104 protein-coding genes, 1 other RNA gene, 1 pseudogene and 1 other annotated feature (2 of these 107 only partly in view) are annotated in these 115343 nt (G+C 37.2%); of the genes and pseudogenes, 89 read left to right on the top strand and 17 right to left on the bottom strand.

The genetic code is table 11. The features are described from left to right. The 4 genes from KQI83_RS03770 to KQI83_RS03785 form a co-directional block, all read left to right on the top strand. Positions 1-49: the end of a putative ABC exporter domain-containing protein gene (locus KQI83_RS03770; protein WP_216554849.1), read on the top strand. It extends 1535 nt beyond the left edge of the window; only the last 49 of its 1584 coding nucleotides appear in the window; its start codon lies beyond the left edge, outside the window; the stop codon is at positions 47-49. An 89-nt stretch (positions 50-138) separates the two neighbouring features. After that, a complete protein-coding gene (locus tag KQI83_RS03775; RefSeq protein ID WP_177305383.1) occupies positions 139-831 on the top strand; it encodes an iron-sulfur cluster assembly scaffold protein in 693 nt (230 codons plus the stop codon). A 20-nt stretch (positions 832-851) separates the two neighbouring features. After that, a complete protein-coding gene (locus KQI83_RS03780; protein ID WP_216554850.1) occupies positions 852-1862 on the top strand; it encodes a GGGtGRT protein in 1011 nt (336 codons plus the stop codon). Between the two features lie 235 nt (positions 1863-2097). After that, positions 2098-2958 (top strand): hypothetical protein, encoded by an 861-nt coding sequence (locus KQI83_RS03785; RefSeq protein ID WP_216554851.1) that lies wholly within the window; start codon positions 2098-2100, stop codon positions 2956-2958. A gap of 6 nt (positions 2959-2964) precedes the next feature. Here the strand turns inward: KQI83_RS03785 and KQI83_RS03790 are convergent, their stop codons facing one another. Continuing rightward, a complete protein-coding gene (locus KQI83_RS03790; RefSeq protein ID WP_216554852.1) occupies positions 2965-3117 on the bottom strand; it encodes a hypothetical protein in 153 nt (50 codons plus the stop codon). A 51-nt stretch (positions 3118-3168) separates the two neighbouring features. After that, complete coding sequence (locus KQI83_RS03795; protein WP_216554853.1) at positions 3169-3675, bottom strand: DUF6512 family protein; 507 nt, start codon at positions 3673-3675, stop codon at positions 3169-3171. Positions 3676-3772: 97 nt separating this feature from the next. Between KQI83_RS03795 and KQI83_RS03800 the strand changes: the two genes are divergently transcribed. From KQI83_RS03800 to ilvC, 3 genes are all read left to right on the top strand, one after another. After that, positions 3773-4429: a YkgJ family cysteine cluster protein gene (locus tag KQI83_RS03800; protein ID WP_216554854.1), complete on the top strand. Its 657-nt coding sequence runs from the start codon at positions 3773-3775 to the stop codon at positions 4427-4429. A 164-nt stretch (positions 4430-4593) separates the two neighbouring features. Next, the gene (gene ilvN, locus KQI83_RS03805) at positions 4594-5094 is read left to right on the top strand and encodes an acetolactate synthase small subunit (protein WP_216554855.1); all 501 of its coding nucleotides are present in this window, start codon (positions 4594-4596) and stop codon (positions 5092-5094) included. Between the two features lie 72 nt (positions 5095-5166). Further along, positions 5167-6189 (top strand): ketol-acid reductoisomerase, encoded by a 1023-nt coding sequence (ilvC, locus tag KQI83_RS03810; protein ID WP_216554856.1) that lies wholly within the window; start codon positions 5167-5169, stop codon positions 6187-6189. Between the two features lie 102 nt (positions 6190-6291). On the opposite strand, the gene KQI83_RS03815 is transcribed toward ilvC, so the two are convergent. Beyond that, positions 6292-7188 carry a LysR family transcriptional regulator gene (locus tag KQI83_RS03815; protein WP_216554857.1) on the bottom strand — a complete coding sequence of 299 codons (897 nt, stop codon included), beginning with the start codon at positions 7186-7188 and terminating at the stop codon, positions 6292-6294. 135 nt (positions 7189-7323) lie between these two features. Between KQI83_RS03815 and leuC the strand changes: the two genes are divergently transcribed. Continuing rightward, positions 7324-8580, top strand: coding sequence for a 3-isopropylmalate dehydratase large subunit (gene leuC / locus KQI83_RS03820; RefSeq protein ID WP_216554858.1), 1257 nt, complete (start codon positions 7324-7326; stop codon positions 8578-8580). Between the two features lie 11 nt (positions 8581-8591). Next, positions 8592-9077 (top strand): 3-isopropylmalate dehydratase small subunit, encoded by a 486-nt coding sequence (gene leuD / locus KQI83_RS03825; RefSeq protein ID WP_216554859.1) that lies wholly within the window; start codon positions 8592-8594, stop codon positions 9075-9077. Between the two features lie 111 nt (positions 9078-9188). Here the strand turns inward: leuD and KQI83_RS03830 are convergent, their stop codons facing one another. Beyond that, positions 9189-9992, bottom strand: coding sequence for a hypothetical protein (locus KQI83_RS03830; RefSeq protein ID WP_216554860.1), 804 nt, complete (start codon positions 9990-9992; stop codon positions 9189-9191). Positions 9993-10163: 171 nt separating this feature from the next. On the opposite strand from KQI83_RS03830, the gene KQI83_RS03835 reads away from it, so the two are divergent. Then, positions 10164-10979: a cell wall hydrolase gene (locus KQI83_RS03835; RefSeq protein WP_216554862.1), complete on the top strand. Its 816-nt coding sequence runs from the start codon at positions 10164-10166 to the stop codon at positions 10977-10979. A gap of 107 nt (positions 10980-11086) precedes the next feature. Further along, positions 11087-12568, top strand: a complete 1482-nt coding sequence (gene thrC / locus KQI83_RS03840; protein WP_216554863.1) for a threonine synthase — start codon at positions 11087-11089, stop codon at positions 12566-12568. Between the two features lie 105 nt (positions 12569-12673). Here thrC and KQI83_RS03845 read toward each other — a convergent pair whose 3' ends face one another. Continuing rightward, positions 12674-13552 (bottom strand): chemotaxis protein CheX, encoded by an 879-nt coding sequence (locus tag KQI83_RS03845; protein WP_216554864.1) that lies wholly within the window; start codon positions 13550-13552, stop codon positions 12674-12676. A gap of 3 nt (positions 13553-13555) precedes the next feature. Then, positions 13556-13927: a response regulator gene (locus tag KQI83_RS03850; protein ID WP_216554865.1), complete on the bottom strand. Its 372-nt coding sequence runs from the start codon at positions 13925-13927 to the stop codon at positions 13556-13558. 265 nt (positions 13928-14192) lie between these two features. On the opposite strand from KQI83_RS03850, the gene KQI83_RS03855 reads away from it, so the two are divergent. Together KQI83_RS03855 and KQI83_RS03860 are read left to right on the top strand one after the other, a co-directional pair. Further along, complete coding sequence (locus KQI83_RS03855) at positions 14193-14867, top strand: response regulator transcription factor (protein WP_216554866.1); 675 nt, start codon at positions 14193-14195, stop codon at positions 14865-14867. Further along, positions 14857-16383, top strand: a complete 1527-nt coding sequence (locus KQI83_RS03860) for a sensor histidine kinase (protein ID WP_216554867.1) — start codon at positions 14857-14859, stop codon at positions 16381-16383. Before KQI83_RS03855 ends, KQI83_RS03860 begins: the two co-directional genes overlap by 11 nt. Here the strand turns inward: KQI83_RS03860 and KQI83_RS03865 are convergent, their stop codons facing one another. Continuing rightward, positions 16384-17748, bottom strand: a complete 1365-nt coding sequence (locus tag KQI83_RS03865) for a citrate/2-methylcitrate synthase (protein WP_216554868.1) — start codon at positions 17746-17748, stop codon at positions 16384-16386. Between the two features lie 218 nt (positions 17749-17966). Between KQI83_RS03865 and KQI83_RS03870 the strand changes: the two genes are divergently transcribed. From KQI83_RS03870 to KQI83_RS03920, 11 genes are all read left to right on the top strand, one after another. Beyond that, on the top strand, positions 17967-18368 hold the full coding sequence (locus KQI83_RS03870; protein WP_216554870.1) for a cytidine deaminase: 402 nt from the start codon (positions 17967-17969) through the stop codon (positions 18366-18368). Between the two features lie 99 nt (positions 18369-18467). Beyond that, a non-coding RNA gene (gene ssrS / locus KQI83_RS03875) (6S RNA) lies at positions 18468-18648 on the top strand. 167 nt (positions 18649-18815) lie between these two features. Continuing rightward, a complete protein-coding gene (locus KQI83_RS03880; RefSeq protein ID WP_216554872.1) occupies positions 18816-21047 on the top strand; it encodes a SpoIID/LytB domain-containing protein in 2232 nt (743 codons plus the stop codon). A 37-nt stretch (positions 21048-21084) separates the two neighbouring features. Beyond that, on the top strand, positions 21085-21906 hold the full coding sequence (locus tag KQI83_RS03885; protein ID WP_216554874.1) for a YihY/virulence factor BrkB family protein: 822 nt from the start codon (positions 21085-21087) through the stop codon (positions 21904-21906). Between the two features lie 50 nt (positions 21907-21956). Continuing rightward, positions 21957-22189, top strand: a binding site (T-box leader). A 208-nt stretch (positions 22190-22397) separates the two neighbouring features. Next, positions 22398-23417 carry a phenylalanine--tRNA ligase subunit alpha gene (gene pheS / locus KQI83_RS03890; RefSeq protein ID WP_216554875.1) on the top strand — a complete coding sequence of 340 codons (1020 nt, stop codon included), beginning with the start codon at positions 22398-22400 and terminating at the stop codon, positions 23415-23417. Positions 23418-23430: 13 nt separating this feature from the next. Then, the gene (gene pheT, locus KQI83_RS03895; protein ID WP_216554876.1) at positions 23431-25851 is read left to right on the top strand and encodes a phenylalanine--tRNA ligase subunit beta; all 2421 of its coding nucleotides are present in this window, start codon (positions 23431-23433) and stop codon (positions 25849-25851) included. Continuing rightward, the gene (queA, locus tag KQI83_RS03900; protein WP_216554877.1) at positions 25851-26876 is read left to right on the top strand and encodes a tRNA preQ1(34) S-adenosylmethionine ribosyltransferase-isomerase QueA; all 1026 of its coding nucleotides are present in this window, start codon (positions 25851-25853) and stop codon (positions 26874-26876) included. The genes pheT and queA overlap by 1 nt, the downstream gene beginning before the upstream one ends. Positions 26877-27099: 223 nt before the next feature. Further along, positions 27100-28203 carry a 3-isopropylmalate dehydrogenase gene (gene leuB, locus KQI83_RS03905; protein ID WP_216554878.1) on the top strand — a complete coding sequence of 368 codons (1104 nt, stop codon included), beginning with the start codon at positions 27100-27102 and terminating at the stop codon, positions 28201-28203. Positions 28204-28232: 29 nt separating this feature from the next. Beyond that, positions 28233-29915, top strand: a complete 1683-nt coding sequence (gene ilvB, locus KQI83_RS03910) for a biosynthetic-type acetolactate synthase large subunit (protein ID WP_216554879.1) — start codon at positions 28233-28235, stop codon at positions 29913-29915. Between the two features lie 39 nt (positions 29916-29954). Then, positions 29955-31034: a 3-phosphoserine/phosphohydroxythreonine transaminase gene (gene serC, locus KQI83_RS03915; protein ID WP_216554880.1), complete on the top strand. Its 1080-nt coding sequence runs from the start codon at positions 29955-29957 to the stop codon at positions 31032-31034. A gap of 1 nt (position 31035) precedes the next feature. Next, the gene (locus KQI83_RS03920) at positions 31036-32199 is read left to right on the top strand and encodes a phosphoglycerate dehydrogenase (protein WP_216554882.1); all 1164 of its coding nucleotides are present in this window, start codon (positions 31036-31038) and stop codon (positions 32197-32199) included. 63 nt (positions 32200-32262) lie between these two features. On the opposite strand, the gene KQI83_RS03925 is transcribed toward KQI83_RS03920, so the two are convergent. Continuing rightward, the gene (locus tag KQI83_RS03925; RefSeq protein ID WP_216554884.1) at positions 32263-33531 is read right to left on the bottom strand and encodes an HD domain-containing protein; all 1269 of its coding nucleotides are present in this window, start codon (positions 33529-33531) and stop codon (positions 32263-32265) included. A gap of 127 nt (positions 33532-33658) precedes the next feature. Between KQI83_RS03925 and KQI83_RS03930 the strand changes: the two genes are divergently transcribed. From KQI83_RS03930 to KQI83_RS04005, 16 genes are all read left to right on the top strand, one after another. After that, positions 33659-34585 carry a mechanosensitive ion channel family protein gene (locus tag KQI83_RS03930; RefSeq protein WP_216554886.1) on the top strand — a complete coding sequence of 309 codons (927 nt, stop codon included), beginning with the start codon at positions 33659-33661 and terminating at the stop codon, positions 34583-34585. Positions 34586-34718: 133 nt separating this feature from the next. Then, the gene (locus KQI83_RS03935; protein WP_216554889.1) at positions 34719-34922 is read left to right on the top strand and encodes a cold-shock protein; all 204 of its coding nucleotides are present in this window, start codon (positions 34719-34721) and stop codon (positions 34920-34922) included. Positions 34923-35143: 221 nt separating this feature from the next. Next, positions 35144-38059: an insulinase family protein gene (locus tag KQI83_RS03940; protein WP_216554891.1), complete on the top strand. Its 2916-nt coding sequence runs from the start codon at positions 35144-35146 to the stop codon at positions 38057-38059. Between the two features lie 18 nt (positions 38060-38077). Next, complete coding sequence (era, locus tag KQI83_RS03945; RefSeq protein WP_216554893.1) at positions 38078-38989, top strand: GTPase Era; 912 nt, start codon at positions 38078-38080, stop codon at positions 38987-38989. Positions 38990-39080: 91 nt separating this feature from the next. Further along, complete coding sequence (locus tag KQI83_RS03950) at positions 39081-39278, top strand: hypothetical protein (protein ID WP_216554894.1); 198 nt, start codon at positions 39081-39083, stop codon at positions 39276-39278. Further along, positions 39217-39990 carry a DNA repair protein RecO gene (gene recO / locus KQI83_RS03955; protein WP_216554895.1) on the top strand — a complete coding sequence of 258 codons (774 nt, stop codon included), beginning with the start codon at positions 39217-39219 and terminating at the stop codon, positions 39988-39990. Before KQI83_RS03950 ends, recO begins: the two co-directional genes overlap by 62 nt. A gap of 96 nt (positions 39991-40086) precedes the next feature. Beyond that, positions 40087-40707: a hypothetical protein gene (locus tag KQI83_RS03960; protein ID WP_216554896.1), complete on the top strand. Its 621-nt coding sequence runs from the start codon at positions 40087-40089 to the stop codon at positions 40705-40707. A gap of 32 nt (positions 40708-40739) precedes the next feature. Next, positions 40740-42137, top strand: a complete 1398-nt coding sequence (locus KQI83_RS03965) for a glycine--tRNA ligase (protein ID WP_216554897.1) — start codon at positions 40740-40742, stop codon at positions 42135-42137. An 84-nt stretch (positions 42138-42221) separates the two neighbouring features. After that, positions 42222-43604 carry a methyl-accepting chemotaxis protein gene (locus KQI83_RS03970; protein WP_216554898.1) on the top strand — a complete coding sequence of 461 codons (1383 nt, stop codon included), beginning with the start codon at positions 42222-42224 and terminating at the stop codon, positions 43602-43604. A 294-nt stretch (positions 43605-43898) separates the two neighbouring features. After that, positions 43899-46532, top strand: a complete 2634-nt coding sequence (gene ppdK / locus KQI83_RS03975; RefSeq protein WP_216554899.1) for a pyruvate, phosphate dikinase — start codon at positions 43899-43901, stop codon at positions 46530-46532. Between the two features lie 236 nt (positions 46533-46768). Beyond that, a complete protein-coding gene (locus tag KQI83_RS03980) occupies positions 46769-47437 on the top strand; it encodes a phosphatase PAP2 family protein (protein ID WP_216554901.1) in 669 nt (222 codons plus the stop codon). Then, on the top strand, positions 47427-48455 hold the full coding sequence (locus KQI83_RS03985) for a lysylphosphatidylglycerol synthase transmembrane domain-containing protein (protein ID WP_216554903.1): 1029 nt from the start codon (positions 47427-47429) through the stop codon (positions 48453-48455). The genes KQI83_RS03980 and KQI83_RS03985 overlap by 11 nt, the downstream gene beginning before the upstream one ends. Before the next feature lie 26 nt (positions 48456-48481). Then, a complete protein-coding gene (locus tag KQI83_RS03990; RefSeq protein ID WP_216554905.1) occupies positions 48482-49156 on the top strand; it encodes a CDP-alcohol phosphatidyltransferase family protein in 675 nt (224 codons plus the stop codon). 12 nt (positions 49157-49168) lie between these two features. After that, entirely contained in the window at positions 49169-50032 is an 864-nt protein-coding gene (locus KQI83_RS03995) for a phosphatidylserine decarboxylase (RefSeq protein WP_216554907.1), read from the top strand. 142 nt (positions 50033-50174) lie between these two features. Continuing rightward, the gene (locus KQI83_RS04000; protein ID WP_216554909.1) at positions 50175-51488 is read left to right on the top strand and encodes an ABC transporter substrate-binding protein; all 1314 of its coding nucleotides are present in this window, start codon (positions 50175-50177) and stop codon (positions 51486-51488) included. A 30-nt stretch (positions 51489-51518) separates the two neighbouring features. Further along, positions 51519-53204 carry a methyl-accepting chemotaxis protein gene (locus tag KQI83_RS04005; RefSeq protein ID WP_216554911.1) on the top strand — a complete coding sequence of 562 codons (1686 nt, stop codon included), beginning with the start codon at positions 51519-51521 and terminating at the stop codon, positions 53202-53204. Positions 53205-53276: 72 nt separating this feature from the next. Here KQI83_RS04005 and aroA read toward each other — a convergent pair whose 3' ends face one another. From aroA to aroF, 3 genes are read right to left on the bottom strand one after another with little or no spacing between them, the layout of a single operon-like run. Next, on the bottom strand, positions 53277-54554 hold the full coding sequence (aroA, locus tag KQI83_RS04010; RefSeq protein WP_216554913.1) for a 3-phosphoshikimate 1-carboxyvinyltransferase: 1278 nt from the start codon (positions 54552-54554) through the stop codon (positions 53277-53279). 14 nt (positions 54555-54568) lie between these two features. Further along, entirely contained in the window at positions 54569-55666 is a 1098-nt protein-coding gene (locus KQI83_RS04015; protein WP_216554914.1) for a prephenate dehydrogenase, read from the bottom strand. Positions 55667-55668: 2 nt separating this feature from the next. Then, on the bottom strand, positions 55669-56679 hold the full coding sequence (aroF, locus tag KQI83_RS04020) for a 3-deoxy-7-phosphoheptulonate synthase (RefSeq protein ID WP_216554915.1): 1011 nt from the start codon (positions 56677-56679) through the stop codon (positions 55669-55671). A 272-nt stretch (positions 56680-56951) separates the two neighbouring features. Between aroF and KQI83_RS04025 the strand changes: the two genes are divergently transcribed. Continuing rightward, entirely contained in the window at positions 56952-59042 is a 2091-nt protein-coding gene (locus KQI83_RS04025) for an elongation factor G (RefSeq protein ID WP_216554916.1), read from the top strand. Positions 59043-59153: 111 nt separating this feature from the next. Here KQI83_RS04025 and KQI83_RS04030 read toward each other — a convergent pair whose 3' ends face one another. Then, complete coding sequence (locus KQI83_RS04030; protein ID WP_330622302.1) at positions 59154-59675, bottom strand: superoxide dismutase family protein; 522 nt, start codon at positions 59673-59675, stop codon at positions 59154-59156. A 167-nt stretch (positions 59676-59842) separates the two neighbouring features. On the opposite strand from KQI83_RS04030, the gene leuS reads away from it, so the two are divergent. Beyond that, positions 59843-62254, top strand: a complete 2412-nt coding sequence (leuS, locus tag KQI83_RS04035) for a leucine--tRNA ligase (RefSeq protein WP_216554917.1) — start codon at positions 59843-59845, stop codon at positions 62252-62254. Positions 62255-62328: 74 nt separating this feature from the next. Here the strand turns inward: leuS and KQI83_RS04040 are convergent, their stop codons facing one another. Beyond that, entirely contained in the window at positions 62329-62610 is a 282-nt protein-coding gene (locus KQI83_RS04040; protein WP_216554918.1) for a hypothetical protein, read from the bottom strand. Between the two features lie 18 nt (positions 62611-62628). Beyond that, positions 62629-62946: a hypothetical protein gene (locus KQI83_RS04045; protein ID WP_216554920.1), complete on the bottom strand. Its 318-nt coding sequence runs from the start codon at positions 62944-62946 to the stop codon at positions 62629-62631. A 98-nt stretch (positions 62947-63044) separates the two neighbouring features. Here KQI83_RS04045 and KQI83_RS16935 point away from each other — a divergent pair, with 98 nt between their 5' ends. Then, positions 63045-63170: a hypothetical protein gene (locus KQI83_RS16935; protein WP_256447802.1), complete on the top strand. Its 126-nt coding sequence runs from the start codon at positions 63045-63047 to the stop codon at positions 63168-63170. A gap of 43 nt (positions 63171-63213) precedes the next feature. On the opposite strand, the gene KQI83_RS04050 is transcribed toward KQI83_RS16935, so the two are convergent. Further along, positions 63214-63441: a chorion class high-cysteine HCB protein 13 gene (locus tag KQI83_RS04050; RefSeq protein WP_216554922.1), complete on the bottom strand. Its 228-nt coding sequence runs from the start codon at positions 63439-63441 to the stop codon at positions 63214-63216. A 177-nt stretch (positions 63442-63618) separates the two neighbouring features. Here KQI83_RS04050 and KQI83_RS04055 point away from each other — a divergent pair, with 177 nt between their 5' ends. The 31 genes from KQI83_RS04055 (at position 63619) to KQI83_RS04205 (ending at position 101036) form a co-directional block, all read left to right on the top strand. Continuing rightward, entirely contained in the window at positions 63619-64638 is a 1020-nt protein-coding gene (locus KQI83_RS04055; protein ID WP_216554924.1) for a response regulator, read from the top strand. A 21-nt stretch (positions 64639-64659) separates the two neighbouring features. After that, positions 64660-64971 carry a hypothetical protein gene (locus KQI83_RS04060; RefSeq protein WP_216554926.1) on the top strand — a complete coding sequence of 104 codons (312 nt, stop codon included), beginning with the start codon at positions 64660-64662 and terminating at the stop codon, positions 64969-64971. A 1-nt stretch (position 64972) separates the two neighbouring features. After that, a complete protein-coding gene (locus tag KQI83_RS04065) occupies positions 64973-65800 on the top strand; it encodes a V-type ATPase subunit (RefSeq protein ID WP_216554928.1) in 828 nt (275 codons plus the stop codon). Positions 65801-65820: 20 nt separating this feature from the next. Then, positions 65821-67725 carry a V-type ATP synthase subunit I gene (locus tag KQI83_RS04070; RefSeq protein ID WP_330622303.1) on the top strand — a complete coding sequence of 635 codons (1905 nt, stop codon included), beginning with the start codon at positions 65821-65823 and terminating at the stop codon, positions 67723-67725. Then, positions 67722-68147, top strand: a complete 426-nt coding sequence (locus tag KQI83_RS04075; RefSeq protein ID WP_442969773.1) for an ATP synthase subunit C — start codon at positions 67722-67724, stop codon at positions 68145-68147. Before KQI83_RS04070 ends, KQI83_RS04075 begins: the two co-directional genes overlap by 4 nt. Before the next feature lie 11 nt (positions 68148-68158). Further along, a complete protein-coding gene (locus KQI83_RS04080; protein WP_216554932.1) occupies positions 68159-68467 on the top strand; it encodes a V-type ATP synthase subunit F in 309 nt (102 codons plus the stop codon). Positions 68468-68476: 9 nt separating this feature from the next. After that, complete coding sequence (locus tag KQI83_RS04085; protein ID WP_216554934.1) at positions 68477-69043, top strand: V-type ATP synthase subunit E; 567 nt, start codon at positions 68477-68479, stop codon at positions 69041-69043. Positions 69044-69058: 15 nt separating this feature from the next. Further along, entirely contained in the window at positions 69059-70822 is a 1764-nt protein-coding gene (locus KQI83_RS04090; protein WP_216554936.1) for a V-type ATP synthase subunit A, read from the top strand. Between the two features lie 11 nt (positions 70823-70833). After that, entirely contained in the window at positions 70834-72207 is a 1374-nt protein-coding gene (locus KQI83_RS04095) for a V-type ATP synthase subunit B (RefSeq protein WP_216554937.1), read from the top strand. Positions 72208-72210: 3 nt separating this feature from the next. Beyond that, positions 72211-72825 carry a V-type ATP synthase subunit D gene (locus KQI83_RS04100; protein ID WP_216554938.1) on the top strand — a complete coding sequence of 205 codons (615 nt, stop codon included), beginning with the start codon at positions 72211-72213 and terminating at the stop codon, positions 72823-72825. Positions 72826-72972: 147 nt separating this feature from the next. Further along, positions 72973-74355: a 2-isopropylmalate synthase gene (locus tag KQI83_RS04105; RefSeq protein WP_216554939.1), complete on the top strand. Its 1383-nt coding sequence runs from the start codon at positions 72973-72975 to the stop codon at positions 74353-74355. An 18-nt stretch (positions 74356-74373) separates the two neighbouring features. Beyond that, on the top strand, positions 74374-75048 hold the full coding sequence (locus KQI83_RS04110; protein WP_216554940.1) for a GntR family transcriptional regulator: 675 nt from the start codon (positions 74374-74376) through the stop codon (positions 75046-75048). A gap of 36 nt (positions 75049-75084) precedes the next feature. Further along, positions 75085-76293, top strand: a complete 1209-nt coding sequence (locus tag KQI83_RS04115) for an NADP-dependent isocitrate dehydrogenase (RefSeq protein ID WP_216554941.1) — start codon at positions 75085-75087, stop codon at positions 76291-76293. A gap of 39 nt (positions 76294-76332) precedes the next feature. After that, on the top strand, positions 76333-78240 hold the full coding sequence (locus tag KQI83_RS04120) for an ABC-F family ATP-binding cassette domain-containing protein (RefSeq protein WP_216554942.1): 1908 nt from the start codon (positions 76333-76335) through the stop codon (positions 78238-78240). Positions 78241-78340: 100 nt separating this feature from the next. Further along, a complete protein-coding gene (locus KQI83_RS04125; protein ID WP_216554943.1) occupies positions 78341-78985 on the top strand; it encodes a redox-sensing transcriptional repressor Rex in 645 nt (214 codons plus the stop codon). A gap of 12 nt (positions 78986-78997) precedes the next feature. Next, positions 78998-79636 (top strand): hypothetical protein, encoded by a 639-nt coding sequence (locus KQI83_RS04130; RefSeq protein WP_216554944.1) that lies wholly within the window; start codon positions 78998-79000, stop codon positions 79634-79636. A gap of 53 nt (positions 79637-79689) precedes the next feature. Then, on the top strand, positions 79690-81195 hold the full coding sequence (locus KQI83_RS04135) for an NAD(P)H-hydrate dehydratase (RefSeq protein ID WP_216554945.1): 1506 nt from the start codon (positions 79690-79692) through the stop codon (positions 81193-81195). Between the two features lies 1 nt (position 81196). Beyond that, positions 81197-82366: an alanine racemase gene (alr, locus tag KQI83_RS04140; protein WP_216554947.1), complete on the top strand. Its 1170-nt coding sequence runs from the start codon at positions 81197-81199 to the stop codon at positions 82364-82366. Between the two features lie 70 nt (positions 82367-82436). Next, positions 82437-82781 carry a type II toxin-antitoxin system PemK/MazF family toxin gene (locus KQI83_RS04145; protein ID WP_253295510.1) on the top strand — a complete coding sequence of 115 codons (345 nt, stop codon included), beginning with the start codon at positions 82437-82439 and terminating at the stop codon, positions 82779-82781. Between the two features lie 94 nt (positions 82782-82875). Next, positions 82876-84261 carry a hemolysin family protein gene (locus tag KQI83_RS04150; RefSeq protein ID WP_216554951.1) on the top strand — a complete coding sequence of 462 codons (1386 nt, stop codon included), beginning with the start codon at positions 82876-82878 and terminating at the stop codon, positions 84259-84261. A 107-nt stretch (positions 84262-84368) separates the two neighbouring features. Then, positions 84369-85097, top strand: a complete 729-nt coding sequence (locus KQI83_RS04155; RefSeq protein WP_216554953.1) for a YebC/PmpR family DNA-binding transcriptional regulator — start codon at positions 84369-84371, stop codon at positions 85095-85097. Between the two features lie 137 nt (positions 85098-85234). Beyond that, positions 85235-86791, top strand: a complete 1557-nt coding sequence (gene hcp / locus KQI83_RS04160; RefSeq protein ID WP_330622314.1) for a hydroxylamine reductase — start codon at positions 85235-85237, stop codon at positions 86789-86791. Positions 86792-86978: 187 nt separating this feature from the next. Continuing rightward, positions 86979-88871: a DUF885 domain-containing protein gene (locus KQI83_RS04165; protein ID WP_216554956.1), complete on the top strand. Its 1893-nt coding sequence runs from the start codon at positions 86979-86981 to the stop codon at positions 88869-88871. An 87-nt stretch (positions 88872-88958) separates the two neighbouring features. Continuing rightward, entirely contained in the window at positions 88959-90239 is a 1281-nt protein-coding gene (locus tag KQI83_RS04170; RefSeq protein WP_216554957.1) for an O-acetylhomoserine aminocarboxypropyltransferase/cysteine synthase family protein, read from the top strand. 23 nt (positions 90240-90262) lie between these two features. Further along, entirely contained in the window at positions 90263-91717 is a 1455-nt protein-coding gene (gene glgA / locus KQI83_RS04175; protein WP_216554958.1) for a glycogen synthase GlgA, read from the top strand. 95 nt (positions 91718-91812) lie between these two features. After that, positions 91813-92520 carry a ClpP family protease gene (locus KQI83_RS04180; RefSeq protein ID WP_216554959.1) on the top strand — a complete coding sequence of 236 codons (708 nt, stop codon included), beginning with the start codon at positions 91813-91815 and terminating at the stop codon, positions 92518-92520. A 77-nt stretch (positions 92521-92597) separates the two neighbouring features. Continuing rightward, the gene (locus KQI83_RS04185) at positions 92598-95102 is read left to right on the top strand and encodes an FtsK/SpoIIIE family DNA translocase (RefSeq protein ID WP_216554960.1); all 2505 of its coding nucleotides are present in this window, start codon (positions 92598-92600) and stop codon (positions 95100-95102) included. A 36-nt stretch (positions 95103-95138) separates the two neighbouring features. Continuing rightward, positions 95139-96809 carry a formate--tetrahydrofolate ligase gene (locus KQI83_RS04190; protein ID WP_216554962.1) on the top strand — a complete coding sequence of 557 codons (1671 nt, stop codon included), beginning with the start codon at positions 95139-95141 and terminating at the stop codon, positions 96807-96809. Between the two features lie 26 nt (positions 96810-96835). Beyond that, positions 96836-97684: a bifunctional methylenetetrahydrofolate dehydrogenase/methenyltetrahydrofolate cyclohydrolase FolD gene (gene folD, locus KQI83_RS04195; RefSeq protein WP_216554964.1), complete on the top strand. Its 849-nt coding sequence runs from the start codon at positions 96836-96838 to the stop codon at positions 97682-97684. Further along, the gene (locus tag KQI83_RS04200) at positions 97681-98799 is read left to right on the top strand and encodes a chitobiase/beta-hexosaminidase C-terminal domain-containing protein (RefSeq protein WP_216554965.1); all 1119 of its coding nucleotides are present in this window, start codon (positions 97681-97683) and stop codon (positions 98797-98799) included. Before folD ends, KQI83_RS04200 begins: the two co-directional genes overlap by 4 nt. Positions 98800-99017: 218 nt before the next feature. After that, complete coding sequence (locus KQI83_RS04205) at positions 99018-101036, top strand: amylo-alpha-1,6-glucosidase (RefSeq protein WP_216554967.1); 2019 nt, start codon at positions 99018-99020, stop codon at positions 101034-101036. Positions 101037-101251: 215 nt separating this feature from the next. On the opposite strand, the gene KQI83_RS04210 is transcribed toward KQI83_RS04205, so the two are convergent. Both KQI83_RS04210 and KQI83_RS04215 read right to left on the bottom strand, forming a co-directional pair. Further along, on the bottom strand, positions 101252-101830 hold the full coding sequence (locus KQI83_RS04210; protein WP_216554969.1) for a xanthine phosphoribosyltransferase: 579 nt from the start codon (positions 101828-101830) through the stop codon (positions 101252-101254). A 51-nt stretch (positions 101831-101881) separates the two neighbouring features. Next, positions 101882-102418, bottom strand: a complete 537-nt coding sequence (locus KQI83_RS04215) for a hypothetical protein (protein ID WP_216554970.1) — start codon at positions 102416-102418, stop codon at positions 101882-101884. Between the two features lie 169 nt (positions 102419-102587). Here KQI83_RS04215 and rlmH point away from each other — a divergent pair, with 169 nt between their 5' ends. The 15 genes and pseudogenes from rlmH to KQI83_RS04290 all read left to right on the top strand — a co-directional run. Continuing rightward, positions 102588-103067, top strand: coding sequence for a 23S rRNA (pseudouridine(1915)-N(3))-methyltransferase RlmH (rlmH, locus tag KQI83_RS04220; RefSeq protein WP_216554971.1), 480 nt, complete (start codon positions 102588-102590; stop codon positions 103065-103067). A gap of 148 nt (positions 103068-103215) precedes the next feature. Beyond that, entirely contained in the window at positions 103216-103878 is a 663-nt protein-coding gene (locus tag KQI83_RS04225) for a CAP domain-containing protein (RefSeq protein ID WP_216554972.1), read from the top strand. 262 nt (positions 103879-104140) lie between these two features. After that, positions 104141-104962 (top strand): hypothetical protein, encoded by an 822-nt coding sequence (locus KQI83_RS04230; protein WP_216554973.1) that lies wholly within the window; start codon positions 104141-104143, stop codon positions 104960-104962. Between the two features lie 210 nt (positions 104963-105172). Then, positions 105173-105322, top strand: a complete 150-nt coding sequence (locus tag KQI83_RS04235; RefSeq protein WP_216554975.1) for a GNAT family N-acetyltransferase — start codon at positions 105173-105175, stop codon at positions 105320-105322. Positions 105323-105589: 267 nt separating this feature from the next. Next, positions 105590-106330: pseudogene (locus KQI83_RS17290) on the top strand (ornithine carbamoyltransferase); the annotation flags it as partial. A gap of 16 nt (positions 106331-106346) precedes the next feature. Beyond that, positions 106347-107651, top strand: coding sequence for a pyrimidine-nucleoside phosphorylase (locus KQI83_RS04245; protein WP_216554976.1), 1305 nt, complete (start codon positions 106347-106349; stop codon positions 107649-107651). A gap of 52 nt (positions 107652-107703) precedes the next feature. Further along, the gene (locus tag KQI83_RS04250) at positions 107704-107985 is read left to right on the top strand and encodes a YabP/YqfC family sporulation protein (RefSeq protein WP_216554978.1); all 282 of its coding nucleotides are present in this window, start codon (positions 107704-107706) and stop codon (positions 107983-107985) included. Between the two features lie 11 nt (positions 107986-107996). Next, positions 107997-109259, top strand: coding sequence for a sporulation protein YqfD (yqfD, locus tag KQI83_RS04255; protein WP_216554979.1), 1263 nt, complete (start codon positions 107997-107999; stop codon positions 109257-109259). Beyond that, on the top strand, positions 109234-110250 hold the full coding sequence (locus tag KQI83_RS04260) for a PhoH family protein (RefSeq protein WP_216554981.1): 1017 nt from the start codon (positions 109234-109236) through the stop codon (positions 110248-110250). The genes yqfD and KQI83_RS04260 overlap by 26 nt, the downstream gene beginning before the upstream one ends. Beyond that, positions 110177-111418: a hypothetical protein gene (locus KQI83_RS04265; RefSeq protein ID WP_216554983.1), complete on the top strand. Its 1242-nt coding sequence runs from the start codon at positions 110177-110179 to the stop codon at positions 111416-111418. Before KQI83_RS04260 ends, KQI83_RS04265 begins: the two co-directional genes overlap by 74 nt. Next, positions 111415-111909, top strand: a complete 495-nt coding sequence (ybeY, locus tag KQI83_RS04270; protein ID WP_216554985.1) for an rRNA maturation RNase YbeY — start codon at positions 111415-111417, stop codon at positions 111907-111909. Before KQI83_RS04265 ends, ybeY begins: the two co-directional genes overlap by 4 nt. A 27-nt stretch (positions 111910-111936) precedes the next feature. Next, on the top strand, positions 111937-113055 hold the full coding sequence (locus tag KQI83_RS04275) for a DUF3048 domain-containing protein (RefSeq protein WP_216554986.1): 1119 nt from the start codon (positions 111937-111939) through the stop codon (positions 113053-113055). A 21-nt stretch (positions 113056-113076) separates the two neighbouring features. Then, positions 113077-114738 (top strand): putative polysaccharide biosynthesis protein, encoded by a 1662-nt coding sequence (locus tag KQI83_RS04280; RefSeq protein ID WP_216554987.1) that lies wholly within the window; start codon positions 113077-113079, stop codon positions 114736-114738. Positions 114739-114793: 55 nt separating this feature from the next. Beyond that, the gene (locus tag KQI83_RS04285) at positions 114794-115192 is read left to right on the top strand and encodes a hypothetical protein (protein ID WP_216554988.1); all 399 of its coding nucleotides are present in this window, start codon (positions 114794-114796) and stop codon (positions 115190-115192) included. A gap of 17 nt (positions 115193-115209) precedes the next feature. Continuing rightward, on the top strand, positions 115210-115343 hold the 5' end (the start) of the coding sequence (locus tag KQI83_RS04290) for an NAD(P)/FAD-dependent oxidoreductase (protein ID WP_253295488.1). It continues 1192 nt past the right edge of the window; only the first 134 of its 1326 coding nucleotides appear in the window; it begins with the start codon at positions 115210-115212; its stop codon lies beyond the right edge, outside the window.

A 115343-nucleotide genomic window follows, 5' to 3' on the forward strand; every position in this document is an offset into this window, starting at 1 on the left:
AGCAGCTGTTGCAGCACTTTCTTTTGTGAAAATGGAAGCATTGGATTGACGAATTCGCCAAAATGTGATTAAATATGATTAAGTATGTTAAATACATAACAATCAAAATTTAATGTATGGATTGAAAGGAGTCTTAAAATGATTTACACTCAGGAAGTTGAAAACATGTGCCCAGTAGCAAAAGGCGCAAAACATGAACCAGCTCCAATCCCAGAAGAGGGAAAATGGGTTCATTCCAAAAAAATTGAAGATATTTCAGGTTTTACACATGGTGTAGGCTGGTGTGCTCCTCAGCAGGGTGCTTGTAAGCTTTCATTAAACGTAAAGAATGGTGTTATCGAAGAAGCATTGGTTGAAACTATTGGATGTTCTGGTATGACCCACTCTGCAGCTATGGCAGCAGAAGTTTTACAGGGAAAGACCATTTTGGAAGCATTAAATACAGACCTTGTCTGTGATGCTATCAATACAGCAATGAGAGAGTTATTCTTACAGATTGTATACGGACGTACTCAGAGTGCATTCTCTGATGACGGACTTGCAGTAGGTGCTGGTCTTGAAGACTTAGGAAAGGGACTTCGTTCCCAGGTTGGTACTATGTACGCAACAAAAGAAAAAGGTGTTCGTTACCTTGAAATGGCAGAAGGCTATGTAACAGGTATCGCTCTTGACGCTGATAACGAAGTAATCGGATATCAGTTCGTTTCTCTTGGAAAAATGACTGACTTCATTAAAAAAGGTGATGATCCTAACACTGCTTGGGAAAAAGCAAAGGGACAGTATGGTCGCGTAGATGACGCTGTTAAGATTATCGACCCAAGACAAGAGTAAGAGAAAGGAGAGAGACGATAATGGCTTTATTTGAATCATATGAAAGAAGAATTGATCAGATTAATTCTGTATTAAATAGTTATGGAATCAGCTCTATCGAAGAAGCTGAAAAGATTACAAAGGACGCTGGACTTGACGTATATGAGCAGGTTAAGAAAATTCAGCCAATTTGTTTTGAAAATGCATGCTGGGCTTATACCGTAGGTGCAGCTATCGCAATCAAAAAAGGATGTAGAAGAGCAGCTGATGCAGCAGCCGCAATCGGTGAAGGTCTTCAGTCATTCTGTATTCCAGGTTCCGTTGCAGACCACAGAAAAGTAGGTCTTGGACATGGTAACTTAGGAAAAATGTTATTAGAGGAAGAAACAGAATGTTTCTGCTTCTTAGCAGGACATGAGTCTTTCGCAGCAGCTGAAGGTGCTATTGGTATCGCTGAAAAAGCAAACAAAGTACGTCAAAAACCATTACGCGTTATCTTAAATGGTTTAGGAAAAGATGCTGCACAGATTATCTCTCGTATCAACGGATTTACATTTGTTGAAACAAAGTATGACTACAAAGAAGCAAAATTAAACGTAGTATACGAAAAAGCATATTCTAACGGACTTCGTGCAACTGTAAAATGTTACGGTGCTGATGATGTTCAGGAAGGTGTTGCAATCATGCATCATGAAAACGTTGGTGTTTCCATTACTGGTAACTCTACTAACCCGACACGTTTCCAGCATCCAGTAGCAGGTACATACAAGAAAGAATGTATCGAGCAGGGTAAAAAATACTTCTCCGTTGCATCTGGCGGTGGTACAGGACGTACACTTCACCCAGACAACATGGCAGCAGGACCAGCTTCTTATGGTATGACAGATACTATGGGACGTATGCATTCTGATGCACAGTTCGCTGGATCTTCTTCTGTACCTGCACACGTTGAAATGATGGGACTTATCGGAATGGGTAACAACCCAATGGTAGGTGCTACAGTTGCAGTTGCAGTTAGTGTAGAGGAAGCAGCAAAGGCTGGTAAGTTCTAAGTAATCATTAAAATTGCATTTTGAGGCGGGATATTTTATCCCGTCTCTATTTATATCATAGAAATATCGCATTGCATTAAAGTGCAAAAGCATATGATATTCCTATGATATAAAAAATGCTCCGCTAAGGAAGTGTACTTCGCGGAGATGAAAAATTAGTCATAAGTGACACAGCTCGGGCACAAAGAATCTGACGAGCAAATTCGTTGTTATAAATAGGCAAGTAGGTAATGAAATGAAGAAATACATATCTGCATTGGTTGTTTTTTTGATAGGACTTCTTTTGTTTTTATCTACTTTTACAGAAAAGATTGATGGGAAAAAAGTAGAACAGAAACCAAGTGAAAGTGAAAAAGCAAAAATAGAGCAACCACAAGAAGTAAAACTAAATATCGGAATATCAGAATGTTTGGGACAAGTTCTATCAGAAGAAGACAAGCGACTTTTAATTGAAGCATTTTACATAGATGAAACAGAAGTGTATACCTTTTTACAAGGACCAAGATCATGGTCAGAGGGAATTCCATGGTCGGGAGAATGGTGCCTTTTTGGGGTAAAAGGGAATTCATTTGGAAATTTTGGTTGTGGACTTTGTTGTATGGCAAATATTTATGATACGCTGTCTCCCTACGAAGTTTCTCCATGGGATATGTGTGAATATGCCATGAAAGTTTCAGGCTATGCTCCCAGAAGAAAGTCAGGAGCTATTGACTGGGGAAATATGAAAGAGGTATTGAAAACTTGCGGGATTTCCTGTGATGTATATTATAAGCCGGAAAGCTATGAGATATTCCAACAGCAGATTGCAAAAGCAAAGTCTGCTGTAGTACTTATCAGTAGTGATAACGATGCTACCTTTTGGAAAGATACACCGGGACATTATGTAAATATCTGGCTATATCAGGCAGAAGATGATACGGTATTTCTGGCAGAACCGGGAAGTCCAACCAATAATCGAACTAGAATACCGTTACGATATGTATATGATGCATTAAAAACTACCAGTAAGTTTCAATATTTATTAGTGGAACAATATCAGGAAGAAGAAAATCAATGGAAAGAGAGTGGCATTGATGAAAACTGGAACCGCCCATAGGCGGTATCAGCTTTCGGCCTCATTTACAATTTCTTCTAAAACACCGATTAAATCTTGAAGCGTATAGAGTTTTACATTTCGTTCTAAAATACAGTTTTTTAATTCAGTGGATAAGGATTCAAATTTATCCTGTAATCCTGGATCAATATAACTTGCCATGTTTATCACCTCAAGAATAGTATGTCTAAAAGTAAATAAGATATACGTTCCTTAAACGGGATTTTTAAAAAGCCCAATCTTTGGGGGAAAATAGGGAAATAGAAAAAAACATATAGTTAAAATAATAACAAGCCCAATCAATAGATAAGTGCAATTTTTAAGTTTACCACTTTGAATTAAACGATAGGCGGATGTAAAAGCAAAAAAGGAACTAAGGATAAAGACAGCAATATCCAGCCAGAAAACATCAAAGCCGAGTATGCCTGTATAAGTGTAGAAAAAAATCGGAATTAGGAAGGTTCCCAGTAGAAGACCTGCAAAAAGTCCGGAGACAGTATTCGGATATGAGCTTTTCTGTTTTGAAATACAAAAAATACTAAAAAGGAGCATAGGAAAGAAAAGCAGTTTCATATGTTCCCAGGTAGATTCATTTACGGGGGCAACCAAGCTGACAAGAAACGCATGATTTGACCAATCATAGGCAAAGTGTAACAGTGTGCCTACGATAACTGTAAAGAAAAAGCCGAAAATAATACAACAACGTAAGTTTTTATACATAGCGACATCCTTTCTGTAAAAATAGTACAATTAATATATGCACTGGCAGAGCGGATTATCACATGAAATTGTAAAATATGAAATCAGGAGATAAAGAATGCAGAATGAAAATAAGCTGACAGATGGAAAAATATATGAAAAAAATGACATGGTAAAGTTAGAATGTGGGGAGTGTGAAGGGTGCTTTTCCTGTTGCCAGGGTATGGGCGATTCTGTTACATTAAATCCATATGATATTTGGCAGTTAGAGATAAATCTACATAAGAGTTTTGCAGAATTATTACAGGATAAGCTGGAACTTGGAATTTCAGAGGGCGTAATTGTTCCGAATCTAAAAATGTCAGGAACACAGGAGACATGTGGCTTTTTGAATGAAAATGGAAGATGCAGTATTCATGCATTTCGTCCGGGAATTTGTCGTTTGTTTCCATTGGGAAGACAGTATGACACAGAAAAAATAGGTTATATTTTTTTGGAACATGCCTGTCCAAAACCCAATAAAACGAAGGTTAAAGTTAAAAAATGGTTGGGAATTCCACAATTAGAAGCAAATGAGATGTTTTTATTGCGCTGGCATGCGATTCAGAAAAACGTGCAACAATTGGCAAAAGTAGAAGATAAGGATACTGTGCAGGAATTAAATATGTATTTGTTGAATTTATTTTTTGCAGAGTCTTATCGAGGAGACTTTTATGCAGAATTTGAAAAGAGAGCACAAATGGCAGAAAAGCTATTAGAAAAACTAAAAGAATAGAAAAGACAAGGACTTTACTAAAAATTATAGTAGATACACTTAACTATAACTAAAAGGAATAATAGATAAAAATAATAAGTATAGCTTCATCCTATTGACAAAGTACCATAATATGCTAAACTTATTAGTAATCGTGAAGCGTAAAGAAAAGGTAGGTTTTTCTTATGGGAAGACAAGCATTATCTATATTGGTTGAGAATACACCTAATGTACTCAGCCATGTATCCGGACTTTTTAGTCGTAGAGGATATAATATTGACAGTATTACAGCCGGAGTTACGGCTGATCCAAGATTTACAAGAATTACTATTGTCTCCAGTGGAGACGAGATGATTTTAGAGCAGATTGAAAAACAGCTTGCAAAGCTAGAAGACGTTATCGATATTAAGAAGCTTAGGGACGGAGAATCCGTATGCCGAGAGTTGATATTAATTAAGATTAGCGCAAAACCTTCACAGCGTCAGCCACTTATTTCCATTGCGGAGATTTTTAAGGCAAAGATTGTAGATGTTACAAACGACTCTATGATGATTGAACTGATTGGTTCACAAAGCAAGTTAGATGCGTTTTTGGAACTGTTAGGAGAATATGAGATTCTGGAACTGGCAAGAACCGGTATTACAGGACTCAATCGTGGAACATCAGATGTTCGGATGTTCGATTAATAACATAGTGAATAATATTTATTATGCCAAGCATAATGTGATATTTAAAAATATTCTAGGAGGATAAGAAAAATGGCAGCAAAAATATTTTATCAGGAAGATTGTAACCTTTCATTATTAGAAGGAAAAACAATCGCAATTATCGGCTATGGTAGCCAGGGACATGCACATGCATTAAACTTAAAGGAATCCGGATGCCATGTCATTATTGGTCTTTATAAGGGAAGTAAGTCCTGGGCAAAGGCAGAGGCACAGGGATTTGAAGTATATACTGCTGATGAAGCAGCTAAGAAGGCAGATATCATTATGATTCTTATCAATGATGAATTACAGGCAGATATGTACAAGAAAGATATCGAGCCAAACTTGGAAGAAGGCAACATGTTAATGTTCGCTCATGGTTTCAACATTCACTTTGGATGTATCGTTCCACCAAAGAACGTAGACGTTACTATGATTGCACCAAAAGCACCAGGTCATACTGTAAGAAGCGAATATCAGGTAGGAAAAGGAACTCCATGTTTGATCGCAGTAGAACAGGATTACACTGGAAAAGCTCAGGATATTGCTTTAGCATATGCTTTAGGAATCGGTGGAGCAAGAGCAGGTGTTCTTGAAACAACTTTCAGAACAGAAACAGAAACAGACTTATTCGGTGAGCAGGCAGTTCTTTGTGGTGGTGTTTGTGCATTGATGCAGGCTGGTTTTGAAACATTAGTAGAAGCTGGATATGATCCAAGAAATGCTTACTTTGAATGTATCCATGAAATGAAGTTAATCGTAGATTTGATTTATCAATCTGGATTCGAAGGAATGAGATATTCTATCTCTAACACAGCAGAGTATGGTGACTATATCACAGGACCTAAGATTGTTACAGAAGATACAAAGAAAGCAATGAAGAAAGTTTTAACAGATATCCAGGATGGAACATTTGCAAAAGACTTCTTATTAGATATGTCTCCAGCAGGACGTCAGGTTCACTTTAAGGCTATGAGAAAGAGAGCAGCTGAGCATCCATCAGAAGAAGTAGGAAAAGAAATCCGTAAGCTTTATAGCTGGAACAACGAAGCAGATAAGTTAATCAACAACTAATCTGAATGTTTTTCCTATGATATAAAATAGAAATACATAACAAACGGCAGAAAAGTCATAGAAGATTTTTCTGCCGTTTTTAAGTGATTAAAAAATACATTTTTATAAGGTATAGCTTTCGTAGAATTCAATAAAATGCTCCAAAGAATTAGAAACACGGACATTCTGATTATATGCAAATCCGATTTCACGTTTATGAATCGGAATACCCAATGGAATTTCCTTTAGAATACCGGTTTGCAATTCATCCTTAACAAAGTCGCGAATGACACAGCCAACCCCAAGGCTGATTTTGGACATCTCAATCAGCAGGTCCATATTAGAAACCTCAATGGTATCTTGAATAGCAATGTGATTGCTCTGAAAATAGTCATCAATATACTGGCGGGTCATATTTTCCTTGTCTAATAGCATAAGAGTAGAATTTTGTAAAATTTGGTCAGGCTCTACACCACGAAGTTTTAAAATATGTAAGTAGTCATCGGTAGCAACAAAAATATCTTCAATTTCACGCAAACAGTAAAAATCAATATTTTTAGAGTTTTCCGGCTTTCCAATTAATCCTACATCTAATTTTCCATCTTCCAAAAGAGCTAATGTCTGATTGGTAGAATGACAGGCAATAGAAATATTAATGTGTGGATATTTTTTAATAAAGTCCTTTAGATAAGGAAGTAATATATATTTGCATAAGGTAGAACTAACACCAATAGACAGATGGCCAACTCCCAGTGCAATGGAACGGCGTAATTTTTCCTCACCGAGAGAAAGAGTTTCAAAGGCAGATTTTACATGAGAATAAAGAAGTTCTCCTTCGCTAGTCAAAGTAACTCCTCGAGAGCTACGGTCAAAAAGACGTACCCCTACGCTGTCTTCTAATTTTTGTATAGATTTACTGATGGCAGGCTGGCTGATATAAAGCTCTTTTGCAGCTTTTGAGATATTTCCGGCATTTGCAACAGCATAAAAAATGCGATAAGAAGATAAGTTTTGATTCATAAGTACCTCCATAACTAAAAGTCATAATAAACATATTTAATATGTATTTCTATTATACTACTATCTATGCTAAAATAGCAAGCATAGATAAATGATACGCAAACACGAGAATAGTAAAACAGGAGGACATAGAAGATGGGAATGACAATGACACAGAAGATTCTGGCGGCAGCAGCAGGACTTCCTGAAGTAAAGGCAGGACAGTTGATTGAGGCAGATCTGGATTTGGTTTTAGGAAATGATATTACATCTCCGGTAGCTATCCATGAAATGGATAAATTTAATAAAGATGGGGTGTTTCATAAGGATAAAATAGCACTGGTTATGGATCATTTTGTACCAAATAAAGACATTAAGTCTGCACAGCATTGTAAATGTGTAAGAGAATTTGCCTGTAAGAATGAAATCACCAATTACTTTGATGTAGGTGAGATGGGAATTGAGCATGCGCTGTTACCGGAAAAAGGTCTTACTGTTGCAGGTGATGTAATCATTGGAGCAGATTCACATACTTGTACTTATGGTGCATTAGGCGCATTTTCTACCGGAGTAGGAAGTACAGACATGGCAGCCGGAATGGCAACAGGAAAGGCATGGTTTAAAGTACCATCTGCTATTAAGTTTAATATAGTAGGAAAGCCATCAAAATGGGTAAGCGGAAAAGATGTGATTCTTCATATTATTGGTATGATTGGAGTGGATGGAGCTCTTTACAAGTCTATGGAATTCGTAGGAGAAGGAATACATAACTTATCTATGGATGATCGTTTTACTATTGCAAATATGGCAATCGAAGCAGGTGGAAAGAACGGAATTTTCCCGGTAGACGATGTAGCAATTGCATATATGAAGGAACATTCTAAGAGAGAATTTAAGGTATACGAAGCAGATGCGGATGCAGAATACGATGAAGAATATACGATTGATTTAAGTACATTGAAACCAACGGTAGCATTTCCACATCTTCCGGAAAATACCAGAACTATTGATGAAGTAGGCGATGTGAAAATTGATCAGGTTGTAATCGGTTCTTGTACCAACGGAAGATTAGATGACCTTAGAATTGCCGCAGAGGTACTTCAGGGACATAAAGTTGCTAAGGGAATACGTTGTATTGTTATTCCTGCAACACAGCAAATTTACTTAGAAGCAATGGAAGAAGGTTTGTTAAAAACTTTTATCGAAGCAGGAGCAATTGTAAGTACACCGACCTGCGGTCCATGTCTGGGTGGTTATATGGGAATCCTTGCAGAAGGAGAAAGATGCGTATCCACCACAAATCGTAACTTTGTAGGACGTATGGGACATGTAGATTCTGAGGTTTATCTTGCAAGCCCGGCAGTAGCAGCGGCAAGTGCAATTACCGGTAAGATTTCAGGACCACAGGAATAGGAGGAAGAAAAATGAAAGCAAATGGAACAGTTTTTAAATATGGTGACAATGTCGATACAGATGTTATTATTCCAGCAAGATATTTGAATTCTTCTGATCCAAAGGAATTAGCAACACATTGTATGGAAGATATTGATAAGGATTTTGTAAATAAAGTAAAAAAGGGCGATATCATTGTAGCAGATAAGAACTTTGGATGTGGTTCTTCCAGAGAACATGCACCAATCGCTATTAAGGCAGCAGGTGTAAGTTGCGTAATCGCTGAAACATTTGCAAGAATCTTTTACCGTAATGCAATTAATATTGGACTTCCAATTATTGAATGCCCAGAAGCAGCCAAGGGTATTGAAGCAGGTGATGAAGTAGAAGTAGATTTCGATAGTGGTATTATTACCAATAAAACAAAAGGAACCAGCTTCCAAGGTCAGGCGTTTCCGGAGTTTATGCAGAAAATTATTAAGGCAGAAGGTTTAATTAACTATATCAATCAGAAATAGATTGAAAACAAAAGGATGTCATATGTTGTATAAACATGTGGCATCCTTTTTAGTGCAATAGAAAATTGCGCCCTATTGCATAAAAAACACTTCGCTAAGGATATGAAGTGTTTATAAAGCGGATAATGTAGCAAGATAATTCAAATATTTTGCAGAAATTTTTACTTTGCTGTAAGTATCTGCATATTCTTTAGGCGAAAAATTGTCAATATAATTGGTTGGAAAGTCTTTGGTAATTCCGTGCTTTTTCGCTAAGTCAACCGCCTTATTGTAGGCAATTGCAGCATTTTCTTCACTGCGATAGGTTCCTATCGTATAGTTTCCGTTAATATGTATTTTAACCTTATAACGAGGAATTTCATTCTTTAAGTATTGGCTTACACCGTGGTATTTATTAACAATAATAATATTGGAGTAACGAAAATCGGTGTAATCTTCATTGGCAAAATAATAATCTTTTCCGGCAACTCCGTAATTTTTTATCCCATAACGCGAGAGAATATTCACCTGCATACCATAATCATTTACAAACAGATGTGTCCCACGACGCATAATTTTATGACTGGAGTAATAGAATAAATCGTCAATATCAAATTTTAACTCATCATACTTAGAAATGTAATATACAAAATAATTATTTCTAAGATAAATAGGATTTTTAAAATAAATGCCATTATCCCTAAAATTCAACAGAGAAATCACCTTATCAAATTTTAAAATAGTATGGTAAGTAAAAACGGTATCTATCGTAAGTCCAGAATCCGTTAAAATCTTACCAGCTTCCACATAAGCCGTATTAGCATCACATTCTTTGGAAAAACTACCTAATGAGATATGTTTACTTTTATAGGTAATGTTGGAACGATAATAAGCATCACCGTTCTTTTTATAAGCAAGGTATACACCTGGTAGCATAGAAACCTCCCGGAATATAATTTGAGATAAGTATAACATAAAAAGTAGGAATGAAAAAGTTTTTCTGAAAGTTCTGGAATAATAATGGTAATTTATGGAAAAAATTTTTATTGACTAAGCAAGGAAAAATGATATTTATTTGTAAAGTCACTGATAGAAAAGAGGAACATTATGTTAATAATTCAAAACTTACTAAAGAATGTATATGGCAGTATACGAAAGATTTCCAAAAAATCCTATCGAAATTCTGTGGTAATTGCTTCCGGATTTTTAGTATTTGCCATGATTTCTTTGAGTGCACAGGCATTTGGTGGAACAGGAAAGAACAGAGCTGTTTCTAAGGAATACAGAGTATGGCATGCAGGAGAAAAAGAAGAGGCGGGAGAAGAAACAGAAGGAAGTGGCGGAAGTGCCGGACCACAGTTTTTAAAACAATGTAAATGTGCATTAGAGGAAGAACAGAGTAAGATAGAAAATGCAAATAAAATAATACAGCGAAAAAGAGAAATGGTGAAGCAGTGTGTTAGTGTTGAAAATGTGGAACAAATAGAACAAGAGTTACCTCAGCCACCAGTGAATCCATATCAGGAGTTGGAAATTTCAGAACAAGACTACGAAGCATTGTGCAGGATTGTACAGGCAGAAGCCGGTGGAGAGGAAGAAAAGGGAAGAATTTTAGTGGCAGAAGTGATATTGAACCGTGTCTTAACAGAGGGGTTCAAGGATAATATCTACGAAGTGATTTTTGAAAAAAGCGGGGGAAGTGCTCAGTTTGCTCCTACCGTAGACGGAAGATATTTTAGTGTTGAAGTGACAGAACAAACCAGACAGGCGGTAGAAAAGGCGTTACATGGAGAAGATTATTCTCAAGGTGCATTGTTTTTTTCTGCTAGAAGCAAAGCGAATCCTAATGATATGGCGTGGTTCGATCATAACCTGAAGTGGCTGTTTCAGTATGGCGGACATGAATTTTATACACTTCCTTGAAAATTTTACGCTTTAATAGAGTAAATTTGTGTAGTGTAATGATTGACAGACTTGTGGAAAAATTTTATAATGGAATGGATTATAAAAGCAAAGGATGGATAGGGAATATGTTATATTCAAGCACAAGAAACGCAGAAGAGAAAGTAACGGCTTCTCAGGCAATATTAAAAGGTCTTGCAGAAAACGGCGGACTTTTTGTACCGGATAGTATCCCATCTTTGGAAGTTCCGGTAGAAAAGCTGGCAAATATGTCTTATCAGGAAACAGCATATGAAGTGATGAAGCTGTTTTTGACAGATTTTACAGAAGAAGAATTGAAAAACTGTATCAAGAATGCATATGATTCTAAGTTTGATACAGAGGAGATTGCACCACTGGTAAAGGCTCAGGATGCTTATTATCTGGAGTTATTCCACGGAGCTACCATTGCGTTCAAGGATATGGCATTGTCCATTCTTCCACATCTTCTCATTACAGCAGCGCGAAAAAATGAAGTAAAAAATGATATTGTAATATTAACTGCAACATCCGGAGATACAGGTAAGGCTGCATTAGCAGGATTTGCAGATGTAAAAGGAACCAAGATTATTGTATTTTATCCGAAGGATGGAGTAAGTCCAATTCAGCAGAAACAGATGGTAACCCAGAAAGGGGATAACACATTTGTTGTAGGAATCAATGGAAACTTTGACCAGGCACAGACAGGTGTAAAGCAGATGTTTTCTGATAAAGCATTAGCAAAAGAAATGGAAGCAGCAGGATATCAGTTCTCCTCTGCAAATTCAATCAACATTGGACGTTTGGTACCTCAGATTGTATATTATGTATATGCTTATGCTAAGATGGTAAAGGCAGGAAATATTCAGAATGGAGAAGTTATGAATGTAGTAGTGCCAACCGGTAATTTTGGAAATATTTTAGCAGCATTTTATGCGAAGAATATGGGACTTCCGATTGGAAAGTTGATTTGTGCTTCTAATGAAAATAAAGTATTGTATGATTTCTTTACCACAGGAGAATATGACAAGAATCGTGACTTTATTTTAACAAGTTCTCCATCAATGGATATTTTAATTTCCAGCAACTTGGAACGTTTGATTTATCGTATTGCGGGAAATGATGCAAAGAAGAATCAGGAATTGATGCAGTCCTTACAGGCAAATGGAAAATACGAAATCACACCAGAAATGAAAGAGCAGTTAAAAGATTTCTATGGAAATTATGCAAGTGAAGCAGAAACAGCAGCAGTAATTAAAGAAATCTATGATGAAACAGGATATATCATTGATACACATACTGCGGTAGCAGCAGTTGTATATCATAAATACCAGAAAGAAACAGGAGATAAAGCAAAGACTGTAATCGCATCTACTGCAAGTCCATATAAGTTTACAAGAAGCGTTATGACTGCAATTGATAAGAAGTATGACAGCCAGCCAGATTTCGAATTAGTAGATGAATTATCAAAACTTTCTAAGGTAAAGGTACCACAGGCAATCGAAGATATTCGTACAGCACCGGTATTGCACAAAACTGTTTGCGAAGTAAATGAGATGCAGTCTGTAGTAAAAAAATTCTTAGGAATATAGTTTAGCGTGTACATAAAAAAGAATTCCGCAAATTGTGGAATTCTTTTTTTATGTAATAGGAATTTTTGCGTCACAAGAAATATCGTGTTATATTTAGAAAATATTTTATAAGATAGATACAATAAAGTTAATTCGTCCAAAAGGATAAATAATCGGAAGAAGATAAGCGGGTGAGTCCGTAGAAAGAGTTGTATGCTCTTGTATTACAGGTGGCTCCAGCTTCAATTCAATGGAATGTTCATTGGACATATTTACGGTATACAGTCCGTTGTGAAGGTTTAGAAAATCTTCTACGGAAGCAAGAACATATTCATCAAATTCTGTGAACTCTTCATCTACATATTTGCATGCAAACGCAATAGCCGTCTGAGGTTCCATATCTAAGGCAGATAGTAAAGTTCCGCCGATTTCTTGCGAAACACAGAAATTAGTAGGAACTTCTGGCATTGGAATAATTTCTAAAGGTGTAAAATCTTCTCCAATAAAACGAATCAAATTATTGAAAAAGAGTGTCATATACGGAATGATACGTTCTGGATGTTCAATATTTTCTTTAGAACAGAAGGAAGAGAGAAGTTTTTCCACTAATTCCTGCTGCTCAATCACCAAGTTCAGGTCATAAATCTCATAAGCAGAGCAATATTCAGCTACTAAATTCTCCAAGTCAACATTGGATATCCATTGCTTTTCCACAAGTACCTGTCCAAGTTTCATATAATCAGGAAGCTGAAGCTTTAGTAACTTTTCTACCTGAGCCTGTGTAAGATAACCAAGTTTTACAGCTAATTCGCCAAAACGTTTATCATAATGAGTCTGCATAATATAGACATCTTCCACTTCATTTGCGGTCATATATCCGGCATGGATAGCGAGTGTACCCAGTTTTTGATGAGCAGAAGACTGAATTTCCAGAGCTTCCATAAGTTGTTCTGTTGTAATAATGCCTTTATTAATTAGAAAATTTCCGAAAAATTGTGTATACATAACCTATCTCCCTTCGAAACGTTGTTTTACAATTTGGATAATGGTGGAAGAGGAGTAAGGCTTTTGAATAAAGTCATGTGCACCTTCCAAAATGGCAGCTTTCAACTGAGACTGTGTACCAACAGAAGAAACAATAATAATATACGCATTAGGATCAAATTGCCGAATTTCACGAATTGCTTGTACACCGTCCATCTGAGGCATAACAATATCTAAAAAAACCAGCTGCGGTTTTGATTCTTTGTATAGCGCAACAGCCTGTTCTCCATTGGTAGCTTCTAGAAAGGTGTTGCAACCGCACCTGCGAATAATATCTTTTAATTGTTTGCGTGCTAAAATCGAGTCATCACATATTAAAATTTTTACATCTTCCATAGTAACCACCGCTCCTTCAGTATAGTCAATTTAATATATACTAATTTTACACTAAAAGCCTAAAAGTTTCAATATTTTCTTTATTGTAAATATAATTTGGGATACTTTTCGACAATTGTAAGTGCATTGTGATATAATAAGTGCAAGTGCGGGGAACACACTTGGGTGTCCAACGAATGATGAAATGATTGAGTGATAGATAGAATCACGATATAATGAACGTGCACTGCGGTGTAGATTGATATAAGGAGAACATGAACAGAACATGAGTAGAATATTAGTTGTAGATGACGAAGAAAAAATTCGTACCATTATTCGAAAGTACGGAGAATTTGAAGGATATGAAATTGTAGAAGCAAGAGATGGAATGGAAGCGGTACGCATTTGCAGACAACAGGATTTTGATGTTATTATTTTAGACGTAATGATGCCGGAACTGGATGGTTTCTCTACTTGCCGTGAAATAAAAAAGGAAAAGGATATACCAGTAATTATGCTATCTGCAAGAGGAGAAGAGTATGATAGAATTCATGGATTTGAAATAGGAATAGATGACTATGTGGTAAAACCCTTTTCTCCCAAGGAATTGATGATGCGGGTAAAAGTAGTGATTAATCGAAATCAGGGAAAGACAGAAAAAGCGGAAAGAGAAGTTTTTCAAAAAGAAGGTCTGATAGTAGATTTTACCGGAAGAACTGTTACCGTAGACGGAAAAAGAGTAGACATGTCTCCCAAAGAATATGAGCTGTTATTCTATTTAGTAAAAAACAGAAATATTGCGCTGGAGCGAGAAAGGTTGATTACAGAGGTTTGGGGATATGATTACTATGGAGATGACAGAACCTTGGATACGCATGTGAAACTTTTACGCAGCAGTTTAGGGCAATATAGAAAATTTTTGGTAACATTAAGAGGAGTGGGATATCGTTTTGAAGCTTAGAAAAGAAAAAGTAAGAGAAAAAATCAGTATAAAATGGAAAGTCTTCCTGTATTTGTTAAGTTTCACAGTGATTTTACTTGCTATTTTGTGGGTGTTTCAGATTTGTTATCTGGATACCTTTTATAAACTTATTAAAAATCGCGAAGCCAAGAATGCATTAGAAAAAGTGATAGATATAGAAAAAGAGTTACCAAGCGATGCAGAAACGCAAATTGACAGTATCGCTGCTGAAGGAAATCTTTCTATTTTAGTGGCAGATTCGGAAGGGAATGTGATTCATAGTGCAGAATACATTATGAATTCTCAAATGAGCAGTATACCCCAAAAAGAGTTTGAACAATACTATCAGCAGGCAAAAGAGCAGGGGGGAAAGGCAAAAATTGAATTTGAAGGAAGCAGAAATATTACATTTCCTTTAGAAGGACAGCCACCCGTAAACAATGAAAGCCAACAAGTTCCACCGCAACCGAAAAACGATTTTTTGCAAAATCATGGACAAAAAATGGTGCAGTCAGCAATATATGTAGAGATTGTTGAGGATGGAACAAATGCATTTGTTGTAATGGTAAATTCACAGTTGACACCGGTAGATGCGACAGTGGATACTCTGCGAATACAGTTTATCTGGATTTCTGTTATTTTATTACTGCTGTCATTGGTAATTGCTCTTTTATTATCAAGAAAAATATCTCGTTCTATTATAAAAGTAAATGATTCGGCAAGAGAGTTGGCGAAGGGCGATTATTCCGTGGAATTTTCAGGAAAAGATTATCGGGAAATTGCACAACTTTCCGAAACATTGAATTATGCAGCGAGAGAATTGGAAAAAACAGAAGGATTTCGTAAGGAACTTTTGGCAAATGTTTCCCATGACTTGCGTACGCCACTGACAATGATTATTGCTTATGCTGAGGTAATGAGGGATTTGCCGGGAGAAAATACACCGGAAAATGTACAGGTGATTATAGATGAGTCACGTCGACTTACTATGTTGGTAAATGATATGTTGGATATTTCCAAACTTCAGGCAGGCGTGATGGAGAAAGAAGCCTCCGTTTATAATTTAACAGAAAGTATTCAATCCGTTTTTGAACGTTATAATAAGTTAAAAGAACAAGATGGATATACCATCGAATTTCAATACGAAGAAGAGGTTATGGTAGAAGCGGATGAATTTAAGATTTTTCAAGTGATTTATAACCTTGTAAATAATGCCATTAATTATACGGGAGCTGATAAGAAAGTTTTGGTTCGTCAGCTTGTACGAGAAAATATGGTACGAATCGAAGTGAATGATACCGGTGATGGTATTACAAGAGAAGATCTTCCATATGTGTGGGATAGATATTATAAAGTAGATAAAACCCATAAACGTGCGGTTATGGGGACAGGATTGGGACTTTCTATTGTAAAAAATATTTTGGAATTGCATGAAGCTGCGTATGGTGTAGAAAGCCGTATAGGCGAGGGCAGTACCTTTTGGTTTGAACTGCCCATTTATAGAGATAAAGAATAATTATCTTTCATCCATTGGAGTATATTCCAAGTGTTCCTGTACGTTTTTATATGCAGGACGCATGATTTTTCCATTGTAGTTTAATTCTTCTAAGCGATGTGCACTCCAACCGGAAATTCGTGCAATGGCAAAGATTGGTGTATACAACTCTAATGGTAAGTCCAGCATACTGTAAGCAAAGCCTGAGAAGAAGTCTACATTCGGGCTAACACCTTTGTAGATTTTCCGCTCTCTTGCAATGATTTGAGGCGCAAGACGTTCTACAGTAGAATACAAAGCAAATTCGTCTTCGCGACCCTTTTCCTTAGACAGACGCTGTACGAAAGAACGAAACAGTTCTGCACGGGGATCAGATAAGGAGTATACAGCATGACCCATACCATAGATAAGTCCGGCATGGTCGAATGCTTCCTTATGCAGAAGAGCAGTAAGATAAGCACTGATTTCGTCCTCATCATTCCAATCATGGATGTGTTGTTTCATATCATCAAACATTTTTACTACTTTGATATTTGCTCCGCCATGGCGAGGTCCCTTTAAAGAACCGAGGGAAGCTGCGATTGCAGAGTAAGTATCTGTTCCAGAAGAAGAAACAAGATGTGTAGTAAAAGTAGAGTTATTACCACCGCCATGTTCCATATGAAGAATCAAGGCAATATCTAAAAGTTTTGCTTCTAATGGTGTATATTTACTATCTGGGCGCAGAAGATGAAGAATCGTCTCAGCGGTAGATAGTTTTGGGTCTGGTGTATGAATAAAAAGGCTGGCTCCATCATGATAATGCTTATATGCCTGATATCCATATACAGAAAGCAATGGAAAGAGACTGATTAATTCCAGACATTGTCTTAAAACATTTGGAATGGAAATATCATCTGCTCTATCATCATAAGAATAAAGTGTAAGAACACTACGAGCAAGTGTATTCATCATGTCCTGACTAGGTGCTTTCATAATAATATCACGCACAAAACTGGTAGGAAGTGTACGGTATTTGGCAAGAACCTGGCAGAAAGAAGTCAATTCTTCTGAAGTAGGAAGCTTTCCAAATAAAAGTAAATATGTACTTTCCTCAAAACCAAAATGGTTATTGTCAGATAATCCACGGATAATATCCTTTACGTTATAACCACGGTAGTACAATTCACCTGGAGCCGGAACAGATTTACCATCTACCATTTTTGTGGAGCAGACATCGGAAATTTCAGTCAGTCCAACAAGCACGCCCTTTCCGTTAAGGTCACGCAATCCACGTTTTACATCGTAGGTTGTGAAAAGTTCCGGATTTATAGTTGCCGCCTGACGGCTTAGTTCTGCTAAATGCGCAATTTCAGGTGTGATTTCGCAAAAAGAATTCGTGTGCATATAAAACCCCTTTCTGGATATTTTAAAAGTACAGTGTTAAAGTGATACTGTGTGAAACACTGCCGATTCTCCTATCATACCATATGTATTTATTTCAAGACAAGAAAATAAAGAAAATTTAATATTTTTTTTAGAATTTATATGATTATTTTTATAGATTTTCAAAGAAAAATAATATAGAATATAGACAGAGAAAACGTTCCAAAGGAGGAATGTAAATGGAAATACCAGCATTGATTACGAAAGCAATAGAGGCAAAAGAACAGGCATATGTTCCATATTCACATTTTCGCGTAGGAGCGGCATTACTTACAAAGAGTGGAAAGGTATATACCGGATGCAATATTGAAAATGTCAGCTTCGGAGCTACTAATTGCGCGGAAAGAACAGCAGTATTTAAAGCAGTTTCAGACGGCGAACGAGAGTTTGAAGCAATTGTTATTAATGGAGATCACGGGGACTATTTACCACCATGTGGTATCTGCCGGCAGGTGCTATCAGAGTTTGCAGATGCATCTTTACAGGTGATTCTTGCAAATAATGTGGAAGATTACAAAATTACGACTTTGGGGGAGTTATTGCCGGGAGCATTTGGAGTAGAAAATTTGCAGAAAAAATGAGAAAAAAGATAACAATAGAAAAAACCAAAAATTGACAAGAATTTTACATTGAAATTTGTGAAATAATAGAGTATAATTCTTTTTAGAAAGAAACGAAAATGATTCCTGGAATGTGCGATACCCCTGTTATTTTGAACCTACATTTACGTTTATGGGATTCCTACATTGCCAATTGGATGTCAGGCCGTCGTTTGCAACGGAAGACAGAAGAGCGGTTGCGGTTACCCACCTAGCATTGGCTAGGCGTCAAAATCACAGGAAACGGCATTTTGGGTAAATTCAAATGAAAATGTATGAATCAAAACTTTTACTAAAGATAACTTGCGCAAAAGTTACCAAAGAGTTGTAAAAGTACGAAGGATGAATACAAGACATAGAATACAAAAGAAAGAGGCTGCTTTTTAAGCAGCCTCTTTATCGTATAAAATAAACGGAGTAGAAAAGATTATGAAAAAGAGAAGGATAGAAAGTAAAAGACAGTACATAATGCTAAGTGGTATCATTGTTTTCATACTACTAATTATTGTTGGAATAGGAGTGTCAAGAACAAAGAGTGTAGAACAAGGATATTCGGAAAACTATGTGGCAATTGGTGAGTTACCAAGTCAGATGAGTTTTACTTATTATGACCAACAGGGATGGAAGGACGTAATAAAGGAAATCAATAACGGTAAAAATTTAAAAGGTAAGTTGACCTATGGAAAAATGGAGGATTTGTTAAAAAAGTTATCCATAGATAAATATGTTACTTATGAGAAAAAATCAAAATTAAAAACAGTATCCCGAAAAGAATGGAATAGGGTTTATGAGCAAATATTGGACTTATTAGATGTGAATCAGACAGTAACCACTGAGAATGTTATTTTTTTAACACAAGCAAAAAAACAGCAGATACTAACGCAGGAGGGATATTATCAGCTACCCAAGGCAATGAATTATTTTGAACCTTATGCTACTTATCAGGTGTATCTGAAGGATAACGAAATCATAGGAGTAAAGGAAAGAACTTCCAAAGAAATCACATGGAAAAATGTGTTTGTTCATAGTACCGAAAAAGGAAAAGCACAGGTTTTATATGAAAAACAGCAGATAAGTGTAGAGATTGATGGTTTAGAGGAGTCCATTACAGATACCATATGCGATATTGTGTGGAAACAAGGAAAAGCAGTTGCCATATACAAAAAAGAAGATATGATTCAGGGAAAGGTTTTAAGTTTTAACGAAAACCAGATTGAAATTTCGGGATATGGAACATTAGAATATGAAGGAAAATTGAAAATTTATAAAACGTACGGAACAGTAGAACAATTGGATGAATCTAAGCTGGTTATCGGAAATCTTCAGGCAGACTTTGTTGTGGCAGAAAAAAAGGTGTGCGGTATTATACTGAAACAACCGGCGGAAATTGAAAATGTGCGGGTACTTTTGTTAAATGACAGTTCACCATATCGAGAAAATCCCGTATTTGTTTCTGATGCAGATTGCACTGTTTTCATAGGAGAAAGTCAGGTTGCAGTTCCGGCAGGACAGGTGATAATACCAGCAGCTATGCTCGCACCAGACAGTAGTGATTTCGTGAAAATTGTACCATCAGAAAACGGAAAACTATATTTTGCCAATGATGCTGGGGAGAAAACGTCTCTCGGGTATCGTGGAAGTATGGAAATACGGAAATATTCAGAGGGGTTTGGAGTAGTAAATGAAGTTTCATTAGAAAAATATCTCTATGGTGTAGTGCCAAGTGAAATGCCGGCTTCTTATGAAGTAGAAGCATTGCGAGCACAAGCTGTTTGCGCCAGAAGCTATGCCTGTATTCAACTGATGAAGGGAAACTATGCAGCTTTTGCAGCGAATATTGATGATAGCACGAATTATCAGGTTTACAACCAAAAGGAAGAAGACGAAAAAACCAATCTTGCAGTAGACGATACGGTGGGAGAAGTGATAAAATATAACGGTGAAATTGCGGAAGCCTATTATTTTTCTACTTCTTGCGGACACACGGATAATATGTCGGCATGGAATTTACCGGAAGAAGAAAAGGATGGATATTTGAAAGCGGTTACTTTATTGAATGATGAAAGTGAGCCGGATTTTTCGTCAGAGGAGGCATTTTCCGCATTTATACAAAATAAGGATATTGTAGCGTATGATAGCGAATCCCAGTATTTTCGCTGGAGAGCAGAACTAAATCCAGTAGAAAATATTACAGGTGTGAATCAGGCAATTTCAGAACGGGCACAGACAAATCCAACGAATATACAAGTGTATAAGGCAGATGGTTCTCAGGCGACAGTAAATGACATATCCGGGTTTGGGAACATTATTGGAATGAATGTTTTAGAACGAAGTACTGGCGGATGCGTGAAAAAGTTGCAAATTTCCTATGAACAGGGAAATGTGCAGATTATGAATGAATATAATATACGATATATTTTAGGAACATCTTTGAAAAAGTTAACTAACAAAGATGGAAAAGAAGTAACAATGACATTATTACCTAGTGCCTATATTACCATTATACCGGTAGAAAATGGTTATGTGGTATATGGCGGTGGTTATGGTCATGGTATTGGAATGAGCCAGAATGGAGCAAATGGAATGGCAAAAGCAGGAATGTCATATATGGACATTTTAATGAAGTTTTATCAGGGAATTACAATTGAAAATATATATTAGACGAGAAAAATGAAGCCTGATATGGAGGAAGTAAGTTATGTGGAGAGTTATCGCAGGTGCGAGAGTATTTTGGAAAAAATGTCAAAAGGATAATGTAAGTGCATTCGCATCACAGGCAGCATTTTTTATTGTGATGTCATTGATTCCGTTTATTATGTTGTTTATTTCCCTGGTGCAGTATACACCGGTAACAGAATCTATGATAATGGAAATGATAAATAGGGTAATGCCAACTTATATTTCTCCGTTTTTGATTTCTATTATCCATGAAATGTATAGTCATTCTATCGGGATTGTGTCTGTTACGGCAGTAGTGGCGATTTGGTCCGCTGCAAAGGGAATCCAATATCTAACGAATGGTTTGAATACGGTATATGATATAGAAGAAACCAGAAACTGGCTGTTTTTACGCCTTCGGGCAATTTTGTATACACTGATGCTATTGGTTAGTATTGTAGTTTCTTTAGTTCTTATGGTATTTGGAAATAGTTTGCAGAAACTGTTGCTAAAATGCATGCCATTTATATCTGGGATGACAGGTGGAATTATCCGATTGCGTTCTTTGATTTTATTAGCGGTATTAATCGTATTTTTTGCAGTGATGTATAAGATGCTTCCAAACCGTAAGGCAACCATACGAAGCCAACTGCCGGGAAGTATTATGAGTGCGGTAGGCTGGGCGTTATTGTCCTTTGGAATATCTGTATATGTGGATTACTTCAATGGATTTTCCATGTACGGAAGTCTGACAACAATTGTATTGGTAATGCTCTGGCTGTATTTTGGAATGTATATTCTGTTGGTAGCAGCAGAGGTGAATAATATTTATGAGGAACGCTGGGTGGAGAAGAGAAAGTAAAAAATACTTGCACTTTTATTTCTCTCGTGCTAGAATAATACCCATGAGTGAAAAAGGCAATGAAGGTGTTTAGTAGAGAGCTACACTGCTTGCAGAGAGAAAGGATCGTCGGCTGGAAGTCCTTTTAAGAAAAGAAAGCAATCGAATTTCCCACCAGAGCTGCATATCTGAAATGAAGACAGTAAGAATAGGATATGACGTAGATGCACGTTACGCAGAATGAAGAGTTTAAGAATTGTTTCTTAAGAAGCAGGGTGGTACCGCGGAATATTTCGTCCCTATGTTAGTTCAAAAGACTGACATAGGGACTTTTTTGCGGGAATAAGCAGAGCCGGATGGAGAAAAGTAAAGGAACGCTTGCGGTCAATTTACTTTTCGAACATATGGCGAGCAACGCGAACCACAGATTGTTTTATAATCTGTGGTCTGCTTATGAAAATAAAAGCTCCCCCAAACGAAACAATCACACTAAAATTTAGAGGAGAAAAGCGATGAAAGAAAAACTGGAAAAAATCAAAGCAGACGCAGTCCGTGAGATTCAAAATTCCGATGGACTGGAAAAATTAAATGAAGTCAGAGTTGCCTTCCTTGGAAAAAAAGGTGAATTGACTGCTGTATTAAAAGGAATGAAAGATGTTCGAGCAGAAGAACGTCCAAAGGTAGGACAGTTAGTAAATGAAACAAGAGAAAGCATTGAGAAGTTAATAGAAGAAACAAAACGTAAAATGGAAGCAGCAGAGCGTGATATTCGCCTGAAACAGGAAGTAATTGATGTTACCCTTCCGGCAAAGAAAAATCGTGTAGGTCATCGTCATCCAAATACCATTGCCTTAGAGGAAGTAGAACGTATTTTCATTGGTATGGGATACGAAGTAGTAGAAGGACCGGAAGTAGAATATGATTACTATAACTTTGAGGCGTTGAATATTCCTGCAAATCACCCGGCTAAGGATGAACAGGACACCTTCTATGTAAATGATAAAATCGTACTTCGTACACAGACTTCACCAGTACAGGTACGTCAGATGGAAAAAGGAAAATTACCAATTCGTATGATTGCACCGGGAAGAGTATTCCGTGCAGATGAAGTAGATGCAACACATTCCCCATCTTTCCACCAGATAGAAGGATTGGTAATTGATAAAAACGTTACTTTTGCAGACTTAAAAGGAACATTACAGGAATTTGCAAAAGAATTATTCGGAGAAGATACTAAGGTAAAATTCCGTCCACATCATTTCCCGTTTACAGAGCCAAGTGCAGAAGTAGACGTTACCTGCTTTAAATGTGGTGGCAAGGGATGCCGATTCTGTAAGGGTGAAGGCTGGATTGAGATTTTAGGTTGCGGTATGGTACATCCAAGAGTATTAGAAATGAGCGGAATTGATCCGGAAGAATATTCTGGTTTCGCTTTTGGTGTAGGTTTGGAGCGTATTGCATTGTTAAAATATGAAATTGACGATATGAGATTACTGTATGAAAACGATGACCGTTTCTTAAAACAGTTTTAGGTAGGAGGAAATTATGAATACATCATTATCATGGATAAAAGCATATGTGCCGGATTTAGATGTGACAGCACAGGAATACACAGACGCAATGACACTTTCCGGTTCTAAAGTAGAAAGTTATGAACAGTTAGATGCTGATTTGGATAAAATTGTAATCGGACAGATTGAAAAGATTGAAAAGCATCCGGATGCAGATAAATTAGTAATTTGTCAGGTAAATGTTGGAACAGGAGAAAACATTCAGATTGTAACAGGAGCACCGAATGTAAAAGAAGGACAGAAAGTCCCGGTTGTATTAGACGGTGGAAGAGTTGCAGGCGGACATGATGGTAAGAAAACACCTGGCGGCGTAAAAATCAAAAAGGGAAAATTAAGAGGAGTTCCATCTAACGGAATGCTTTGTTCGATTGAAGAACTTGGTTCAACCAGAGAAATGTATCCGGAAGCACCGGAAAATGGAATTTATATTTTCGATGATGATGCAGTGGTAGGAGAAAGTGCCATTCATGCATTGGGGCTAGATGATACCGTAGTAGAATACGAAATCACATCTAACCGCGTGGATTGTTTTGGAATCCTTGGAATTGCAAGAGAGGCAGCAGCTACATTTGATAAGAAGTTCTGTCCTCCAGTGGTAACCGAAACCGGAAACAATGAAAACGTAGCAGATTATATCAAGGTAAATGTGCATGATACAGACTTGTGTCCAAGATACTGTGCAAGAGTGGTGAAAAATATTAAAATTGCACCGTCACCAAAATGGATGCAGAGAAGATTGGCTTCTCAGGGAATTCGCCCAATTAACAATATTGTAGATATTACAAACTACGTTATGGAAGAATATGGTCAGCCAATGCATGCATATGATTTAGATACCATTGCAGGAAAAGAAATCAATGTACGTTGTGCAGCTAAGGGAGAAAAATTCGTTACTTTAGATGGTCAGGAACGTACCATGGATGATTCTGTATTGATGATTTGTGATGGAGAAAAGGCAATCGGTATTGCTGGTATCATGGGTGGAGAAAATTCCATGATTACAGACGATGTAAAGACTATGTTGTTTGAAGCAGCTTGCTTTGATGGAACGAACATCCGTCTTTCCAGTAAGAAAATCGGTTTAAGAACAGATGCATCCGGAAAGTTTGAAAAAGGCTTAGATCCAAACAATGCCATTGATGCAATCAACCGAGCTTGCCAGTTAATCGAAGAGTTAGGTGCAGGGGAAGTTGTTGGTGGTGTTGTAGACGTTTACGGAAAAGTAAAAGAAGGAAGAAGAATTCCTTTTGACGCAGATAAGGTAAACAAATTATTAGGAACAAACATAGAAAAAGAAACCATGATTGGTTACTTTAAGAAAATTGATTTAGATTATGATTATGAAAAGGATGAGGTAGTTGTACCATCCTGGCGTCAGGATTTAGAGCGTTTGGCAGACATGGCAGAAGAAGTGGCAAGATTCTATGGATACGCTAATATTCCAACTACTTTACCAAGCGGAGAAGCAACAGCAGGTAAAAAATCCTTTAAGATGCGTGTAGAAGACGTAGCAAGAGAAGTGGCAGAATTCTGTGGATTCAGTCAGGGAATGACATACTCTTTTGAAAGTCCTAAGGTATTTGATAAGTTGTTGTTGCCGGAAGACAGTGAATTAAGAAAAACCGTAGTGATTTCCAATCCATTAGGAGAAGACTTTAGTATCATGCGAACAACTTCTTTAAATGGTATGCTGACTTCACTTTCTACCAATTATAATAGAAGAAACAAGGACGTACGTCTTTATGAATTAGGAAACATTTATCTTCCCAAACAAGTTCCGGTAACAGAATTACCAGAAGAACGTATGCAGTTTACCCTTGGAATGTACGGTGAAGGTGATTTCTTTACAATGAAAGGTGTAGTAGAAGAGTTCTTAGACCGTGCAGGACTTCATGGAAAAGAAACTTATGATCCAAATGCAGGAAAGACATTCCTTCATCCGGGAAGACAGGCAAATATTGTTTATGATGGAAAAGTGATTGGATACTTAGGAGAAGTGCATCCAACAGTAGCAGAAAATTATGCAATTAAAGACAGAGTATATGTAGCTGTAATCGATATGCCTTATATTGTAGAAATGGCAAGCTTTGACCGTAAGTACGAAGGAATTACAAACTTCCCGGCAGTAACTCGTGATATCAGTATGGTAATGAAAAAAGAAATTATGGTTGGTGATATCGAAAAAGTATTTGACGAAAAGGGTGGCAAGTACTTAGAAAGCTACAAGTTGTTTGATATTTATGAAGGAGCACAAATTCGTGCAGGCTTCAAGTCAGTAGCATATTCCTTAACTTTCCGTGCAAAAGATAAGACATTGGAAGAAAACGATTATGCACCGGCAATGAATAAGATATTAAAAGCATTAGAAGAAATGGGAATAGAATTGAGGAAATAATGGACGTTAAAGATTTTTATTATGACTTGCCCCAGGAACTGATTGCACAAGACCCCTTAGAGGATCGTTCCAGTTCCAGACTCTTGGTGTTGAATAAAGAAACAGGAGAAATGGAGCACACAGACTTTAAACACATTATCAATTATTTGAATCCGGAAGACTGTTTGGTGTTGAATAACACCAAAGTCATCCCGGCGAGATTATTTGGTGAAAAAGAAGGAACTCAGGCTAAAATCGAGATACTTCTTTTAAAACGAAAAGAAAATGATATTTGGGAAACCCTGGTAAAACCGGGAAAAAAGGCAAAACCGGGAACAAAAATTATTTTTGGACAAGGACTTTTGGTGGGTGAAGTATTAGAAGTTGTAGAAGATGGAAATCGATTGATTCAGTTTTCTTATGAGGGAATCTTTGAAGAAATTTTAGACCAGCTTGGTCAAATGCCATTGCCGCCTTACATTACACATCAGTTAAAAGACAAAAATCGTTACCAGACGGTATATGCAAAATATGATGGTTCAGCAGCGGCACCTACAGCAGGACTTCATTTTACACCGGAATTGTTAGAACAAATCAAGGAAAAGGGAATCAGAATTGCAGAAGTCACTTTGCATGTAGGACTTGGAACATTCCGTCCTGTTAAGGTAGAAAATGTACAAGATCACCATATGCATTCTGAATTTTATATGGTAACACAGGAAGCAGCTGATATTATCAATGAGACTAAGAAAAAGGGAGGCAGAGTAATCTGCGTGGGAACCACCAGCTGCCGAACTATTGAGTCAGCAGCGGCTGAAGATGGCACATTGCGAGAATGCAGTGGATGGACTGATATTTTTATTTATCCGGGATATCAGTTCAAAGTATTGGATGCGTTGATTACAAATTTCCACCTTCCAGAGTCTACTCTGGTTATGCTGGTGTCAGCCCTGGCGGGGCGAGAGCATATTATGCATGCTTATGAAACAGCAGTAAAAGAAAAGTATCGTTTCTTCAGTTTTGGCGATGCTATGTTCATACAATAATATATGAAGAACAAAAACAGGATATGTAAAATGTCCTGTTTTTGTATATATAGAAAGTTGCAAAATAACATATGATAATGGTACGAATAAACATATATAAGTATAGGTTATATTAGTTATGAAAAAGAAAAATGTCTTTTTTAGTTGAAATTCTTGCATAAATATACTATAGTAATACTAATAGACTTTAATATGCTAAAGTAATCAGGAAGGAAGATAGAGTATGAATTATCAGGTAGGTGTGATTTCAGGGGATGGAATAGGCCCGGAAATTGTACAAGAGGCAAAAAACGTTTTAGATAAAGTTGGAAGTGTATTTGGTCATCAGTTTTCCTATGATGAGATTTTAATGGGTGGTGTATCCATTGATGCAACCGGGGTACCGTTAACAGATGAGGCAATTGCACAGGCAAAAAGTGCAGATGCAGTATTGATGGGATCTATCGGAGGAAATACTACAACTTCTCCATGGTATAAGTTACCACCGGAATTAAGACCGGAGGCAGGACTTTTGAAGTTACGCAAGTCCTTAAACTTATTCGCAAATTTAAGACCTGCATACCTATATGAAGAATTAAAGGCAGCGTGTCCATTAAGAGATGATATCATCGGTGATGGATTTGACATGATGATTATGCGTGAGCTTACCGGAGGCCTTTATTTTGGAGAGAGAACCACAGAAGAACGAAATGGAGTAATGACTGCGGTAGATACACTTACCTATACCGAGAAAGAGATTCGAAGAATTGCAAAGCGTGGATTTGATATTGCTATGAAGCGTAGAAAAAAGGTAACAAGTGTAGATAAGGCAAATGTATTAGATTCTTCCAGATTATGGAGAAAAGTAGTAGAGGAAGTAGCAAAGGATTATCCGGAAGTCACCTTGGAGCATATGTTGGTAGATAACTGTGCCATGCAGTTAGTAAAAGATCCAAAACAGTTTGATGTTATTTTAACAGAGAATATGTTCGGTGATATTTTATCAGATGAAGCAAGTATGGTAACCGGTTCTATTGGAATGTTATCTTCCGCAAGCTTAAATGATACCAAGTTTGGGTTATATGAGCCAAGTGGCGGTTCAGCACCGGATATTGCAGGAAAAGGAATTGCCAATCCAATTGCAACTATTTTAAGTGCAGCGATGATGCTTCGTTATTCCTTTGACTTAGATAAAGAGGCAGATGCAGTAGAAAATGCAGTAAAGCAGGTGTTAAAAGAAGGATACCGTACCATTGATATTATGCCGCAGGAAGAAGAAAAACGCGCAGAAGTGACACAGGTAGGTACCGTAGAGATGGGACGTCTCATATCCGAAAGAATAAAATAGAAATTAATCGTGGAAAGCGAGGTCTTAATATGCAGTTGACAGGAGCACAAATAGTAATAGAATGCTTGAAAGAGCAGGGTGTGGATACTGTCTTTGGTTATCCGGGAGGAGCCATTTTAAATGTATATGATGAATTATATAAGCATAAAAAAGAAATAAAACATGTATTAACATCACATGAACAGGGAGCATCCCATGCGGCAGATGGATATGCACGGTCTACCGGAAAAGTCGGTGTGTGTCTTGCTACTTCAGGACCGGGGGCAACAAATCTGGTAACCGGAATTGCAACCGCTTATATGGATTCTGTTCCAATGGTAGCAATCACATGTAATGTAGGTGTTTCTTTACTTGGTAAGGACAGTTTCCAAGAAATCGATATCGTGGGAATTACAACACCAATTACAAAGCACAACTTTATTGTAAAAGATATTGATAAGTTAGCAGATACCATTCGGCGTGCATTTAAAATTGCGCAGACAGGAAGACCGGGACCGGTATTGGTAGATATTCCAAAAGATGTTACCGCAAGCAAAACAGAATTTCAGGCAATCAAGATAGAACCAATTCCAAGACTGTGTAAGGACATTACAGAAGAAGATTTACAGACAGCAGTTGAAATGATTCAGAATGCAAAGAAGCCATACATATTTGTGGGTGGAGGAGCTGTTATCTCGGGAGCAAGTCCGGAACTAATGGAATTTGTTGAAAAGGTGCAGGCACCTGTAACAGATTCCTTGATGGGAAAAGGAGCGTTTGATGGTAATCATAAGCTGTATACCGGAATGCTTGGAATGCATGGAACTAAGGCATCTAATTACGGTGTGAGCGAATGTGACTTATTAATTGCAATCGGTGTTCGTTTCAGTGACCGTGTTATCGGAAATGCGAAAAAGTTTGCAAGTAATGCCAAAATATTGCAGTTTGACATTGATCCGGTAGAAGTAAATAAGAACATTATTACAGATGCCCATGTTATTGGCGATGTAAAAGAGATTCTTACCAGATTAAATGAAAGAATTGGGCAGCAAAATCATGATGAATGGATTGCAAAAGTATTAGAATATAAAGAAAAATACCCGTTGACTTATCACCATGAAGGGTTAAGCGGACCTTATGTTATTGAAGAGATTTACAAAGCCACAAATGGCGAAGCTATCATGGTAACAGAAGTAGGGCAGCATCAGATGTGGGCGGCACAGTTCTATAAATATAGCAAACCACGAACATTACTTACTTCCGGTGGATTGGGAACCATGGGATATGGTCTGGGAGCAGCAATCGGAGCGCAGATAGCCAATCCGGATAAGCAGGTAGTAAATATTGCAGGTGACGGATGTTTCCGTATGAATATGAATGAAATCGCAACAGCAGTACGTCAGCAGATACCATTAATACAAGTTGTAATTAATAACCATGTATTGGGAATGGTTCGACAGTGGCAGAACTTATTTTACGAACAGCATTATTCAGAAACAGTACTAAATGATAGTGTTGATTTTGTAAAACTTGCAGAAGCAATGGGAGCTACCGGATATCGAGCTACCACGCAAGAAGAGTTTAACGAGGCTTTTCAAAAGGCATTAGCTAGTAAAACACCGGTATTGATTGATTGTATCATAGATAGTGATGATAAGGTATGGCCAATGGTCGCACCGGGAGCAGCAATCAGTGAAGTGTTTAGCGAAGAAGATATGAAGCAAGATAAATAAAATAATATTTACATAAATGTAAATTGAGGAGGAAAAAACATGAGCAGAGTTTACAATTTTTCAGCAGGACCAGCAGTTTTACCAGAAGAGGTCTTGAAAGAAGCAGCAGATGAAATGCTAGACTACAAAGGAAGCGGAATGTCCGTAATGGAAATGAGTCATCGTTCCAAAGTATACGATAACATCATTAAAGAAGCAGAAGCAGACTTACGCGAATTAATGAACATTCCTGATAATTACAAGGTAATGTTTTTACAGGGTGGAGCTTCCCAGCAGTTTGCAATGATTCCAATGAATCTGATGAAGAATAAGAAAGCAGCTTATATCATAACAGGTCAATGGGCAAAAAAAGCATTCAATGAAGCAAAGATTTATGGAGAAGCAGTTAAAGTAGCATCTTCCGAAGATGAAACATTTACTTATATTCCGGATTGCTCAGATTTGGATATTCCAGAAGATGCAGATTATGTATATATATGTGAAAATAATACAATTTATGGAACCAAATATAAGAAATTGCCAAATACCAAAGGTCATACTTTAGTAGCAGACGTTTCCTCCTGTTTCTTATCTGAGCCGGTAGATGTAACAAAATACGGTGTGATTTATGGTGGAGTTCAGAAGAATGTGGGACCGGCAGGTGTTGTTATTGTAATTATGAGAGAGGATTTGATTACAGAAGATACACTTCCTGGAACACCAACTATGTTAAAATATAAAACACATGCAGATGCAGACTCCCTTTACAATACACCACCAGCATACGGTATCTACATTTGCGGTAAAGTATTCAAATGGTTAAAGAAAATGGGCGGTTTGGAAGTAATGAAACAGCGCAATGAAGAAAAAGCAAAGATTCTTTATGATTTCTTAGACCAGAGTAAGATGTTCAAAGGAACTGTAAGAAAAGAAGACCGTTCTTTAATGAATGTTCCTTTTGTAACCGGTGATAAAGATTTAGATGCAAAATTTGTAAAAGAAGCAGAAGCAGCAGGACTTGTAAACTTAAAAGGACATAGAACTGTTGGCGGTATGCGTGCAAGCATTTACAATGCAATGCCAAAAGAAGGCGTAGAAAAATTAGTTGAATTTATGAAGAAATTTGAAGAGGAGAACTAAAATGTATCAATATCATTGTTTAAATCCAATTGCAAACGTAGGTTTGGATTTGTTTGACGAAAATTATAAAAAAGTAGAAGATATGAAGGATGCACAGGCTGTTTTGGTAAGAAGCGCAGCAATGCATGATTTGGAATTGCCAGAAAATCTTTGTGCAATAGCAAGAGCAGGTGCAGGTGTTAATAATATTCCGTTAGAAAAATGCGCAGACGCAGGAATCGTTGTATTTAATACACCAGGTGCAAATGCAAACGGCGTAAAAGAGTTAGTATTTGCAGGTATGCTTTTAGCATCTCGTGATATCATTGGTGGTATTAACTGGGTATTGGAAAATAAAGACAGCGAAACAGTTGGAAAAGATGCAGAAAAGGCAAAGAAAGCATTTGCAGGACGTGAAATCGCAGGAAAGAAACTTGGTGTTATCGGTCTTGGAGCAATCGGTGTTAAGGTAGCAAATGCAGCAACTCATTTAGGTATGGAAGTTTATGGATATGATCCATTTATTTCTGTAAATGCAGCATGGAATCTTTCCCGTAATGTAAAACACATCAATGTAGTAGAAGAAATTTATCGTGAATGTGATTATATCACTATTCATGTACCATTGATGGATAATACTAAAAAGATGATAAATGAAGAAGCTGTTGCACAGATGAAAGAAGGCGTAGTACTTCTGAACTTTGCAAGAGATTTATTAGTAGATGAAGAAGCTGTTTTAAAGGCAATCAAAGCTGGAAAAGTAAAGAAATATGTATCTGACTTCGCTAATCCAACAACAGCAGGACAGGAAGGTTGTATTGTAATCCCTCATTTAGGAGCATCTACAGAAGAATCTGAAGATAACTGCGCAGTTATGGCAGTAAAAGAGTTAAGAGACTTCTTAGAAAACGGAAATATCCGTAATTCCGTAAACTACCCAAATTGTGATATGGGAACCTGTGAAACCGCAGGTCGTGTAGCTGTGCTTCATAAGAATATCAAAGGTATGATTAGTAAGTATACCGCAGTAATGGAAAACAATAATATCAATATTTCTGATATGACCAACAAGAGCCGTGGTGACTATGCATATTCTTTATTGGATATTGATTCTCCAGTAACAGATGCTGCTGTAGAACAGTTAAAGGCAATTGAAGGTGTATTAAAAGTAAGAGTTGTAAAATAGTAATTAATACATAGAAAAGCCGTATGTTTCGGATTATTGAAACATACGGCTTTTTTGCACATATTAGAGATATTTTTGATTGTAATGAAGAAGTACCACGTTGAGGGAATGATATTCATTCATCATATGTTTGTAAGTGTTAGATAAAGAAGAACAGGAAATCTTTACTTCATGAATTACTTGCTGGTATTGCCGTTCTAAGGAAGAAAGAATTTTATCGCTCATGGCACAATTACGATATTTATTATGTAAAAAAGAAAGTAGCGATTCGTGGTGTGCCATATCAAGGTCGGAATCAAGGGACAGAGTATTGCTTAAAAAGCAGGATAAAGCCACAACCTCAGCAACAGGTGTAGGAGAAAAGTTCAAAGGTTTCTCCTGCTTCCAATGGTCCAGGATGGAAAAGGATTGATGTATCGTTTCAAGGATTGGTTCCTGTACATTTCCTGTTAAGATTTTTTTGGTAATTTCCTGCGTAGAGTCACTGTAAATGTTTTTTAAATAGGCATCATAGTCCTTCGAGCTTTTGGCAAAAGAAGGAAGAGAAATCTTACCGATATTATGCAGTAAGGCAGACAACTCTGCAATTTTGCAGGAGGTGCCGGAAAAATGAAGTTCTTTTGCCAGTTTTTGACTTATCTGCACAGCATAAGCAGTATGAAGTGCAGAGTATTCGCTGCGAAAATCTATGGCAAAAATAAATAGAAGAAGAAAATCATGTATTTCAGCTTCTGTAAGAGTCAGAGTTGCCATGTACTTGGAGAGTTCATTCCGATAACTTCCGGAATGCAATGCATCTAAAATGTGATAAGCACTATCTGCGTTTTGAAACCACTGAATATCACTTGAAGCAAAGATAGAGTCTCGGTACCCTTCCAAAAATGGAAGTAAATGTCTGGAGTCATTAAATTGACAAAAGATGTCAATTCTGTCTGCTAAATACAAAATGCGCGCAAGTTTACGATGATAATCACTGATAGGGACAGAATAATACTGAGCATTACAGTGATGGTGATACAAAATAACATTTGCATATTCCTTTAAAGGAGAAAAAGTCTGAAAAAGAAGATAGCCAAATACAGAATGTTCCAAAGAATCATTCTGATTAAAAGAAAGCATGGAATCTATTTCAGCCTCTTTATATGCACCAATGTCGTGAAGTAATCCAAGCATAAAAATATTCTGTTTTTCCTGAGGGGAAAATTGAGACTTGTCCTTAAACATTTCCATAAGAATATAAGCCACACGTTCTCCATGGCTGTTTAAGCGAGGGTCAATATAATGATATGCCTGACAGATAATGTCAGTAATATTAATTGTTGATGTTTCCATTTGTACTCACCTCCATAAGTTATTAATATTATAGTGAATTTGGAATAAAGTGTCAATGAACGAAGGTTGCACAGAAAAATAATCTATGATACCATAAGGGCACAAATAGAAAAAAAGGAGCAAAGCCATGTTGAGTTGGATAAGTGCAAATTGGATATATCATACAGGAAATATATTGGCGAAAAGTCAGGAAGCATCGGAATTGCAAGAATTGGAAAAAATAGCCCAGCCGGGAGTGTTAAAATCTTATTTGGAGAGTTTAGTGCCGGGATTGCTGGGATTTGCTTTGCGAGTAGTAATTGCTATAATAATTTATTTTATCGGCGGTAAGATTATTAAGTGGATACGAAAGGTTTTACGAAAAGCACTGGAACGTTCCAGTGTGGATAAAGGAGTGCGACAATTTTTAGATTCTTGTACGAAAGTTGCCCTGTATTTTATATTGGTAATTATTGTGGTAAATCAGTTGGGAATAGAAACTACCTCTGTTGTGGCAGTATTAGGTTCGGCAGGACTTACTATCGGACTTGCATTACAGGGAAGTTTATCTAACTTTGCAGGAGGTGTGCTAATTCTCATATTTAAGCCATTTAAAGTAGGAGATTATATTATAGAAGACACTCATAATAATGAGGGAACTGTTTCGGAGATTATGATTTTCTACACAAAACTTTTAACTGTCGATAATAAAGTAATTGTTATTCCAAATGGAGTGTTAGCAAATGCCAGTCTTACCAATGTAACAAAACAGGAAAAGCGCAGGTTAGATTTGTTTGTAGGAATTTCTTATGACGCAGACATCAAAAAGGCGAAAGCGGTGTTGCAAGAATTGTTTTTACAAGAACCGGCTCGAGTTGCAACTGAAGAAGTGAATGTATTTGTGGAAGCATTAGAAGATAGTAGTGTAAAGATAGGATGCCGTGTATGGGTGAAGTCAGAAGAGTATTGGCCTGCAAGATGGCGTTTAATAGAGAGCATGAAAGAAAAACTGGAAGAAGCCGGAATTGAAATACCATTTAATCAGTTGAATGTTTCTGTTACAAAGATGCAATAACATACATAAATGATAAAAAATAGCACAAAACAAAGACTGTTTTCGTTGACATCTATGGTAAAATATGCTAACCTTAAATATGTGGTAAGTACAAGCCACAGATATTTTTTATGTATTTAGGAGGAAGTGTTTCATGCAACAGGGAACAGTAAAATGGTTTAATGCAAAGAAGGGTTACGGATTTATTTCTGATGCAGAAGGAAATGATGTATTTGTACATTTTTCCGCATTAGTTATGGACGGATTCAAGGAATTGAAAGACGGAGAAAAAGTTGAGTTTGAAGTAGTAGAAGGCGACAAAGGACCACAGGCTTCAAATGTAAGACGTATCGCTTAATTTCAAATAAATGAAGAACCAAGGCTGCTCATAAGAGCAGCCTTTTGCATGGAAGAAAGAGTCTGCTTGTTGACTCTTTCATACCTTTGTACTTTTATGTAGTGCGCTATTTCCTACGATATAAAAATAGTTAATAAAAAATAGTATGACGTGATAAGAATATCGTGCTATAATTGAATGATAAATGGAAAGAATAATAGAAAAGAAAAAGGACGGAAATTATGAATTTAGAAAATTGCAAAGCATATGAATTGATTGAAACAACCGATTTAAAAGATATTAATTCAAAGGGCTATTTATTGCGGCACAAGAAAAGCGGAGCAAGAATCAGTCTGATTGAAAATGATGATGAAAATAAGGTGTTTTATATAGGATTTCGTACACCATCTTTAGATAGCACCGGAGCAGCACACATTTTGGAACATTCTGTTTTGTGTGGTTCTAAAAAATATCCGGTAAAAGACCCATTTGTAGAATTGGTAAAAAGTTCCCTAAATACATTCTTAAATGCTATGACTTATCCGGACAAAACAATTTATCCGGTAGCAAGCTGCAATGACAAGGATTTTCAGAATCTGGTAGAAGTATACATGGATGCAGTATTTTATCCAAATATCGCAGAACATAAAGAAATATTTTGTCAGGAGGGCTGGCACTATGAAATGGAAGATATTAATGCACCACTTACCATCAATGGTGTAGTATACAATGAGATGAAAGGTGCATTTTCATCACCGGAAGAAGTGCTGAGCAGAGAGATTTTAAGTACACTTTATCCGGATACTTCTTACTTTTATGAGTCAGGTGGAGATCCAGATGTAATACCAAGCCTTTCCTATGAAAAATTCTTGGCGTTTCATAAGAAATATTATCATCCATGCAATTCCTATATCTATTTGTATGGAAACATGGATATGGAAGAAAAATTGAATTGGATGGATCAGGAATATCTTGGAAAGTACGATACTATTGAGGTGGATTCTAACATTAAGTGGCAGGAACCATTTGAGAGTGTAAAAGAAGTGAAAATTCCTTACAACATTGCAAGCGGAGAATCTTTAGAAGATAATACTTATCTTTCTTATAATGTAAGTACAGGAACGATTTTAGATAAGAAATTGTATGTGGCATTTGATATTTTAGATTACGCATTATTAAGTGCGCCGGGAGCACCATTAAAACAGGCTTTGTTAGATGCCGGAATCGGAAAAGACATTATGGCATCCTATGACAATTATACATTGCAGCCAATGTTTTCTATTGTAGCAAAGAACAGTAATTTGGAGAAAAAGGAAGAGTTTCTTGGAATTATTCGCAAAGTATTAGAAGAACAGGTGAAGAACGGTATCAATAAGAAGTCCTTACTTGCAGGAATTAATAGCTTTGAGTTCAAATATCGTGAGGCTGATTTTGGACAATTTCCAAAGGGATTGTTGATGGGAATTAAGTGTTTGGATAGTTGGATTTATGATGAAAAACAACCATTCTTACATTTGCAAGAACTAGATGTTATTGAGTTTTTGAAAAAGCAGGTAGAAACAGATTATTTTGAACAGTTGGTACAAAAATATTTATTAGACAATAACCATGCAGCCGTAGTAATTGTAGAGCCGCAGTATGGATTGAATGCACAAAAAGAAGAAAAACTTGCTGAAAAATTAGAGGCATATAAAAATTCGTTAAGTAAAGAAGAACAGCAGGAAATTGTAGATTTCACACATCATTTGAAAAAATATCAGGAAGAACCTTCTGCAACGGAAGACTTAGATAAGATTCCAACCTTAACAAGAAAGGATATTAAAAAGGATGCAGAAAAGTTATATATCCGTGAAAATTATGTGGATGATACATTGATGTTATGCCATGATATCGACACCAATGGAATTGCTTACTTTAGCCTGATGTTTGATGTGACAGATATTCCGGCTCATTTAATTCCTTATATGGGATTGATGAAAGCAGTACTTGGTTATGTAGATACAGAGCACTATACATTCCCGGAGCTTGCAAATGAAATCAATCTTTATACAGGTGGAATCTTTTCTAATATTGGTTCCTATGCTCATGTGGAAAAGGGAAACGTTAGCTTAAAATATGAGATAAAGGCGAAGACACTGTATAAAGAAATTCCAAAGACAATAGCAATTATTCGTGAAATATTGTCCGGTAGCAACTATAGACAGCAAGATCGACTCTATGAGATTTTAGCACAGTTAAAGTCCAGATTGCAGATGGGAATGAGCAGTGCAGGTCACTCCATATCCGCAATGCGAGCAATGTCATATTTTTCTGTTTCGGGAAAATACAGTGATATGACAGAAGGAATAGAATTCTATCAGTTGATTAAAGATTTAGAAGAACATTTTGAAGAAAAGAAAGAGGAATTAAGCAAGAATTTAGAAACACTTGCTGGCTATATGTTCCGTAAAGATAATCTTATGATTAGCGCAGGAGCACAGAAGGAAGGATTGGAATTATTAGAAAAGGAAATTCCAACGGTAAAAACAATTTTGCATGAAAAAACCTCTGATGTGAAAGCAGAACCGATGCAGTTAGAAAAGAAGAATGAAGGATTTATGGATGCCTCTCAGGTACAGTATGTTTCCAGAGCCGGTAACTTTAAGAAGGCAGGCTATGAATATACTGGTGCACTCCGCATCTTAAAAGTCTTATTAAGTTATGATTATCTTTGGATTAATGTAAGAGTAAAAGGTGGAGCATATGGTTGCATGAGCGGATTTACGCGTAAAGGAGATGGATATTTCACTTCCTATCGTGATCCGAATCTTTCAAAGACCAATGAGATATATGAAGGAGTTCCGGAATACCTTAAGAACTTCACCGTAGAAGAAAAGGATATGACAAAGTATATCATAGGAACCTTCAGTGATGTAGACACGCCATTGACACCGGCAGGAAAGACCGGAAGAAGTGCTACAGCATATTTAACCGGAGTGACTTATGAAATGATACAAAAAGAGCGTCAGCAGATTTTAAATGCAACACAGGAAGATATTCGTGAGCTTGCAGGCATTGTGGAGGCAATTTTAAAGGAAGATGCACTTTGCGTTATTGGAAATGAAGAAAAACTCAAGGAAGAAAAAGGATTGTTCAAAGAATTGAAGAATCTGTATTAAGGATTAAGGGAGAAAAGTATGAATCAAAGTTTTAAATCTGGATTTGTAACACTAATTGGAAGACCGAACGTGGGAAAATCTACATTGATGAATCGTTTGATAGGTCAAAAGATTGCCATTACATCGAAAAAGCCGCAAACCACCAGAAATCGAATCCAAACTGTATATACCGATGAAGAAAAAGGACAGATTGTATTTTTGGATACACCGGGAATTCATAAGGCGAAAAATAAGCTTGGAGAATACATGGTAAATGTTGCAGAGCGTACCTTGAACGAAGTTGATGTGGTGCTTTGGCTGGTAGAACCCACCAATTATATTGGTGCAGGAGAGCAACATATTTTAGAAAAACTGCGTCGAGTAAAGACGCCGGTTATTTTGGTAATCAACAAAACCGATATGGTAAAAAAAGAAGAAATCCTTTCTTATATTGATACCTATCGGAAAGAATATGATTTTGCGGAAATTGTTCCGTTATCTGCATTGCGTGGACAAAATACCGAGATTTTAGTTGATTTGATTTTCAAATATCTTCCATATGGACCCATGTTCTATGATGAAGATACCATTACAGACCAGCCGGAACGTCAAATTGTGGCAGAGTTGATTCGTGAAAAGGCACTTCATGCATTAAGTGAGGAAATTCCGCACGGAATAGCAGTTACCATTGAACGAATGAAAGAACGGGAAAATGGAAAACTCATAGATATTGATGCAACCATTATCTGTGAGCGCGATTCTCACAAGGGCATTATTGTTGGAAAAGGCGGCAATATGTTGAAAAAAATCGGAACCAATGCCAGATATGAAATTGAACGTCTTTTAGATAGTAAAGTGAATTTAAAACTTTGGGTAAAAGTAAAGAAAGATTGGCGAGACAGCGACTTCCTGATAAAGAACTTCGGATATCGTGAAGACGAGGATTATTAGAAGAAATTTGCCATTTTTTATCTGGTATTATCTATCATGTTCAGGGACAACCTAAGAGTATAGAAAACAAAAGTACAAGGGGGAATCGAACATGATAGAACCAGAATGGATGAAATTTGAAAGTACAGGAAGAATTGCAGATTATTTAAGCTATAAAGGACATATGGAGGGTGGTGCTACATCCTCTATGATAGAACAAGAAGAACAAGGCAGGAGCGTGGCAATATATGGGACAGACCATAGTGCTGACGGGCATGGTATTATCAGCGGTCCCGGTGGGCGAATATGACAAAAGAATAACGCTTCTGACCAGGGAAAGAGGAAAAATTTCGGCATTTGCCCGCGGGGCACGAAGACCGAATAGTCAGATGATGGCAGCCAGCAATCCTTTTTCCTTTGGACAGTTTGAGGCTTATGAGGGGCGTAGCTCCTATACGGTAGTGAAAGCAGATATTTCCAACTATTTTCGAGAACTTACTATGGACTTAGATGCAGCCTATTTTGGCTTTTATTTTATGGAAATCGCAGATTATTATGGGCGAGAAAATGCAGATGAAATACATATGCTGAAACTATTGTATCAGTCACTTCGGGCATTAGAAAACCCACATTTGAATAATCGCCTGGTGCGACGGATTTTTGAATTAAAAGCAATGGTAATCAATGGAGAGTATCCCAACGTATTTTCCTGTTTAAAGTGTGGAACAAAGGAAAACTTAACATCATTTCATGTAAAAAGCGGCGGAACTCTATGTACGGATTGTGCAAGAGGAGTCCCGTCTTTTTCCATAAATGAATCTACTCTTTATACCATGCAGTACATTATTACCTCCAGCATCGAAAAATTATATACATTTACCGTTTCAGAGGAAGTACTAGAAAAATTAGAAAAAATTATGAACGAATATATGAAAACATATATTGACCGTAGATTTCATTCCCTACAGGTATTAGAACAGAATCAAGGCTTTGAAGCGGGAATTCGAGGTGTTACGGTGTAAGATTATAAAAGAAAAAGATGGAAGATAGCAGTTGCAATAAATGGGCGGAAAGGGTATAATATTTAGTATTCACGTTTAGACTTTAGGAGGAATGTTATGAAGAAAATAATATCCATCAGTCTGGTATGTGTTATGATAGCCGGATTGTTGACAGGCTGCGGGGATTCCCTTGACGTAGATTGTAGTACTGTATATGTAAAAGAAAAGGGAAATATTATAGCTGCATCCATTGAAAAATTAGACAAGGACAATTATGATGAAAAGGAATTGGAAGATTTTATCAATGAAAAGGTAGATGCATATCAGAAAAAACACGATAAGGATAGTGCAAAAGTAAGCGATTTTTCTGTAAAGAAAGGGAAAGCAGAGCTTTTGATGAAATATGCCGGGTATGAAGATTATCAGGAATTGAATAATGTTACATTATTTGCCGGAACGGTACCACAGGCTTTAGCTGCCGGGTATGATTTTGAAACTGACTTTACAAAAGTAAAGGATGGGAAAGCGTCTGGTGAGGCAGATAGTAGTAAAATTAAAGAATCTGATTGCAAAGTTGTGATTTTAAGCGAGAAGATAGATGTGAAAATAGATGGAACTGTAAAGTACATATCTTCTGATTATACTTCTATGAAGGCAAAGGATACAGTATCTATCAAATTACCAAAGGATGCAGAAGACGGTGCAGATTTATCTTTGGTATATATTGTATATGAATAAAAGAAAAGAACAGATAGAAAGAGGTAACGAAAATGGAAAAGACAATGGAAAAAATCGTAGCGTTAGCGAAAGCAAGAGGTTTTGTATATCCGGGTTCTGAAATATACGGAGGACTGGCAAATACTTGGGATTACGGAAATCTTGGTGTTGAATTAAAGAATAATGTAAAAAAAGCATGGTGGCAGAAGTTTGTTATGGAGAATCCTTATAATGTAGGTGTGGACTGTGCTATTTTAATGAATCCACAGACTTGGGTAGCATCTGGACATTTAGGTGGATTTTCCGATCCATTAATGGATTGTAAGGAATGTCATGAACGTTTTCGTGCAGACAAGATTATAGAAGAATTTGCTCAGGAAAATAACATTGAATTAAGAAGTTCCGTGGATGGTTGGAGTCAGGACGAAATGATGCAGTTTATCAATGACAATCAGATTCCGTGTCCAACTTGCGGAAAACATAATTTTACAGATATCCGTCAGTTTAACTTAATGTTTAAGACTTTTCAGGGCGTTACCGAGGATGCAAAGAACACGGTATACTTAAGACCGGAAACTGCACAGGGAATTTTCGTAAACTTTAAAAATGTTCAGAGAACTTCCCGTAAGAAAATCCCATTTGGTATTGGACAGATTGGTAAATCTTTCCGTAATGAGATTACACCGGGTAACTTTACCTTCCGTACCAGAGAATTTGAACAGATGGAATTAGAATTTTTCTGTGAACCGGGAACAGACTTAGAATGGTTCACATATTGGAGAAGTTTCTGTATCAATTGGTTAAAGAATCTTGGTATTAAAGATGATGAAATGAGAGCCCGTGATCATGATGCAGAGGAGCTTTGTTTCTACAGTAAAGCAACTACTGATATAGAGTTCTTATTCCCATTCGGATGGGGCGAACTTTGGGGAATCGCAGATCGTACAGATTACGACTTGACACAGCATCAGAATACTTCCGGACAGGATATGACATATTTTGATGATGAAAAGAAAGAAAAATATATTCCATATGTAATTGAGCCATCATTAGGAGCAGACAGAGTAGTATTAGCATTCCTTTGTGCTGCATATGATGAAGAAAATATCGGAACAGAAGAAAAACCGGATATGAGAACTGTACTTCATTTCCATCCGGCATTGGCTCCGGTTAAGATTGGTATTTTACCATTGTCAAAGAAGTTAAACGAGGGTGCAGAAAAAGTTTACGCACAGCTTGCTAAGAAATATAACTGTGAATTTGATGACAGAGGAAATATCGGAAAACGTTACAGAAGACAGGATGAAATCGGTACACCATTCTGTATTACTTATGATTTTGAATCAGAAGAAGACCATGCAGTAACTGTTCGTGACCGTGATACCATGGAACAGGAAAGAGTAAAGATTGAAGACTTAGACGCATATTTTGCGAGAAAATTTGAGTTTTAATGAGTTATATTTGATTTAGGTATTAAAGTTGTAATATAATAGTTAATAACAAAACAAAGTACAACCACTAAGGAGGAAAAGCAAATGGGAAAAGTTAAGTTTCGAACCAAAATGATAATAATTTTTTTGATGATGCTTGTAATGGGAGTTTTTTCAATTGTTTTCGCTCGTATGGGAATGAAAGATATTGAAAAGAGCGCAATTGTAGCTATCGAGTCAGCACAGAAGAGAGATGCTGATGCTGCTGATGATAAAAAAGCACTTAATACAGATGAGACGGAGATGCGTTCCATTGTAAAAGATGAGGTGCAGCAAATGATGATAGTAATTGCTATAATGCTCTTACTGGTTATGGTGATTGGAGTTTGGGTTACCTATGACATGATTCATTCTTTAAACTATGCTTGTAGTTATGCAGATGAATTAGCAAAAGGTAATTTTTCGGAAAATATAGCAGATAAGTACATAGAACGTAAAGATAGCGTGGGTGATTTAGCACATGCCTTCGAGAAAATTAAAAGTAATTTAGAGTCTTTAATTGGAAACGTACAGAATGAAGCGGTAGAGATTCAGGAAAATGTAATTCAGATTGAAGATAACATTGACACTATGAATGGTGAAATGGAAGGTGTATCAGCGGCTACGGAAGAACTGGCAGCAGGAATGCAAGAGTCAGCAGATTCAGCAGAACGAATGAACTCTATGTCTGGTGAAATTGAAAATGCAGTGAAAAGTATTGCAACTCATGCACAAGAGGGTGCTCAGCGTGTATACGAAATTCATGAAAGAGCAGCAAAGGCAAAGAACACCACAAAAGAAAATCGTGAACATGCAAGCAGTATACAGAATGAAATTCGTACCAGCTTAGATCAGGCATTAAAGGATGCGGAAATTGTATCTGAAATCGAGGTTCTGGCACAGGCAATTATGGAAATCACATCACAGACCAATTTATTGTCATTAAATGCTTCCATAGAAGCAGCAAGAGCAGGTGAAGCAGGAAGAGGATTTGCAGTTGTAGCAGATGAGATTCGAAATCTGGCAGAGCAGTCCGAAAGTTCTGTAATTCATATACAAGAGATTACAGACAGCGTGACAAAGGCAGTAAAGCATCTTTCTGATGACGCAATCAGATTGTTAAATTTTGTAGCAACGGATGTAAATGAAAGTTATGATATTTTCGAGAGATTAGCCGATGATTATAACGGAGATGCAGAGTATGTAGATCAGTTAGTTTCCGATTTTAGTGCTACTTCAGAAGAATTATTAGCTTCTATGGATGGCATGATAGAAGCAATAGCAGGTGTGGCAAATGCGGCAAACGAAGGAGCGGCAGGAACTCAGGATATTGCAGAACGTATACAGAAAGCTGCAACAGAGTGTACAAAGGTTGCAGATACCATTGTAAAAGCAGATGAAAATGCAAATAAATTAAAGGAAGATACCACAAGATTTAAAACAGCATAATCAATAATTGTTAGAGAAACATGACACTGAAATTTAGTGTCATGTTTTTTTGTACAAAGAAATAAGTTATAGTACAGGAAAAAGTAATAGTAGTGTAAAGTGGTGTAAAAAATGTAAGAAAATAATAAAAAATTGCTATTTATGACAAATAAAACACAAAAATAGTATTGATATTATTAGATAATATGTTAAAATATACTTAAATGAAGGAGACTTCAATGGTGTATTTGTAAAATATATACAACATGTTTTACAAGAATAACCCAAACTACTAAAATATAGGAGGTATTTCAAATGGCTAAAAAGTGGGTTTATTTATTTACAGAGGGAAATGCAAATATGCGAGAACTTCTTGGGGGCAAAGGTGCAAATCTGGCAGAGATGACAAATATCGGTCTTCCTGTACCACAAGGTTTTACCATTACCACAGAAGCTTGTACACAGTACTATGAGGATGGAAGAGAAATTAATGATGAAATTCAATCTCAGATAAATGAGTACATAGGTAAAATGGAACAAATAACAGGCAAGAAGTTCGGAGATAAGCAAAATCCATTGCTTGTATCAGTTCGTTCAGGTGCACGGGCTTCTATGCCAGGTATGATGGATACCATATTGAACCTTGGTTTAAATGAAGAGGTTGTAAATGTTATCGCTGAGCAATCCAACAATCCAAGATGGGCTTGGGATTGTTATAGAAGATTTATCCAGATGTATTCTGATGTAGTTATGGAAGTCGGTAAGAAATATTTTGAAGAATTAATTGATAAAATGAAAGCTGACAGAGGGGTAAAGCAGGACGTAGAATTAACAGCGGATGATTTGAAAGAATTGGCAAATCAATTTAAAGCCGAATATAAGTCTAAAATCGGAGTTGACTTCCCGGATGATCCAAAGGAGCAGTTAATGGGAGCGATTAAAGCAGTGTTCCGTTCTTGGGATAACCCTCGTGCAAATGTATATCGTAGAGATAACGATATTCCATATTCCTGGGGAACAGCAGTTAACGTACAGGCAATGGTATTCGGAAATATGGGTGAAGATTGTGGTACCGGTGTTGCATTTACCCGTGACCCGGCAACCGGTCAGAAGGGATTATTTGGAGAATTCCTTACAAATGCACAAGGTGAGGATGTTGTTGCAGGAGTTCGTACTCCAATGAAGATTTCTGAAATGGAAGAAAAGTTTCCAAAGGCATATGCACAGTTTAAGATTGTGTGCAATACCTTGGAGGCACATTACAGAGATATGCAGGACATGGAGTTTACAGTAGAACATTGCCAGTTATACATGCTCCAGACCCGTAATGGTAAGAGAACAGCACAGGCAGCATTAAAAATTGCATGTGATTTAGTAGATGAACAAATGAGAAACGAGGAAGAAGCAGTAGCGATGATTGATCCTCGTAACTTAGATACATTATTACATCCACAGTTTGATGCGGCAGCATTAAAAGCGGCAGTACCAGCAGGAAAAGCTTTGGGAGCATCACCGGGAGCTGCATGTGGTAAAATTGTATTTACAGCAGAAGATGCAAAAAATTGGGCTGCAAGAGGAGAAAAAGTAGTATTGGTTCGTCTGGAAACATCTCCGGAAGATATTGAAGGTATGAAGGCTGCACAGGGTATCTTGACTGTGCGTGGTGGTATGACAAGTCACGCAGCGGTTGTTGCCCGTGGTATGGGAACCTGTTGTGTATCAGGATGTGGTGACATTGTTATGGATGAGGAAAACAAGAAGTTCACATTGGCAGGAAAAGAATATCACGAAGGAGATTATTTATCCTTAGACGGTTCTACCGGTAATATTTATGATGGACAGATTCCAACTGTAGATGCAACAATCGCAGGAGAGTTCGGAAGAATTATGGGCTGGGCAGATAAATATAGAAAGTTAAAAGTAAGAACGAATGCAGATACACCGGCAGATGCAAAAAAGGCACGCGAGCTTGGTGCAGAAGGTATCGGACTTTGCCGTACAGAGCATATGTTCTTTGAAGGCGACAGAATTGATGCATTCCGTGAAATGATTTGTTCTGATACCGTAGAAGAAAGAGAAGCAGCACTTGCTAAGATTTTACCTGTACAGCAGGGAGACTTTGAAAAACTGTATGAAGCATTGGAAGGCAATCCGGTTACCATTCGTTTCTTAGATCCACCATTACATGAATTCGTTCCAACAGAGGAAGAAGATATTAAGAAATTAGCTGATGCTCAGGGAAAATCAGTAGAAACAATTAAGGCAATTATTGATTCCTTACATGAATTCAATCCGATGATGGGACATAGAGGATGCCGTCTTGCAGTTACTTATCCGGAAATTGCAAGGATGCAGACCAGAGCAGTCATTCGTGCAGCAATTAACGTACAGAAAGCACATCCTGATTGGAATATAAAGCCAGAAATTATGATTCCATTGGTTGGAGAAGTAAAGGAATTAAAATTTGTAAAGAAAATCGTAGTAAAAACAGCAGATGAGGAAATCGCAGCAGCAGGTATTAAGTTAGAATATGAAGTTGGTACGATGATTGAAATTCCAAGAGCTGCATTAACTGCGGATGAAATTGCAAAAGAAGCTGACTTCTTCTGCTTTGGAACAAATGATTTGACACAGATGACATTCGGATTCTCTCGTGATGATGCTGGTAAGTTCTTAGGTGCTTACTATGATGCTAAGATTCTTGAGAATGATCCATTTGCAAGATTAGACCAGACTGGTGTTGGAAAATTAATGGAAATGACCATTAACTTAGGAAAACCGGTAAATCCAAACTTACATATCGGTATCTGTGGAGAGCACGGTGGAGATCCATCTTCCGTAGAGTTCTGCCATAAGATTGGACTGGATTATGTATCTTGTTCCCCATTCCGTGTACCAATTGCAAGATTAGCAGCAGCACAGGCTGCAATTGCAGAAAAGCAGAATTAACAACAATATATTTAAAGGTTCTTATAAGAAATCGCCACCTCGGATTCATATAGAGGTGGTGATTTTTTATATCATAGGAAGTGCTGAAATTAGTTGTAAGCGACAATGTTCGCGCTCTTTTTTTTAGTAAAAGAAGAATTTTGTGGAATTTTTGTAAAATTTAAGAATAAATTAAGTAGACTATTTTCTGGAATCTGTTATAATATTCTTTAGTTGCAATTATGAGGAGACAAGGAATGAAGGAAAAAATTCAAAAATTGATACCGGCATATGCGGTTGTTCCACTGCTTACTTGTTTGGCAGTGAATTTTCTTGTATATGCAGGGATTGCACCTATAGCGGATGGATGGAAGCATTACGATTTAACGACGGCTTTCGATCGGGCAGTTCCGGTTGTACCTGAATTTGTAATCATATATTTAGGATGTTATCTGTTTTGGGGTGTTAACTATATATTAATTGCCAGTTTGGGAAAGGAACATTGTTATCGTTTTGTAACAGCTGACATTATGTCGCGTCTTATTTGCTGTTTCTTTTTTCTGGTGCTACCAACCACAAATGTACGACCTGTTATAGCAGGTGATGGAGTGTGGGAGAATATACTTCAATTTGTATACAGTATGGATGATCCTACCAGACTATTTCCGTCCATTCACTGTTTAGTTAGTTGGTTTTGTTATATAGGGATTCGAGGACAGAAGCGTGTACCAAAATGGTATCGCGCATTTTCATGTGTTTTTGCATTAATGGTCTGTGCATCAACACAATTTACGAAGCAACACTATATTGTAGATGTATTTAGTGGAATTATGATTGCGGAATTAACATATTATATTGGATTTCACACCAATTGTTATCGTCTGTTAGAACATTTGTTTGAAAGGATATATAAGCGTGGAAAGTAAGAAGAAGAAAATCGGAAATGCATTATTTCTTGTGGTTGTATTTTTGCTGACAATTTATAGTGTATTTCATGGCGAAGATTTGCAGGCAGTAGGAAAAGCAATTGAAGGAGTAAATTTGTGGTATATCATTCCGGCAGGAGCAGCAGTAATATTTTTTGTCTGGGGTGAATCCATTATCATTCATTATATGTTTGGAACGCTGGATATTAAGACGAAAGAAAGAACCTGTTTCTTATATTCTTGTGTAGGATTTTTCTTTAGTGCCATTACACCGTCGGCAACAGGAGGACAGCCGGCACAGATATATTATATGCGTAAAAACAAGATTCCAATACCGGTAGCAACTCTGGTTTTGATGATTGTAACCATTACATATAAGTCAATATTAGTAATCATAGGATTGTTTGTAGCATTTTTTCAACGGGGATTTGTTCATCATTATTTAGAAGGAATACTTCCGATTTTTTATCTGGGAGTTGGATTAAATGTATTTTGTTGTATTTTTATGTCGTTCTTAGTTTTTTGGCCTAATCTGGCAAAGAATATGTTAGTTAAGGGAATGCATTTTCTGGAACATATTCATCTAATGAAGAAAAAACCGGAACGACAGGAAAAATTAGAAGCCTCCATGGAACATTATGAGGCAGCGGCAGTATACTTTAAGACCCATAAAAAAGTAATTGGAAATGTTATGATTATTACTTTTGTGCAGCGTTTTGCTTTATTTTTTGTAACATGGTTTGTATATAAGGCATTTGGTTTAAGCGGAACCAGTATTTATGATGTAGTAATGCTTCAGGCAGTGGTTTCTGTATCCGTTGATATGTTACCATTACCGGGAGGTATGGGAATAAGTGAGAATTTATTCCTGATTATTTTCAAAGGTGTATTTGCAGGAAGTTTATTACTTCCGGGAATGGTATTAAGCCGTGGAATTGCATATTATGTACAGTTGTTATTTAGCGCAGTTATGACAGCTGTGGCACATTTTAGAATAGGATATTCGCAAACAGAATGATTTAGAAAGAAGCGGGGAAAGAGAAAATGATAGGATTTTACAATTATTCAGTAGTATTAACGTACATAAGCTTATTGTCTTCCGTATTCGGAATGACTCAGGCAATACATGGCAGATTTAAAACAGCAATTTTCTGTTTGGCTTTGTCAGGCTTGTGTGACATGTTTGATGGAAAAATCGCAAGAGCAATGAAGAATCGTACAGAAGATGAAAAATCATTTGGAATACAGATTGACTCTTTATGTGATATGGTCTGCTTTGGAGTATTCCCGGCAATGATTTGTTACCTGTTAGGAGTGCGTGGCATCATTGGCATGATAGTGATTGCAATTTACTGTGTGAATTCAGTGATTCGTCTTGCATTTTTCAATGTAATGGAAGCAAAGAATGCTTTGGTCTCCGAAGATGGACAAAAATTCTATAAGGGACTTCCGATTACCTCTATGGCGATTGTTTTACCATTGGTATTTATGGTGCAGTTCTTTATACCGGATTGGGCATTTCGGATTTGCCTGTATTTAGCATTGCTAATTGTTGGTGTATTATTTGTGGTAGATTTCAAGTTAAAGAAGCCGAAGAATTCTACCCTTGCAATACTTGTAGTAATAGTGGCAGCAGCCTTGGTAGTTATGATTATGTTTTCTAAGTATCATGTAGATTTTCGGGCAATTTGGCCATGGGTGCAGATGGTACGACGGTAGGAAGGATAGAGCATGCGATATATTGATAGAGAGGGAAATATTACTACAGAAGATTCCGGTCAGGATAAACTGTTACAGTGGATGTATAATAGTTCTGTGGGAAGAAGTATCTTGCGTTTTTTAATAAAGCCTACTATTTCTAAGGCGGCAGGTTGGCTATTGGATAAAATATGGTCGAAAGTTTTTATTTCTCCTTTTATTCAGAAGAATCATATAGATATGAGCGTATATGAGGAAAAAGAATATACATCATATAATGATTTTTTTACCAGACAGATACGGAAAGAGTGCAGACCCATTGCAGAGGGAGAAAACGTATTAATTAGTCCTTGCGATGGAAAATTGAGTGTGTATCCAGTGGAAGAAAATCAACATTTTATGATAAAAAATACTGCCTATACACTGGAATCATTATTGCGTTCTAAAAAACTGGCAGAAAAATATCAGGGTGGAACCATTTGTGTGTTTCGTTTGACAGTAGATGATTATCACAGATATTGTTATGTAGATGACGGTAGAAAGTCAGCAAATCATCATATTTCCGGAGTGTTCCATACAGTAAATCCGGCTGCAAATGATGTATATCCTATTTATAAAGAAAATACAAGAGAGTTTTCTTTGTTGCAAAGTAAGCATTTCAAGACTGTATTGATGATGGAGGTAGGTGCTCTTATGGTAGGGCGTATTGTCAATCATCAAGAGGAGGCAGAGGTAAAACGGGGAGAGGAAAAAGGAATGTTCGAGTTTGGTGGCTCTACTGTGATTTTGCTTTTCCAAAAGGATGCAGTAGCAATAGAACAACAAATACTGGAAAATACAAAAAATGGATATGAAACCATAGTGAAAATGGGAGAAGAAATTGGTAATAAAAAGTAGACATGTGTGTCTACTTTTTTTGTCATTTTTTTGCGAAAACATGTTAATTTTTTGCGGTATTAATGTAAGATATTGAAAATAAATATATATGGATGGTAAAATAATACTGTATATTATATTATAATTTTAGGGAGGAATACCAATGAAAAAAAACAGAGTAGGAATTATTGCAGTACTGTTATTGTTGGCGTTTGCTTTAGTGGGATGTGGGAGTTCCAAAAAGAAAACGGGAAGCGTATACTACCTGAATTTTAAGCCAGAAGTAGCAGAGGTATGGGAGGAAATTGCAGACACCTATACAAAGGAAACGGGAGTTGATGTAAGGGTAATTACTGCGGCAAGTGGAACATATGAACAGGTTTTACAGTCAGAAATTGCCAAAAGAGAGGCACCGACATTATTCCAGATTAATGGGTCGATTGGATATGAAACATGGTCAAAGTTTTGTCTGGATTTAAAAGATACAGAGCTGTATGATCATTTGCTGGATAAAAGTCTTGCAGTAGAATCAAATGGTGGTGTGTATGGTATTCCGTATGTAGTAGAAGGATACGGAATTATTTACAACGACAGCATTATGAAGAAGTATTTTGCATTACCGGATAAGGCAGTTTCTATTTCTTCTGCGGAGGAAATTAACAATTATGATTTGTTAAAAGCGGTAGTAGAAGATATGACCGCTCATAAAGAGCAGTTAGGAATAGAAGGTGTATTTGCCTCTACCTCTTTAAGTTCCGGTGAAGACTGGAGATGGCAGACGCATCTTATGAATTTACCGATTTATTACGAATTTAACGATAAAGGTGTAAATGATTTGGATGAAATTGATTTTACCTATGCAGATAATTTTAAGAATATCTTTGATTTATATGTAGATAATTCTTGTACAGATAAAATGGAACTGGGGTCTAAAACGGTAAGTGATTCCATGGAAGAATTCGCACAGGGAAAAGTAGCGATGGTACAGAATGGTAACTGGGCTTGGAGCCAGATTGAGTCTATGGATGGAAATGTAGTAGGCGAGGATGATGTGAAATTTCTGCCAATTTATATAGGAGTAGATGGCGAAGAAAGTCAGGGAATCTGTATTGGTACAGAAAACTACTTTAGTGTAAGCAGTTGGGCATCCAAGGAAGATCAGCAAGCAACGATTGACTTTGTAGAGTGGTTGTTTACTTCTGATGTAGGAAAAGATTATGTAACTAATAAACTTGGATTTATTGCACCATTTGATACCTTCAATGATGATGAAGAACCAGATGATCCGTTGGCACAGCAGGTAATTGCTGCAATGTCTGATGACAGCAAACAGAGTGTGGCATGGAACTTTACTGCATTTCCAGGACAGCTTTTCAAAGATCAATTTGGCGCAGATCTTTTAAGTTATGTTAAAGGTGAAATGACCTGGGATGATGTAGTAAGTGATGCAAAGACACAATGGAAAGAACAAAAATAGTCTGTTTATTAGAAGATTGGAGCGAAAACTATGAAGAAAATATTTGGAACCATAAAGGGAAAAGTATCCGTTATGATGATTTCCACTTCCATTCTGCTGATAGCAGGGATTTTATTAGCTTCGAGAGTGGTAAGTGAGAAAAATGTAGTTTCACTGTGTGAAAATTATTTGTATGATGTTTGTACATCAGCGTCAGATACATTATATGAAAGTTTCTGGGGTGATACAGAGAGAACCGATATGTCTGTACGTCTGGAATTTATTTTGAATAGTGTTGGTATTGATGGAATGAAATCAAGCGAAGCCTGTCTGGTTGATACAGACGGAACATATCTTTATTCCAAAGACCGAAGTAAAATCGGAACGACATTGGAAGGAAATAGTGTTGTACAAGAAGTTTTAGATACGTTGAATAACGAAGGGGTAATTACAACTGCGGATGTGCGTGAATGCACGGTTGATGGAAAAGAAAAGTATGTGGCATTTATGTGTACGGTAAATAATTGGGTATTATTTGTACAGGCAGATAAGTCCGAAGTAATGAAACCGGTTAATACAATGAATATGTATTGTATGATAGTAGGAATTATTTTGGTAGCAGTAATTATTTTAATTGGATATATCATTACTTCTGTGATTACAAGACCAATTAAACCATTAACAAAGGTGATTCATTCCATTTCAGAATTTGATTTATCTATGCAAGAAAACATGCCAAAAACCAAAGATGAAATTGGAAATATGGGTGTTGCCATTATTGATATGAAGAGCAAACTGGCGGCGATTGTAGGGAAATTAAGTAATATTTCAGAGAAGTTATTACATAGCTCAGAGGAATTAAGCGAGATATCCAAAGAAGTGAATATGGCATCCACGGATAACTCAGCAACAACAGAAGAACTGGCAGCAGGAATGGAAGAGACTTCTGCATCTTCAGAATCCATTAATGAGAGTATTGCTGATATGCAGGAAAACGTCATCAATGTAACCGGAAAAATTAAAGAAGGAACACAGATGACAACTGATATTATGGAAAAATCAGAAATGTTGGCAACCCAAAGTGAACAAGCAAATAAAAATACCATGGAGATGTATGATGCAATTCGTAAAGTGTCAAAGGATGCAATCGAAAAAGCAACTGCGGTAGACAAGATTAATGAATTGACAGGAACGATTCAGGAAATTGCTGAAGAAACAACGTTGTTGTCCTTGAATGCATCGATTGAAGCTGCAAGAGCCGGTGAAAACGGAAGAGGATTTGCGGTTGTTGCAGATCAAATTGGAAAATTGGCAGAACAAAGTTCTAGTACAGCAACAGGAATTATCGATATCGTAGATCAAGTAAATGAATCAGTGCAGACATTGATGGATTGTTTGAAGCAAACGTTGGAATTTCTTGGAAATGAAGTAACCAAGGATTACAGTGATTTCCTTACATCCGGAAAAGAGTACAAAGAAGCCGCAGAACAAATTCAGAACTTTATGATTGAAGCTGAAAAAGAGGCAGAAGAACTGGAAAAAGGAATAAGCGTTATTACGGAAGCAATTGGAGGAATCAATACGACAATCAACGAATCGGCAGAAGGAGTATCTGATATTGCTGGAAAAACTACGGAAGTAGTAAATTACACTGAGAATCTTTATGAGATGACAAAAGAGTGTGAAGAATTATCGAAACAGTTAAATGAAATTACTTCTGGATTTAAGATGGAGTAAGTAAGAGAAAACTAAGAAACCCGAATGGCATAAACGTCATCCGGGTTTCTTTATATCATAGAAAATCAATGCTTAGCGTGTAAGTTTTTCGATATCTTCAAAGAAAGACGGATAAGAAATTGTAACAACGTCTTTATCGTCAAAAGTAGTTTCGCCATCAGCATTTAGTCCTGCAATTGCAAAAGACATAGCAATTCTGTGATCTAAATGTGTCTGAATACAAGCACCATGAAGTGGTGTACCACCTTTGATAATCATTCCGTCTTCTGTCGGAGTAATGTTACCGCCCATAGCAGAAAGGTTTTCCGTTACAACTGCAATACGGTCAGATTCTTTTACTCGTAGTTCCTGAGCATCAGTAATGGTAGTAGTACCTTCTGCAAAAGCTGCCATAACGGCAATTACAGGTAACTCGTCAATCAATGTAGGAATTAAGTCTCCGCCGATATTAGCTCCGTGTAAAGAACTGCTTTTTACTAAGATATCAGCAACCGGTTCGCCGGAAACGGTTCGTTCATTTAAAAGAGTAATGTTACCGCCCATAGCAAGTGCAGCCTGTATTATCCCATCTCGAGTAGGATTTACACCAACATTTTTTATTAAAATCTCAGAATTCGGTGTAATCAGTCCAAGTGCAATAAAATATGCCGCAGAAGAAATATCTCCCGGAACTTGAATTTGCTGTCCTTGTAAGTAAGGCTCAGGCTCGATGGAAGCGGTAGTACCGGAAGAAGTAATATGAGCACCAAATCCGGTAAGCATAAGCTCTGTATGATTACGAGAAAGAACCGGCTCAGTTACACCGGTAATTCCATCTGCATAAAGTCCTGCAAGAAGAACCGCAGACTTTACTTGTGCGGAAGCCACAGGAGAGTCATAATGAATTCCATGAAGCTGTCCTCCGTAAACAGTAAAAGGAGCACAGTCATTTCCATTTAAACTTTCAAAGCGTGCGCCCATAGAAGAAAGTGGTGTAAAAATACGTTTCATAGGACGTTTTTGAATGGAAGCATCTCCGTTTAGTGTAGTTTCAAAAGGTTGTCCTGCTAAAATTCCGGAAATAAGTCGTGTAGTAGTTCCGCTATTTCCTACATCCAAAGTATGGTTTGCCTGTTTTAATCCGTGAAGTCCCTTTCCGTGGATTAAAATACAATCAGGTGTGTTTTCAATTTCAATTCCAAGACTTCGAAAACAGGAAATTGTCGAAAGACAATCAGCGCCCTGAAGGAAGTTTGTAACTTCGGTTAATCCATCTGAAATAGCACCAAACATGATGGAGCGGTGTGAGATAGATTTATCACCGGGTACAGCAAGTTCTCCGTGAAATGTGTAATTATTTGTAATCTTCATAGAATAGATACCTCTTAACGTTCGTAGACAGTGTAGTGATAGTCGCGAAGCAGAATCAGAGCCTTTTGCAGAGCATTCTCTTCGTAAAATTCAATATGCAGAACACCATCTTGAAATTCTCTGTTATGTATAATACCAATATTTTTTATGCTAATATGATTTTTTGCTAAAATAGTGGCAAGAGTTGCAATACCACCAGTCTCATCAATCAAGTCACAATATATTTCAAAGGTTTTTGAAAGAGGACCAGAACTATTGAGACTTAAAGAGTCTCGGTAATCCTTAGCAGATTGAAAAAAGTCAAGTAAACAAGAACTATTTTCTGTTTTGATTTCTTGACGGATATTTTCCAGAGCTTCAATAAATGAATCTAAAAGATTCAAAATTTGTGTTTGATTGGTAAGACAAATTTGTTGCCACATAATCGGGGAAGAAGAAGCAATTCTAGTCATATCCCGAAAACCGCCGGCAGCGATGGTCTTCATAGTTTCTTCCGGATTATCTAATTTTTTCACCAAATTTACCAGTGTAAAAGCAAGAATATGGGGAAGATGACTGATGGCGGCAGTTGCATAGTCATGCACCTGGTAATCCATTACCATTGGAATGGCTCCCAGAGATTGCACAAAAGTCTGAAATTCTGCTAATAACGTTGGTGAAGTTTTACTGGTGGGGGTCAGAATATAATAGGCATTCTCCAAAAGATATGGAGTTGCATTTATATAGCCGCTTTTTTCTGAACCGCACATGGGATGTCCACCGATAAAATATGCTTCAATAGGAGTTCCTGCAATTTCTTGGTGTATAGCAGTTTTTACGCTCCCGACATCTGTAATAATGCAGGAATTCCTGGCAAAATTTGACAATTTTGCAAGAAATTCTGCATTTTTTTGGACAGGTGCACATAGAAAAATATAACGGCAAGAAGCGAAATCATCGCTAATTGTATCATAAGAATGAGTAAGTACACCGTCTTGTACTGCCTGTGAAAGAGAAGCAGTATCAATATCATATGCAATCAGTGAAATATCGGGATGTACCCGGTGAATTGTCTTGGCAATTGCTCCACCAATCAGACCAAGACCGATAAAACCAATTTTATCTGGCAACATCCTTATTTCCTCCCGGTCAATGCTACATATGGCTTTAGATTTGTCATAACAGAATCAAACTGTTCAAATGTAAGTGACTGTGGTCCGTCGGAAAGCGCATGTGCAGGATCATTGTGAACTTCAATCATAAGACCGTCAGCACCACATGCAACGGCAGCTTTTGCTAATGGTTCTACATAACTTCTTACACCAGTAGCATGGCTTGGGTCAACGATAACCGGAAGATGTGTTTTCTCTTTTAATACGCAAACAGCACTTAAGTCTAAGGTGTTTCTGGTAGCAGTCTCATAGGTACGAATACCACGTTCGCATAAAACAACATTTGGATTTCCTTCCGACATGATGTACTCAGCAGCGTTTAACCATTCATCCACGGTAGCGCATAGTCCACGTTTTAAAAGAACCGGATGCTTTGTTTTTCCTACCTCTTTTAATAATTCAAAGTTCTGCATGTTACGAGCACCTACCTGGAGCATGTCTACATACTTGGTTGCAAGTTCTACAGCATGGATACTGGTAACTTCACAAATACCGGCAAGTCCTGTTTCAGCGCAGGCAGTCTGCATGAACTTTAATCCATCTTCTTCTAATCCCTGGAAAGAATATGGACTGGTTCTTGGCTTGAAAGCCCCACCTCTTAAAATAGTAGCACCGGATTTTTTTACAGCCTTTGCGATACACATCAATTGTTCTTCGGTTTCTACTGCACATGGGCCTGCCATGATTGTCATGGTGTTCGGACCGATGGTAGTATTACGAACAGATACGCTTGTTGGTTCTGGATGGAACTTTTTGTTTGCAAGTTTGTAGCTTTCGGTAATGGGAACGACCTTGTCTACAGCATGAAGTCCTTCGATTGCCTGTGTATTTAAGCGAGACTTATCTCCGATAACACCGATAATGGTGACTTCTTCTCCTTTGGAAAGGTGTGTGGAAAGTCCGCAAGAAGTGATAGTAGATACCACTTTTTCAATTGCTTCCTGAGAAGCATTTTGTTTCATTACAATAATCATAATCTAAACCCTCAACTTTTCTAAAATTTCGTGATTGTTTCTATCATAAGTGATAGAAAAGAAAAAGTCAACACTTTGTCGCGTCAAAGTGAAAAAGCAATATGTGCAAGATTGATAATAATTGCAAAAAAAGAAAAGAAAAATAAAAGGTATTTTCAATAAAAAGAATAATCTCAATAAATAAATTGGAAAATATGAACAAAATAGTTGAAAAAATACAAACAATTTAGTAAAATATATACTATAAAAACAATAGCATTGGGGGAATTGACATGAACGTTTACACAACAGACAAAATTAGAAATATTGCACTTCTGGGACATGGCGGATGTGGAAAGACCACTTTGGTAGAAGCAATGGCATACCTTTCCGGACTGACCACCAGAATGGGAAAGATTAGTGATGGAAATACCATTAGTGATTATGATAAGGAAGAAATCAAACGCCTCTTTTCCATTAATACAACCGTAGTACCAATTATTTGGGAAGACACCAAAATCAATGTATTAGATACACCGGGCTATTTTGGATTTGTAGGAGAAGTAGAAGAAGCAGTCAGTGTAGCAGATGCTGCGGTGATTGTAGTATCCGGGAAAAACGGAATTGAAGTGGGTACACAGAAGGCATGGGATATTTGCGAAAAGTATAAGATTCCAAGAATGTTTTTTGTAACAGAAATGGATGATGATAATGCAAGTTTTCGTCAGGTAGTAGAAGATTTACAGGAGATGTATGGAAAGAAAATCGCGCCATTTCATTTGCCAATCCGTGAAAACGAAAAGTTTGTGGGATATGTAAATGTTGTGACACAGACCGGAAATCGTTGGAATGATAAGGGAGAAGTAGAAGAAGTGCCTGTTCCGGATTATTCCAAACCTAACTTGGAGATTTGTCGAGAAGCTTTAATGGAGGCGGTTGCAGAGACAAGCGAAGAGTTTATGGAACGCTATTTTGCAGGAGAAGAATTTTCAGAGTTTGAAATTCGTACAGCACTTCGAAATAATGTGGCAGACGGAAGTATTATTCCGATTTCTATGGGCTCCAGTATTATGGCACAGGGAGTTTATACTCTATTAGATGATATTTTAAAATATCTTCCAAGCCCGGAGAAACGTTCCTGCAAGGGAGTCAATATGAAAACAAATGAAGTATTCGAGGGGGACTATGACATTGCAAAACCGAAGAGTGCTTATATTTTTAAAACCATTGCAGATCCTTTTATCGGAAAATATTCTCTCATAAAAGTAAATTCCGGCGTACTTAAGACAGACGATGTTTTGTACAATTCCGAGAAGGATATGGAAGATAAAATCGGAAAAATTTACATTATGCAAGGAAATAAACCAACGGAAGTTCCGGAACTTCATGCAGGTGATATTGGTGCATTAGCAAAACTTTCCAAGGTTGGAACCAGAGATACCTTATCTACCAAGGCAGCCCCGGTTATGTACGGAAAAACTCAGATTTCCACGCCATATACTTACATGCGGTATAAGGCAAAAAATAAAGGGGACGAAGATAAAATATCTCAGGCATTGCAAAAATTGATGCAGGAAGATTTAACTCTTAAAGTAGTAAATGACAGTGCTAATGGACAGAGCTTGATATATGGAATCGGAGATCAACATCTGGAAGTAGTGGTAAGTAAGTTGAAAGAACGCTATAAAGTAGAAATTGAATTAAGCCGACCAAAGATTGCATTTCGTGAGACTATTCGCAAAAAGGCAGATGTAGAGTATAAATATAAAAAGCAGTCTGGTGGACACGGTCAGTACGGACATGTAAAAATGATCTTTGAACCAAGTGGCGATTTGGAAACACCGTATGTATTTGAGCAGCAGGTAGTTGGTGGAGCAGTTCCGAAGAACTTTTTCCCGGCAGTGGAAAAGGGACTTCAGGAATCCGTACAAAAAGGTCCTATGGCGGCATATCCGGTAGTGGGAATAAAAGCAGTATTGTATGACGGTTCTTATCATCCGGTAGATTCATCCGAAATGGCATTTAAGATGGCAACCATTCAGGCGTTTAAGAAAGGTATTATGGAAGCATCCCCAATATTATTGGAGCCAATTGCAACTTTAAAAGTTGTAGTACCGGATAAGTATACCGGAGATATTATGGGGGATTTAAACAAACGCCGAGGCAGAGTATTAGGCATGAATCCGGTAGAAACAGGAAAAACCGAGATTACAGCAGATGTACCATATATGGAACTATATGGATATATGACAGACTTGCGTTCTATGACAGGAGGCAGTGGCGTATTTTCTTATGAATTTGCAAGGTATGAACAAACACCAAGTGATATTCAAGAGAAAGAAGTGGCTGCAAGAGCGAATAAATTAGAAAAAGACGAAGAGTAGAAAAATGATATTTACAGAGAATTCCGTAGAATACATATCTGCGGAATTCTCTTTTTATGCAATAGGAATTTGCATCCTATTGCATAAAAAACGCTCCGCGAATCCTTTACGTTAGGTAGCGGTGATTACACCGCAGGCAATCATACTACCGGAATTTCCGGAAGGTTGACTGTGAAAATCGTCCGGGTTTTCATGTATAATCACAGTTCTGCCAAGAATTTCAGAAATAGAAAAACGCTCTGTATAATATAACATCCAGGCAAATCCATTATTGGAAAAAAGAGGAGGCAGGTCACCGGCATGTTCCGGGTGCTGGCAGGAGTTGGGGTTGAAATGCATTCCGGCATTGGCAAAAGGGTTGTCGGAAGTTCCGGTGCAGCTACCACCTTCATGAATATGAAAGCCATGAATAAATGGTGCGCAAGGCGAGGATTCTCCGGTAGGAAGTCCATATATTTCCGCATTTACAATTACACCGGTACCGGAAGAATAGAATCGGACAATACCGTGAAGATTCGGATAGCTGGGAGAACCGTTTATTCGGGCATATGCTTCCGGCATTTGATACAAAACTTCTTCCAAATAAGAAAGTCCCGGATTTTCATAGGAATTAGTATTAGAATTTTGTGTCATAAGTAACTCCAAAAAAGATTGTTCGGTTTAGTATATGCGAAAAGGAAAGAAAAGTGTTGCCTAAATCTTGACAAATTATCCCCTTGTGATAAACTTTTAAAAGTATAGGTATATACATATAGAATGAAAAAGATTGGCATATTGCCAAGTTTAGGAGGAAATAGAAGATGGCAACACCGTATAACCACAGAGCCGTAGAAGAAAAATGGCAGAAAATATGGGATGATGAAAAAGCTTTTGCTGCAACAGACGATTATTCAAAGCCAAAATATTACGCATTAGTAGAGTTCCCATATCCTTCAGGAAAGGGACTTCATGTAGGACATCCAAGACCTTACACAGCACTTGATATCGTTGCAAGAAAAAGAAGAATGCAAGGATATAATGTACTATATCCAATGGGATGGGATGCATTTGGATTACCAACAGAGAACTATGCAATCAAGAATAAGATTCATCCAAAGATTGTAACAAAGAATAACGTAGAAAGATTCAAAAAGCAGTTACATTCCTTAGGATATTCCTTTGATTGGGATAGAGAGATTAATACAACTGATCCGGAATATTATAAATGGACCCAGTGGATTTTCTTGAAATTATTTAAAGCAGGACTTGCTTATAAAACAGAGATGCCAATTAACTGGTGTACTTCTTGTAAAGTAGGACTTGCAAATGAGGAAGTTGTAAATGGTGTATGTGAGCGATGCGGTGCACCGGTAGTCCGCAAAGTAAAAAGCCAGTGGATGTTAAAAATCACAGAATATGCAGATAAACTTTTGGAAGGATTAAACGATGTAGACTACATTGAAAGAGTAAAAGTTTCACAGCGTAACTGGATTGGAAAGAGCCAGGGTGCAGAAGTAGACTTTCAGATTGCAGGAAAAGAAGATAAGCTTACTGTTTACACAACAAGACCGGATACTTTATTTGGCGCAACATATATGGTAGTTTCTCCGGAACATCCAGCATTGGATAAATACAAGGATGAAATTGAAAACTGGGATGAAATTGTAGCATACAGAGAACAGGCAGCAAGAAAGTCTGACTTTGAACGTTCTGAGCTTGCAAAAGAAAAGACCGGTGTAGAAATTAAAGGACTTAAGGCAGTAGACCCTGTAAATGATAAAGAGATTCCAATCTGGGTATCTGATTATGTATTAATGAGCTACGGAACAGGAGCAATCATGGCAGTTCCGGCACATGATACCAGAGACTGGGAGTTTGCAAAGAAATTCAACTTACCAATCATTGAAGTAGTAGCAGGTGGTAAAAATGTACAGGAAGAAGCCTATACCGATGTTGCTACCGGAAAATTGATTAATTCCGGATTCTTAGATGGACTGGAAGTGGCAGAGGCAAAGAAGAAAATCATTGCGTTCTTAGAAGAAAAAGGAATTGGAAAAGGAAAAACCAATTACAAATTAAGAGACTGGGTATTCTCACGTCAGCGTTATTGGGGAGAACCTATTCCAATTGTAAAATGTGAAAAATGCGGCTATGTGCCAATTTCAGAAAGTGAACTTCCGTTAGAGCTTCCGGAAGTAGAAAGCTATATGCCAACAGATAACGGAGAGTCACCATTAGCAGCTATGGATGAATGGGTAAATACAACTTGTCCATGTTGTGGTGGACCTGCAAAGAGAGAGACAGATACTATGCCACAGTGGGCAGGATCTTCCTGGTATTTCCTTCGTTACACAGATCCACATAACCATGAAGCACTGGCAAGTCCGGAAGCATTGAAATATTGGTTACCGGTTGACTGGTATAACGGTGGTATGGAACATACAACATTACATTTACTGTATTCCAGATTCTGGCATAAGTTCTTATATGATGAGAAGATTGTTCCTACTCCGGAACCATATCAGAAGAGAACTTCTCATGGTATGATATTAGGTGAAAACGGAGAAAAGATGTCAAAATCCAGAGGAAATGTTGTAAACCCGGATGATATTGTTATGGATTATGGCGCAGATACACTTCGTACCTACGAAATGTTCATTGGAGCATTTGACCTTAGTGCTTCCTGGTCTGAAAACGGAGTAAAGGGTTGTAGAAGATTCTTAGAGCGTGTATGGAAGTTACAGGATATTTTAGTAGACGGAGATGCATACAGTGCAGAATTTGAAACAAAGATGCACCAGTTAATTAAGAAAGTAAGCTCTGATTATGAGAACTTAAAATATAACACAGCTATTGCTGCATTGATGTCTATCTTAAATGATTTCTCCAAAGCAGGAAAAATCAATCGTGCAGAGTTTAAGACATTCTTGGTATTGTTGAATCCGGTAGCACCACATATTACAGAAGAATTGTGGACTGCATGCGGATATGAAGGAAGATTGTATCAGACTGCATGGCCGGAATACGACGAAGAAAAGACCAAAGAAGATACCGTAGAGATTGCCGTACAGTTAAATGGAAAAACAAAAACTACTGTTACCATTGCAGTAGATGCTGATAAAGATACAGCCATTGCAATGGGAAAAGAAGCACTTGGAGATAAATTAACCGGAAATATTATCAAAGAAATTTATGTTCCTGGTAAAATTATCAATATTGTAGCAAAACCATAAAAAATATAAGCTCAGAATGGTTAGAAGATAACCGTTCTGGGCTTATTTATATCATAGAAAATATCGTTTTGTTTTTAACGTTTCATGTTTTTCAGCATTTGCATAAGCAAATCGACCTTTTTTTGTTCCTGAGGGGACATATTCTGTTTTAATACTTCCACAATCATCTCTCTTTCATTAGAAGAAAAATTAATACCCTGTTTTTGCGCGGTTTCCGAAGCATTTTTTAACGATTCAGCCATTTCCTGTGGTGTTTCTTTGGGAGAATTGTTTTGTGCAAGGTTCATTAAAAGGGCAAGTTTTTCTGGTGAAATATTCTGTAATTGCGGATTGTTTAATAAGTCTGCCGGATTCATAAGACTCCTTTCCGAAAATTATTGAGAAAATAAGGTTTCATAAGTAGAGAACATCTGTACGAAATTGATAAGATTATCTACGGTTTCTTTTTCAGAATCGTTACAATATTCTCGAATAGCGGTCAACATTTGTACCGGGCGTTCCTCATCGGAACTTTCTTCGGAACACATTTTTAAATTGTTCACCGGATTTTGAAAAAGTGCCATGGTACGTTGCAATTCCATGAATTTTGCTAACATAGCCATATCCCGTTGCCGAGAAGGGTTTAGATATGGAAGAGCAGATTTTATCATTTGCAGATGTTTATCCTGAATTAAATTATCAAGACTTTCCATTTCGTCATCACCATTTTTTATTTTAATTTATGAAGAAGAGACGGAAGATATAACCAGCTTTTGAAAAAAGCATATATTATTAATGGAGGTGGCTGATTATGGGAAAATTAATTATAGATGGAAATAGTGTATATGAAATAGATGAAGAATGTATTCGGAAAAAGGAAAAGGAAAGCAAGGAAAAAAAGGAAGAAAAGAAACAGGAAGGGCAACATCATAGATAAAAAGAAAAACCCGGAAATGCCGGGTTTTTCTAAAAATGAAATACTAGAAGCATCCACAGCCGTTGTTGTTACCGCATCCACCACAGCAGAAAAGTAATAAGATAATCCAGATACAGCTGTTGTTTCCGAAGCAGCTATCACCACAGCCATTGTTACCACATCCACCACAGCAGAAGAGTAATAAGATAATCCAGATACAGCTGTTGTTAAGGCAGCCTCCGTTGTTGTTTTCACATCCACATCCACAGTTTGTTGCAGCTAAATCACTCATGTTCAAATCCTCCATAATTTTGATTACAATGTATCATATGAGAAGGGCTTGGGTGTGTTTACAGATGTTTGAAAAAAAATTTTGTAAATTATTTCGTAGTCTGATATAATTTTAGTATAAATATAAGAGCGGTTAAAATAATGGAATGATTATAACGAAACAGGGAGGCGTTACTATATGGATACGGTAGTAATCATAGATGATAGTAAAAAGATGATTGAAAACTATATAAGAATGTTAGAAGCCTGTAAGGAAGAAATGAACTTTAAATACTTTAAATACCCGGAAAAGGCAGTGGAATATATCCGTAAAGAAGGGGCGGCTGTGGTAGTATGTGAGTTAGATATGCCGGTTATGTCGGGAAAAGAAGTATTTGAAATGATAGATATGATTTCACCGGAAACGGTAAAAATAGCAATGACACAGGTAAAAGACATTAAGGAAACACTGGAGATTGTAAATCATAGCCGAATTTTTAAAGTGATTCTGAAACCATTCTTTTTCCCGGAAGATTTATTAGAACCCATTAAGTCAGCAATAAATTATTATAAGCTCTTAGAGAAAAGGAAAAGTAAGTCATTACAAACCTTAACGGAAGTTAGTGCACCAAGCAGAGCAAATAAACGCCTGGTCGGAGAAGGGGAGAAAAAGAAGCAGATTTATTATGATATTTCTAAAACCATGAGTGGAATGATAAACGGAAATTTACAATGTGGAAATATAGAACTCTCCCGGGGCGAGAAAGAGGTGATTTCAAAGTTGATGGATGGATTATTTCAGGAATTCATGCGTTATTATATGTTTGGTGCGCAGAATTATATTTTTCATATCAATTATTTAATGAATCTGTTTCATGCGCCGGACGAGCATCAGGTATTTCGATTGAAGCGTGAACATAACCAAGAACTACCAGATGAAGTTTTAAAGAAAATAGCATATACTATTTTTATTGTAGGGTATGTGGCAAAAGAAATATATGGACAATATCAGTTGAAGACAGTAATTGACAAAAAGAACGAGGGATATGTATTAGGATTGTTACTGAAAATACCGGGACAGAAGTCGGCACAAACAATATTTGGAAAAAGAGTAACAGAAGTGGTAAGACAGGTGACACAGAAAATGATTGACATTTTAGCAAAGAGTAGCTTGCAAGAGGTTTCGGAGAATCTGATAGCAGAGAAAATCTATTATTAAAGTGTGAAAAGGGGGTATCTTATGAATGAAATTATAAAAGAGTTATATAATATTGAGGAACGCGCAGGACAAATTGTAGAGAATACACAGTCGAAAAAGCAGGAATTAGAAAGGCGAAAACAGGAAAAAGAGGAACAAATAGAAAAAGAATTGCAGGGAGAAATGGAGGGACGACTGACAATTCTAAAAACTCAAGTGGATGAGGAGGCGGAAGAAAAGATTAAAAAAATAACAGAGAAGACAAGCCAATATACAGAACAATTGAAGCAAAAATATGAAGAAGAGGGCGACAAAATAGTACAGGCAATTTTTGAACGGATGATAGAGGTGTAGCATGGTAGGAGAATTGTTGCAATATAGTGGTTTGGTTACGAAGATAAGAGCAATGGCAGGTAGACTTTTGACCCAGGAAGAATATGAGCGTATTTTGGGACTTCAGACGGTTGACGAGACCATTGCTTATTTAAAAGAAGAAAAAACCTATGGCAAAATCTACAGTGGCCATGATGAAATAAAACACCGCGGACAGGTAGAGGCATTGATTTATAATTCCATACGGATGGATTTTGAAAAAATTTGTTGCTTTTGTAATCCGGTGCAGCGTCAGGCAATCAAACTCTATGAACCCCAATTACAATATGAAAATGCAGCACCTGAATTAAATCAGGATTATTTTTTAAAGACGTGGAAACAAATCAGCAGATTCCCTAAAAAAGACGCGAAAAAGATTTTAAGAGAAGTATTCGGTACACAGATAGATTGGCTTAATATTATGTGGGGATATCGGGCAAAACGCTTTTTTAGACAGCAAGATGCTGAGATTATCCCATATATCATACCGGTTTACTATAAGTTAAAAAAGACAGAGCTTCAGAATATGATAAGGGCGCAAAGTATAGAAGAGTTTGAAAAAATTGTAGGAAATACAGCATACTTTAAAGGAAAAGATGCATTTTTACAGTTACAGGATGAAATTTCTTATCATCAGGTAATGTTGCGAATGTATCGAAGGATTTGTAAGAAATATCCCGCAAGCCTTGCACCTGTTTTTTATTATTTGTATCAGAAAGAGCAGGAGATTCAGAAACTGACAAGTATATTAGAAGGTATACGATATCAGGTGGCGAAGCAGGATATTAGAACGATTATTATGGGAAAATAATTGGAGAAGGAGGGAAACGTGTGGTTGAAAAGATGAAGCTGTTGCACATTACCGGTCCAAAAGAAGATATTGACCGGGTTATGCAACAGTATTTGTGCAGATATGAAATCCATTTTGAAAACGCAGTATCAAGTTTGGAAAAGCTAGAAAATATAACTCCTTTTGTAGAAACAAATTTTTATCGTGAGACTTATCAAAAAGGAGAAAATTTAAAAAAATATCTGGGAGAAACAAAGTCCTATTCTGATAGGACATGCACGATTCAAGAAGCAAATGAGATAATTCAAAGTGCAGATGAAAAAATAAAACCGTTCATAGAAGAACAAGAGCGATTAGAAGAAGAAAAACAGAACATAAAGCGGCGAATGACAAAGATAGCACCATTTATTGGTTTGGACTTTGAAATCCATAAGTTAAAGGAGTTTCAATTTATAGACTATCGTTTTGGCAGGATTACCGTAGAAAATTATCATAAGCTGCAAACATATATTTATAAGAATCCATATACGTTGTTTTATGAATGTAATAGCGATGTTGAGTATGTATGGGCAGTATATTTTGCACCGCACATGTACATGAGTGAGCAAGAGGCAGTGTATGCATCCTTTCACTTTGAAGAAATACCGATACCGAAAGGCTTAGAGGGAACACCGGGAGAGGTTTTTGCCAACGAGGCACAGCAATTAGAGGAAAATAAAATTCAATATCAAAAAATTCAGCAGGAAATACAAGAAGTATTACAGCAGCAGGAAGAACAGATAAGGATTGCATGTCATACAGTAACTGCTTATTGTGAAAATTTTGAAATACGAAAATATGCAGCGTGTACCAGAAAAGAAGACGGAGAAGAAAACTATATTTTATATGGTTGGCTCACAAAAGCAGATGCAGAAAAATTAGAACAAGAGATGGAGCAGGATGAAAAGATTCATCTGGTAGAGGAAGAAGCAGATGAAGAATTAAGTACCATGCCACCTACAAAGCTAAAAAATCCTAAGGTATTAAAGCCTTTTGAAATGTTTGTGGAAATGTATGGATTGCCGGCATATAACGAAATGGACCCAACAGCGTTTATTGCACTAACATATACATTGATGTTTGGAATTATGTTTGGCGATGTGGGACAAGGATTGGCATTAGTGATTGGAGGTTTTCTGTTATATCGTATAAAAGGAGTTCGGTTGGCAGGAATTATATCCGTGGCAGGACTGTGGTCGATGTTTTTTGGCGTAATGTATGGAAGTGTCTTTGGATTTGAAGAGTTAATTCCGGCAGTTTGGATGAAACCCATGGACAATATTATGAGTGTTTTGATGTTGGCAATTGGATTTGGAGCTTTATTGATTTTAATTGCAATGGTATTAAATGTGATTAATGCTGTGCGAGCCAGAGAGTATGGTCGCTTGCTTTTCAATCAAAGTGGGCTCATGGGAATTATTTGTTATGGAACTGTGGCAGTATGTGCGCTTTTAATTATTTCAGGACATGGGCTTCCGGCAACTATTATCATAGGATTGGCAGTAGGACTTCCATTGGTTGCTATCTTATTAAAGGAACCGTTGAGCCATTTTATAGAGAAAAAGAAGCCGATTATGCCGGAAGGAAGTATAGTTATGTTTCTGGTAGAGGCATTGGTAGAAGTATTTGACGTAGTATTGAGTTATGCAACCAATACGATTTCGTTTGTGCGTGTAGGAGCCTTTGCATTAAGCCATGCAGGAATGATGGGTGTAGTTATGACATTGGCAGGTTTGGAAAAAGGCAATCCCAACTGGATAGTCATTGTGTTGGGAAATATATTAGTGGCGGGACTGGAAGGCTTGGTTGTAGGAATTCAGGTATTACGTTTAGAGTATTATGAGATGTTTAGTCGCTTTTATAAGGGAAATGGAAAACCATTTGTGGCATTTAACAGGAGGAAATGAATATGGTAATGAAGGTTATTGTTGTGGCGATTTTATTATGTAGTATGATTATTCCATTTGGTGGATTTTTACTTAGTAAAAAGAAAAAGGGCGGACTTAAGGCAGCCCTTGCAAGTAATATATTTTTCTTTTTTGGAACGGTGGTAGTAGCGGATATTTTACTGTTTAAGGGAGACGTACATGCGGCAGGTGAAGTGGCACAGACTGCTGCAAGCGGTGAAGGATGGCGTTATATGGCGGCTGCATTGTCAACAGGACTTTCCTGTATCGGAGCGGGTATTGCGGTGGCAAGTGCAGCAAGCGCAGCTTTAGGAGCATTAAGTGAAGATTCAGGTATTATGGGTAAGGCTTTGATATTTGTTGCGCTGGCAGAATCCATTGCGTTATACGGATTACTGATTTCATTCTCTATTTTAGGCTAGGAGGAATCAATATGAAGATGTATCTGATTAGTGATAATAGGGATACGCAGACAGGAATGAGACTAGCCGGCGTAGAAGGTGTAGTGGTACATGAACGGGAAGAGTTAGAAAAAGCGTTGGAAAAGGTTTATCAGGATAGTGAAATTGGCATTTTGCTTTTGACCGAAAAGTTCGGAAGAGATTTCCCGAATTTGGTAAATGAAGCAAAAATGGGACGAAAACTTCCGTTAGTGGTAGAAATACCGGATCGTCATGGAACAGGACGAAAGGCAGACTTTATTACCGATTATGTCAGTGAAGCTATTGGCTTGAAATTATAGGGGGAAAAGATGCAGATAAAAGAAAAATTAAAAGTGTTTCGACAATCTACTATTGAGGTGGCAAGGCAAGAAAGTAAGGCACAATTAGAGGAATATGAGAAACAATACAAAGAAGAGTTAGAATCATTTCGAGAAAAGAAACAACAAGAGTTAGAGCATACCTTTCAATTGGAAAAGATAAGACTAATAAGAGAAGCAAATCGAAAAGTATCTACAGAAAGTATGAGGCAAAGACAGGTTTTGGAGGAATGCCAAAACGAAAAGGAAGAAAAGACATTTAAAATGGTGGAACAAAAACTTCTTGCATTTCAGCAAACAGAAGCATATGAAAACTATTTGATTGCACAGATAAAAAAAGCCATAGCTTTTGCAAAGCAGGAGGAAGTGGTTATTTACATTAATTCCAACGATAAAGAGAAAAAGCAACAACTGGAAGAAAGAACAGGAGTGACACTTACTGTAAGCACAGTTGATTTTGGCGGAGGAATCCGTGCAGTTATTCCTGCTAAAAATATTTTGATGGATGAATCTTTTGCTACGAAGTTAGAACAGGAAAAGAATTCATATGTGTGTTAGCAGGAGGAACTATCTATGAAGATAATAGGAAAAATATACGGAATTAATGGGCCAATTGTAACCATGAGAGGAAATCTGGGCTTTATGATGTCTGAAATGGTATATGTAGGAGAAAAACGTCTGGTAGGAGAAGTGATTGCCTTAACGAAAGAGATTACCACAGTGCAAGTGTTTGAAGAAACTACCGGACTTAAACCGGGCGAAATAGTAGAAGGGGCAGGGAGACCACTTTGTGTTACGTTAGCACCGGGAATTTTGAACAATATATTTGATGGGATTGAACGACCACTTCAGCTTATCGGAGAAAAAAATGGTGCTTATATTCCAAGAGGTGTTACCGTAGATTTGTTAGACCGACAGAAAAAGTGGCAAGCAAAAATACTGGTAAAAATAGGAGATAAAGTAAGTGGTGGAAATATTATTGCCGAGGTTTTGGAAACTACTGCCATTGTCCATAAAGTCATGGTGCCACCAAAAGTAGAAGGAATTGTCACTAGGGTAGTGAAGGATGGAGCATATACTATAGACAACACTTTAGTTACAATTCAAACAGAAAGTGGAGAACAACAACTAAACATGACACAACAATGGCCAATCCGAATTCCCCGTCCGATTCAAAAACGATATCCGGCAGACAGACCATTGGTGACAGGTCAGCGAATCTTAGATACGTTATTCCCCATTGCCAAGGGTGGAACCGCAGCATTGCCGGGAGGATTTGGAACAGGAAAGACAATGACCCAGCATCAGTTAGCAAAGTGGTGTGATGCAGATATTATTATTTATATAGGATGCGGGGAACGTGGAAATGAAATGACAAATGTGTTAGAGGAGTTTTCGCAATTGATTGATCCGAAAAATGGAAGCTTTATGATGGAACGAACGGTGTTGATTGCTAATACCTCCAATATGCCGGTGGCAGCCAGAGAGGCAAGTATCTATACCGGATTAACATTGGCGGAATATTATCGAGATATGGGATATCATGTGGCGATTATGGCAGATTCTACATCCAGATGGGCAGAGGCATTGCGCGAGTTGTCAGGAAGATTAGAGGAAATGCCGGCAGAGGAAGGATTTCCGGCTTATCTTGCGTCACGGCTATCAGCATTTTATGAACGCGCAGGATATGTAGAAAACTTAAATGGAAGTGATGGAAGTGTTACTATTATTGGAGCAGTATCTCCGCAAGGAGGAGATTTTTCGGAACCGGTAACCCAACACACGAAACGATTTGTACGTTGCTTTTTGGCATTGGATAAGTCTCTTGCTTATGCCAGACATTATCCGGCGATTAACTGGCTTACCAGTTACACAGAGTATCTCAATGACTTGGAACCATGGTATATTGCAAATGTGGGAAAAGACTTTATTTCTTGTAGAAATGAATTGATGAATATTCTTACCACAGAGAGTCGTTTAAATGAAATTGTGAAGTTAATAGGAAGTGATGTACTTCCGGATGACCAGAAATTGATACTGGAAATTGCCAGAGTCATTCGACTGGGATTTTTACAACAGAATGCATTTCATGCGGAAGACACGTTTGTGCCAATGGAAAAGCAGCTGAAAATGATGGAGGTTATTTTATACCTTAATGAGAGGTGTCAAAGCCTTATCGGAATGGGAATGCCAATGGCAATTTTACGAGAGCAGAATATTTTTGAAAAAATAATTGCAATCAAGTATGAGGTAGCAAATAAGGAATTAGATAAATTTGAAACCTATAGACAGTTAATAGATGAGTTTTATCAGAAATTGATAGAACTGAATGCATAGGAGAATGGCTGATGGGAATTGAATATTTAGGTTTAAGTGAAATCAATGGACCGCTCATTGTACTAGAAGGGGTACAGGATGCTTTTTACGAAGAAATGGTTGAATTTGTGGTAGAAGGAAATGAAATAAAAAAAGGACGAATTGTGGCATTAGAAGAGGATAAAGCTGTGATTCAGGTGTTTGATACCACAGACAACATGTCTTTGAAAAATACCCATACCCGATTGACAGGTCATCCTATGGAAATCGGACTTTCGGAAGAAATCTTAGGAAGAACCTTCAATGGAATGGGTGTACCAATTGATGGACTTGGAAAAATAAAGCCGGAAGTGGTGCGTGATGTAAATGGACTTCCAATGAATCCATGTACCAGAGAATATCCGAGAAATTATATTCAAACAGGTATATCCGCCATTGATGGTTTAACAACTTTAATTCGTGGGCAGAAATTACCCATATTTTCGGGAAACGGGCTTCCACATGACCAATTGGCGGCACAGATTGTAGAGCAGGCATCCCTTGGAGCTGATTCTGAAGAAGAGTTTGGAATTGTATTTGCTGCTATGGGGGTAAAGTATGACGTTGCAGAGTTCTTTCGCAGACGATTTGAAGAAAGTGGTGCAGCTTCTCATGTAACCATGTTTTTGAATCTCTCCAATGATTCGGTGGTAGAACGATTGATTACCCCAAAGGTTGCATTAACAGCAGCAGAATATCTTGCTTTCGAAAAAAATATGCATATTCTTGTAATATTAACAGATATGACATCTTATGCAGAAGCGATGCGAGAAGTCTCTTCTTTGAAAGGCGAAATTCCCAGTCGAAAAGGATATCCGGGATATTTGTACAGTGAATTGGCAACTTTGTACGAGAGAGCCGGAATTGTAAAAGGATGTAAGGGAAGTGTTACGCAGATACCAATTTTAACGATGCCAAATGATGATATTACCCATCCGATTCCGGACCTGACCGGATATATTACGGAGGGACAGATTGTACTGGAACGCGCATTGCATCAGAAAAATGTATATCCACCTATTAATGTGTTACCATCTTTATCACGTTTAATGAAAGATGGAATCGGAGAAAAATATACCAGAGAAGACCACCAGGATGTGGCAAACCAGTTATTTTCTTCTTATGCACGAGTAGGGGAAGCAAGAGATTTGGCAAGCGTCATCGGAGAAGAAGAGTTATCCCCTACGGATAAAAAGTACTTAGAATTTGGGACGGCATTTGAACAGCAATTTGTAGCACAGGGACAGAACGAAAATCGTTCTATGGAAGAAACTTTGAGCATTGGATGGCAGCTTTTGCACATTTTACCCAAAGAAGAACTGGATAGAATCGACACCAGGCTGTTGGAGAAATATTGGGAGGAATAGCAGATGAATCCAAAAGAATTTCCCACCAAAGGTAATCTTATATTGGCAAAAAACTCTCTTGCATTATCCAGACAAGGGTTTGAATTGATGGATAAAAAACGAAATATTCTCATTCGGGAATTAATGGAGCTAATAGAGGAAGCCTCTGATATTCAAAAGGAAATTGATACAACTTTCACAAGTGCTTATCAGGCATTGCAAAAGGCGAATATTCAAATGGGAATTCATGAAGTAGAGGGGATAAGCCAAAAGATTCCGCTGGAAGAATCCATTGTCATTAAAAGGCGCAGTGTCATGGGAACAGAAATTCCTAAGGTAGAATATGAACAACAGGAACTAAAACCACACTATGCCTTTTGGGGAACGAAAATGGCATTGGATGAAGCATGTGAGAAGTTTCAGAAGGTAAAAGAACTTACCATCCAACTGGCGCAGATAGAAACCTCTGCGTATCGTTTGGCATATAACATTAAGAAAACCCAGAAACGAGCAAATGCATTGCAGAATATTACCATACCCCATTATGAAGGGTTAGCAAAAAGTATTCAAGAGTCGTTAGAAGAAAAAGAAAGGGAAGAATTTACCCGTTTAAAAGTGATAAAAAAGATGAAAGATTAATTTTGTACCTAAAATATGTTAAAATTCTCTCTTGACAAGGTATAATTGCATACAATAATATAATTAGTATGATTGTATACAATTATACATGAAAGAATATACAATGAAAATGTATAAAAAGTGATTGAGCCAAGAGGAGTGTTAGCCATGAGAGAAGTTGTAATGAACAAACATACCAATCTGTTAGAGTTAGAGGAGCATTTTTATCAATTGGTAGATGTGGACGAGCCAAATGTATTCCGTAATTTGTTTCCATATGAAGAGATACCGAAAATTGCATTCAATGATCGTATTGTTCCACATCATATGCCGGATAATATTTGGATTACCGATACTACATTCCGTGATGGACAGCAGTCTCGTGCACCATATACCACAGAGCAGATTGTAACCATTTATGATTATTTACATCGATTAGGTGGACCAAAGGGATTAATTCGCCAGAGTGAATTTTTCCTTTATAGCAAAAAGGATCGTGATGCTGTATATAAATGCATGGAACGTGGATATGAATTTCCGGAAGTTACCAGTTGGATTCGTGCAAGTAAGCAAGACTTCCAGTTAGTAAAAGAAATTGGTATGAAAGAAACAGGTATATTGGTAAGCTGTTCTGACTATCATATTTTCTATAAAATGAAGATGACAAGAAGAGAAGCAATGAATCATTATTTAAGTGTTATTCGTGAATGCTTAGAGACTGGAATCAGCCCAAGATGTCACCTGGAAGATATTACACGTTCTGATATTTACGGATTTGTAATTCCGTTCTGTCTGGAGCTTATGAAGTTAAGTAAGGAATATCAGATTCCGGTTAAAGTTCGTGCGTGTGATACTATGGGATACGGCGTAAACTTCCCGGGAGCAGTAATCCCAAGAAGTGTACCGGGAATTATTTACGGACTTATGACACATGCAGGTGTACCTTCTGAAATGATTGAATGGCATGGACATAACGACTTCTATAAGGCAGTTAACAACTCCACAACTGCATGGCTGTATGGAGCAAGTGGTGTAAACTGTTCTCTGTTCGGAATTGGAGAACGTACCGGAAATACTCCACTTGAAGCAATGGTATTTGAATATGCACAGTTAAAAGGTACCTTAGACGGTATGGAAACGACTGTTATCACAGAGTTGGCAGAATACTTTGAAAAAGAACTGGGATATCATATGCCGGAAAGAACACCATTCTGCGGAAAGAACTTCAACGTAACAAGAGCCGGAATTCATGCAGATGGACTTTTGAAAAATGAAGAAATCTACAATATATTTGACACTGGAAAATTCTTAAACCGTCCGGCATTAGTTTCTGTATCTAATACTTCCGGACTTGCAGGAATTGCTCACTGGATTAATACATATTATCGTTTGACCGATGAAAGAAAAGTAGATAAGAATTCTGAATTAGTAAAAACAGTAAAACAATGGGTAGATAAGCAGTACGATGAAGGCCGTGTAACTGTAATTACAGATAACGAGTTAGTAGTTGTTATAACTGACTGTTGTAATAAATTGGGAATTGTATTATAACTATAAGGAGGACTTTTTTTGAGCGAAGATAATCATTCACTGGGGCAACGTGTCTTTCATCGTATAAGAGAAGATATTTTGGCTGGTAAATATAAAAAGAATGAGGAACTGAAGGAAAAGACAATCGGAGAAGAGTTAGGTGTCAGTCGTACTCCGGTTAGAGAGGCACTCCGTCAGTTAGAACTAGAGGGACTTGTGACAATTATTCCAAATAAGGGAGCTTATGTGGTAGGATTATCCGTGGAAGATATTCAGGATATTTACGAAATACGTTCTGTGTTAGAAGGATTATGCGCAAAACGTGCAGCACTCAAGGCTACACAAGAGCAGTTAGAAGAATTAGAAGAGATTCTTTACCTTACGGAATTTCATGTGAAGAAGAAACATGTGGAACAAGTTGTAGAATTAGATACTCGTTTCCATGAGGTTTTATATGAGGCATGTGCAAGTAAGATATTAGAACATGCGATGCGTGATTATCATCATTATCTGGAAAGTGTGCGCAAGGTAACACTTGCATCGGAAAAACGTTCTGTAGAATCAAATGAAGAACACAGACAGATTCTGGAAGCATTAAAGGAACGGGATGCAAAAAAAGCGGAAAAGTATGCAAACCAGCATATTTTAAATACCATTAAAAATATTGATAGCTGTGGCTGGGACAAGATTGTAAATAGCACAGAAGCAAAATAGCAGACAAACAAAAAGACAATTTGCAGGAGGATTATTATGGAAAAAATCAAAATGACAACACCATTGGTAGAAATGGACGGAGACGAAATGACCCGTATCCTTTGGAAGATGATTAAGGATGAACTGTTACTGCCTTTTATTGATCTGAAAACAGAATATTATGATTTGGGATTAGAATATCGTAACGAGACAAATGATCAGGTAACGATTGATTCCGCAAATGCAACTAAGAAATACGGAGTTGCTGTAAAGTGTGCAACAATCACACCAAATGCAGCTCGTATGAAAGAGTATGATTTAAAAGAAATGTGGAAGAGTCCAAACGGAACTATCCGTGCAATTTTAGATGGTACTGTATTTAGAGCTCCAATTACCGTAAAAGGAATTGAACCATGCGTAAAGAATTGGAAAAAGCCAATTACCATTGCACGTCATGCATATGGCGATGTATACAAAGCATCCGAAATGAAGATTCCGGGACCTGGAAAATGTGAATTAGTATATACAGCAGAAGATGGAACAGAAACAAGAGAATTAATTCATAACTTTACAGGTGCAGGTGTAGTACAGGGACAGCACAACTTGAACAATTCTATTGAAAGCTTTGCAAAGAGCTGCTTTAATTATGCATTAGATACAAAGCAGGATTTGTGGTTTGCAACAAAGGATACCATTTCTAAGAAATATGACCATACCTTTAAGGATATTTTCCAGGAAATGTATGACAAAGAATATGCAGCAAAATTTGAAGCTGCCGGAATTGAGTATTTCTATACTTTAATTGATGATGCAGTAGCTCGTATCATGAAGGCAGAAGGTGGATTTATCTGGGCTTGTAAGAACTATGATGGTGATGTAATGAGCGATATGGTATCAAGTGCATTTGGTTCCCTCGCTATGATGACTTCTGTATTAGTATCTCCGGGTGGATACTATGAATACGAAGCAGCTCATGGAACTGTTCAGCGTCACTATTATAAACACTTAAAGGGAGAAGAAACCTCTACTAACTCCGTAGCAACTATTTTTGCATGGACAGGAGCACTTAGAAAACGTGGGGAATTGGATAATCTTCCAGAGTTAAAAGCCTTTGCAGATAAGTTAGAAAAAGCTTGCTTAGATACTATTGAATCTGGTAAAATGACAAAAGACCTTGCACTGATTACTACATTAGAAAACCCTACTGTATTAAACAGTGAAGGATTCATTAAGGCAATTCGTGAAACATTAGAGAAGTCTTTATAAAATATTTTATAAAGGCGGAAGAAAGAAGAGGAAAATAATATGATTTTAGCCTGCCAAAATATCAGCAAGTCCTTTGGCACAGATGAAATCATCCAACATGCATCTTTTCATGTAGAAGCATATGAAAAAGCTGCAATTGTAGGAATTAACGGAGCGGGGAAAACAACCCTGCTTCGGATTATTATGGGAGAAATTCCGGCGGATCAGGGAGAGGTAGTTCTTGCAAAAGATAAGACCATTGGTTACTTACCACAGAATCCTGATGTGTCTGGCAATCATACGATTTATGAAGAAGTGCTTTCTGCAAAGGAAGCACTTATTTCCATGGAAGAAAAACTTCGAGACATGGAAAGTAAGATGAATCAGTACCAAGGACAAGAATTAGAAGATTTTATGGAAAGTTATAATCGCCTGAATCATGAATTTGAACTTCAGGGAGGATATTCTTATCAAAGTGAAATTGTAGGAGTACTCAAAGGTTTAGGATTTTCCGAAGAAGAATTTGGAAAGCATATGCAGGAGTTGTCCGGAGGACAGAGAACCAGAGTATGTCTGGGTAAGCTCTTAGTGACAAAACCGGATGTGATTTTGTTAGACGAGCCCACCAACCACTTGGATATTAATTCTATTGCATGGTTAGAAACTTTTTTGCTAAATTATAAGGGAGCAGTAGTGATTGTATCCCATGACCGTTATTTTTTAGACAAAGTGGTAAGTAAAGTCATTGAATTAGACCGTACCAAAGTATCTGTTTTTCAGGGGAATTACAGTGATTATGCGCAAAAACGTGCGCAGGTGCGTGAAGCACAGTTGAAACAGTATTATAACCAGCAGCGTGAAATCAAGCATCAGGAAGAAGTGATTGCAAAGTTAAAATCCTTCAATCGTGAGAAATCCATTAAGCGAGCAGAGAGCCGCGAGAAGATGTTAGATAAAATAGAACGTTTGGAAAAACCTACAGAAGAAAATACCGATATACATCTTCATTTAGAACCAAGAATCGTTAGTGGGAATGATGTATTATCTGTGGAACATTTGGCAAAGGCATATCCAAATCAGCAGCTATTTTCTGATATTTCCTTTGAAATCAAGCGCGGTGAACGTGTAGCCCTTATTGGAGATAACGGAACCGGAAAGACAACGATTTTAAAAATCATTAACGATATGATCGAAGCGGATGGCGGAGTTGTCAAGCTTGGAACGAACGTAAACATTGGATATTACGATCAGGAACATCAGGTACTTCATAAGGAAAAAAATCTGATGGAAGAGATTTCAGATGCCTATCCGAACCTTACCAATACGGAAATCCGAAATGTGTTAGCGGCATTTTTATTTACCGGAGACGAAGTGTTTAAGCAGATAGCAGACTTAAGTGGTGGAGAAAAAGGTCGTGTTTCCCTGGCAAAACTTATGTTGTCGGAAGCAAACTTTCTGATACTGGACGAGCCAACCAACCATTTAGATATTACATCTAAGGAAATATTAGAACAGGCATTGAACAGTTATACCGGAACGGTACTGTTTGTATCCCATGATCGTTATTTTATTAACAAGACTGCTACAAGGATTTTAAATCTGACAGGGGAAACTATTGTCAATTATATTGGAAACTATGATTACTACATGGAAAAGTGCAAAGAACTTACTCAAATCTATGTAGGTAAAAAAGAAAATGAAGTAAAGGCCGAAACAGAAAGCAGTAATAAATTAGACTGGAAACAGCAAAAGGAAGAACAGGCAAGACTTCGAAAAATAGAAAACGAAAGAAAACGCACAGAAGAAAAGATTGAAGAATTAGAGACACATATTAGTGAGTTAGAAGAATCCTTTTCGAAAGAAGAGATAGCTACAAATTCCACCAAGCTACAAGAAGTACATGAGGAATATGCAAAATGTCAGCAGGAGTTAGAAGCACTTTATGAAAAATGGGAAACACTGATGTAAAAAAGAATGTTAATTCTTTAACACATTGACAGTCCGCGCAGGATTCATTATAATAAAGATAGTATGTGCATGGGAGAAATGCAGTTTAGGAGGAACGTCAATGGAAAAGGAAATATCACAGGCAGTAATCCGAAGAATGCCAAGGTATTACCGTTATTTAGGGGACTTGTTAGATGACGGAGTAGAACGTATTTCATCCAATGAGTTAAGTGCGAGAATGAAGGTAACTGCTTCCCAAATACGTCAGGATTTGAACAATTTTGGTGGTTTTGGACAACAGGGTTATGGCTATAATGTGAAATATTTGTATGATGAAATCGGCAAGATTATGGGAATGGATCAGAAACACAACATTATCGTAATCGGTGCCGGTAATCTGGGACAGGCACTTGCAAACTATGTGAAGTTTGAAAAGAGAGGATTTGCAATTATAGGATTATTTGATGTAAATCCGGCACTGAAGGGTGTGGCTGTTCGTGGAATAAATATTCGGATGATGGATGAATTAGAGGAGTTTTTGAAACATAATCAGGTAGATATTGCAGCACTTACAATGCCAAAGACCAAGGCAAGTGAAGTGGCAAATATGCTGGTTAGTTACGGAATCAATGCTATTTGGAACTTTGCACATTTAGATTTGGAGCTTCCAGATCATGTGGTGGTGGAAAATGTTCACCTTACAGATAGCTTAATGCAGCTTTCCTATAATATTGCAAATCATGGAAAGCCGGAGGACAAGAGATAAGAAAGTGGTAAGATGGGTGGAAGAAAAACAACAAATCATGAATTTCAGACAGCACTTCAGGGGAAAAAGATACCACTGGTGATTTTAGATTCAAAGTGGCATGGACTGTTTTCAGACGATGGAAAGCCAAGAAGTATTGTAAGGTTAGAGAAGAAGGCAAACGAATATCTGAAAAAACAGGCAAGATTAAATCAAGATATCAAGGATTTGAAGAACCTGAAAGAAAAATTGATGAAAAATATCATGGAGAACATGGAAGAAACAGAAGAAGAGCAGGAATCTGTCAGACTTCGTGAAGACCGTAGATTGATTTCTGAGATTAATGTGAAACTGCGTCAGGCATATGCGGATTTAGAGGAGCTTCCAAAGGAGCTAGATGCAGTAAATGAAGCATTGATGGTGGAATCCATGGAATATTGTTATGAAAAAATGCGTGCCAACGAGATAGAAAGTGAAGCAATCCGGAAATGGTTAGAAAAAACCAGAGAAGAGGTAAAGCAAAAGGCAGCACGCAGGCAGACTGTACAGGATAAGAACAGAGAGATTTATTCTTACATGCATGATATTTTCGGTGCCGACATCATAGATATTTTTGATTTGACCTATGAAAAGGAACCTACACAGAAAGAAGAGGAAGAGAGGCAGTCTTAAAAGAGAGATAAGAACTGCCTCTTTTTAGCGTTATGAGAAATGGAGGAATGCATATGCGAGTTTTGGTAAATAGTACACAAATGAAACAATGTGACAGTAATACGATTCAACATTATGGAGTTCCTTCCCAGGTACTAATGGAACGGGCAGCTCTTGGTGTGGTGGAAGAAGTTGAAAAACAGAACCTTTCAAATAATAATATACTTGTAGTGTGTGGAAGTGGAAATAATGGTGGCGACGGATTTGCCATAGGAAGAATTTTAAGCCAAAGAGGATATAAGGTTACGTTTGTATTGGCAGGAGATAAGACAAAGGCTTCTGCGGAAACAAAACAGCAGATAAAAATTTGCTTAGCATATGGGGCAAATATTCTGGATGCTATCCCGGATATGGAATACGGAGCAGTAATAGATGCAGTCTTTGGTATTGGTGTTAACCGGGAAATTCAAGGAAACTATTATAAAATTATTCAAAGGATGAACCAATTGCAAGCATGGAAGGTTGCGGTAGATATTCCGTCTGGAATCCATACAGATACCGGAGAAGTTATGGGAATTGCTTTTCAGGCGGACATGACCGTTACCTTTGCTTTTGAAAAAATAGGAATTATGATATATCCGGGAGCAGCCTATGCGGGAAAAGTTGTAGTGAAGGACATCGGAATTGGAAAAGAATCGCTTTTAGAAGAAAAGTGTACAACCTATTGCCTTGAAAAAAACGATATTTTTAAAGTACCGAAACGGTTGAGCTATTCTAATAAAGGAACCTATGGAAAAGTACTGGTGGTAGCAGGTCACAAAAATATGGCTGGAGCGGCATTTTTTAGTGGAAAGGCAGCTTATGCAACAGGAGCCGGACTGGTAAAAGTATATACAGAAGAAATCAATCGAACCATTATCCAGGAATTATTACCGGAAGCCGTTTTAGAAACATATGAAGCCAAAAGTGAGATAGAAAAGACATTGCTAGATAGTTTGTCCTGGGCAAGTGTAGTAGTAGCAGGACCGGGAATCGGTACAGATGAAGTGTCGGAGCACATGATAAGAATTATATTGGAAAATACCGAAGTTCCTGTGATTTTAGATGCAGATGGTCTGAATATTGTGTCTCATCATAAAGAATGGTTAAGAGAAAGAAATATGCCGTTAATTGTTACACCACATCTTGGAGAAATGGCACGATTAACTGAAAAAAGCATTTTTGACATACAAAAGCAGTTATTGCAAGTTGCAGGAGAATTTGCAAAGGAATATAATGTTATATGTGTGCTAAAAGATGCAAGAACCGTGATTGCATTGCCGGATGGAACCACATTTATCAATACCAGTGGAAATAATGGAATGGCAACGGCAGGAGCAGGAGATGTATTAACAGGAGTTATTGCAGGGTTACTTGCACAGAAAATGGAGCCAATGCAGGCTGCACCATTGGGTGTATATTTGCATGGGACAGGCGCAGATTGGATGGTAGAAAAAACAGGTACTTATGGCATGATGGCACAAGATATCATAGAAGGTATCCGTCAGGTATTAAAGGAAATAGATAAGGAAGGAATATAAGATGAAAACATACAGTAGAGTATATGCAGAAGTCAATTTGGATGCAATTCTTTATAATATGGAGCAGATGCGCAAATTGTTGAAAGAAGATACAAAAATTATGGGAGTTATTAAGACGGACGGTTATGGACATGGAGCAGTTCCCATTGGAAGAGAATTGGAACAGCTTGATTATACTTGGGGCTATGCCACAGCAACGGTAGAAGAAGCGGAAATCCTCAGAAGAAACGGAATAGAAAAGCCGATTTTAGTATTAGGAGCAACATTTCCAGAACAGTATGAGGCTATGGCAGACCTTGGAATTCGCGTAAATTTATATTCTATAAGACAGGCAGAACAAATGGAAGCTGCTGCTGCAAAAATGAATAAAAAAATCATGGTACATGCTAAGATTGATACGGGCTTAAGCAGATTAGGATTTCAGGTAACTGAAGAGGCAGCAGATGAAATAGCACGAATTTCCCGGATGCCACATATTATAGTAGAGGGGATTTTCACTCATTTTGCAAAGTCCGATGCAAAGGATAAGACAATGGCAAATCAGCAGATGGAAGCATTTGCTAAAATGAAAAAGATGTTAGAGGAACGTAATGTAGAAATACCAATGATACATTGTTCTAACAGTGCAGCGATTATTGACATGCCGGAAGCAAATATGAGTGTAGTTCGAGCAGGTATCAGCTTATACGGTATGTGGCCTTCAGATGAGGTAAAGAAAGAAAACATTGACCTTCAGCCGGTAATGTCATTGAAAAGCTGTATTGTGTTTTTAAAAGAGTTAGAAAAAGGCAGAACGATTAGCTATGGTGCTACTTATGAGACTACAAGAAAACAGCGAATAGCAACAGTTCCGGTAGGCTATGGAGACGGTTATCCGAGAAGCCTGTCAAATAAGGGATATGTATTGATACACGGAAAGAAAGCTCCGATTTGCGGACGTATCTGTATGGATCAGTTTATGGTAGATGTAACAGATATTCCTGAGGCACAGGAAGGCGATTTGGTAACATTGGTAGGAAAAGACCATGGAGCAGAAATCACAATGGAAGAAATCGGCAATTTATCAGGAAGATTTAACTATGAATTTGCCTGCGATTTAGGAAAGAGAATTCCAAGAGTTTATATAAAAAATGGCGAGGTAGTAGAAACCAAAGATTATTTTGGGGAATAAACTGAATACACACGAAGAAATTGGGAAGAATAGGAAATAACCTATAAAAGTTTTGGAGTGTGATAGTGTGATGATTCATAGAGGGGACATTTATTATGCAGACCTGCGACCGGTGCTTGGCTCGGAGCAGGGTGGCATACGTCCGGTACTAATTATACAAAATGATATTGGAAACAGACACAGCCCAACGGTGATTTGTGCGGCAATAACATCGAAGATGAATAAAGCAAAATTACCTACCCATGTAGAATTAGATGCATCACGGTATGATTTGGTAAAAGATTCTGTGGTATTATTGGAACAATTGCGTACCATTGATAAGCAACGTTTAAAGGATAAGGTGTGTCAGTTAGATTATGAAGTTATGAAAAAAGTAGAGAAAGCTCTGAAAATCAGTTTGGAATTATATACATAAATCTTGACTAATATTCCTTAAAATGGTATATTTCAAGTGTTTATTGTGTAAAACAGAACGAGAATACAGAAGCAAAAGGAGATAGAAAAAAGAAATGGATGACGGCGGGAGTACGGTCATAGGACTGATTATATTTTGTGTGTTACTGATAATGGATGGCATCTTTTATGGTTTTCTCACTGCATTAGAAGAGGTTACAGAAAGCCAGATTCAAAAACATCAGGAAGAAGGGGATAAGCATGCAGAATGGTTGTTGCGTGTTTTAGATTCCCCATATAAAACAAGACACACGATTCAGATTATGATTACATTTGTCAGCGTGGTATTTGGTATTTATCAGGTGCGTTTGTTTGGAGTATTATTAATTCAAAAATTTCTTCAGGAAGGTGCTCAGATATACTGGTATTTTCTGTGTTATGCAGGAGCAGCGTTGATTGGAATTTTTATTTTTACAACAGTTGGTGTGCTTGCACCACAGAAGATAGCAGCACGACGTCCGGAAAAGTGGCTGTTTCGTCTGGCAGGATTGATGCATGGAATCATTGTTTTCTTAAAACCATGTTCTTGTTTGGCAGAAAAAGTTTCTAATCTTGTAGTGCGGATATTCGGAATTGACCCGAATGCAAGTATTGATGATGTGACGGAAGAAGAAATCATTTCTATGGTAAATGAGGGACATGAGCAAGGAGTATTGCAGGCAAGTGAAGCTGAGATGATTCATAATATTTTTGAGTTTGACGATAAAGAGGCAAAGGATATTATGACACATCGCAAAAATATCGTGGCAGTGGACGGAACAATGTCTCTTTCACAGGTTCTGGAATTTATGCTGGATAAGAATAATTCCAGATTTCCGGTATACGGCGAAGATATTGATAATATTATCGGAATCATACATATCAAGGATGTAATGATACAGAGTCGTAATGAACGATACAAAAATTGGCCGGTGCAGGATATTCCGGGACTTGTGCGCGAAGCAGTATTTATTCCGGAGACCAGAAATATTAACGAGTTATTTAAAAACATGCAGTCTCAAAAAATACATATGGTAATTGTAGTAGATGAGTATGGCCAGACTGCCGGTTTAGTAGCAATGGAAGATATTCTGGAAGAAATTGTAGGAAATATTCTGGATGAATATGATGAAGAAGAAAATATGATTGTAGAGCAACCAGACGGAAGTTTTCTAATGAATGGAATGGCACCGTTTGATGAAGTCTGTAAGACGCTGGAATTGGACATGCAAGAGGATGAATATGAAACATTAAATGGGTATTTGATTTCTCTGATTGATAAGATTCCGGGAGATAATGAGCAGTTTCAAGTGGAAGACCAAGGGTGGCAGTTCCATGCAATTGCAGTAAAAAATAAAATGATTCAGACAGTAAAAGTGAAAAAACTAGAGATAGTAAATGAATCAGGAACAGAAAGAGATAGCGCAGATACTTGTCAGAATGACGAGAAAGTGGTAAAATAGCAAAGGCTCACTGTGCCAGAATGGGTGCAGAAAGAAGATTGTAATCAAGTTTCACAGCGTGATTGCAGAATCATTAAGAAAAGAGAAATAGAAAAGAGGAAAAAGTAATGTCAGGACATTCTAAATTTGCAAATATTAAGCATAAGAAAGAAAAAAATGATGCAGCAAAGGGAAAAATCTTTACTGTAATCGGAAGAGAAATTGCAGTTGCAGTGAAAGAAGGCGGAGCAGATCCAAATAACAACAGCAGATTACGTGATGTTATTGCAAAAGCAAAAGCAAACAATATGCCAAACGATACCATTGAACGTGGAATTAAGAAAGCTGCCGGAGATGCAAACTCCGTAAATTACGAATATGTATCTTATGAAGGATATGGTCCTAACGGAATCGCAATTATCGTAGATGCATTGACAGACAACAAGAATCGTACTGCTGCAAATGTAAGAAGCGCATTCACAAAGGGAAATGGAAATGTAGGAACACCAGGATGTGTATCTTATATGTTTGATAAAAAAGGTCAGATTATTGTAGACAAAGAAGAGTGTGAGATGGATGCTGATGATTTAATGATGCTTGCATTAGATGCAGGAGCAGAAGATTTTTCTGATGAAGAAGATAGCTTTGAAATTATCACAGATCCAGATACTTTTAGTGAAGTACGTCAGAAATTGGAAGAAGAAGGTATTGCAATGGCATCTGCCGAAGTAACTATGATTCCACAAAACTATGTAGAACTCACAGATGAAAACGCAGTAAAATCTCTTCAGAGAACGTTAGATCTTCTTGACGAAGATGATGATGTACAGGCAGTATATCATAACTGGGATGAGTAAAATTGAATTTTAGCAATAGTAATTGAAATTTTGGAGCCGGGAATCCGGCTCCTTTTTCTATTTTATCTGTATATTTGAAAAGAAAATTGAAAAAAATATAAATAAAATAGAAAAAGGAGGAATAAATCTTGGGAGAAATGTTTTGCTTTCAATGTCAACAAACTGCACATAATACCGGATGTGAAGGAAGAGCAGGTGTGTGTGGTAAAAAATCAGATACGGCAAATTTTCAGGATGAATTGACCGGAGCATTAATTGGGCTTGCAAGAGCGGTCAGAAAGACACAGCCCACAGAAAAGACAGATGAATTAGTATTAAAAGGACTGTTTACAACTATAACAAATGTGAATTTTTATAATGATACAATTTGTGAATTAATTGACGAGGTAAATAGCATCAGAGAAAAATTATGTCCTGAGGCAGAAAATTATGATGTACAAAAGATATGGAATGATAATGAAGATATTCGTTCCTTGAAGTCACTGATTTTATTTGGAATGCGTGGAATGGCTGCTTATGCATATCATTCTTTGGCACTTGGATATAAGGATTCCCAAGTAAATGAGTTTTTTTATGAGGGATTATGCGCAATTGCAGAAGAAAGTGATATGGAAAAACTTTTGGCACTTGTATTAAAGACAGGGGAAGTAAACTTTAAGTGTATGGCAATGCTGGATTCTGCCAATACGGAGACTTACGGAACTCCGGTTCCAACAGAAGTTCCCCTTACCATAGAAAAGGGACCGTTTATTGTAGTGAGTGGACATGATCTTCATGATTTGAAATTATTGTTGGAACAGACAAAGGATAAGGGAATTAATATTTATACTCATTGTGAAATGTTGCCGGCACATGGATATCCAAAATTAAAAGAATATCCTCATTTAAAAGGAAATTTCGGAACAGCGTGGCAGAGTCAGCAGTTTGAATTTCATAATATTCCGGCACCAATTCTCTTTACCACCAATTGCCTGATGCCTGTAAGACAGAGTTATTGTGACCGTGTATTTACTACGTCAATAGTTTCTTATCCAGAGTTAATCCATATTGGAGAAGATAAGGACTTTACACCTGTGATAGAAAAAGCATTGGAGTGTGGCGGATATAAGGAAGATAAACCATTAACTGGAATTAATGGCGGTTCTACCGTTATGACAGGATTTGCCCATGGAGCAGTATTAAAAAATGCGGGGAAGATTGTTGACTTGGTAAAACAGGGAAAAATAAAACATTTTTTCTTAATAGGAGGATGCGATGGTGCAGCACCGGGAAGAAGTTATTATACAGAGGTTGCCAAAAAGACGCCGATGGATACGATTATTCTTACGGCTGCATGTGGAAAGTATCGAATTAATGACCTGAATTTAGGAGAAATAGAAGGAATTCCGAGAATTTTAGATTTGGGACAGTGTAATGATTGTTATAGTGCTATTAAAATTGCATTAGCACTTGCAGATGCATTTGAATGTGATGTAAATGAATTACCACTGTCATTAGTTCTTTCCTGGTATGAACAAAAGGCGGTTTGTATTCTGTTGACACTTTTGTATCTGGGAATAAAAAATATTTTGCTGGGGCCTACATTGCCGGCATTTATATCACAAAATGTCCTGGATATTTTAGTGGAAAAATATAATATTATGCCTATTAGCACTCCAGAGGAAGATTTGCAAAAGATATTGGGAAATGTTTAATTAACAAAGACGTATTTTATGCGGAAAGCGTAGAATACGTCTTTACTTTATCATAAAAATCAATCCAGCGAATGCTTTGCTTTGAGAAAATCTTTTCGGTGTAAGTCTTGTAACTAAAATAGACATATGCTAACATTATAATATTACTATAATTACAAAGGTGCAGATAACACCGGAGGGAGAGCATATGAAGAAATGTAAAAAAATAATTGCGATGTTGCTTGCTTTGGCAGTCTTTATGACAGGATGTACAAATAATAGCACAACAAAGAATCAGGATTCAAAGGAAACAACTAAAACAGAAAGTTCCAAGGAAGAGTCCAAGAAAAAAGAATCTTCAGCAGATAAAAGTAAAAAGTGTAACTATGATTTTTCTATTTATGAGGATGAAAGAGAGTTTTCAGAAAAACAATTAGCGGAACAGGAAAAATTTGAGGAATATCTAAAAGGAATATTCATAGACGAAATGTCTGACAGTACAGTGAATGCTCATTTTCTAATGGAACATCCGGAAAATTACGGAGTGGAGAAAACAGAGGTTAGTTGGGGACAATTGCCGGACTATACGGATACCCAGAGTGCAACAGAAGAAGTAGATGAGTTATTGGACAAGTTGCAAGAGCTTGACTATGATGCATTAACATATGAGCAGCAACTTATGTATGATACCTTTGAACGATATTTGGAGAGTACAAAGACAGGAAATCAATATCCACTATTTAGCTCCGTATTTTCACCAATATCTGGAATACAGGGAGAATTACCGATTATTTTCTCAGAGTATGCATTTCTTTCAAAAGAAGATATTGATGATTATATAACACTTTTGAATACTTCTTACTCTTACATAGAACAATTATGTAATTACGAGTTATATCGTATGGAAAACGGATATACTCTTACAGAAAATTCATTAGATAAGGTGATTGAACAGTGTAATGAATTTATAAACGAGCAGCCGAATTGTTTGCGACCGGTATTTGAAGAAAAGTTAAATCAATTTTCAGAACTTACCGACGAAGAAAAAAATCAGTATATGGAAGCATTTGATCAAGGAATGCAACAGGCGTTGATTCCGGCATATCAACTTATGATAAATACGCTTACAGAAATCAAAGGACAAGAACAGTCAAAATTGGGATTGTGTAATTATGAAAATGGTAGTGATTATTACGAATATTTGGTAAGGGAAAATACAGGTTCTAATCGTACCGTGGATGAATTATATATGATGATTCAAAAAGAGATGGAACGTTGTGCATTGGGAATAGCAGCTATTTATGCAAAAAATGATAATTTACAAGAAGATATGAACAGTTATGAATACCCAACAGAAGAACCAGATGAGATGCTTTCTATGCTTCAAACAGCATTAGAAGAAGATTTTCCCAAAGCAGTGAATGAGGAATATACACTGAATTATGTTCCGGAGTCATTGGAAAGTACCATGTCCCCGGCATTTTATTTGATAGCTCCTATTGATAATCCAAAGAAAAATATTATTTATATTAATCAAGGAGAAGAATACGGGAATATGGATTTGTTTCCAACGGTAGCCCATGAGGGATTTCCTGGACATATGTATCAGACAGATTATTTTTATAGTTTGAATCCACACTACTTCCGTTCTATGTTGTCCTTTAATGGCTATAGTGAAGGATGGGCACAGTATATTGAGACTTGCTATGCCTATAAATATTCGGGAATGAATAGTAGTTTGGCAAAGGCTTTTGAATATAACACATCTTGCAATTTTGCACTTTACTGTATGGTAGATATTGGTGTGAACTATTACGGATGGGATTATGATGATACGGCAGATGTCTTGTCTCAGTATGTAGGAGACGATGAAGATGTTATCTCCGAAGTATATTATACCATGATAGATGAACCGACCGTATATCTGCGATATTATATTGGGTATTTAGAGATACTTTCTTTGAAAAAAGAAGCTAAGAAGACATTGGGTAAGGCGTTTGATATCAAAGAATTTCATAAATTTTTATTAGAAATAGGTCCATGTCAATATGATGTAATTGAAGACAGAATGCAAAGTTGGATGGAGCGGGTGACAGAATAAAATAATTGTCAGATAGTTTTTTCTAGCCTTATAGGAATAGTTGTGCTAAAATTATAATTAATGAATACATTGTTAGGAGGAGACAAGATGAGCAATTATGAAATAGAGACAAAATGTATACAGTCAGGATGGCATCCGAAAAAGGGAGAGCCACGGGTACTTCCTATTTATCAGAGTACAACTTTTAAATATGATACCAGTGATCAGATGGGAAGACTGTTTGACTTAGAAGATGAAGGATATTTCTACACCAGATTGCAAAACCCTACCAATGATGCGGTGGCACAGAAAATTTGTGAATTAGAAGGTGGAGTAGCTGCAATGCTTACATCTTCTGGCCAGGCAGCAAATTATTACGCATTGTTTAATATTTGCGAAGCCGGAGATCATGTTGTATGTTCTTCTACCGTATACGGTGGAACATTTAACCTGTATGGTGCAACAATGAAAAAACAAGGAATTGATTGTACCTTTGTTGATCCGGATGCATCAGAAGAAGAGATAGCCAAGGCATTTCGTCCAAATACAAAAGCATTATTTGCAGAAACAATTGCAAATCCTGCATTGGTAGTATTGGATATTGAAAAATTTGCTAAGTTAGCTCATGATCATGGAGTGCCCTTAATTGTAGACAATACTTTTGCAACACCAATTAACTGTCGTCCGTTTGAGTGGGGAGCAGATATTGTAACTCATTCTACCACAAAATATATGGATGGACATGCAATGTGTGTAGGCGGATGTATCGTGGACAGTGGAAATTTTGATTGGGAGGCACATGCAGATAAATTTCCGGGATTGACACAGCCGGACCCAACATATCATGGAATTGCTTACACCAAGAAGTTTGGAAAAGGCGCGTACATAACAAAAGCAACAGCACAGTTGATGAGAGATTTGGGTTCCATACCTTCTCCAATGAATTCGTTCCTGTTAAATGTTGGTTTGGAAACCTTACATTTGCGCGTTCCAAGACATTGTGAAAACGCTCAGAAAGTAGCAGAATTTTTAAATAGTAATGAAAAAGTAGCGTGGGTAAATTATGCCGGACTTCCGGATAATAAGTATCACGTATTAGCACAAAAATATATGCCAAACGGAACTTGTGGTGTTATTTCCTTTGGGTTAAAAGGTGGAAGAGATGTATCTGTAGGGTTTATGGATAAATTAAAAATGATAGCTATCGTAACCCATGTGGCAGATGCAAGAACCTGTGTACTTCATCCGGCAAGCCATACACATAGACAGATGACAGATGAACAATTGATTGAAGCAGGTGTAGCACCTGATTTAATACGTCTTTCCGTGGGAATCGAAAATGCAAATGATATTATAGCAGATTTAAAACAGGCATTAGAAACCATATAAGATAATGATATGGAGGGTTTGATATGAGAAAAATTCTTTTTGCAGCATCAGAATGTGTACCATTTATTAAAACAGGCGGACTTGCAGATGTATGCGGTGCATTGCCTAAGGAGTTTGATAAAAAAGAATGGGATATCCGAGTTGTTATTCCAAATTATACATGTATACCGGAAAAGTGGAGAGACAAATTTCAGTATGTCACACACTTTTATATGAGTTGTGGAAGCTATATTCAAAATGAGTATGTGGGTGTTTTACAATACGAAATGGATGGTATTACATACTATTTCATTGACAATCGTCATTATTTTGAATGTTTTGCACCATATGGTGATATTCGTTTTGATATTGAAAAGTTTATTTTCTTTGATAAGGCAGTATTGTCCATGCTTCCTTTAATCGGTTTCCAGCCGGACATTATTCATTGCCATGACTGGGAAACAGGATTTATTCCGGTATATTTAAAAAATGAATTTCAAGGCGATATGTTCTTTTGGGGAATGAAGTCTATTATAACCATTCACAATCTGAAGTTCCAAGGGGTGTGGGATGCGAAAACAGTGAGAGGCTTAACAGGATTTCAGGCAGAATTATTTGCCCCGGATAAATTGGAATTTAAGAAAGATGCCAATATGTTAAAGGGCGGCTTGGTATATGCTGATTATATCACAACAGTAAGTGATACTTATGCCAAGGAGATTCAAACGGATTATTATGGAGAAGGTTTGAATGGCTTGTTATCAGCAAGACATATGGATATGCAGGGAATTGTGAACGGTATTGATTATGAAACTTATAATCCTGAAACAGACAAGAAGATTTATGCTAATTATAATGCCGATAATTTCCGTAAAAAGAAGAGTATCAATAAAACAAAATTACAGGAAGAGCTTGGATTGGCAGTAGATAAGAAACGTTACATGATAGGGTTGATTTCCAGATTGACGGATCAAAAAGGTCTGGATTTAATAGATTATGTGATGGAACGTTTAGTAGATGATTATACACAGCTTGTTGTAATTGGAACGGGAGAAGCGCAGTATGAAAATATGTTTCGACATTTCGCCTGGAAGTACCCGGATCGAATTTCTGCCAATATTTGCTATTCTGACGATTTGGCGCATAAGCTATATGCGGCAGCAGATGCATTTTTAATGCCATCCCGATTTGAACCTTGCGGACTTACGCAAATGATTTCTTTCCGCTATGGCACATTGCCGATTGTGCGTGAAACAGGAGGTTTAAAGGATACCGTACAGCCGTTTAATGAATACGAAAATACCGGAGACGGATTTTCCTTTACCAATTATAATGGTGAAGAAATGTTAAATGTCATCAATTATTCGAAACATATTTACTTTGATAGAAAACGCCAGTGGAATCAGATGGTAGACCGGGCAATGGCAAATGACTATTCCTGGAATGCTTCAAAATTCCGTTATGAAGGATTGTATAAATACCTTATGGGCGAATGTTAATAAACGAAAAGTGAGCGTGTTTGGATAATTTTTAGAAAACTTCCCATACTATGTGAAAAAGGCTTTGGCTTAAAACATAGAAAGGGAAGTTTTTTATGGAAGAAAATTTAAAGCAACAGGAAAAAGAAAAGAACGAGAATGAAGAAATTAAAGAAATGGGACAACTTACCTTAGAACAAGGGAAGGAAAAACATAAAATCCATTTATTATCTATTATAGGAGAAATTGAAGGACATGAGGTCTTGTCAGCAAATACAAAAGCAACCAAGTATGAACATGTACTGCCAAAACTTGCGTCGATTGAAGATGATGACACCATTGATGGAGTAATGATGATTATTAATACAGTAGGCGGAGATGTGGAATCAGGACTTGCAATTGCGGAAATGATAAGTTCCTTAAGTAAGCCTACGGTATCGTTAGTGCTAGGTGGAAGTCATTCCATTGGTGTTCCGTTAGCAGTATCTACGGACTATTCTTATATTGTGCCTACCGGAACAATGGTGATACATCCGGTTCGGTTGAATGGACTTGTCATTGGAGCACCTCAGACATATGATTATTTTCAACAGATGCAGGATAGAATTACAGGATTTATTGCAGACCACTGTTTCGCCACACAAAGCAGGTTAGAACAAATGATGTTAAATACCGGAATGTTGACCAAGGATCTTGGAACTATTTTAGTAGGAAGTCAGGCTGTTGCAGAGGGAATTATCAATGAAGTGGGAGGAATTGCGGAAGCAATGAAGAAACTTCACCAGATGATAGAAGAAAAAAGGGATAATGACATTTTAGAATAAGTATGGTAAGATAATACGGATAGGGCAGAGAACAGCTCTGCCCATAAATGAAAGAGTAGAATTTAGGAGGAAGTAAAATGGCAGCAAAGCCTAAAAATAAATCTGCCAGAGGAGGCACAAAACGAAAGACATCCGGGCAGAAGCGAAAGAAGAATATGAAACAGCAGCAGGAGTTTCAGGATGAAGTTATTCTGCTTTCTGTATTAGCAGTGTCTATTCTTCTTTTTATCAGTAACTTTGGATTTGGAGGTTTTGTAGGTGAGTGGGTAAGTTCCTTCTTTTTTGGTGTATTCGGATTAATGTCATACATATTTCCAATTGCACTATTTGTGGGGACAGCTTTTTTTATGTCAAATCGTAAAAATACTGTTGCAGTAGTGAAAATTGTTGCTGGTGTATTATTTATTTTATTTTTAAGTCTATTTGTAGAACTGGTTGTAGATGCTTCGGGAGCATATTCTATCAAGGCAGGCTATGAATATGCAAAAGCTAATAAAAACGGTGGTGGAGCCATTGGAGGACTTTTAGCAGGAATTTTGTGCCCGGCTATTGGAAAAATAGGAACATATGTGGTAGATATTATTGTTCTGATTATTTCCATGGTGCTTTTGACAGAACGTTCATTCTTAGGCGGGGTGAAAAAAGGAAGTAAAAAAGTATATGATACTGCCAGAGAAGATGCAGTAAGACGTAGAGAAATAAAAGAACAACGACGTGAAGAACGAGAAAAACGTCGTATGGATAAAAAAGTAGAAGGAGTTTCCGTTGATACGAAAGTGGTACCACCGGATGTTAAAAATTCTGATAACATCAGCGAATTGACAGCACCTCCGGTAGAAGAAAAGGAAGAAGTATTTTCTCCACAGGTAAGGGACAAGCTCTTTTCACCGGAAGAAGCGGTTATGCCAGTAGAAAACGTAATGGCAGTAGAACCGGAGCCTGAGGTAATACCGGAACTAGAAGAAGTGATACCGGAGCCGGTGGTAGTGGAAAAAGTACATAAGAAACCAAAACAGCCAAAGCAGGAAAAAGCGACAATCGAAGAAAATGTGGCGGAAATAGAACAGGAAATGGAGCAGATGCAACCGGCAGTTCCAGAAAAGACAGGACAAAATTATATGTTCCCGCCAGTATCTTTACTTACAAAAGGTGAAAATGTACAGGGTGATTCTAAAAAACATTTACAAGAAACAGCAATGAAATTACAACAGACATTGAAAACTTTTGGTGTAAATGTTACTATTACGGATGTAAGTTGTGGACCAAGTGTTACACGTTATGAACTTCAGCCGGAAATGGGTGTTAAAGTAAGTAAGATAGTAAATTTGGCAGATGATATTAAGCTGAATTTAGCAGCAGCAGATATTCGTATTGAGGCACCAATACCGGGAAAAGCAGCTGTTGGAATAGAAGTGCCGAATAAGGAAAATGTAATGGTACGTTTCCGGGATATGATAGAAGCACCTGAGTTTAAGAATCATAAGTCTAATATTTGCTTTACAGCCGGAAAAGACATTGGTGGTCAGGTAGTGGTAGCGGATATTGCAAAGATGCCTCATTTGCTGATTGCAGGTGCTACCGGTTCCGGTAAGTCAGTGTGTATCAATACGATTATTATGAGTATTTTATATAAGGCAAATCCGGAAGACGTAAAGCTTATTTTGATTGATCCAAAGGTAGTTGAGTTAAGTGTATACAATGGAATTCCACATCTGTTTATTCCGGTAGTAACAGACCCGAAAAAAGCAGCAGGAGCATTACACTGGGCAGTTGCGGAAATGACGGAACGATATCAGAAGTTTGCAGAATATCAGGTACGAGATTTGAAAGGATATAATCAAAAGGTAGAGGCAATCAAAGATATACCGGATGAGACAAAACCGCAGAAATTACCACAGATTGTCATTGTGGTAGATGAGTTGGCAGACCTTATGATGGTTGCACCTGGGGATGTGGAAGATGCAATTTGTCGTTTGGCACAGCTGGCAAGAGCTTGTGGAATTCATTTGATTATTGCAACACAGCGACCATCGGTAGATGTTATTACAGGATTGATTAAGGCAAATATGCCGTCAAGAATCGCTTTTTCCGTTTCATCAGGTGTTGATTCCAGAACAATTCTGGATATGAATGGAGCAGAAAAGTTATTGGGAAACGGTGATATGTTATTCTATCCACAAGGATATCAGAAGCCCCTTCGTGTTCAGGGACCATTTGTGTCGGATAGTGAGGTAGAAGCAGTAGTTGACTTTTTGAAAAAGCAAAGTACAGTAGTATATAATACAGAAATAGAGGAAAAAATGAACAGTGTTTCTGTTGGAAGCGGTTCTGGCGTTGGAGGTGTCGGAAGTGCAGATGAGAGAGATGCCTATTTTGTAGAAGCTGGAAAATTTGTAATAGAAAAAGATAAAGGTTCCATAGGAATGTTGCAGCGTATGTTTAAGATTGGATTTAACCGGGCAGCCCGTATTATGGATCAGTTAGAAGAAGCTGGTGTTGTTGGACCAGAAGAAGGTACTAAGCCTAGAAAGATTCTGATGTCTATGTCAGAATTTGAGGAATATATTGAAGAATACGTTTAAAAGCAAGACGGAGGAATAAGTCGAGGAGGATGAAAAATGAAAACAGACATTCAGATTGCACAGGAAGCAGAAATGATACATATCAAGGATGTGGCAGCACAGCTTGATATTAAGGAAGATGATTTGGAGATGTACGGAAAGTACAAAGCCAAATTGTCAGATGATTTAATGAAAAGAATAGAAAAGAATCCAGATGGAAAATTAATTCTTGTAACAGCCATCAACCCTACTCCGGCAGGAGAAGGAAAGACAACCGTAAGTGTAGGCTTAGGTCAGGCATTTGGAAGACTTGGAAAAAAAGCAGTAATAGCATTAAGAGAGCCATCTTTAGGACCTTGCTTCGGAATTAAAGGTGGAGCAGCAGGCGGTGGATATTCTCAGGTAGTACCAATGGAAGATTTAAATCTTCATTTTACAGGAGATTTTCATGCAATCACTTCTGCAAATAACTTATTAGCAGCATTATTAGATAACCATATTCAGCAGGGAAATGATCTTGGAATCGATCCAAGACAGGTAGTATGGAAACGTTGTCTGGATATGAATGACCGTTCTCTTCGTAATATTGTAATCGGTCTTGGTAGAAAAGTAGATGGTATGGTAAGAGAAGATCATTTTGTAATTACAGTAGCATCTGAAATTATGGCAGTATTATGTCTGGCAAATGATATGGCAGATTTGAAGAAGCGTTTAGGACGCATGATTGTGGCATATACATTTGATGGAAAACCGGTAACAGCAGATGATTTAAAAGCTACAGGTTCTATGGCAGCACTTTTAAAGGATGCTATAAAACCGAATATGGTTCAAACCTTAGAGCATACACCGGCAATTGTACATGGTGGACCATTTGCAAATATTGCACATGGATGTAACAGTGTACGAGCTACTAAGATGGGATTAAAACTTGCTGATTATGTTATCACAGAGGCAGGATTCGGTGCAGATCTTGGTGCAGAGAAGTTTATGGATATTAAGTGTCGTATGTCAGGTTTGAAGCCGGATGCAGTTGTTTTGGTAGCAACAGTCCGTGCGTTAAAATATAATGGTGGTGTGCCAAAGGCAGAGCTTTCCGAAGAAAATCTGGATGCATTGAAAAAGGGTATTGTAAATCTTGAAAAACATATTGAAAATTTACAGAAGTTCGGAGTGCCGGTTGTTGTAACATTAAACTCTTTTATTACAGATACCAAAGCAGAAACAGATTATATTGAACAGTTCTGTAAAGAAAGAGGCTGTGAGTTTGCACTTTCCGAAGTATGGGAAAAAGGTGGCGAAGGCGGAGTCGCTTTAGCAGAAAAAGTCTTAGATACATTAGAAAATAAAGAAAATAACTTTAAACCACTTTATGCAGATGAATTACCTTTGAAAGATAAAATTGAAACTATTGCAAAGGAAATTTATGGAGCAGATGGTGTTACTTATGCACCGGCAGCATTAAAAGAATTAAAGAGAATTGAAGAACTTGGTATGGGTAATTTCCCAGTATGTATGGCAAAGACACAGTATTCCCTTTCGGATGACCAGACAAAATTAGGACGTCCAACCGGATTTGATATCAATGTTAGAGAAGTATATGTTTCTGCTGGAGCAGGATTTGTAGTAGTAGTAACAGGTGCAATTATGACAATGCCAGGTTTACCAAAGAATCCGGCAGCTTATAATATTGACGTAGATGATAATGGTGTTATTACCGGATTATTCTAGGTGATATATGATAGAAAGGAAACACTATGGCAAAGTTAATTGATGGAAAGAAAATATCACAGGAAATCAAAGATGAATTAAAAGAAAAAGTGGCTGCATTAAAGGCAGAAGGAAAAACAGGGGCACTAGCAGTAATTCAGGTGGGAGAAGACCCTGCTTCCAGTGTTTATGTACGCAATAAGAAAAATGCATGTGCGTATATCGGAATTGAATCTTTGGCATATGAATTACCGGAAAGTACAACGGAAGAAGAACTTTTGAAGTTGATTGAAGAATTAAATGAAAAGGAGAAAGTGCGCGGGATATTAGTGCAGCTTCCGCTTCCTTCTCACATTTGCGAAGACAAAGTGATACAGGCAATCAGTCCGGAAAAGGACGTAGATGGATTCCATCCACAGAGTGTTGGAGCCATGACAATTGGAGAGAAAGGCTTTTTGTCCTGTACTCCGTCAGGTATCATACAGTTATTAAAGCGTTCCGGCGTAGAGATAGAAGGAAAACATTGTGTAGTAATTGGAAGAAGTAATATTGTAGGAAAGCCAATGGCGCTTTTGATGTTGCGTGAAAATGCTACTGTAACCATTGCACATTCCAGAACAAAGAATTTGCCAGAGTTATGCAAACAGGCAGATATTTTGATTGTTGCAATTGGAAAGCCAAGATTTATCGGCGCAGAATATGTAAAAGAGGGCGCAGTTGTTATTGATGTTGGAATTCATCGAGATGAAAACAACAAGCTTTGCGGTGATGTGAAATTTGATGAAGTTGAGCCGATTACATCTGCTATTACACCGGTTCCGGGAGGCGTAGGTCCAATGACAATTGCAATGCTAATGTCTAACTGTGTACAGAGTATAGAAGAGGAAAAACGATGAAGTGCGCAAAATGTGGGGCAGAATTAAAGGTAGGATGTATTTATTGTTCTGTTTGTGGGCAAGAGGCGCAGATTGTACCGGATTATAATTTGCTGGAAGATGATTTGCTGAAAGAACTTTTAAATGAAGAAAAAAAGCAAAACAGTGCAAACCAACAGAAAAAGTCAGCGGATGAAAAAAAGAATCAGGTACTGCATAAAAAGAAGAAAAAGAGCAAAGCACCAATAATTGCAGGCGCTATCGGTGCGATAATTGTATTAATAATTTTGATTGTTTTATTGGTAAAGCACAATCACAATAATTCCTATGATTATCAGTTTCAAAAGGCTGAAGAACATGTACAGTATAAGGAATATGCCGAAGCTCAAAAGTATTTGGAACGTGCGGTAGAATTAAAGTCAGATAGTATAGAAGCATTATTGTTATTGGGTGATGTGTACCATGCAGAGGATGAAACGGATGATGCAGTTGGTACATTTCAAAAGGTGATTGAATTAGAGCCGGATAATGAAAAGGCATATCAAAGTCTGATTGATATCTATGCTCAGTTACAGGATTATGATGCGATTGCCAAACTTTCTAAACAAACCAAGGACAGCAATATTTTAGATTTGTTTTCTGATTATTTGGTAACAGCACCAAAGATTTCAGAGGAAGATTATGATGAAGAGAAAGGATTAGAGATTACATCACAATCCGGAGTGACTACGTATTATACATTAGATGGTTCTGATCCGAAAGAGGGAAAGAAATACGAAGAACCAATCTTTTTAGAGGAAGGAACCACTGTCATAAGAGCAATCTCAGAAAATGAGTTAGGCATTTATAGTGAAGAAACAAAATCTACTTATAAAGTGGAATTTGAACCGCCGGAAGCACCAAAAGTTACACCTGATGGCGGAAGAATTACGGTAGCACAGCAGATAACGGTCGATGTTCCGGAAGGTTGCAAGGCATACTATACTTGGGATGGAACAGACCCAACAGCCAATTCAGAAGAGTATGTAGGACCTTTGGAAATACCGGAAGGAAACAATATTTTTTCTGTGATTTTGGTAGATAAAAGAGACCATTGGTCGGATGTCACGAAATGTAATTTTATTTATACACCGTGATACAAAAGTTAGGAAATGATATTTTTAGGATTCAACAGGTCATACCGCTAAAAGCGGTATAGACACATTGCTTAAAAATTGCATCTGAAAAACAAGTTTTTCAAGTGCAATTTTTTGCAATTAACACTTATCACTTTTGTGATAAGTGCTTTTGAATATAGTATAAGAACTTATAAATCATCTGTGAAATATGTTGCACATTGTGAAAGGAAATTTTTATGGAAAATTATCAATTAGGAAAGAGTAACTGGCGAACACCGGAACAGGGGTTAGAAAAAGAGTGGTTGCTGGTGAATGGAATTGGAGGATATTCTAATTGTAGTGTAACGGGAGAATTAACAAGAAGTCATTCCGGATATTTGGTGGCAGCAATGAATCCACCGGTAGAAAGAATGCTGATTTTAAGCAAAACTCAGGAACGCATTGATATAGGAAATCATACCATTGATTTGGCATGTCAACGTTATCTTGGGAAAGAAAAAAATGGATGTCGCTACTTGGAACATTTTTCTTTGGAGGCAGTACCACAGTATTTGTATCAGGTTGAGGATGTTTTCTTAAAGAAGACAATTGCAATGGTACGGGGTGAAAATACGGTAGCAGTCTGCTATGAAGTAGAAAATGGAATGGAACCGGCAACTTTGCATATAACACCATTGTTTAATGTGCGAGAAGCGGCAAATATGACGGATAAGTCTGCGATTTCTTATAAAAAGAGTATTGAAAAAAATGTACTTACAGTAGAAGCAGAAAAATATTCAGATATTCAGGTGGAACTTTATACGTCAGAAGGCAGATATGTAGACAGAAGTACATATCCTACTTCTATGGCAGCACCAACCTTCGTGGTAGAGGAAGATTTGTGCTATACCATCGACGTACGAACAGGAAGTCATAGTCTGGATAGTCATTATACGCCGTATGATATTGATATAGAATTAAAACCATTTGAAAAGAAAAAGTTTTATATGCTTTGTTCTGTAGAAAAAGTAGATATAACAAAAAAAGATGGCTTTCAGATTGTAGAAGATTATAAAAAAGCTATTTTAGAGTGTATGAATCAATCAGTTGTACAGGATGATTTCGCAAGAAAGCTCACTTGGGCAGCAGATAGTTTTCTTGCAGCACGTAATTCTACCGGATTAAAAACAATTTTAGCCGGATTTCCATGGTTTACAGATTGGGGAAGAGATACCATGATTGCATTTCATGGTTTGACCCTTTGTACCGGTAGACTTCAGGATGCACGAGATGTATTAGAGTCATTTTCAAGATATGTAAAGAATGGATTGATTCCCAATGTTTTTCCGAATAAAGCGGGAGAAGAACCAATGTATAATACCATGGATGCATCCATGTGGTACTTTTATGCAGTAGACCGATACCTCACTTATGACAGTTCTGAAGAAGGAAAGACGTTTGTAAAAGAAAAAATATTCCCGTATTTGAAGGAAATAGTAGAAGCATATAAAAACGGAACAGATTTTTCTATTCACATGGATGAAGATGGATTGGTGGCAGGAGGCTCTGACTTAGACCAGATTACATGGATGGATGTAAGAGTTGGAGAATGGGTAGTGACGCCAAGACACGGAAAGCCAGTAGAAATCAATGCGCTATGGTATAATGCGTTAAAGGTGATGGAACATTTATGTGAAATTTTTAACGAAGATGGCAGTCAATATGGAGATTTGAGTGAAAAGGTAAAAGAAAGCTTTTGTAAAAAGTTTTGGAATGAAAAAACAGGTTGCCTTTTCGATGTCGTAGATGAAAATGATGGAAAAATACGACCAAATCAGTTATGGGCAGTTTCACTTCCATATACAATGTTAACAAAGGAACAGGAAAAGAGTATCGTAAATGTATGTAAGAAATATTTGTATACTTCATATGGTATGCGTTCCCTTTCATGGGCAGATTCTGAATATCAACCGGTCTATATAGGCGAATGTATCAAACGCGATGCAGCTTATCATATGGGAACTGTTTGGGCATATCCAATTGGCGCATATCTGACAGCTTATTGTAAGGCACATGATTATGCTAAGGAAGCAGTATTGGAAGTCAAGAAGATGTGTGAATTGTTTTTAGATCATATGGAAGATGGATGTCTTAATGGAATTGCAGAAATTTTCGATGGAGATTTTCCGTGTACGTCCCGTGGATGTTTTTCGCAAGCATGGAGTGTTGGGGAAGTGCTAAGAGTGTATACGGAAGATGTAATGGAAAATTTATAAGGAAAATCAGCATTTATACGCTTTAACGTAATACGGTATTTCCTATGGTATAATGAGTGCAAGTGAGTCAACATGCTTGCATGATTGACGAACGACGAATGTTGGTCATGAGGCTTTGCTTCATGATATAAAAAGGACTCAGAAAAGTAATTATCATTTTTCTGAGTCCTTTTGAGACCATAAGAAAATTGCGTAATTAAGCAACATTCATTGAATTATGATTCTTTTACAAATTCTACAAATCCTTCGCCCATTTTAGCAATGCGAGCAAGAGAGTAAACTTCAATACCTTGCTGGGTGAGTTTATCGTGTCCCGGTTCAAAGGATTTTTCAACTAAAATACCGATACCTGCAATAGTAGCATGTGATTTACGGATTAATCGAACGGCTCCGGTAGCTGCTTCACCATTAGCAAGAAAATCATCAATAATTAAAACGTGGTCTTCCTCGGAAATATATTTCTGGGAAAGTGTTAATTCGTAGTTTGTTCCCTTAGTATAGGAAGTAACAACAGTCTGATAACAATCTTGGTTTAAGATTTTAGAAGGTTGCTTTTTTAAAATAACAAGAGGAACATTTAGAGCCAGAGCTGTCATGAGAGCCGGACTGATGCCGGAACTTTCAATGGTAGCTACTTTTGTAATACCTTTTCCACTAAAATGTGATGCAAATTCTTTTCCTAGTTCTTGCATCAGTTCGGGGTCAACCTGATGATTGATAAAACTATCAACCTTTAAAATGTGTTCGTTAACGGCAATACCGTCAGAAAGAATTTTGTCTTCTAATAACTTCATAATAACCCACCTCGCAACATTATTTGTATAAAGATAGTATAACAGAATTTTCTAATCAGGGAAATACATCTGGTAAATTTTTTCTGTCATATATTCTAAAAAGTTTTCTTCCAATGTAGGAAATGCCTCTTTCATAAGGCGATTGATATTTTCAGAGCGTAAAAAGTACAATTGTTCTAAAGAAATGTCATCCGTATCCATGCCATTGGAAATAGCATCCGCAGAATAGTTATCTTCAAACCATTGTTTTATCTGAATGATGGTACATTCTTCATCATTTTTTGCAGAAGCTAAGGATTTCATTTCTCGAAAGGAACGAATTCCAACGAATAGAAAGAAGATAAAAAGAATTCCCAAAACAACAGTAAACATACACTGTGTAAAAAAGGAAAATGAAATTGGCAGGATGCCAATCCAAAGGAGTATCAGCAGAACAATACCAAGACATCCAATAATCAGAAACGTATATGCAGTGCTTTTTACATCTTCATATTTTTTACCAATTTCTACATAAGCATGTGAGGCTTCTGAAAGTAAAAAAGATGAGTCTTGTTTGGTTGTATCATTCAAATTGTAATCAGAACTCATGATAAATATACCTCGTTTCATAAAAAGATAGATAAATTATAAAATAAATGACTGATTAATACAACCGGAATGTGCTATAATAACGTCTGTTAGTAGTTTCGCGAGCTGGAAAAGCGAAGAAACGGCGGTATTATCAAAGAAAGAATCAAGTCTATGGAGCAAATAGAAAATGAAAATAACAGTTTTAACAGTTGGTAAAGTAAAGGAAAAATTTTACAGACAGGCAATTGAAGAATTTCAGAAAAGGTTAAGCCGATATTGCAAGCTGGAAATAATAGAAGTTCCAGACGAAAAAACACCGGATCATGCCAGTGAAACAGAGGAACGTCTTATTAAGGAAAAAGAAGGTCAACGTATTTTAAAATATATCAAGGAAGATGCATGGGTATGTGCTCTTGCAATAGAAGGAAAAATGTTGGATTCTGTGGAATTGTCCGAAAAACTGGAACAAATGGGAATTGGTGGAGTAAGCCATATGATATTTGTGATTGGCGGTTCACTCGGTTTGGCAGATGAAGTGTTAAGAAGGGCAGATTTTAAATTGAGTTTTTCAAAAATGACATTTCCCCACCAATTAATGCGGGTGATTTTACTGGAGCAAATTTATCGTGCATATCGAATTATGCAGGGAGAGCCGTATCATAAGTAAGAATTATAAGAAAGAATAAATACAAAAAAGTTCCAGATAATCCAGTGATTTCCGGTATCTTTAAATATACCTCTGTGCTATGCTATTTCTCGTAATAAAAAGAAATCATTACGAAATAGTTTTGTAATAATTAAAACAGGAGGTTTACATGAGAAAAACATCATTATTGGCATGCATTACAGCAGTGGGTATTGCGGAATGTACTGTTTTACCCGTACAGGCAGCAGAGGAAAGTGCTATTTCCTGGGAGTTAGGGAATGGAAAAGGTTATATTGTGGCAGGTGAACAGGTATGTAGCCCGGAAGAAATAAAGGAACTTTTAAAAGAACTGTGTAATCGTTTTCCTAATATTGATATTCCGGACAACAATCAGCCGGGGAATGATATAGAGGCACTGGACAACAATCAACCAGGGAATGATACAGAGACACCAGCTTTTTCTTATGCAGAACAGGTGGTAAAACTGGTGAATGAAGAACGGGCAAAAGTAGGAGCAGGAGCACTTACTTTAGATAAGGAAATAGAAGCAGCGGCGTTAGTCAGAGCAAAAGAAATAGAAATATCTTTTTCCCATACCAGACCAGATGGAAGAAACTTTAGCACTGCATTAACAGATACAGGAATTACATTCCGCAGTTCAGGAGAGAATATTGCATGGGGACAGCGTTCACCAGAAGAAGTAGTTAAGGCTTGGATGAATAGCGAAGGACATAGAGCCAATATCTTGAATACAAACTTTACAAAAATTGGAGTAGGATATTATCAGAACGGCGCAGGAAGAAATTATTGGACCCAGTTGTTTACGAATTAGATAGTATTTTGTTGAGTATTTACAAAGGACTTTATCATAGAGATAAGGTCCTTTTTGTATGAGATTTCAATTGCCTTTTTAAAGTTAGTATGATACTATGAAATCAAGCAATGAATTCAAAAAATATCTAAAGCAGTAATTCTGAAGTAATATTCTTAACCGCGAGGTTGTCAAAATGAACTCTTTGCTTAATTACCAGAAATAATCAGGCAGGGAGGTTGATGCATCTTCCTGCAAAGTGAAAAAGAAAGGAAGTATGTGAATGACAAAGGAGAATTTAGTAGGTGTATTACCAGAGGAGTATGAGTTTAATCTCAGTGATTTTGCACTTTTTCTGTCTGTAATGAAGAATAAGGAAGCATATGAGAGCACGTTAAGTATTATTTTAGATGAAGTTGATTTAGAACTTACAGATGTAAAGGTGGAACAGGTTGTACTTAATAAAAGTGGAAAAAGAGCAATTCGATTAGATGCGTGGGCATTAGATAAAAATAATCGTCAGATTAATACGAAAATGCAGAATGATACGAAGCATGATGATGTGAGAAAACGTTCAAGATATTATCAAGGATTGTTGGATTCTCCCATCTTAAAATCAGGAGAACAAACCTTATACAAAAATCTTCCATCTACAATTATTATTTTTATCACTCAAGAAGATATTTTCAAGAAAGATATTGCAAAGTATACTTTTACAGAACAATGTGAAGAAATACCAGGATTGCATTTAGAAGATGGTACAGAAAAGATATTTTTAAATATGAGTAGTAAAAATGGAAAGCCAGAGTTAATCAGCTTGTTACAATATATGAAAGAAACGCGATTGGATAATCCTGAAATTTTGATAAAGGATAGACGAATTTTAAAACTGGATTCCATTGTAAATGAGGTAAAACAGTCAGAAGAATGGGAGGCTGTCAAAATGAATATATTAGAAATAGGAATTGAACAAGGGAAAATAGAAGGTGTAATATTAGCATATCGTGACATGAAACTTTCTGATGATGAAATTATGTTAAAATTAGTAGAAAATTTTGGCTTAACTCCAGAACAAGCAAAGAAAATATTGGAAAAGAATATATAGAAGATCCTTTTTGTGAAAAAGGGGTTGAAGTATAAATTACCTTCTGTAGAATATAGGTATCGGGTACTCGATGAGAAAATTTTAGGAGGTTCAAGAAGAACGATATTAAAGTATTTTCCATCGGAAAGATTGTAAATGAAGAAGGAAATGTAAAAGTGGTCATTAAACCAAAATATGCAGAAGGGCTAAAAGGACTTGAAGGATATAGTCATGTGCAGATTTAATGTGGCTTCACAGAGAATACTTGAGAAGTGTGGTTATACAAAGGAAGGATTTATCAGACAAGGAAAAATGATTAATACATGGTGTGACTATTATGTATATGGCATTTTGGATTCTGATTATTCCGAAAGAAAATAAAATGCTATTTTAGGTATAAAAAGCCGACAACTTATAGTTGGAAAAACAGGACTTTATCTTAATGGGAGATAAGTCCTGTTTTCCTGTACAAGAAATCTGGTTTGCGTTATAATGAAAAGAACATTATAAGCGGTACAGAGTGTAAGGATCGTTTTACCTAATGGAGAAATACGAAGAATGAAACATTTGATTAGATTAAGTGATTATAGTAAGGAAGATATAAAAGAAATTTTTAACATTGCAGACTAATTAAAACAGGGAAAATATCAAGAGTTTTTAAAAGGAAAAACAATCGTGATGTTTTTTCCGGAATCCAGTATTCGTACAAGAGTGACTTTTAAAAAAGGAATTTATTTGCTGGGAGGACAGTCAATTCTTTTTTCACCGGAAACCTTAAACAAAAAAGAAAAAATACAGGATGTGGTAGGGTATTTGAATAATTGGGTAGATGGGGTGATTGTTCGATACAAAGATATTACTATGTTAGAAAACATGACAAAGTATGCAAAAATGCCGATTATCAATGCGCTGACAGACATTAATCATCCATGTGAAATGTTGGCGGATATGTATTCCCTATCTAAAATTAGAGAAGATTTTATAAAAGACAGATATTTGTTTGTAGGTGCCAATGGGAATATTGGATTAGCATGGAAGGAAGCATCAGAAGTTATGGGATTTTCTTTAGAACAATGTTGTCCATATGGATATGAAATGCCGGAAACTACAGTTTTACATAATTTAGACAAAGCTATTTGGGATAAGGATATTATATGTACCGACTCTTTGGGCAGGGATGAATTGAAAGATTTTGCAGATTATCAGGTAACTTATCAGCGCATGGAACATGCCAACAAGAATGCCATATTAAATCCATGTCCGCCTTTTTATCGGGGAGAAGAAGTATCGGAAGATGCAATTGAGAGTAAATACTTGGTGGGGTATGAATTCAAGAAAAGTTTATTAGAAAGACAACAAGCAGTTCTTATTTTTAATATGATGCCATAGGAAAGAGGTAAATAAAATGCGAATGTATGATTTGATTAACAAAAAGAAAAAGGGCGAAGCCTTAACAAAAGAAGAAATTGAATTTATGATTACAGGTTACACAAATGGCGAGATTCCGGATTATCAGATGTCAGCTATGATGATGGCAATTTGTTTTCAAGGAATGAATGATGAAGAAACACTCAATCTTACCCTTGCTATGAGAGACAGTGGCGATGTACTGGATTTATCTGAAATCGAAGGAATCAAGGTAGATAAGCACAGTACAGGCGGAGTTGGAGACAAAACATCCCTTGTGTTAGCACCAATGGTGGCTGCACTTGGGATTCCGGTTGCCAAAATGTCCGGAAGAGGACTTGGGCACACAGGAGGTACAATCGATAAGTTAGAATGTTTTCCGGGATTTTCCACCAGTCTTACAGAAGAGCAATTCTACCAAAATGTAAATCAGGTAAAAATGGCAATTATGGGGCAAACTGCCAATCTTGCACCGGCAGATAAGAAGTTGTATGCATTAAGAGATGTTACGGCGACCGTAGATCAGCTTTCCTTAATTGCTTCCAGTATCATGAGTAAAAAATTAGCAGCAGGTGCAGATGCTATTGTATTAGATGTAAAAACCGGAAATGGTGCATTTATGAAAACAGAAGAAGATGCAGTTGCCTTGGCAAAAGAAATGGTGAAGATTGGTAAAAATGCAGGAAAGAAAATGGCAGCAGTTGTTACGGATATGGATCAACCGTTAGGAAATGCAGTTGGAAATGTGCTGGAAGTAAAGGAAGCAATTCTTGCACTCAACGGTTTAGGACCAAAAGATTTTATGGAAGTGGTATATGCATTGGGAACACAAATGGTTTTATTTGCCGAAAAAGCTAAAACAGAGGAAGAAGCAAGAGCCATGTTGGAAGAAACCATTAAAAACAAGACCGCATTAGACAAGTTTGCAGAATTTGTAGAAGCACAGGGTGGTGAAAAACGTTTTGTGTATCAGCCGGAAATACTTCCGAGAGCAGGAATTGTCATGGAAGTGATAAACACAGAGGAAGGATATGTTTCTAAAATCAAGGCAGAAGAAATCGGATTGGCAAGCTTAGTTCTTGGTGGCGGAAGAGCAACCAAAGAAAGCAAAATTGACCTTACAGTTGGTGTACTTTTGAATAAAAAGCGTGGAGATAAGGTAAAAATGGGTGATGTTCTTGCAACTATTTTTGCAAACGATATGGAAAAGGCAAAAGAAGCCTATGCAAAAATTGTATGTGCCTATGAAGTGCAACAAGAAGAACCAAATCCGGTTCCTATGATAAAAGGGATTCTTAAATAGAAAGGAAGACCTTCTGGGGAATAAGTACATGCTATATATCATATAGTGCAATATGGGAAAAAAGAATTTAAGTCGGGTCAAATCGAATATTGTGGAATCACTGGAACTTCCAAAGGATATTATGTATGGGGCAGTTATTATTTCTGCCACAGGAAGGAACCAGGTACTGATAGAAAATTATAAAGGAATCATAGAATATACCAACGAAAAGATTCGTGTCCAGACGAAAAATTGTCAAGTCACAGTAGCAGGAAAACGTCTGATGATAGAATACTATACCAATGAGGAAATGAAAATCACTGGATTTATACAGGGAATCTTATATGACTCATAAGGAGTAGTATTTTGTTAATTGATAAATTAAAGTATCTGCAAGGGTATGTAAAAGTAAAACTTTACGGATATGCACCGGAACGTTTCCTGAATCTGTGTAGCAACCGCAATATTCTGATTTGGAATCTGGAATATGAGGACGGCAATTACATATTTTGTATTAGTATCAAGGGATTGAAGAGCCTGAAACCCATTTTGAAAAAAACAAGGACAACATTTGTGATATTGGAACGTTATGGAATGCCTTTTTATTTGCACCGATATCGAAAACGTAAACTGTTTGCAGTAGGGATTTTGGTATGTAGCCTGTTACTGTATACCATGTCTTTGTTTGTGTGGAAAATTCAGGTAGAGGGTAATCTTCATCGTACGGACGAAGGCATTATTAAGTTTTTAGAAGAACATCAGATATATCACGGAATGCCAAAAAGCAAGATAAATTGCGAAGCTATAGAGGAACTTCTAAGAACCGGGTATGATGATATTATTTGGGCATCCGTAAAGGTAGAAGGAACGATGTTGGTGATAGACATTCAGGAAAATCTTTCTACCAACCAACAGGCAGAAGAAAAGAAGACAGAGGATGGAACACCGGTTGACATTGTTTCGGATAAGGATGCTGTTATTTACAGTATTCTTACAAGAAAGGGCTTGCCACAGGTGGAAAAAGGCGCAGAGGTTCATAAGGGAGATGTTTTAGTAGAAGGACGTATTCCGGTTATCAATGATGACGGAGAGGCAACTGCCTATCAATATTGCAGTTCGGATGCGGATATCATGGGAATTACGGATTATCCGTATGATGACAGTTTTTTGTTAGAATATCAGGATAAGGAATTTACCGGCAACGAGGCGACAGCGTATGAAATGCGTATAGGAAAACAACAAATTTCCATTCCTAGTTTTACAAAAAAGTTTTCAAATTACGATACCATAACAGATGAGTATGACTGGAAGTTAGGGGATAGTTTTTACCTGCCGGGAGCTTTTAGACGGAAAACTTATAAGGAGTATAAAATCGTAAAAAAGCGGCATACCAAAGAAGAAGCGAAACAGGTGGCTGAAAAGAAATTGGAGCAATTTAATGAAAAATTAAGACAAAAAGGGGTTCAAATTATAGAAAATAATGTTATGATAGTAACAGACGGAAAAAAATGTAAGGCTTCAGGTTCTATAAAAGTGATTGAAAAAATCGGAACGGCAAAAGCTTCCGTCATAGTAGAAGAGACACAGGAAGGGCAGATAACAGATGAGTCTGATGGAGAGAACAATTGATATACCGGTAGAACATATGTCTAATGTATTTGGACAGTTCGATATGTATATGAAGAAAATAGAGCGAGCATTTGGCGTTACCGTTGTAATCCGGGAAAACAACATGAAGATTCTGGGAAATGAGCAGGATATTCAAAAGGCACTGCGTGTATTTACACAGCTATTTGAACTTTCCAAGCGTGGGAACCAGATTACAGAACAGAACGTAGATTATGCAATATCGTTAACTTTTGAAGAAAAGGAATCTGCAATTGTAGAGATTGATAAGGAACTGATTTGTCATACTATTAATGGAAAGCCGGTAAAGCCGAAGACACTTGGACAGAAAAAGTATGTAGATGAAATTCGTAATAAAATGATTGTGTTTGGAATGGGGCCGGCAGGAACGGGTAAGACGTATCTTGCCATGGCAATGGCGATTACGGCATTTAAGAATGAAGAAGTAAATCGAATTATTCTTACCAGACCGGCGATAGAGGCAGGCGAAAAGTTAGGATTTCTTCCGGGAGATTTGCAGAGCAAAATTGACCCATATCTGCGTCCTTTATATGATGCATTATACCAGATTATGGGAGCAGACAGTTTTCAGAAAAACATGGAAAAGGGGTTAATAGAAGTAGCTCCTCTTGCTTACATGAGAGGACGTACCTTAGATAATGCTTTTATTATTCTGGATGAGGCACAGAATACAACTCCTGCACAAATGAAGATGTTTTTAACTCGTATCGGCTTTGGCTCTAAAGTAGTAGTAACCGGAGATGCAACGCAGAAGGATTTGGCACCGGGAGCAACTTCGGGACTAGACGTGGCATTGCGGGTTTTGAAAAATGTAGAGGATATTGGGATTTGCAGATTGAGCAGTGCCGACGTAGTACGTCATCCATTAGTACAAAAAATAGTAAAGGCTTATGAAGAATATGAAAAGAAAGAGACCAAAGGAAAAGAAAAAAATAGAAACAGAAGCAGAAAAAAGACCGATGCTGGAAGATAACTGGTCCTGGAAACGATTTTACATGATTTGCATTATGATGGTAAGTGGAATGATTACTGCTGTCATTTGTGGATGTTTGTCAAAGTTAACACCTGGTAGTCGTATTGCACTTGGGTTTTCCAGTGCACTGTTCTTAATAATATTTGTATTAGGCATGGAAATTTATCGTCTGAAAAAGGGATGGTTTCATGAAAAAGCAAATAATTATGTAAGAATTTCTATTAGTCACGGTGTTTGTTGTGTGGCAACGATTATATTTTTATTTTTACCATCGTATGTGGCACCTGTAATGCTTATGGCAGTAGGAATGACAATTGTAACCAATTCTTCTCTTGGAATGTTGGCTGGAATATTTTATTGTGTGGTATGGAATATTTCTAAGGGTGGAGGCGTATACCAGTTTTTGTGGGCAGTTGTGTTACTTGTTTGCGGGGCTATGATTGTTGACTTCTTGAAGGAGAAGGAAAATCAAAAGTGGGTAGCCATGGTGATTGCAATATTTACTTTGGGATGCACTGTGGTATTTTCTTACTTGGATACTGGTAAAATAAATATAAATATGATAAGCTATGGGGTGTGCAATGGAATCATTACAGCAGGACTCACAGTTATCTTGTATCGTTGGCTGACAGAACGAATGAGTCATACCAGCGAACAGACATTGGAACGAATTATATCAGAAGATTTTAGTTTAGTACAAGTAATGAGAAACTTTTCTAAAGCAGATTATCGTCACGCAAGAAAGGTATCTGATATTGCAAGAGAATGTGCAAAAGAAGTAGGTGCAGACCCATTTGTGGCAGCGGCAGGCGGATTTTATTATCGAATCGGCAGAATGGAAGGAAAACCATATGTAGAAAATGGGGTTCTTTTAGCCAAGAGCAATTACTTTCCGATGCAGGTTGTACAGATTTTGAGTGAATACAATGGAGAAAAGGCTTTGCCTACTACTGTGGAATCGGCGATTGTACATATAGTAGACAGCGTAGTAGCTAAGTTCGATGTGTTGGACAAGAATACCTTGTCTAATTCATGGAATCAGGATATATTAGTTTATCAGACATTGAATGAAAACTCGGCAGCAGGATTATATGATAAAGCCGGGTTTAGTATGAATATGTTTTTGAAAATCAGAGATTACTTAATAAAGGAGGCGAAACTACTGTGACAGTTAGTATCGAGGAAGAGCAGAATCCGGAATTTGACTTTGATTATGAAACACTGGCAAAAGAAGTAATAGAAGCGGCAATAACATGGGAAAAATTCCCTTATGAAGCAGAGGTAAATCTTTTGTTGGTATCATTAGATGAAATTCACGAAATCAATCGGGAACATCGTAATATAGATCGTCCAACGGATGTGCTGTCTTTTCCAATGATTGCATATGAAGCTCCCGGAGATTTTTCCAATATAGAAGCTGATGAGGATAATTTTAATCCGGATACAGGAGAAGCACTTTTGGGGGACATCATTTTATGTGTAGATAAGGTGAAAGAGCAGGCAGAAAGCTATGGACATAGTGCTAAGCGGGAATTTGCTTTTTTAATTTTACATAGTATGTTGCATCTGTTTGGGTATGATCATATGACAGAGGAAGAAGCAGCAGTTATGGAACAAAAACAACGAGAAATCTTAGAGCATATGAATATTTTGCGATAATTATAGAAGGAAAATGGAGGAAAAATAATGAAAAAACGTATGTTATGTGTTGTATTGGCAACTTGTATGGCAGTTACAGCAATTGCTGGATGTGGCAAGAAAAAGGAAGAACCAAAGCAGGAAGTGAAAAAAGAAGAAGTTAAAAAGGAAGAACCGGTAGAAGAACCGGTTGATACACATGAAGGACAGGCTAAGAGTTATTTGTCCGGACAATGGATTGATGAAAATCAGGCAAAGAAACGTCCGTTGGCAATTATGATTGGAAATACTTCTGATGCATTACCACAGTATGGGATATCTTCCGCAGATATTATTTACGAGGTTCCGGTAGAAGGAGCATATACTCGTTTGATGGCAATTTTCCAAGATTATTCTGCATTGGATAAAATCGGTTCAGTAAGAAGCTGTCGTCATTATTTTCTTTACTTTGCAAAAGAATTTGATGCAATATATGCACATTACGGACAATCTATTTATGCAGAACCTTTATTAGCACAGGAAGACGTAAATAACTTAAGCGGACTTGATGGTTCTGTTGGTTCTATTGTATTTTATCGTGATGCAAACCGTAAGGCACCTCACAATGCTTTTGCAAGCGCAGAGGGAATTAATGCCGGAATTGAGAAAAAAGGATATCGTACAGAACTTTCAGAAGATTATAAAGGACATTACCAGTTTGCAGAAGATGACCAGGAAGTAACATTGGCAAACGGCGAAGATGCACAGGTTGTAAGCCCGGGATATGTGGTAAATAAGCCTTGGTTTGTATACAATGCAAATGATGGTTTGTATTATCGTTATGAATTTAAGGATAAGCAAATTGATGGTGCAAATGAACAGCAATTAGCAGTAAAAAATATTTTGATTCAGTATTGTTCCTGGTCTAATAAAGACGAAAACGGATATTTAGATATTAATACAACTTCCGGTGGAGAAGGTGCTTATATTACAAATGGAAAAATGGAAAAAGTAACATGGACAAAGGCGAATGAGAATTCACCGGCACGTTACTTTGATGAAAGCGGAAATGAGATTACCATTAATCAGGGTAAGACATGGGTATGTATTGTACAGGATACCTATAAAGATCGTTTCCATGTATACCAGTCAGAGGAAGAATTACAGCAGGCAAGAGTTGCGGAATAAGAACGAATTTGAGGAACTTTTATGAGCACACAGAAAAAAAATGAATCCGGTTTTCTAATACAAGGTTCCATTCTGGCAGTGGCATCTATTATTAGTAGAGTAATTGGATTGTTGTACCGAATCCCTTTAACTGCAATTATCGGTGATATTGGAAATGATTATTATGGAGCGGCAATGGAGGTATACAGTATTCTGTTGCTGATTTCCTCCTACAGCTTACCATTGGCTGTTTCCAAATTAGTATCAACCAGAGTTGCTAAGGGAGAGAGAAAAAATGCATATCGACTTTTTAAAGGGGCAATCTTGTTTGCAGCAATTTCCGGTACGATAGCAGCTTTGATTGTATATTTTGGAGCAGAAGTTATAACTGTTTATTTGGTAAAAACTCCTCTTAGTATTTTTGCATTAAAAGTATTGGCACCCACGTTACTGGTGGTAGCAGTTCTTGGCGTAGTGCGTGGATTTTTCCAAGGAATGGGTACGATGATGCCAAGTGCCATTTCCCAGCTACTGGAACAGATTGTAAATGCGATTGTAAGTATATGGGCAGCTTATATGTTATTCGGATACGGTTCTCGTATCGGTGCGGTTTTAGGTAATTCAGACCAGTATGGAGCTGCTTATGGAGCAGCAGGCGGAACGATAGGTACCGGATTAGGAGCATTAGCAGCATTGCTATTTGTGTTATTTGTATTTTCTGCTTATGTACCGGTGTTTAAACGCCAAATGCTCCGGGATAGAAGAAAGGGAGAAGAAAGCTATCGAAACATCTTTTTTGTTTTGGTTATGACAATCATCCCGGTTTTATTAAGTACAACTATCTATAATATCAGTTCTATTATTGACATGGGAATTTTTAAGCATGTGGCAGCAGCGCAAGGATATGCAGAAAAAACTTACAGTACTATGTGGGGAATTTTTAGCGGAAAATATAAAACATTGATTAATGTGCCAATAGCAATTGCATCATCCATGGCAGCATCTAGTGTACCAAGTCTTGCAACTGCATTTGCATCAAGAGATTTCCCACAGGTGCGAAGAAAAATTGCAAGTTCCACTCGCTTTGTCATGGTCATTGCTTTTCCATGTGCAGTAGGCATGGGAGTGTTGGCATCTCCGATATTGCAATTGTTATTCCATGATGCAAGGCAAATGCCGGCAAGGATGATACAGGTAGGAGCAATTTCTATTATCTTTTATTCCTTGTCTACATTAAGTAACGGTATACTTCAGGGAATTGACCGTATGAAAGCACCGGTAAAAAATGCAGTAATTACCCTGGCACTTCATATAGGAGTGTTATTCATACTGATGTATGGTTTTAACCTGAATATCTATGCAGTCGTATGGGCGAATACATTTTTCTCATTTTTAATGTGTATTTTAAATGGTGCCGCAATACGAAAATATATAAAGTATCGCCAGGAAATTGTCAGGACATTCCTGATTCCGGCAATTGCCTCTGTGGTTATGGGCGGAGCAGTATACGGTATGTATGAGCTTTTGATTAAAACAATAAAAAGAAATGTAATTGCAACAGCGGCAGCTATTCTTGTTGGAGTGATTGTATATGGTGTAGTACTTTTATTAATGCGTGGCTTGACGGAAGAAGAATTAAAAGCATTTCCGAAAGGATATTTATTAGTAAAGATTGCAAAAAAACTACATCTTTTGAAAAAATAAAAAATGTGTATAAAAATTTAAAAACAGGCGGATACTACATAAAAAGGAGTTTATGATGAAAAGAACATGTAGTATCCGCCTGTTAGTGGGCGTAAGCTTATTTACAGCAGCTTTTTCTAGCTGCATAGGATTTTTTGCAGGAACCATGAAAAACTGGGATTCCTATGAAAAGCAGATTACTTTGTTGGAAACGGAAAATGTAAAACTGGGAAACGCAAAAGAGGAAGATACGGATATAAAAGAAAGTTTGAATGTGGTAGAACCCTATGAATATATCTTATTAGAAGAAAAAGGGTATGTAGCGGTATATCATACAGACCGTAAGACATTGTATGCATCTACCGATATTTTAGTATCCAAACTTCCAGAACAACTGCAAAAAGAAATTGGAGAAGGAAAATATATTAGCAGTGAAGAACAACTTTACAGCTTTCTTGAGAATTATTCTAGTTAAGGAGTCGCAAATCTTGAATGTTATTTGGGGTTGTGATAAAATCATGGATAGCAGAAAATCATAAAAGTAACAGAAAGATAGGAAAAGTAAAACCCATGGGTAGGAAATTTGATGTAATTATCGTTGGTGCTGGGGCAGCCGGAATGATGGC

It is taken from the genome of Roseburia sp. MSJ-14, assembly GCF_018918225.1.
Taxonomy (GTDB): Bacteria; Bacillota; Clostridia; order Lachnospirales; family Lachnospiraceae; genus Petralouisia.

Coding starts and splice junctions, on each gene's coding strand:
- KQI83_RS03775 (WP_177305383.1), top strand. CDS start 139: ATGATTTACACTCAGGAAGTTGAAAACATGTGCCCAGTAGCAAAAGGC.
- KQI83_RS03780 (WP_216554850.1), top strand. CDS start 852: ATGGCTTTATTTGAATCATATGAAAGAAGAATTGATCAGATTAATTCT.
- KQI83_RS03785 (WP_216554851.1), top strand. CDS start 2,098: ATGAAGAAATACATATCTGCATTGGTTGTTTTTTTGATAGGACTTCTT.
- KQI83_RS03790 (WP_216554852.1), bottom strand. CDS start 3,117: ATGGCAAGTTATATTGATCCAGGATTACAGGATAAATTTGAATCCTTA.
- KQI83_RS03795 (WP_216554853.1), bottom strand. CDS start 3,675: ATGTATAAAAACTTACGTTGTTGTATTATTTTCGGCTTTTTCTTTACA.
- KQI83_RS03800 (WP_216554854.1), top strand. CDS start 3,773: ATGCAGAATGAAAATAAGCTGACAGATGGAAAAATATATGAAAAAAAT.
- ilvN (WP_216554855.1), top strand. CDS start 4,594: ATGGGAAGACAAGCATTATCTATATTGGTTGAGAATACACCTAATGTA.
- ilvC (WP_216554856.1), top strand. CDS start 5,167: ATGGCAGCAAAAATATTTTATCAGGAAGATTGTAACCTTTCATTATTA.
- KQI83_RS03815 (WP_216554857.1), bottom strand. CDS start 7,188: ATGAATCAAAACTTATCTTCTTATCGCATTTTTTATGCTGTTGCAAAT.
- leuC (WP_216554858.1), top strand. CDS start 7,324: ATGGGAATGACAATGACACAGAAGATTCTGGCGGCAGCAGCAGGACTT.
- leuD (WP_216554859.1), top strand. CDS start 8,592: ATGAAAGCAAATGGAACAGTTTTTAAATATGGTGACAATGTCGATACA.
- KQI83_RS03830 (WP_216554860.1), bottom strand. CDS start 9,992: ATGCTACCAGGTGTATACCTTGCTTATAAAAAGAACGGTGATGCTTAT.
- KQI83_RS03835 (WP_216554862.1), top strand. CDS start 10,164: ATGTTAATAATTCAAAACTTACTAAAGAATGTATATGGCAGTATACGA.
- thrC (WP_216554863.1), top strand. CDS start 11,087: ATGTTATATTCAAGCACAAGAAACGCAGAAGAGAAAGTAACGGCTTCT.
- KQI83_RS03845 (WP_216554864.1), bottom strand. CDS start 13,552: ATGTATACACAATTTTTCGGAAATTTTCTAATTAATAAAGGCATTATT.
- KQI83_RS03850 (WP_216554865.1), bottom strand. CDS start 13,927: ATGGAAGATGTAAAAATTTTAATATGTGATGACTCGATTTTAGCACGC.
- KQI83_RS03855 (WP_216554866.1), top strand. CDS start 14,193: ATGAGTAGAATATTAGTTGTAGATGACGAAGAAAAAATTCGTACCATT.
- KQI83_RS03865 (WP_216554868.1), bottom strand. CDS start 17,748: ATGCACACGAATTCTTTTTGCGAAATCACACCTGAAATTGCGCATTTA.
- KQI83_RS03870 (WP_216554870.1), top strand. CDS start 17,967: ATGGAAATACCAGCATTGATTACGAAAGCAATAGAGGCAAAAGAACAG.
- KQI83_RS03880 (WP_216554872.1), top strand. CDS start 18,816: ATGAAAAAGAGAAGGATAGAAAGTAAAAGACAGTACATAATGCTAAGT.
- KQI83_RS03885 (WP_216554874.1), top strand. CDS start 21,085: ATGTGGAGAGTTATCGCAGGTGCGAGAGTATTTTGGAAAAAATGTCAA.
- pheS (WP_216554875.1), top strand. CDS start 22,398: ATGAAAGAAAAACTGGAAAAAATCAAAGCAGACGCAGTCCGTGAGATT.
- pheT (WP_216554876.1), top strand. CDS start 23,431: ATGAATACATCATTATCATGGATAAAAGCATATGTGCCGGATTTAGAT.
- queA (WP_216554877.1), top strand. CDS start 25,851: ATGGACGTTAAAGATTTTTATTATGACTTGCCCCAGGAACTGATTGCA.
- leuB (WP_216554878.1), top strand. CDS start 27,100: ATGAATTATCAGGTAGGTGTGATTTCAGGGGATGGAATAGGCCCGGAA.
- ilvB (WP_216554879.1), top strand. CDS start 28,233: ATGCAGTTGACAGGAGCACAAATAGTAATAGAATGCTTGAAAGAGCAG.
- serC (WP_216554880.1), top strand. CDS start 29,955: ATGAGCAGAGTTTACAATTTTTCAGCAGGACCAGCAGTTTTACCAGAA.
- KQI83_RS03920 (WP_216554882.1), top strand. CDS start 31,036: ATGTATCAATATCATTGTTTAAATCCAATTGCAAACGTAGGTTTGGAT.
- KQI83_RS03925 (WP_216554884.1), bottom strand. CDS start 33,531: ATGGAAACATCAACAATTAATATTACTGACATTATCTGTCAGGCATAT.
- KQI83_RS03930 (WP_216554886.1), top strand. CDS start 33,659: ATGTTGAGTTGGATAAGTGCAAATTGGATATATCATACAGGAAATATA.
- KQI83_RS03935 (WP_216554889.1), top strand. CDS start 34,719: ATGCAACAGGGAACAGTAAAATGGTTTAATGCAAAGAAGGGTTACGGA.
- KQI83_RS03940 (WP_216554891.1), top strand. CDS start 35,144: ATGAATTTAGAAAATTGCAAAGCATATGAATTGATTGAAACAACCGAT.
- era (WP_216554893.1), top strand. CDS start 38,078: ATGAATCAAAGTTTTAAATCTGGATTTGTAACACTAATTGGAAGACCG.
- KQI83_RS03950 (WP_216554894.1), top strand. CDS start 39,081: ATGATAGAACCAGAATGGATGAAATTTGAAAGTACAGGAAGAATTGCA.
- recO (WP_216554895.1), top strand. CDS start 39,217: ATGGGACAGACCATAGTGCTGACGGGCATGGTATTATCAGCGGTCCCG.
- KQI83_RS03960 (WP_216554896.1), top strand. CDS start 40,087: ATGAAGAAAATAATATCCATCAGTCTGGTATGTGTTATGATAGCCGGA.
- KQI83_RS03965 (WP_216554897.1), top strand. CDS start 40,740: ATGGAAAAGACAATGGAAAAAATCGTAGCGTTAGCGAAAGCAAGAGGT.
- KQI83_RS03970 (WP_216554898.1), top strand. CDS start 42,222: ATGGGAAAAGTTAAGTTTCGAACCAAAATGATAATAATTTTTTTGATG.
- ppdK (WP_216554899.1), top strand. CDS start 43,899: ATGGCTAAAAAGTGGGTTTATTTATTTACAGAGGGAAATGCAAATATG.
- KQI83_RS03980 (WP_216554901.1), top strand. CDS start 46,769: ATGAAGGAAAAAATTCAAAAATTGATACCGGCATATGCGGTTGTTCCA.
- KQI83_RS03990 (WP_216554905.1), top strand. CDS start 48,482: ATGATAGGATTTTACAATTATTCAGTAGTATTAACGTACATAAGCTTA.
- KQI83_RS03995 (WP_216554907.1), top strand. CDS start 49,169: ATGCGATATATTGATAGAGAGGGAAATATTACTACAGAAGATTCCGGT.
- KQI83_RS04000 (WP_216554909.1), top strand. CDS start 50,175: ATGAAAAAAAACAGAGTAGGAATTATTGCAGTACTGTTATTGTTGGCG.
- KQI83_RS04005 (WP_216554911.1), top strand. CDS start 51,519: ATGAAGAAAATATTTGGAACCATAAAGGGAAAAGTATCCGTTATGATG.
- aroA (WP_216554913.1), bottom strand. CDS start 54,554: ATGAAGATTACAAATAATTACACATTTCACGGAGAACTTGCTGTACCC.
- KQI83_RS04015 (WP_216554914.1), bottom strand. CDS start 55,666: ATGTTGCCAGATAAAATTGGTTTTATCGGTCTTGGTCTGATTGGTGGA.
- aroF (WP_216554915.1), bottom strand. CDS start 56,679: ATGATTATTGTAATGAAACAAAATGCTTCTCAGGAAGCAATTGAAAAA.
- KQI83_RS04025 (WP_216554916.1), top strand. CDS start 56,952: ATGAACGTTTACACAACAGACAAAATTAGAAATATTGCACTTCTGGGA.
- KQI83_RS04030 (WP_330622302.1), bottom strand. CDS start 59,675: ATGACACAAAATTCTAATACTAATTCCTATGAAAATCCGGGACTTTCT.
- leuS (WP_216554917.1), top strand. CDS start 59,843: ATGGCAACACCGTATAACCACAGAGCCGTAGAAGAAAAATGGCAGAAA.
- KQI83_RS04040 (WP_216554918.1), bottom strand. CDS start 62,610: ATGAATCCGGCAGACTTATTAAACAATCCGCAATTACAGAATATTTCA.
- KQI83_RS04045 (WP_216554920.1), bottom strand. CDS start 62,946: ATGGAAAGTCTTGATAATTTAATTCAGGATAAACATCTGCAAATGATA.
- KQI83_RS16935 (WP_256447802.1), top strand. CDS start 63,045: ATGGGAAAATTAATTATAGATGGAAATAGTGTATATGAAATAGATGAA.
- KQI83_RS04050 (WP_216554922.1), bottom strand. CDS start 63,441: ATGAGTGATTTAGCTGCAACAAACTGTGGATGTGGATGTGAAAACAAC.
- KQI83_RS04055 (WP_216554924.1), top strand. CDS start 63,619: ATGGATACGGTAGTAATCATAGATGATAGTAAAAAGATGATTGAAAAC.
- KQI83_RS04060 (WP_216554926.1), top strand. CDS start 64,660: ATGAATGAAATTATAAAAGAGTTATATAATATTGAGGAACGCGCAGGA.
- KQI83_RS04065 (WP_216554928.1), top strand. CDS start 64,973: ATGGTAGGAGAATTGTTGCAATATAGTGGTTTGGTTACGAAGATAAGA.
- KQI83_RS04075 (WP_442969773.1), top strand. CDS start 67,722: ATGAATATGGTAATGAAGGTTATTGTTGTGGCGATTTTATTATGTAGT.
- KQI83_RS04080 (WP_216554932.1), top strand. CDS start 68,159: ATGAAGATGTATCTGATTAGTGATAATAGGGATACGCAGACAGGAATG.
- KQI83_RS04085 (WP_216554934.1), top strand. CDS start 68,477: ATGCAGATAAAAGAAAAATTAAAAGTGTTTCGACAATCTACTATTGAG.
- KQI83_RS04090 (WP_216554936.1), top strand. CDS start 69,059: ATGAAGATAATAGGAAAAATATACGGAATTAATGGGCCAATTGTAACC.
- KQI83_RS04095 (WP_216554937.1), top strand. CDS start 70,834: ATGGGAATTGAATATTTAGGTTTAAGTGAAATCAATGGACCGCTCATT.
- KQI83_RS04100 (WP_216554938.1), top strand. CDS start 72,211: ATGAATCCAAAAGAATTTCCCACCAAAGGTAATCTTATATTGGCAAAA.
- KQI83_RS04105 (WP_216554939.1), top strand. CDS start 72,973: ATGAGAGAAGTTGTAATGAACAAACATACCAATCTGTTAGAGTTAGAG.
- KQI83_RS04115 (WP_216554941.1), top strand. CDS start 75,085: ATGGAAAAAATCAAAATGACAACACCATTGGTAGAAATGGACGGAGAC.
- KQI83_RS04120 (WP_216554942.1), top strand. CDS start 76,333: ATGATTTTAGCCTGCCAAAATATCAGCAAGTCCTTTGGCACAGATGAA.
- KQI83_RS04125 (WP_216554943.1), top strand. CDS start 78,341: ATGGAAAAGGAAATATCACAGGCAGTAATCCGAAGAATGCCAAGGTAT.
- KQI83_RS04130 (WP_216554944.1), top strand. CDS start 78,998: ATGGGTGGAAGAAAAACAACAAATCATGAATTTCAGACAGCACTTCAG.
- KQI83_RS04135 (WP_216554945.1), top strand. CDS start 79,690: ATGCGAGTTTTGGTAAATAGTACACAAATGAAACAATGTGACAGTAAT.
- alr (WP_216554947.1), top strand. CDS start 81,197: ATGAAAACATACAGTAGAGTATATGCAGAAGTCAATTTGGATGCAATT.
- KQI83_RS04145 (WP_253295510.1), top strand. CDS start 82,437: ATGATTCATAGAGGGGACATTTATTATGCAGACCTGCGACCGGTGCTT.
- KQI83_RS04150 (WP_216554951.1), top strand. CDS start 82,876: ATGGATGACGGCGGGAGTACGGTCATAGGACTGATTATATTTTGTGTG.
- KQI83_RS04155 (WP_216554953.1), top strand. CDS start 84,369: ATGTCAGGACATTCTAAATTTGCAAATATTAAGCATAAGAAAGAAAAA.
- hcp (WP_330622314.1), top strand. CDS start 85,235: ATGTTTTGCTTTCAATGTCAACAAACTGCACATAATACCGGATGTGAA.
- KQI83_RS04165 (WP_216554956.1), top strand. CDS start 86,979: ATGAAGAAATGTAAAAAAATAATTGCGATGTTGCTTGCTTTGGCAGTC.
- KQI83_RS04170 (WP_216554957.1), top strand. CDS start 88,959: ATGAGCAATTATGAAATAGAGACAAAATGTATACAGTCAGGATGGCAT.
- glgA (WP_216554958.1), top strand. CDS start 90,263: ATGAGAAAAATTCTTTTTGCAGCATCAGAATGTGTACCATTTATTAAA.
- KQI83_RS04180 (WP_216554959.1), top strand. CDS start 91,813: ATGGAAGAAAATTTAAAGCAACAGGAAAAAGAAAAGAACGAGAATGAA.
- KQI83_RS04185 (WP_216554960.1), top strand. CDS start 92,598: ATGGCAGCAAAGCCTAAAAATAAATCTGCCAGAGGAGGCACAAAACGA.
- KQI83_RS04190 (WP_216554962.1), top strand. CDS start 95,139: ATGAAAACAGACATTCAGATTGCACAGGAAGCAGAAATGATACATATC.
- folD (WP_216554964.1), top strand. CDS start 96,836: ATGGCAAAGTTAATTGATGGAAAGAAAATATCACAGGAAATCAAAGAT.
- KQI83_RS04200 (WP_216554965.1), top strand. CDS start 97,681: ATGAAGTGCGCAAAATGTGGGGCAGAATTAAAGGTAGGATGTATTTAT.
- KQI83_RS04205 (WP_216554967.1), top strand. CDS start 99,018: ATGGAAAATTATCAATTAGGAAAGAGTAACTGGCGAACACCGGAACAG.
- KQI83_RS04210 (WP_216554969.1), bottom strand. CDS start 101,830: ATGAAGTTATTAGAAGACAAAATTCTTTCTGACGGTATTGCCGTTAAC.
- KQI83_RS04215 (WP_216554970.1), bottom strand. CDS start 102,418: ATGAGTTCTGATTACAATTTGAATGATACAACCAAACAAGACTCATCT.
- rlmH (WP_216554971.1), top strand. CDS start 102,588: ATGAAAATAACAGTTTTAACAGTTGGTAAAGTAAAGGAAAAATTTTAC.
- KQI83_RS04225 (WP_216554972.1), top strand. CDS start 103,216: ATGAGAAAAACATCATTATTGGCATGCATTACAGCAGTGGGTATTGCG.
- KQI83_RS04230 (WP_216554973.1), top strand. CDS start 104,141: ATGACAAAGGAGAATTTAGTAGGTGTATTACCAGAGGAGTATGAGTTT.
- KQI83_RS04235 (WP_216554975.1), top strand. CDS start 105,173: ATGTGCAGATTTAATGTGGCTTCACAGAGAATACTTGAGAAGTGTGGT.
- KQI83_RS04245 (WP_216554976.1), top strand. CDS start 106,347: ATGCGAATGTATGATTTGATTAACAAAAAGAAAAAGGGCGAAGCCTTA.
- KQI83_RS04250 (WP_216554978.1), top strand. CDS start 107,704: ATGGGAAAAAAGAATTTAAGTCGGGTCAAATCGAATATTGTGGAATCA.
- KQI83_RS04260 (WP_216554981.1), top strand. CDS start 109,234: ATGAGTCTGATGGAGAGAACAATTGATATACCGGTAGAACATATGTCT.
- KQI83_RS04265 (WP_216554983.1), top strand. CDS start 110,177: ATGAAAAGAAAGAGACCAAAGGAAAAGAAAAAAATAGAAACAGAAGCA.
- KQI83_RS04275 (WP_216554986.1), top strand. CDS start 111,937: ATGAAAAAACGTATGTTATGTGTTGTATTGGCAACTTGTATGGCAGTT.
- KQI83_RS04280 (WP_216554987.1), top strand. CDS start 113,077: ATGAGCACACAGAAAAAAAATGAATCCGGTTTTCTAATACAAGGTTCC.
- KQI83_RS04285 (WP_216554988.1), top strand. CDS start 114,794: ATGAAAAGAACATGTAGTATCCGCCTGTTAGTGGGCGTAAGCTTATTT.